The organism is Nonomuraea sp. NPDC001831, assembly GCF_042892035.1.
Lineage (GTDB): Bacteria > Actinomycetota > Actinomycetes > Streptosporangiales > Streptosporangiaceae > Nonomuraea.
This window is the reverse complement of the sequence record NZ_JBIATU010000006.1, coordinates 1-111,247: the sequence shown is the minus strand read 5'-3', so window position 1 is coordinate 111,247 and position 111,247 is coordinate 1. Positions and strand designations below refer to the sequence as shown.

Genomic DNA, 111,247 nt, shown 5'->3' with positions numbered 1-111,247 from the left:
TGCCGCTGTTGGACGAGGCGGCCGAGCTGCTGGGCCACGACGACTCGGCCGAGCGGGTGGCGGCGCGGCGCGCGGGGGAGGAGTGGGCCGAGCAGGAGTTGTACGCGCGCGAGGTGCTGGAGACCACCGGCCTGCTGGAGGGCGGCGTCTTCGACCGGGCCGACGTGCTGGCCGAGCGGCAGGCCGACGACGGCGCGGGGCTGACGACGGCCGAGCGGGCGGCGGCCGACCGCACGTGGGCCTACGGGCACGTGATCGTGGACGAGGCGCAGGAGTTGTCGCCGATGGCCTGGCGGACGGTGCTGCGGCGGGTGCCGGCGCGGTCGCTGACCGTGGTGGGCGACCTGGCCCAGACGGGGTCGGCGGCGGGGGCGCGCTCGTGGGCGCAGGTGCTGGACCCGTACCTGGAGGGGCGCTGGCGGGAGGAGCGGCTGCTGGTCAACTACCGCACGCCGGTGGAGATCATGCGGGTGGCGGCCGACGTGCTGGCGGCGGTGGCGCCGGGGCAGGAGCCGCCGGAGTCGGTGCGGGACGGCGGCGACGAACCCCGCGCGGTGCGGGCGGCGGTCGCGGAGCTGCCGGCGCTGGTGGCGGCGGAGGTGGCCGAGCTGGGCGCGCGGGGCGAGGGCGGCCGGTTGGGGGTCATCACGCCCGACGGGCTGCACGCGTGGGTGGCGGCTCTGTTCCCGGGGTCGGCGGACCTGGACGCGCCGGTGGTGGTGCTGACGGTGACGCAGGCCAAGGGCCTGGAGTTCGACGGGGTGGTGGTGGTCGATCCGGCGGGGATCCTGGAGCAGTCGCCGATGGGCGGCCACGACCTGTACGTGGCGGTGACCCGGGCGACGCGGCGGCTGACGGTGGTCTGTGAGGGCGAGCTGCCGGCGATGTTGTCCCGTCTGAAATCTACAATGTAAAGCCGCTGGGCCGGTGACGTTCATCTGCAATTCACCAGAAAAGCCGCAACGATCGGGAGCGCCCCGGGTGGGTCATTCGTTGTAGAGCTTGTCCGCGACTTCGTGGATGCGGCGGGTGGCGTGGTCGAGGGCGCGCAGGGTCTCGGTGTCGAGGTGGGACATGATGCGCTTGTAGTGTCTGAGGCCCGCGTCGTTGATCTCGGCGATCAGGGTGGCGCCGGCGGGGGTGAGCTCGACCCGGCGCACCCGGCGGTCGTTGGGGTCTTCGTGCCGGCTGACCAGGCCCTGGGCGACCAGGCGGTCGACGATGCCGGTGACGGTGGCGAGGCTGACGCCGAGGGTGTGGGCGAGCTCCTGGCCGGAGGCGGAGCCCTGTGTCGACAGCTGCATGACGACGTGGAGCTGCCGGATGGTGAGGTTGGAGCTGAACAGGGGGGACTGTTGCCGGGTGAACAGTCTTCCCAGGTCGCGCTGTGTCTCGGTGATCCGGCGGATCAGGTCTTCGCGGTCGTCGCTCACGCTCACCTCTCGCTTCCTGAGAAGGTTATCAGGAAAGCTGAGTGAGGCTAAATATTCGTATAAGGCAAAGTGTTAGTCTGGGGCGAACTTTGGAGGGGAGCCTATGACCGCTTTCGCCCGGTTGAGTCTGGTCAACCGCAGTCTTGTGATCTTGGTGGCGGTCGTGATCACCGCGTTCGGCGCGTTCACGATTCCGCAGTTGAAGCAGCAGCTCCTGCCGTCGTTGGCGTTCCCGGGCGCGTTCGTCATCGCGCCCTTCCCCGGCGCCTCGCCGGAGATCGTCGAAGACCAGGTGACGAAGCCGATCGAGGACTCCTTCCAGGGGATCCCCGGCATGGAGCAGATGACCTCCACGTCGAAGGAGGGCATGGCCCAGATCCAGGTGGCCTTCGAGTACGGCACCGACATCGAGGCCTCGCTGAACAAGATGCAGCAGGCCGTCGCCAGGATCACGCTCCCGCAGGGCGTCGACCCGCAGGTGGTGGCGGGCAACACCGACGACATCCCGGTGCTGGTGCTGGCGGTGGGCGACGGCGGCGACGAGCGCGCGATGGCCGACAAGCTGCGCCGGATCATGGTGCCGGAGCTGCAGAGCGTGGAGGGGGTGCGCGAGGCGGCGGTCACCGGCACCCGTGACGAGGTCGTCACGATCGAGCCGGACGTCAAGAAGATGGCGCTGGCCGGGGTGTCGGCGGCGCAGATCCCCGAGGTGCTCAAGGCGAACGGCACGCCGATCCCGGCCGGGTCGCTGACCTCCGACGGCAGGTCGCTGACCGTGCAGGTGGGTTCGCGGGTCGACTCCCTGGAGAAGCTCAAGAACCTCTACCTGACCCCCGCGCAGCCCGCCCAGCAGCAGGCCCAGACGCCGGCCCAGACCCAGGGGCAGGCGCAGGGCCGCCCGCAGGCCGGGCAGCCGGCCCAGACGGGCCGGGCCGCCCTGCCGCAGCAGGTGGCGCGGCCCAAGCCGCTCAAGCCGGTCAAGCTGGGTGACGTCGCCGAGATCACGCGCGGCCTGGCCGACGCCTCGACGATCACCCGTACCGACGGCAAGACCAGCCTCGGCGTGTCGGTGACGATGACGCCCGACGGCAACGCGGTGACGATCTCCCACGAGATCCGCGAGAAGCTGCCGGAGCTGACGCGGTCGCTGGGCGACTCCTCCGACACGCAGGTGTCGGTGGTGTTCGACCAGGCGCCGTACGTGGAGGAGTCGATCGAGAACCTGACCACCGAGGGCCTGCTGGGGCTGGCGTTCGCGGTGCTGGTCATCCTGGTGTTCCTGCTGTCGGTGCGCTCGACGCTGGTGACGGCGGTGTCGATCCCGCTGTCGGTGGTGATCGCGTTGCTGGCGCTGTGGGCGGGTGACTACTCCCTCAACATGCTGACGCTGGGCGCGCTGACGATCGCGGTGGGCCGGGTGGTCGACGACTCGATCGTGGTGCTGGAGAACATCAAGCGCCATCTGGGTTACGGCGAGGCCAAGCTGCAGGCGATCCTGACCGCGGTGCGGGAGGTGTCGGGGGCGGTGACGGCCTCGACGCTGACGACGGTGGCGGTGTTCGCGCCGATCGCGATCGTGGGCGGCATGGTTGGGGAGTTGTTCCGGCCGTTCGCGGTGACGGTGGCGGTGGCGTTGCTGGCCTCGCTGGTGGTGTCGCTGACGGTGGTGCCGGTGCTGGCGTACTGGTTCCTCAAGGCGCCGTCGTTGTCGCCGGAGCAGGCGCGGGCCCAGCGTGAGGAGGCCGAGGCCAAGGAGCTGCGCAGCCCGTTGCAGCGGGCGTACCTGCCGGTGTTGCGGTTCGCCACGCGGTTCAAGCTGGTGACGGTGCTGATCGGCGTGGCGGTGTTCGTCGGGACGATGGGCCTGGCGGGCGGTCTGCGGACGAACTTCCTGGACTCCTCCGGGCAGAACACGATCTCCCTGACGCAGAAGATGCCGGTCGGCACCGATCTGGCCACGACGGACAAGGCGGCCAAGAAGGTCGAGGGCGTGTTGTCGGGGCTGGCCGGTGTGGAGACGTACCAGGTCAACGTGGGTGGCGGCAACGCCATGCAGGGCGGCGTGGGCGGTGGCGCGGACCGGGCGTCGTTCTCGGTGACGGTCAAGGACGGCGCGGAGCCGGCGACGGTGGAGCGGCAGCTCCGCGAGAAGATCACGGGCCTGTCCGGGGTCGGCGAGGTGACGGTCGGCGGCGCCGGCGGTGGCGGGTTCTCCTCCGACACGGTGAGCGTGATCGTGCAGGCGCCCGACGCCGAGTCGCTGCGCACGGCGACCGAGGCGGTCAAGGGCGCGATGGGTCAGGTGAAGGGTCTGCGTGACCTGTCGTCGAACCTGGAGGCCAGCGCGCCGCGCATCGAGGTCGCGGTGGACCGGGAGAAGGCGGCGGCCAAGGGGCTGTCGGAGGGGCAGGTCGGTCAGGCGGTGGCGCAGGCGTTCCGCGGCGCGCCGCTGGGCCAGATCACCCTGGACGGCCGCAGCAGCGACCTGGTGCTGCGCGGCGGCGACGCGCCCGACGACGTCAAGGCGATCGAGGACCTGAAGCTGCCGACGGCGGCGGGGCTGGTGAAGTTGTCGTCGGTGGCCAAGGTGGAGCAGGTGGCCGGTCCGACGCAGGTGACCAGGATCGACGGTGAGCGTTCTGCGACGGTGTCGGGCAAGGTGGAGGCGTCGGACCTGGGCACCGTTACGCAGGAGCTGACGACGAAGATGAAGTCGGTGGCGCTGGGCGCCGGCGCCCGGTACAAGATCGGCGGCGCCTCGGCCGACCAGGCGGACGCGTTCTCCGACCTGGGCATGGCGATGCTGGCGGCGATCGCGATCGTGTTCATGATCATGGTGGCGACGTTCCGGAGCTTCGTCCAGCCGCTGATCCTGCTGGTGTCGATCCCGTTCGCGGCGACCGGCGCGGTGGGTCTGCTGGTGGCGACCGACACGGCGATGGGTGTGCCGGCGCTGATCGGCATGCTGATGCTGATCGGCATCGTGGTGACGAACGCGATCGTGCTGATCGACCTGATCAACCAGTACCGGGATCAGGGGCTGGGCGTGGTCGAGGCGGTGATCGAGGGCGGCCGGCGCAGGTTGCGGCCGATCCTGATGACGGCGGTGGCCACGATCTGCGCGCTGACGCCGATGGCGCTGGGGGTGACCGGGTCGGGCGGGTTCATCTCGCAGCCGCTGGCGATCGTGGTGATCGGCGGTCTGGTGTCCTCGACCCTCCTGACGCTGGTGCTGGTTCCGACGTTGTACACGGTGGTGGAGCGGGTGAAGGAGCGGATGGGGCGCAAGCCGTCCGCGCCCAAGCACGAGGCCAAGGTCCTCACGCCCACGTCGTGAGCGGAGCACCCCGGCGCCGACCTCATGCGGCGCCGGGGCCGGGCGGGCTCACCCCATCCCGCATTTCATAATGCTGACATGAGGCGGTTGTGGGCGCTCGTTGCAGTGGTGGGCCTCCTTGCCATTTTCATCTGGGGAGACCTGGGGGAAATGGTGTCAAAGTGGACTTCCGGCCCTTTGGGATCAAACACGCAATGGGGGCCGTTCACTCTTTTCTGGTGGGGTCGTCTCGGGAAGTGTCTGCAGTTCCTTGGCGGCCTTGTCGCCCTGCTCGATCTGGTGGATCCGGAAAAGGTCAAAGAGGCCGCCCGAAAGGCGTCCGCCCGGGCCCGAAAGCTGCGCAGAACTCTTCACCTGAGCGCGTACCTGTCGGAGCTGATCGCGCTTGAGAACCTGCTGCTCAGCCGTACCGTCTGGCACAATCCCACCGACTGGCGAGGGCTGGAGGCCGACTACATCGATCCGACGCCTCCCCGGCAAGGGTTCGCCGGCGGCCTCGTCCCGCTCGAGGACTACCTGCGCATGAAGGACGACTTCGTCAAGAATCGGCATGAGTATTGCGGCCGTCAATGCCGCTACGGAGAACCGCATGAGTGGATCTGCAGCGACCAGAAGGTGCGGTTGAAGCGGGCCATCCGCGATCTGGTGACGTCCGGCCTGCCTGCCGAGGAACGTCCTGTGCGCGAACTGGCAGAAGAAGAAGTGGCTGCGTTGAATCTTGCCGAGCCCCTTCTGTCGCTGGCCGTGCTGGGAGCGGGTATCGGCGTCTTCACCTGGGGCGTCGCGGAGTTCAGCCACAGCGCGATGTGGGCGGCGATGGGCCTGTTCGGCTCGGCGTCGCTGGCGTTCACCGTGATGACGTCCGGGGAGCTCATGCTGGAGAAAACAGGCGTCTGGCTGAGGTACAAGCCGGCCATCTTTCTCCGCTTACGGTTCGCCCGAGCGCTGGAGGTCATGCGTCCCAGTCGCAAGCTACGCTGGGCCGGATTCGCGATCTTCTTCGTCGGGTTTCACCTCGACCTGCTGGCTTCGTAAGCCACCTGCCCATTCATCAGCTTCGGCGACGCGTCGGCCGCGGAGCAGCCGTCTGTCTGCTTCACCTACCGTCCGGCCGGTCCCCCCAGCAAGGTGCTGAACCTGGCCGCGCAGGCCGGTGACGGCGCCGTGATCGTCAGTTGAGGGTTGCCCGTCGACGACGGCAGTTCCGCCATGCTGGACGCCCACCCCCATGACACGCAAGCTCCGCCGTGAGCGCGTTCCTGCAATGGCTCGACCCCTACATGCTCGCCAGTACGGTCGCCACGTGGTCGTCGTTGCTGGTGCCGGGGCTGCTGGACGCGCTGCTGCTGTGGTGGCTCCTGCACCGCCGAGGAGGCCTTGGGGCATGCCGCTGGCGCAGGTGTGCCTTCTCCTGCCGCTCCTCGTACGCCGCCTCAAGAGGTGACGGTCCGGCAGAAGTAAAAGAGTTATGTGGAAGTTGCTTCCACGGCGTAATGAAAATGCCTGCCGGAGTTTCAGGGAAAGAAATGCGTTTCGGCGGCGGAAATAAATTCCGGGCGGCTGTCTTGACGATTCCCGGTAATGGCGGGTCACGATGGAGGGGCCAGAGGAAGAAGTCCTGTGGGAGGAAACGTGTTCAAGGAAGCATGCGCTGTGAGCGCCCTTGTCGCTGCCGCCCTCGCCCCTTCGATGGCCTCGCAGGCGCTGGGGGAGAAAGTCCACGCCGCCACCGTCACGCCCGCCGCGTCGGCCGCGCCTGCCGACTGTGCCGCGGGTGGCGCCGCCAGTGGCGCGCCCAAGTGCAAATATCTGGAGGAAGGCAACAAGCGCTGCTATTACTGCCGCGACAAGAAGGGCGGCGGGTACAAGAAGCAGTACTGCGAGCAGAAGACCAAGCCGCCCGAGCAGGCGACGGAGCGCGAGTGCAAGACCACCAAGGAGCCGATCACGGGGAGCCCGGACCGTACGTGCAAGACCTGCACGGACGCCAAGACGGGCAAGGTCCTGTCCCGGGAGTGCAACAGCTAGCCGGCGCCGGGCACACGCTTCCGGCGACGGTCCGGCCCTTCGGCCGGCCGGGGCCCGGTAGCAGGGGCCGGTGACCGGGAAGCGGGGGAGGCGGCGCGGTGCGAGGTCGGGACGACCCGCCGCACCGCCCCCCAAGGCCCGCGGCGGTCACTTCTTGAAGGCGTCCTTGACCTTCTTGCCGGCGTCCTTGACCTTCTCGCCCGCCTGCCTCAGGCCGCCTTCGGTCTGGTCGGCGCGGCCTTCGGCCTGAAGGCTCTCGTTGTCGGTGGCGTCGCCGATGTTCTCCTTGGCGCGTCCCTTGAGCTCCTGGGCCTTGTTGCGGATCTTGTCGTCGGTGCTCATGTTCATGCCTTTCTGGTCGGGTCCTCGCGACTTCCTGTACTTACCGGCCAGGACAGGGGGAAACATGGCCTCCGTCCGGCCCGGCGCGCGACGGCGCTGGTCAGCGCCCGTCCGCGGGGGCGGACGTGCCCGCAACGTGGCTGCAGTGGGGCCGCGGGGAAGGGCGTGCGGGCTGGATGCGGTGGCGGTGACGGGGTGTGAATAGACTTGTCCAACGTGACTTCCAAGCCGCGCATCCCGAACGTCCTGGCCGCCCGCTACGCCTCACCCGGGCTGGCCCGCCTGTGGTCTCCCGAGTACAAGATCATCGCTGAGCGGCGGTTGTGGCTGGCGGTGCTGCGGGCGCAGGCCGAGCTCGGGGTGGCGGTGCCCGAGGGCGCGGTCGCCGACTACGAGAAGGTGGTCGAGCAGGTCGACCTGGAGTCGATCGCGGCGCGCGAGCGCGTCACCCGCCACGACGTCAAGGCGCGCATCGAGGAGTTCAACGCGCTGGCCGGGCACGAGCAGGTGCACAAGGGCATGACCTCGCGCGACCTGACCGAGAACGTCGAGCAGCTGCAGATCCGCGACAGCCTGCTGCTGGTCCGCGACCGCGTCGTGGCGCTGCTGGCCCGCCTGGCCTCCCTGGCCGAGGAGCACACGTCCACCGTCATGGCCGGGCGGTCCCACAACGTGGCGGCACAGGCCACGACGCTGGGCAAGCGGTTCGCCTCGGCCGCCGACGAGCTGCTGGCCGGCTACCACCGGCTGGAGGAGCTGATCGGCCGCTACCCGCTGCGCGGCGTCAAGGGCCCCGTCGGCACCTCCCAGGACATGCTCGACCTGCTGGGCGGCCGCCAGGACAGGCTGGCCGAGCTGGAGGAGAAGGTCACCGCGCACCTGGGGTTCTCCCGCCGGCTGACCAGCGTCGGCCAGGTCTACCCGCGATCCCTGGACCTCGAGGTGGTCTCGGCGCTGGTGCAGCTGGCGGCCGCGCCGTCCTCGCTGGCCAGGACGATCCGGCTGATGGCCGGGCACGAGCTGGTCACCGAGGGGTTCAAGGAGGGGCAGGTCGGCTCCTCGGCGATGCCCCACAAGATGAACACCCGCTCCTGCGAGCGCGTCAACGGCCTGACCGTGGTGCTGCGCGGCTACGCCTCCATGGTGGGCGAGCTGGCCGGCGACCAGTGGAACGAGGGTGACGTGTCCTGCTCGGTGGTGCGCCGGGTGGCGCTGCCGGACGCGTTCTTCGCCTTCGACGGGCTGGTGGAGACGATGCTGACCGTGCTGGAGGAGTTCGGCGCGTTCCCGGCGGTGATCTCGGCCGAGCTGGGCCGCTACCTGCCGTTCCTGGGCACGACGAAGATGCTGATGGCCGCCGTGCGCGCCGGCATGGGCCGCGAGCAGGCCCACGAGCTGATCAAGGAGCACGCGGTGGCGGCGGCGCTGGCGATGCGGTCGCGGGGCGCCTCCAACGAGCTGCTGGACCTGCTGGGCGCCGACGAGCGTTTCCCGCTGGACCGCGCCGAGCTGGAGGCGCTGCTGGCCGACCGGGTCTCCTTCACCGGCGCGGCCGCCGCGCAGGTGGCCGAGGTGGTGCGGCAGGTGGGGCAGGTCGTGGCCGAGCACCCGCAGGCCGCCGCGTACCGGCCGGGCGAGATCTTGTGATCCACCGGCTCGGCGACCCGGGCGCGCTGCGCGCCGCGTGCGGCGACGACGACCTGGTCGTGTGGACGGGCCAGGACCTGCGCGGCAGGGCCCGCGCCTGGGCGTTACGGGAGGCGGTGGTGGCCGCCGCCCCGGGCATCGCCCGGCACGATCGGCTGGCGGTGTGGGGTGACCCGGACGACGCGGCCGAGCTGGTCCGGCACGCGCTGGCCGAGCTGGGGCCCACCTTCCGGCCGCTGGGCGAGCGGGAGCTGATGCGGCGGGTGGCGGCGAGGCTGGAGGGTGTGACGGAGAGCGGCGCGTTCTCCTGGATGAGCCTGCCGGGGCCGCCCCGCCCCCGGCCCGGCCAGGCCGGCGCGCCGCCACGGGATGCCGGCCCACTCGACGCCGGCCCCCTGGATGCCGGCCCGGCGGGCGGCGAGGCTACGGGCCGGTCGTCGGCGGTCGGCTGGCCGGGCGGCGAGGCTGCGGGCCCGACGTCGGCGGTCGGCTGGCTGGACGGCGCGGCCGAGCGGGAGATCGCCGCGCTGCTGGCCGGGGACGCGCCCTCGTCGTACGCGGTGCCGGGCGCGGCCGGGGTGCGGCGCTGGGCGGGTGTGCGGGTGGGGCGCGAGCTGGCGGCGGTGGCGGCCGACGCGTGGTCGGCGCCGTCGGTGGGCCTGCTGGCCGGCGTCGCCACGGCGGCCCGCTTCCGCGGGCGGGGGCTGGCCGAGCGGGTGTGCGGCTGGATGTCGTCGCAGCTCGTGGCCACGCACGGCCGCGCGGCGCTGATGGTGGACGACGTCAACGCCGCGGCGATCAAGGTGTACGAGCGGATCGGCTACCGCCGGCGCCTGGTGCTGGCCTGCCACGTCGCCGGCTGAACCCCGCAGGTGGAGGCGCGGTGGGTCAGGTGATGGCGCGGTAGGTCAGGTGGGTGGCCAGGGGCGAGAAGTGCGTCTCGACCGGTTCCCACTGGCGCGGGCGCGCGTGTGCGAACAGGCGGGTGCCCGCGCCGAGCAGCAGCGGCACCAGGTGCAGGCGCAGCTCGTCGAGCAGCCCTTCGTCGGTGGCCTGGCCGATCAGGTCGGCGCCGCCCATGACGACGATGTCGCCGTCCCCGGCCACGGTGCGGGCGTGCTCGACGGCCGCGGCGGGGCCGTCGGTGATGAAGGTGAACAGTTCGGGCCGGCGTACCGCTGGGGGCGGGACGTGGGTGACGACGAACACGGGCGGCGTCTGCGCCTGCTCGCGGGCCGAGCCGTAGCCGAGCGGGTCGCCCCACCCGTAGGGGCCGTCGACCACGTCGAAGGTGCGCCGTCCCATGAGGACGGCGCCGGTGGCGCGGACCGCGCCGCCCAGGACGCGCGCATCGACGTCGGTGGGCTGGCGGGCCCAGGCGTGCAGCAGTTCGCCGCCGGTGCCCAGGCCGTGTTCGAGCCCGGGGTCGGGGCCGGTGACGTAGCCGTCCAGCGATACGGAGATGTCGGCGACGACCTTGCTCAACGGGTCCCTCCCCCTGGCGTTTCCGGTCGGTCACCACGCTGTCATCGGCGCTGGGAAAACCGGGTGAGGTTCGGGCGGTGCTCGTGCAGAGTTGACGGCGTGATGTCCAATTTTGTGCCTGGTATTGAGCTTTCTCGTGCCTTCTACGGCGAAGTCGTCGCGCCGCTCCTTCCCGGGGTGCGGCACAGCGCCGCGCTGATCGGCCCGGGGTCCGAGGTGCTCGCGTTCGACACGGCCCGCTCGGCCGACCACGACTGGGGGCCGCGGGTCCTGCTGTTCGTGCCCGCCGGTCAGGTGGAGGCTGTACGGGAGCGGGTGGCGGCGGGCTTGCCTGACCGGTTCGGCGGTTTTGACACCGTGTTCGAGTACCACGGGGTGCGGCAGCCGGGGGTCGTGGTGGCCGAGCTGGGGGAGTGGCTGGCCGGGCGGCTCGGGTTCGATCCGCGTGCGGGTGTGTCCCTGCTGGACTGGTTGTCCGTGCCGTGGCAGACGCTGGCCGAGGTGACGGGCGGTGAGGTCTTCTGCGACGGGTTGCCGGGTGTGGGGCTGGAGGCGGCCCGGCAGGCGTTGCGCTGGTATCCGCAGGACGTGTGGCGGTACGTGCTGGCCTGTCAGTGGCAGCGTATCGGCCAGGAGGAGCCGTTCCCGGGGCGGTGCGCGGAGGTGGGGGACGAGCTGGGGTCGGCCGTGGTGGCGGCGCGGCTGGCGCGGGAGGTGATGCGGCTGGCGTTGTTGCTGCGGCGCCGCTACCCGCCGTACGCCAAGTGGCTGGGCAGCGCGCTGGCCCGGCTGCCGGGCTCGGCCGAGCTGGGTGAGGCGCTGGGGGCGGCGATGGCGGCGCGGTCGTGGAGCGAGCGGGAGGAGGGCCTGACGGCGGCGTACGGACGGCTGGCGGCGCTGCAGAACCGCATGGCGCTGACCGAACGGCTGGAGGAGGGGGTGCGGGGGTTCTTCGACCGGCCGTTCCGGGTGATCGGCGGGGAGCGGTTCGCGCGGTCGCTGCTGGCGTCGGTGACGGATCCGGCGGTCAGGGGGCTGCCGGTGGCGGGGTGCGTGGACCAGTTGTCGGACACGGTGGAGCTGGTGACCTCGCCCCGCCGGGCGCGCGTGCTGACGGCCGCGGCGCTGGACCTCCCCGCTTAGAAATCTACATTGTAAAGCTGCTGGGTTCGGACAAGATCCATTTTCTCACTCCAAAAACCCTTCAACCACGTCAGAGGCGGCGGGCGTTGGCGTGGATGGCCTGGCGGTAGTACGCGGCCAGGCCGGGGGCGCGGTCGTCGTAGGCAGCGGTGAAGCGGGGGTCGGTGGCGTACAGGTCGCCGAGACCGCGGTGGAGTTCGGGCGTGCAGTCGTAGAACCAGCGGGTGATGTGGGCGCGGTGGCGTTCGGCGATGTCCATGACGTCGGGGTGGTCGGGGGCGAGCCCGCGGGTGCGGGCGGCGTGCATGTCGTCGTCGATGGCGGTGGCTTCGGCGGTGAGCTGGAGCCAGTCGGTCTTGGTGTAGGCGGCGGTGCGGCGGCGGCTTTCGGCGTGGGCGTCGGTGTGGCCCCAGCGGCGTTGGACTTCGGCTTGGTGGTCTTCGGGGGTGAAGTCGCCGAAGACGTCGAAGCGTTCTTCCGGGGTGAGGGGGAGGTGGTGGGTGTGGGCTTGGATGGCGCGTTCGACGTTGGTGATGACCTGGTGGAGGCGCTGGGCTTTGCGGGTGAGGAGTTCGTGTTGGCGGTGGAGGTGGGTGAGGTGGTCGGTGTGGGGGTGGTCGAGGATGTCGGTGATCTGTTCGAGGGGGAAGCCGAGTTCGCGGTAGAGGAGGATTTGCTGGAGGCGGAGGAGGTCGTCGTGGGTGTAGCGGCGGTAGCCGGCGGTGGTGCGTTGGCTGGGGGTGAGGAGGGCGATTTCGTCGTAGTGGTGGAGGGTTCGTACGGTGATGCCGGCCAGTTTGGCGACTCGGCCGATGGAGAGGGTCATGGGTCTGACGTTACGTGAGGGTTGGTGTGTTGGTGGATGAGGAGTTGCTGCCGATTGGGCAGTTTGCGCGGCTTGGTCGGTTGAGTGTGAAGCAGTTGCGGCATTACGACGAGCTCGGGTTGTTGCGTCCGGCGTATGTGGATGCGGTGACGGGTTACCGGTATTACCGGGCTGGTCAGGCGCGGGAGGCGTTGTCGATCGCGTTGTTGCGGTCGTTGGATGTGCCGTTGGCGGTGGTGGGGCAGGTGTTGTCGGGGGAGGTGGGGGCTTTGGAGTCGGTTCGGGTGTCGTTGGAGGTGGAGTTGGCGCGGCGGCGGCGGACGTTGGCGTCGTTGGAGCGGGTGCTGGCTTCGGGGTTGCCGGCGGCTGAGGTGTCTGTGGTGCGGGAGTGCGGGGTGCGGGCGGCGTTCGTGGGTGAGCGGGCGGCGGGGATGGAGGATGTGGGGCGGGCTACGTCTGCGGCGGTGGCGCGGTTGGTGGCGGGGTTGCCGGAGGGGTTCGGGCCCGTGCGGTTGGTGGGGTTGTTTCCGGTGGATGTGGGTGAGGTGGTGGACGTCCGGGTGGCGTTGTTGCTGGAGGACGGGGTGGAGGACGGGGTGGAGGTCGGTGGGGGGTTCGAGGTGGGGGTGTTGCCGGGTGGGGTGTTCGCGCGGGCGACGCATGTGGGGCCTTATGACCAGATCGCGTTGACGGTGCATGCGGTGCTGGCGTGGTGTGCTGAGCGGCGTCTGGTGGTGAGGGGTGCGGTGCGGGAGGTGTATGTGTCGGATCCGGGGTGTACGCCGCCTGGGGAGTTGGTGACGGATGTGCTGGTTCCGGTGGTGGACGGGGTTTCGTGAGGGGGGTGGTCAGGGGCAGCCGTTGGGGGGCTGGACGGCGACGACGATGTCGACGGTGGAGCCTGCGGTGGCGGTGTCGCCGGGTGGGGGGTTCTGGCTGACGATCTGGCCGAGGTGGTTGCACTGGCGGCTGTCGGGGGTGGTGGTCGTGGCGCCTGGGAGGAGGCCGACGGCCAGGAGTGGCCGGCTTGCCAGGATGCCGAGTGTTGCGGTGAGGTCGGGTACGACGACGGGTCCGGGTGCGGCGACGGCCAGGGGTGCGAGGCCGGCGCTGGCGGTGACGACGCCGTTGAGGCCGTTGACGGGGGTGGGGGTGAGGACGGCGGTGCCGGGGCCGGCGGTGCCGTTGCCGGCTTGGCCGTAGGTGTTGTCGCCCCAGTAGCGCAGGGTGCCGGTGGTGTCGATGGCCAGGCTTTCGCCGGTTCCGGCGCTGACGTGGGTGATGCCGGTGAGGGGGAGGTGGACGGGGGTGGGGTGGTCGGTGGTGGTGCCGTCGCCGAGTTGGCCGGTCCAGTTTCTGCCCCAGGTCCAGATGGTGCCGTCGGCGGCGCGGGCGAGGGTGTGGGCGATGCCTGCGGAGATGGTGGTGATGGCGGAGACGTGGCGGTCGACGCGGATGGGGGTGGGGTGGTCGGTGGTGGTGCCGTCGCCGAGTTCGCCGGAGGCGTTGGTTCCCCAGGCCCAGACGGAGCCGTCGTTGCGCAGGGCGGTGCCGAATTCGCCGGTGGCGGAGATCTGGGTGATGCCGTAGGGGGTTTTGACGCGGACGGGGGTGGTGCGCTGGGTGGTGGTGCCGTCGCCGAGCTGGCCGAAGCGGTTGAGTCCCCAGGCGTAGGCTTCGCCGTTGGCTTTGAGAGCGAGGGTGAAGCCGGTGCCGGCGGCGGCTTGGACGATGCCGGTGATGGGGGCTTTTTTGGGGGTGGTGGTGCGGGTGGTGGTGCCGTCGCCGAGCTCGCCGTAGTCGTTGCTGCCCCAGGCCCAGAGTGAGCCGTCGCGGCCGACGGCGAGGTTGTGGCCGGTGCCGCTGCTGATCTGCTTGATCGGGGGGAGGCCGGGTACGGGGCGGGGGATTTGCTGGGTTCCGTTGCCCCAGGTCCATACGGTGCCGTCGGTGTGCAGGGCGTAGCTTTCGAGGTAGACGCCGCTGGTCTGGGTGACGTCGTGGCCGCCGGTGGAGGCCATGGGGATGGGGTGGGTGACGGGGGTGTCGTTGGTGCCGTTGCCGACTTGGCCGAAGAAGTTGTATCCCCATGCGTGGACGATGGGTGCGGTGCCGGTCTGGGTGGTGGGTGTGGGCGGGGCGGTGGCCAGGAGGAGTGCGGCGGCGAGGGCGGCTGTGGTGGGTGGTGTCACGCTGGTCTCTTTTCGGTGGGTGGTCTTTGTGGGGTGGGCGTTCCATCCCGTTCCAGCAGTCCGGATGTTGGGTGTTTTGTCGGTTTCGTGATGAGGTCACGGGCGGTCGGTGACGAGGTCTCTGGTTCGGCGATCAACGACCCGGCAGAGTCGTGGACGTCCCCACCGGAACCCGAAAGGACCCCTGATGAGAACCCTTGCCCTGTTGTCCGCCTCCGCCCTGACGGCGACCCTCCTGGCGGCCCCGGCGCACGCCGCCGTCACCCGGTGGAGCTCCTGTCAGCCCGGCGAGGGCGTCGATCCCCGGCAGGAGTGCGCGACGATCGAGGTGCCGATGGACTACTCCGCCCCCGGCGGTCCGTCGGTCACGCTGGCGGTGTCCAGGATCGAGACGGCTCGTCCCGGCCTCCGCCGCGGCGTGTTGCTGATCATTCCGGGCGGTCCCGGCAGCCCGGGGGTGAACCGGCCGAGCACGTTGGTGAAGAAGCTGCCGAAGGAGGTGCTCGACCGGTTCGACATCGTCGGGTTCGACCCGCGTGGCGTGGGGAGGAGCTCGCCGGTCTCCTGCGGGCTCGCGCCCGCCGACCTGTCGCTGACGCGGCTGAAGCCCTATCCCGACGCCGACGGCGGGATCGCCGGGAACGCGGCCTGGTCGCGCCGGATCGCCGAGGCGTGCGCCCGCAACGGCGGGCCGCTGATCCGGCACATCAGCACCCGCAACCACGCCAGGGACATCGACCGGATCCGGGTGGCGCTCGGCGAGGACAAGATCTCCTACTGGGGCGTCTCCTACGGCACCTACGCGGGCGCCGTGCACGCCACGATGTTCCCCGGCACCACCGATCGGGTGATCCTCGACAGCAACGACGACCCCGATCCGCGCAAGGTGGCGCGTCAGTGGCTGGCCAACTACGCCGTCGGGGTGCAGGACGCCTTCCCCGACTTCGGCGCGTGGGCGGCCGCGCGCGACGGCGAGTACGGCCTGGGCGCCGACGTGGCGGCGGTGCGCCGGACGTTCCTGGAGCTGGCCGCCCGGCTGGACCGCGAGCCGCTCGCCTGGCCGGGGGCGGAGCCGGAGCAGCGGCTGAGCGGCAACCTGCTGCGGGAGACCCTGCTCAACGCGCTGTACTCGCGGGCCAATTACCCGATGCTGGCGGGGCTGTTGAAGGCCGCGCTGAGCGGCGCCGAGCTGCCCGCGCCCAACCAGCCGCCGCAGGCCGTCCTGCAGAACACCGCCGCGCACGCCGGCGCCACGATGTGCAACGACGTGGTGTGGCCGGGCTCGGTCGCCCGGCACGAGCAGCAGGTGCGGCGCAGCCGGGCCGCCTACCCGTTGACGGCGGGCATGCCGGTGAATCTCGGGCCGTGTGCGTCCTGGCCGTGGCGGCCCGCCGAGCCGGCCACGCGGATCGGTTCGCGCGGTCCGGCCAACGTCCTGCTGATCCAGAATCTGCGGGATCCGGCCACGCCCTACAGCGGGGCGCTGAAGATGCGTGAGGCGCTCGGGCAGCGGGCCCGGATGGTCGCCGTGGACTCCAGTGGTCACGGGGTGTATCTGGCCAACGGCAACGCCTGCGGCGATCGTGCCGTCACCGACTTCCTGGTGACGGGCCGCCTGCCCGCGCGTGACCTGAGCTGCTGACCTGAGCTGCCGGCCTGAGCTGCCGGCCTGAGCTGGCGGCTCGGCGGGGCGGTGCGGGTTGTGCCGCCCCCACACCCGCATTTGTCCAGATTCTGACGTATTGTCCACCAGTGCGGCCTTCGCCTGTTAGATTCCGAGTCGTGATCAAGGAGAGGCACGGCAGCGGCCCCGCCACGGGCCGCTGAGGCAGGACGAGGGATGCTCCACCGCCAGGCCAGGGGGCCCGATCATGCGCCGTGCGAGCAGCCCCGCCCGCCGATCGACGTGCCGATCGACGATAGGAGCAATGTGCTGAGAAGAACATCCCTGCTCGCCACCGCCCTCATGACGGTGGCGACGCTGTTAGCCGTCCCCATGGCGGGGACGGCCGGCGCGGCGGTGACCCGGCAGGACGTCACGGATGCCGTCGGCAAACGCGGCATCACCTGGGGGCCGTGCGAGGAGGAACCCACCGTCGAGTGCGGCACGCTGGCCGTGCCCGTCGACTGGTCCGAGCCCGACGGGCCGACCGTCGCCCTGGCGCTGGCCCGCCGCAAGGCCACCGCCCCGTCCGCGCGGATCGGCTCCCTGCTGAGCAACCCCGGCGGCCCCGGCAACTCCGGCGTGAACGACATCCTGCGCCCCTCCGGCTTCAGCCAGGACATCCAGCGGCGCTTCGACATCGTCGGCTACGACCCCCGCGGCGTGGCCCGCAGCCGCTCGGTGACCTGCTCGGCCTCGCTCTACAACCAGATGCCCTACCCGGTCATGACCAGCCAGGCCGACTACCTGACGTGGGTCGCCTTCGACAGGAGGCTGCGCGCCGACTGCCGCAAGCTCACCGGCCCGCTGTACGACCACCTCGACTCGGTCAACGTGGCCCGCGACATGGACGCCATCCGCGCCGCGCTGGGTGAGGACAAACTGACCTCCTACGGCGTCTCCTACGGCACGCTGGCCCAGCAGATGTACGCCGAGCTGTTCCCCAACCGGATCCGCGCCATGGTGCTGGACAGCAACATGGACCACAGCCTGGACGTCAAGGCGTTCCAGGTGAGCGAGGCGGCCACCGTCCAGGACAGCTTCGAGGAGTTCGTGGCCTGGTGCGGGCGCGACAGCGACTGCGTGCTGCGCGGGCGCGACATCCGGGCGTTGTGGAAGGGGCTGCTGGCCAAGGCGGGCAGCGGCCAGCTGCGGTGGCCGGGTGACGGCCGCCCGGTGAGCGCGCACAACCTGCAGTGGCTGGGCGTGGTGCTCAACGAGGCGCCCGCCTGGCGGCTGGAGGCCAAGGTGCTGCTCGCGCTGGCGGGCGGCCCGGTGCCGGAGGACATGCCGGGCCCTCCCGGCAACTGGCCGGTGAACGGCACGTACGCCGAACTGCCCACCGCGATCTTGTGCCAGGACTGGAACCTGTCGCTGCGGGGCTACGCCGAGTACGCCGAGGTGATGCGCGCCTCCAACGCGGTGGCGCCGGACATGCGCTACAACCCGATGCCGATGGGCGACATGCCGATCTGCCAGGGCCATCCGGTCAACAACCCCCAGCACCCGCTGCGGTACAAGGGCAGCACGCCGCTGCTGGTGGCCACCTCCAAGCACGACCCCGACACGCCGTACGCGTGGTCGGCCAACGTGGCCCGCCAGCTCGGCGCCAAGGCCACCCTGCTCACCTACGAGGGCTGGGGGCACGGCGTCTACGGCATGACCACGTGCACCACGGCCGCGATGGACAGCTACCTGATCTCGGGGGCCGTACCCGCCAAGGGCATCAGCTGCCCGGCGGAGGAACCCCAGGGCTGACACAGGGCTTCCACGGGGCTTAACAGGGCTGACCGTGCCGGCCCCCGGCACGGTCAGCCCTACCCCTCGCGCGGCCGGTCAGGCGAGCGCGGCGGCCAGATGCTCGGCGGTGCGGGAACCGGAGGCCGTCAGCAGGTCGGCGGGGTTGCCCTGGAACATCAGGCGGCCGCCGTGTCTGCCGCCGCCCGGCCCGAGATCGATGACCCAGTCGGCCCGTTTCACCACCTCGATGTGGTGTTCGACCACGATGACCGTGTTGCCGGCGTCGACGATGCGGTCGAGCAGGTCGATGAGGGTGGCGACGTCGGACAGGTGCAGGCCGGTGGTGGGCTCGTCCAGGACGTAGACGGCGCCCGTCTTGGTGAGCTCGCCGGCCAGCTTCATGCGCTGGCGTTCACCGCCCGACAACGTGGAGGTGGGCTGGCCCAGGGTGAGGTAGCCCAGGCCGACGTCTACCAGGCTGGTGACGCGGTCGCGGATGGCCGGCTCGGTGAAGAACGCGGCGGCCTGCTCGGCGGTCAGGGCCAGGACGTCGACGATGGTGTGGCCGCGCAGCCGGTGCCGCAGGACCTCGGGGTTGAAGCGGGTGCCGCCGCACATCTCGCACACGGCGGTGACCGGGTCCATGAAGGCCAGGTCGGTGTGGATGACGCCGCGGCCCTCGCAGGCCGGGCAGGCGCCGGTGGAGTTGGAGCTGAACAGGCCCGCCTCGGTGCCGGTGGCGCGGGCGAACAGCCGGCGGATCGGATCCAGGACGCCGATGAAGGAGGCCGGGCTGGAGCGGGCCGAGACGTTGACGGCGCCCTGGTCGACGATGACGGCGCCGGGGTGCTGGGCGGTGAACACCTCCCCGACGAGCGTCGACTTGCCCGACCCGGCCACACCGGTGACGCAGGTCAGGACGCCGGTGGGGATGTCGAGGGTGAGGTGGTCGAGGTTGTGCAGGGCGGCGTCGGTGATGGCCAGGTGGCCGGTGGGGCGCCGCACGGCGGTCTTGAGCGGGGTGCGGGCGCGCAGGTGGCGGCCGGTCAGGGTGCCCGAGCGGGCCAGCCCCTCGACGGACCCCTGGTAGACGACGGTGCCGCCGTGCGGGCCGGCGCCGGGCCCGAGGTCGATGACGTGGTCGGCGACGGCGATGACGTCGGGGTCGTGCTCGACCACCAGCACGGTGTTGCCCTTGTCACGCAGCGCCTGGAGCAGCGTGTTGAGCCGGCCGACGTCGGCGGGATGGAGGCCGGCGCTGGGCTCGTCGAAGACGTAGGTCATGCCGGTGAGGCTGGAGCCGAGATGGCGGACGGTCTTCAGACGCTGCGCCTCACCGCCGGACAGGGTGGTGGTCTCGCGGTCGAGGGTGAGGTAGCCCAGGCCGATCTGCTCGATGCGGCGCAGCGCGGCGGCCGCGGTGTCGGCGACGGGGTTGCCGAGCGCGGCCAGGACGGCGATGAGATCGGTGACCTCCATGGCGGCGTGGTCGGCGATGCTGTGCGGGCCGACCCTGGTGGCCAGCGCGGCCTGGTTGAGGCGGGCGCCCCGGCACTGGGGGCAGGTGCCCTCGGTGACGAAGGCCAGGACGGCCTGGCGGGTCTTGTCGCTCAGGCCCGACAGGTCACGTTTGAGGTAGAGGCGGGTGAAGCGGTCGGCGACGCCTTCGTAGTCGACCTTGTTCAGGGTGCCGTTCTTGCCGCGGACCTCGACGGTGAAGCCGCCGCCGTGCAGCAGCAGGTGGCGCTCCTGTTCGGTGTAGTCGGCGACGGGTTTGGCGGGGTCGAAGGTGCCGGAGCGGGCGTAGATCTGCCACTGCCAGGTGCCGACCCCGAACAGCGGGAAGCGGATGGCGCCGTCGTCGAGGGACCTGCCGGGGTCGAGCAGCGCGTCGAGGTCGAGGCGCACCGCCCGGCCGAGGCCGTCGCAGCCGGGGCACATGCCGTGGGGGTCGTTGAAGGAGTAGGCGTAGGAGTAGCCGGCGCTGGGGGTGCCGTAGCGGGAGAACAGCACGCGCAGGATCGGCAGGATGTCGGTCATGGTGCCGACGGTGGAGCGCGAGCTGCCGCCGACCGGCTTCTGGTCGACGACGATGGCGGCGCCGAGGTTGTCGATGGCCTCGGCCTCGGGTTTCTCGTGTTTGGGCAGCCGGTTGCGGACGAACCAGGAGTAGGTTTCGTTGAGCTGGCGCTGGGACTCCACGGCGACGGTGTCGAAGACGACCGACGACTTGCCCGAGCCCGACACGCCGGTGAAGACGACGAGCCGGTTCTTGGGGATGCGCAGGGACAGGTTCTTGAGGTTGTTCACGCGCGCGCCGGTGATGACGATGCTGTCGTCCATGCTGTCCTCCATGCGGTCACGCTAGCGACAGGCGCCGACAGTTTCGGGGAAGGGGCGAGGTGGCCGAGCAGACGGCGTCCGGGGTCGGGCCGGACCGGGTGGACCTGGTGTACGAGCGGCTGGGCGACCGGGCCGCGCCCCCCGTGTTGCTGATCATGGGAGCGGGCGGTCAGCTGATCAACTGGCCCGACGGGTTGTGCGCCGAACTGACCGGGCACGGCCTGCAACTGATCCGGTTCGACGGCCGAGACTGCGGGCGCTCCACCCACTTCGACGCCGCCGGCCTGCCGGACTTCGCCGCGGCGCTGGCCGGAGACCTGTCCTCGCTGGCGTACACGCTCACCGATCTGGTCGCCGACACCGTGGGGCTGCTGGACGTCCTGGGGCTGGACAGCGTCCACCTGGTGGGCGCGTCGCTGGGCGGCATGATCGCCCAGGCGGTCGCCGTCGCCCACCCCGGCCGGGTCAGGTCACTCACCTCGATCATGTCCACGCACGGCGACCGCATGACACCGCCGCCGCCGCTCCCCGGCGCCGCGCCCGCCGTCCCGGGGCCGCCGCCGACCACCCGCGAGCTGTACGTGGCGCGGATGGTGGCCGGGGCGAGCGCCGGCGGCGTGGCCGCCGACCTGGAGGCGGTGCGGGCCGTGGCCGGGCGGGCCTGGGACCGCGGCTGGTCGCTGGCCGGCATGTTGCGGCAGGCGGCCTCGGTGATCGGATCGGGCGACCGGCGGGAGGGGCTGGCCGGGCTGGCGGTGCCGGCGCTGGTGATCCACGGCGCGGCCGACGCCGTCGCCGACCCCGCCTGCGGGCGGGCCACGGCGCAGGCGATCCCGGGCGCGGAGTTCCTGCTGGTCGAAGGGATGGGACACGGGTTCCCGCCAGGGGTGTGGCGGCAGGTGAGCGCCCGGATCGCCGCGCTCGTCCACCGGGCCGAGCGACACGAACCGTCATGAGGACGGGCGGATCAGACCGCTCTCGTAGGCGAACACCACGACCTGGGCGCGGTGACGCAGCCCGAGCTTGAGCAGCACGCGGCTCAGGTGCGTCTTGACGGTGGCCTCGGCCAGATGCAGGGCGGCGGCGACCTCGGCGTTGGACAGGCCGCGTGCCACCTGGACGAGCACGTCGTGCTCGCGGGCGGTCAGCAGGTCCAGCAGCCGGTGCTGTTCACGGGGGCCGGGGGTGAGCTGGGGGGCGAACCTGTCCAGCAGGCGGCGGGTGACGCGCGGCGACAGCACGGCCTCCCCGGCGGCGACGTTGCGGATCGCGCCGAGCAGGTCGGCGGGCGGGGTGTTCTTGGGCAGGAACCCGGCCGCGCCGGCCTTCAGCCCGGCGAAGGCGTACTCGTCGAGGTCGAAGGTGGTCAGGATGAGCACCTTCGAAGCGGGACAGTCCCGGACGATCCGGCGGGTGGCCTCGATGCCGTCCAGACCGGGCATGCGGACGTCCATGAGCACGACGTCAGGGCGCAGCCGGCGGGCCAGCAGGGCGGCCTGCTCGCCGTCGGCTGCCTCGCCGACGACGTGCAGGTCGGGTTCGGCGTCCAGCACCATGCGGAAGGCCATGCGCAGCAGCGCCTCGTCGTCGGCGATCAGCAGCCGGACGGTCATGGCACCTCCGGGCCGGTCAGATGGGAGCCGGTCAGGTCGAGGCTCATGGCGCGTCCGGGCCGGTCGCGCGGGGGCCACTCCTGTGAGGGCCGGTCGTGTGAGAGCCGGCCAGGTGAGGGCTGGTCGTGTGAGGGCCGGTCAGGTCGAGGACGGCCGCGACGCGCCAGCCGCCGCCGGGTGCCGGGCCGGCGTGCAGGATGCCGTCGTAGGCGGAGACGCGTTCGCGCATCCCGGCCAGCCCCCGCCCGGCCAGCCCCCGCCCGGCCAGCCCCCGCCCGGCGGGCCGCGGGGGCGCCGGGCAGCCGCCGTCGTCGGTGATCTCGATGTCGGCCCGCCGCCGGGTCAGGCGTACCTGGACGTGCGCGCGGGCGCCGGGGGCGTGCCGCAGCGTGTTCGTCAGCGCCTCCTGAGCCAGCCGGTAGAGGGTGAGCTGCGCGGCGGCCGGGACGTCGGCGGGATCGCCGTCGACCCGCAGCCGGGTCGGCAGGCCGGCGGCACGCATCCGGTCAGCCAGCGGGCCGAGATCGGCGATACCGGGCGCCGGCTGCAACGGGGCGATGCCCAACTCCTGCCCCTGCCCGATGCCCTGCCCGGCGACCTGCCCGGCGCCCGGACCCATGGCTTGGTCGGCGCCTCCCTCAACGCCTCCCTCGGCGCGTCTGCCAGCGCCTCCCTCAGCGCCCTGGTCGGTGCTGAGGGAGCGGCGCATGTCGCGCAGCGCCTGGCGGCCGGTGTCGGCGATCTGCGCCATCGCGGCCACAGCCTGACCGGGCGCGCGGTCGTGGACATAGGCGGCGCTGTCGGCCAGCGCCACCATGACCGACAGGTTGTGGGTGACGATGTCGTGCATGTCGCGCGTCATACGGGCGCGTTCCTCGGCGACCGCCAGACGTGCCCGCTGGTCGCGGTCGCGTTCCAGCGAGGCGACGTAGGCCCGCCGGGTTCGCGCCCACAGGCCGGCGGCCAGCGCGGCGGCCGACATCGCGCTCAGCGCCGCCACCGTCAACGGCATCCGGCCCGGCGGCGCCCACCGCGCCGCGGCCGCCACCACCCCGGCCTCCAGCACGAACGCGGCGACCAGCGTCGCCCACCACGGGCGACGGGCCGCCACCGTGTAGAACGCGACCAGCAGCGCCGCGTCGGCCGGAAGCTGCACCCCCATGGCCCACTGCACGGCGGCCGCGCCGCTGATCGCGCACAGCACCAGCAGCGGGGCACGTCGCCGCCACACCAGCGGCGCCACCAGAGCGACCTGCAGCGCCAGCATCGCAGGACCACCCTCGGCCACCCGGCCCGGCCCCAGCGTGACCACGAAGATCACAGCGGCCAGCAGCGCGTCGGCAACCACAGGCGGCACCGAACCGATCACCGAACCGACCGTCGAGCCGACCGTCGGACGGATCTCTGAGCCGACCGTCGAGCCGATCCCCGGGCGGCCCCTCAAGCCCCGCACAAAGCCCCTCACCGAGCGAACCACTGGGCGGCCCGTCGAGCCGATCGTCCAGCCCATCCTCGAGCCGATCGTGGAGCCGATCCTCGAGCGGGGCGTCGCAGTCGGACGGGCGGCCGGAGTCATGCGCCCACCCTAAAGGCCGCGCCCCGGCGCCCCCCATCCTCCGCAAGGAGGAACATCCGGGCCCCTCATCCGAAAGTCGTACCCGCAGGTCAGCCCGTGGCCGCTGGTCCGCCCGCGAGCCCGCCTGCCAGCCTCGGACCACACCCCCCGCCTTCCCTTCCCGTTCGAGGAGAACACCGGCATGCCCGTGAAGACGTACGCGGCCCCTCTGGCCGTCGCCGCCCTGGCCCTCACGCCCGCCACCGTCCCCCTGCACGCGCAACAGCAGCAGGCACGGCAGGCGGTCATGGTCACCCTGCCCGCGCCCGGCGGCCCCCACCCGGTGGGAACCGTCGCCCTGCGCCTGGTCGACCGCTCCCGCCGCGACCCCCTGGTGCGGTCGAAGCCGTATCGCGAGCTGATGGTCAGCCTGTGGTACCCGGCCCAGAGCGGCACGCAGCCGCTCGCCCCCCACATGGCGCCCCTGGCCGCCGCCGACTGGGACCGCCGCTCCGCGCCGCCCATGGGCATCGCCAAGGGCGCCGTCGACTGGGCCGCCACCCGCACCGCCGCCCGCACCGGCGCGCCGGTCGAGCGCGGCGCGGGCCGGCTGCCCGTCGTGCTGTTCGGCTCCGGGGACGGCGGCCCGCGCACGCTGGGCACCACGCTCGTGCAGGACCTGGCCTCGCGCGGCTACCTGGTCGTCACCGTGGACCACACCTACGAGGCCGACCAGGTGGAGTTCCCCGGCGGGCGGGTCGTGCGCGCGCTGCCGCTGCCGGCCAAGCTCACCCCGCGCGTCATCGCGGCGCTGCTGGAGCGGCACGCGCGGGCGCGGCTGGCCGACATGCGGTTCGTGCTGGACCAGGTCACGGCCCTGGGGCAGGGACGGGCCATCCAGGGGCGGGCCGCCGGCGGGGAGATGCCCGCCGGGTTGCGCGGCGCGCCCGACCTGACGCGGGTGGGGGCGCTGGGGCAGTCGCTGGGCGGGTCGGTGGCGGCCCAGCTCGTGCACGACGACCCGCGGGTGGACGCCGGGGTCAACCTCGACGGCGGCTACGTCGGCCCGGTCGCCGCCACCGGCGTGGCCAGGCCGTTCCTGCAGCTGGCGGCCCAGACGCACACCCGGGACAACGAGCCGAGCTGGAAGTCGTTCTGGCGGGCCTCGACCGGGTGGAAGCGGGAGCTGCGGTTCAAGGGCGCCGCGCACGGCTCGTTCACCGACCTGCAGGCGCTGCTGCCGCAGATCGCCGCGGCGCTGCCCAAGGCACAGTCCGAGGCACAGGACGGCAAGCAGGACGGCAAGCAGGACGGCAAGCAGAGTGCCGTGCCGGTCGCCGACTTCGTCGGCACGATCGATCCACAACGGTCGGTGGCGGCCCAGCGCGCCTACGTCGGGGCGTTCTTCGACCTGCACCTGCGGGGCAAGCCCACCCGCCTGTTCCAGGAGCCCGACAGCCGTTTCCCCGAGGTGTCCCGCATCCCCTGACTCCCAGCCCGCTGGGAGGCCCACCCCGGGGCGATAACAATACCGGTATAAGTATCGTGCGGGTGTAGGGTGGGGGCATGGTGCGATCCCCGCTGACCCCCGAGGAGCGGCTGCGCGGCGAGCAGCTCGGCCACGTGCTGCGCCAGGCCCGAGGCGAGCGCAGCATCGTCGAGGTCGCCGCCGCGGCCGGCATGTCCGCCGAGACCCTCCGCAAGATCGAGACGGGGCGCATCGCCACGCCGGCGTTCTTCACCATCGCCTCACTGGCCGACGTCCTGGGCATCTCCCTCGACCGCCTGGCCGTCCGCGTCACCCCCGCCCGCACCTGACCCATCCGGGCCGCGATCAGCCCGGGCCGGGATCAGCCCGTACGGGAGCGGCGCACCTCCTCCAGCACGTCCTGGATGCGGCGCCAGGCGTCCTCGGCCGAGGCAGGGTGGAAGGTGTCACGCTCGTCGGCGGCGAACCCGTGGCTCGCGCCCGGATACACCACCGTCTCCAGCCGCTGCGCGATCGCCCGCTGCTGTGCGCCGTCGATGATCGGGTCGTCGGCGCCGAGCAGCACCACCAGCCGCCCCGGCGCCCGCGCGGCCCGCTCCAGCGTCGGCTCCGGCCGGCTCAGCGGCAGGTCGGTGCCCGTCAGCCAGCCCGGGTACAGCGCCACCGCCGCCGCCAGCCCCAGCTCCCCGGCCACCGAGCACACCACGTGCCCGCCCAGGCTGAACCCGACCGCCGCGGCGGGCCCGGCGCCCACGCGCCGCAGGTGCCCCACCGCGGCACGCGCGTCATCCAGCACCTGCTCCCGGCGCAGCAGCCAGGCCAGCTCCAGCCCCCGTTCCCGGCCGGCCGCATCGGCCGGCAACTCCACCACCCGCCCCGGCGGGCCACCCGTCACCGCGTCCGCGGCGACCGGCACCCCCGCCTCGACCCGAGGAGCCGCCGAAGGCGCGGGGGAGGGCCGCAGCTCGTGCCGGTGGTTGAAGTCCGGCACGACGGCCGCATGCCCCAGCCCGGCCAGCCGGTCGGCCATCCGCCGCGCGTACCCGCTCACCCCGAAGATCTCACCGGCGACCAGCACGCCCACGGGCCGCCGCACCCCCACGGGCAGGGCCGTGTAGGCCGCCATGCCCGCGATGTCCACCCATCCGGTGGTGATCTGTCCGTTCACGCCGCAGACTCAACCAGCTCCCGCCCGCCGCCGGCCAATCACGACCCCGATGGCCGCCATCACGACCCCGATCACCCCAGGTGGCCGGGGCTCTGTCGGGACGGCTTGTCCCGCAGCAGCGGGTGCGACCGCATCGCCACCTCCAGCTCCCCGGGCAGCTCGTCACGGTAACGCCCCAGCGTCGACAGGTCGCTGTGCCCCAGCACCCGCCGCACCGCGTCCATGTCGACCGCGTCGGCCAGCAGGTGCGTGGCCGTGGTGTGCCGCAACCCGTGCGGCGTCACCGAACGCCGCTGATCGGGATCGACGTGCCGCTGCACCCGGTCGATCACCGCCTGCACGTCGCCCCGCGCCAGGCGCCGCCCCCGCCACGACAGCAGCAGGGCCTTGCCGTCCTCGGCGCCGGCCACCTGGCCCCGCCCCCGCGCCAGGTAGGCCTGCAACACCTCGGCCACGTCGTCGGGCAGCGGCACGTCACGCGTACGGCCGCCCTTGCCGAAGATCCGCCAGTAGCGCACCCCGTCGTTGGTGTAGAAGTCCTCCACGTTGGCGCGCACCAGCTCCGACACCCGCGGCCCCACCGTCGACAACAGCAGCACGATCACCGCGTCGCGCAGCTGCATGCGCTGGTCGCGGCGCTTGCCCTCCTGCTCGGGCGCCTCCCGCAACTGCCGCGCCGCGCCGATCAGCCCCTGGGCCTGCTCCCGGGTCAGCGCCCGCCGCTCCGGACGCAGCCCGCCCCGCTGCTTGGCCGTCACCGTCGCCGCCGTCATCGGGTTGATCTGCACCCACCCGGCCAGCGTCGCGTGCTTGAACAACGCCGAGATCGACCGCCGGAACCGGGCCTGCGAGGACGGCGACTGCCCCGCCCCCGACCCGCCCGCCTGCCGCGCGTCGGGCTTGCGCGCGAACGCCAGCAAGATCGCATCGACGTCCTCGCCGGTCAGGTCGTCGAGCACCACGTCGGCGCCGGCCAGCGCCACCAGCGTGGCCACGTCACGCGCGTAGACCTCGGCCGTGGCCGGGGACAGCGCGCCCGTCGACGTCTTGGCCACCACCAGCTCCACGTAGCGGTCAGCCGCCTGTCCCACCGTCAACCTGTCCAGCTCCGCGGGCCGCACCGGCTCCCCTCCTCACATCTCGGCGACGCACCGAACACACCCGCCCGCAGACGATGCCGCCTGCGGGCGCGTGCCGCCTGCAGAGGAGACGGTAGCGGCCGCCACCGACGAAAATCAGATGTCGCGGAAGGTCTCGATCCGCGCGCCCAGCGCGTTCAGCCGCTCGGCCAGGTCCTCGTAGCCGCGGTTGATCACGTACACGTTGCGCAGCACCGACGTGCCCTCGGCGGCCATCATGGCCAGCAGCACCACCACCGCCGGGCGCAGCGCCGGCGGGCACATCATCTCGGCGCTGCGCCACCGCGTGGGCCCCTCCACCAGCACCCGGTGCGGGTCCAGCAGCTTGACCGAGGCGCCCAGCCGGGTCAGCTCGGTCAGGTAGATCGCCCGGTTGTCGTAGACCCAGTCGTGGATCAGCGTCGAGCCCTGCGCCGCGGCCGCGATCGCGGCGAAGAACGGCACGTTGTCGATGTTCAGCCCCGGGAACGGCATCGGGTGGATCTTGTCGATGGGGGAGACCAGCTTGGAGGGCCGCACCGTCAGGTCGACCAGCCGGGTACGGCCGTTGGCCGCCCAGTACTCGCCCGTACGGTCGCAGTCGAGCCCCATCTCCTCCAGAACCGCCAGCTCGATCTCCAGGAACTCCACCGGCACCCGGCAGATCGTCAGCTCCGAACTGGTCACCACCGCGGCCGCCAGCAGGCTCATCGCCTCGACCGGGTCCTCGGAGGGGGAGTAGTCGACGTCCCGCTCGATGGAGGCCAGCCCGTGCACCGTCAGCGTCGTGGTGCCGATGCCCTCCACCCGCACGCCGAGCTGCTCCAGGAAGAAGCACAGGTCCTGCACCATGTAGTTGGAGGAGGCGTTGCGGATGACCGTCACCCCCGGATGCCGGGCCGCGGCCAGCAGCGCGTTCTCCGTCACGGTGTCGCCGCGCTCGGTCAGCACGATCGGCCGCGCCGGGGCGGCGCCGCCGTCCACCTTGGCGTGGTAGAAACCGCCCGTCGCGGTGATGTCCAGCCCGAAGTGCTTCAGCGCCGACATGTGCGGCTGGACGGTACGCGTGCCCAGGTCGCAGCCGCCCGCGTACGGGATCTGGAATTCCCCCGTACGGTGCATCAACGGCCCCAGGAACATGATCACGCTGCGGGTACGGCGCGCCGCCTCGGTGTCCATCGCCTCCAGCTCCAGCCGAGCCGGCGGCACGATCTCCAGGTCGCTGCCCTCGTTGATCCACCGCGCCCGCACCCCGATCGAGGCCAGCACCTCCAGGATCCGGTAGACCTCCTCGATCCGCGCCACCTTGCGCAAGATCGTGCGGCCGTTGTTCAGCAGCGACGCGCACAACAGCGCCACACACGCGTTCTTGGACGTCTTGACGTCGATGCTGCCCGACAGCCGGCGCCCGCCCACCACCCGCAGATGCATCGGACCGGCATACCCCAGGGACACGATCTCGCTGTCGAGCGCCTCCCCGATCCGGGCGATCATCTCAAGACTGATGTTCTGGTTGCCGCGCTCGATCCGGTTGACCGCGCTCTGACTCGTCGCCAGCGCATCGGCCAGCTGAAGCTGCGTCCAACCGCGATGCTGACGCGCATCCCGGATGAGCCGGCCGATCCGCACAAGGTAATCATCTGCCACAACACACGACCATATCTCACATATGAGATGCCGCCGCGACCGCGGGGCCCGACGCGCCGGACAGCTCCCGATGACCCGCCAGATGCGGGGGAGTGGCCTGCGCCCGCGCCTTGCCCACGAACGCCCGGCGCGCCGCCCGGAACCCGTTGCGGTCGTCGAACATGTCCCGGCTCATCTCCGCCAGCTCCTCGGCCCGATAGGCGTCCAGCGGCTTGCGCCGCTCGTCGGCCTCACGCGCCTGCCGCCGCGCCGCCAGCAACGCCTCATACGAGGGGTCCTGGGCCAGCCGGTGCGCGTAGTCCACCACCCGCCGCTCGAACTCCTGCCGCGACCCGCCCACCATCCGATCGGCCAGCCCCAGCTCCACCGCCTCGGCGGCCCCCACCGGCAACGCCCGCCCGGTCAGCTCCGCCGCCGCCTGCGCCCCCACCCGCCGCGGCAGCACGTACGTCCAGAACTCGCTGCCGAACAACCCCATCGTCCGGTAATGCGGATTGAGCACCACCGGCTCCCGCACGATCACCCGGTCGGCGCCCAGCCCCATCATCACCCCGCCCGCCCCCGCGTTCCCCGCGATCGACGTCACCACCAGCTGCGAGGTGCACCGCACGATCTCCCGGCACACCGCGTTGATCGCGTTGATGTTCATCCACGCCTCCAGCTCCGGATGACGTGCCGCCTCGATCACGTTCAGGTGGATGCCGTTGGAGAACACCTCACCGCCCCGCACCACCAGCACCCGCGTGTCCTGCGCCGCCGCGTACCGCAACGCCGCCGCCAGCCGCCGGCACTGGTCGGTGGACATCGCGCCGTTGTAGAAGTCGAAGCTCACCACCCCGACCTCCTCGCCGCGCTCGTAGGTGATCTCGCTGTAGCCGGCCCGCTCACCCACACCCGCCAGCCGCTCACCCAGCACCATCGTCGCCGGCAGCTTCACCCCGCCGGCTTCCGGGCCCGCCGCCGGCCCTGCCCCTGGTGCTGCCTCCAGGCGCAGGTGGCCCACCCACACCGTCCCCTGACCGGTGTGCACCAGCACCGCACCCTCACGCCGGGCCGCCACCGCCCCCGGCGTGCCGGCCAGATCGGGACCCCGGTGCACGTCGAACACCCGTACCGGCAACTCGCACAACCGGGCCCGGCCGCCCGGCGCGCCGTCGGCCGCCCGCACCACCCGCACGATCTCCTCGGCCGGCTGCTCCCAGGAGAACTCCCGGTCGGCGTGCCGCATCGGCCGGCGCAGCCGTCCCGTCACAGCGGGGGAGCGGTAGTCCAGCGGCGTCGGGGTGAACAACGGATCGGCGGCCTTGCCCGCGACCTCCGCCACCAGCTCCACCGCCGCGTCGGCCACCGGCCCGTTGTACAGCGCCGACTTGCGCGGCGGCTCCGAGGGCATCGGGAACGTCCGCCACCCCCAGATGGGGCCGGCGTCCATCTCCTCCACCGCCTGCAGCGCCGTCACACCCCACTCGCGCTCGCCTTCGGCGATCGCCCAGTCCAGCGAGGACGGCCCCCGGTCCCCGGGCGGCCCCGGATGGATGATCACCGTACGGTGCCCGCGCCACAACGCCTCCGGCACCCGCTCCTTCAGGAACGGGCAGATGACCAGGTCCGGCTTGACCAGCTCGGCCGCCTCCACCATGACCCGCTCGGAGATCGCCAGCTCGACGCTCACATCATGGCCGGCCCGCCGCAGCTCCAGCCAGGCACGCTGGGTCAGGCCGTTGAACGAGGAACACAGGAGCAGGATGCGCAACGCGGAACTTCCTTCACCGAGACGTCAAGGGCAGCGGGCAGGGGAGAGGCGTCAACCGATCGCGAGCCGGCGAACACCACCGGCACCGGCGTCAACGGCAGTCCCACAAGGCCCAGGCATCTCTAGATGTTGACACGAATCTTCCACCGATGCTGACAAATCACCGCAGACAGCCCAGCTGAGCAGCCAAATTGCCCCGATATGCCCGAAAAAATGCTGGCGGGGGAGACACCTCAACCCCGATCAGCAAGAGACAACCCACCACAATGGATCACATGGACACCCGCGCCGCCGCCCAGCACTTCGCCGACACCTGGCAACACGGCTGGACCCACCACGACACCACCGCCATCATCGCCCTCTACAGCGACGACGCCACCCACACCAGCATGCCCTTCCGCCCGCCCCACCACGGAAAAGACGCCATCGCCGACTACATCCGCCAATCCTTCACCGGCGAAAGCGACCCCCACGTCACCTTCACCACCCCCATCGTCGACGGCGACCAGGCCGCCATCGAATACCGGGTCCACGCCCTCGACAACGGCCACCCCATCACCCTGGCGGGCTGCGTCTTCGCCCGCTTCAACCCCGACGGCCTGGCCGTACAGACCCGCGACTACTGGCACACCACCCCAGGCCACCGATGAACAGAGAAATCAGCGCCGCCCCATCGGCACCGGCGCCACCACACCCGGCGACACACCAGGCGCCGGCAACGGACGCGCCACCTGCCGCGTCTCCTCCACCTCCGCCACCTCAGCACGCCGCTCGGCGTGCCCACCCCCGCAATACCCGTTCGTCAGGATCAACCGCCCCCGCAGCGGGGTGTACGCCTCCCTGTCCGAAGCAGGCAGAACCCCCTGACACACCGGACATAAAACCGACTGGTTCCCCACGTGCTGCTCCTCTCGCTGAGCGAATGGCAGGAGCTCTACCCTAAATCCACCGAACATGACAAAGACAGTGAATCAACACGCCGTCAAAGCCCCCGTCAGCCACCGCAGAAGCCCCACCACACCGCCACATCACCCCACGAAACCCCAGATCGCACCCGCATTTCCAAAGCGCCCGACAAGATCACAATGAAGGCGGAAACACCCGAAAAAAACTTCTCACCAACCCCACAAGCCACGCCCACGGCACCCACCACAACCCGCCACCGCTCAACCACCCAGCCCCGTTCGCGGGCTACGCTCCGCCCATGGGCAAGTACCTCGCCATCCTCAACGGCACGGCCGACGACACCGACAAGGCGACCCTCACCGAGCAGCAGCAACGTGACTTCATGCACGCATGGGCGGCATGGGCCCGAAAGAACGAGCACGCCCTGATCGACCCCGGAGCGCCACTCTTCCGCAAGAAACTGGTGACGACCCACGGCATCGAGGACTTCACGGACACGAAAACCGGATACGCGATCGTAGAGGCCGAAACACACGAAGACGCGGCACAGCTCTTCAGCGACCACCCTCACATCACACTGATGCCAGGCAACTCCATCGAAGTCCTGGAGTGCCCACCCACCCCGTCCTGAAAAGCGTGCACGCCCGGCACCGCGGGCGGGCGACCAGCCCCCTCACGGGATGAACAACGACCCACTCACCCCCACCGGCTCCCACAGGCCGAGCGCCCGCAACAGATTCCTCGCCAACGCCCGATGCCCGTACTCATTGGGATGGCACCCCGACCCCATCCAATGCTCGCCACCATCCCAGGCCGCATGATGATCCACCAACACATCCGCCTCCAGCGAGCGCACCACCTCGGCATAAGCCGGCAGATCAGCCCAACCCGACTCCGGCGCCCGATTGGGCGTCTGCAGCACCACCTTCGCACCCGCCTCCCGCACCCGGGAGACCACCGCGGCATAGTCACGGGCAAAAGCCGAAAGACCCGCCGCCCCAGCCACACAGTCATTGAGCCCGAACATCAGCACCACCACATCAGGCCGATGACGCAACACCGCGTTCTCCACGTCGAGCTGCGAGACCTTCTGACCACTCACACCCGTGTTGATCACCACATCGGACGGCCGATTCAACTCGAACCGCACCCGCTCGGCGAACAACTGCGTATAGTCACGCCACCCGAACGTGTGCAACGCCCCCTGAGTCACGCTGTCACCCGTGAACAGCCACACCGTGCCCATCCGCCGACCACCCCGCTCACCAACGCCCGAAGACAACATCGCCCGAAGCGTAGACGATCATCCACTGGTCACCATGCGGGGGAGTAGCGCAAGGAACCACCCAGGATGCGCATCATCGGACACCGCCGACAAGTAGCGCGCCGCCGCACCTCGACCTCGTCCAGAAGCGGAGGCGAACCCCGGACATGGGCGGGAGAAGCGGGTAGCTCGTCCCGCCCACACGCAAGGGCCCACCGGCGGGGAGCACGACAACGATCCCGGCTCCGACTCAACAGTCCAACGCATCAGAGCACTGCCGGCTCAACCGCGACGACCCACCACCCTCGACCGGATGCGCGGAGGAGGCCCTCGATCCGGTCTACTTGACATAATGTTCATTATCGAGCAACCAGCCGACGCCACGACCCGGCAAAAACACGCCGCATGAACAGTCACCCGCCGGGCAGATTTCCACCATGCCCAGCCTGACGTCCAGCCAGCTCCTCGCCGCCCCGCCGGCCCTGGCCGCCTCGACGGCCGGCCTCGTCGCGCTCACCGCCGTCATCGTCGCCGCCGTCATCTGGCTGATCATTCTGGCCGTGCGATTCACCAAAAGCCCCCGCAACCGCCCCAACCCCAGCGTCGACCTGGTGGATCAGGCTCGGGAGCTGAAGGCGCTCGGCCAGATCCAGGAAGCCGTCTTCCTGGTACGCGGCGAGACCGGCATGAGCCAGCGTGCCGCCTCCCGCTTCGTGAACCGCCTCTAGCCGGACAAACTGCTCATACCGTACAGAACGTGGATTCTGTGTGGTTTGGGTAATCCGTCCGCAAAAGGGCTGGTCGTGCGGCTCTGGAGATCCCGGTGATTACGCACGGCGGTCGGACGGCTGCTCTATGCTGTCGGGGTGCGGGTGTGTGAATAGGGGGCGTGAAACCCCTCCGGCCTCGGCGGGGCCGCCTTGGTGCAGGGGTCGGCGGCCTCGGCGTGTGTCACCGGCCGCACGGTCCACGGTCCACTCCCCTCTTCCGATGCCGGGCATGTGAGAGCTCGGGAATGGCGGCTTTGTCGTGAATACCCCGGACCCCCTCGGGTGTGTGTCCCTCCCCCATCTGCTCTATGTCGATCACCAGTTGCGCATCACGTGCTGCCCGATGCCGGGTCCGTCGATCATCCGGTTGGTGGGCGAGGTGGACGCGACGAATCAGGTGGCGCTGGCCGAGGCGTTGGGCCGGGCGCGGCGGATCGACGAGTCGCTGGTGGTGGATGTGAGCGGGCTGGATTTTCTGGGGGTGGAGGGGGCGCGGTTGCTGGTGATGTCGTGCCGGGCGGGGCGTACGCAGTTGGTGGGGACGCCGCCGCATGTGTTGCGGCTGTTGCGGGCGATGGGGTGGACGGGTGGTCAGGGGGCGTAGGGGTGGGTGGCGGTGACGGCGGTGACGGGGAGGGGGCCGTAGAGGTGGGGGTAGCCGTTCTCGGTGCGGATGTCGAGGCCGGTGGGGTCGATGTCGAGGACGAGGAGGGGTTGGGTGACGGCGGTGTAGTAGGTGTCGTGCACGGTGCGGAGTTGGGTGTGGTCGTGGCTGAGGTGGATGAAGCCGATGTCGTCGAGGGTGTGGCCGAGGGTGGAGATGCGGTACTCCCCTGCTTGCTGGGCGTGTTCCCAGTCGGTTTGCAGGGCGAGGTGGTGGACGACGGTCATGGTTTCTCTGGTCCCTTCGCCTTTGGCGATCTCATTGTCGAGGAGGGTGGCTTGGTGGCGCATGGGGTTCAGTGGTTGCCGGCGAGGTTGAGGACGATGACGCCGCCGATGATGAGGAGGATGCCGCTGATCTTGGGGAGGGTGAGGGTTTCGCCCATGAGGGTGGCGCCGATGAGGGCGATGGCGGCGGTGCCGGCGCCGGACCAGATGGCGTAGGCGGTGCCCATGTCGAGTTGGAGTTTGAGGGCGCGGGCGAGCAGGACGAAGGAGGTGATGTAGCCGGTGGCGACGGCGATGGTCCAGCCGATGTGAGTGAGGCCGTTGCTGAGTTTGAGTGCGGTGGTGGCGAGGACTTCGGCGGTGATGGCGAGGGCGAGCAGGATCCAGGCCATGGGGTTCCTTCGGGGTGTGGGGTTGGTGGGTTCCGCTTGAAAAGGTAGTCGAATGCGTGTTCCACTGGTTGGGTGGGTTGGGATGCGCTGGCGCTTGTGGAGGCGGTCGATGAGCGGCCGTTGATCGAGCGGCGGGCGGTGGTGCGTGACGGTTTTTATGAGACGCAGGCCCGTACGGTGATCGAGCGGGTGCCGGGGAGTGCGGGCATCGTCGAGCGGTGGGCGGTTTCGCCTTATCGGGGTTGTGTGCATGCGTGTCTGGGGTGTGGGGCGCGGGCGGGTCATCGCAAGCTGGGGTTGGATGCGGGGGCTGATTTCGATTCGCGGATCGTGGTCCGGGCCAATGTGGTGGAGCGGTTGCGGTCGGAGTTGGGGCGGTGGGAGGGTGAGCCGCTGGCGGTGGGGGTGGCGGGTGATGGTTATCAGCCTGCTGAGGAGCGGTATCGGTTGATGCCGGGGGTGGTGGCGGCGCTGGGGGCGGCGGGGGTGCCGTTCACGGTGTATACGCGTAGTGCGCTGGTGTTGCGGGATGCGCGGGTGCTGGCGCGGGCGGGTGCGCGGGTGGCGGTGTCGATCGCGTTCGTGGACGAGCGGATCAGGCGTGCGGTGGAGCCGGGTGCGGTGGGGGCGCAGGCGCGGTTGGAGCTGGTGTCGGCGCTGGTGGAGGCCGGGGTGGAGTGCCGGGTGTTGATGGCTCCGGTGTTGCCGTTGCTCAGTGATGCGGCTGATCAGTTGACGGCGACGGTGCGGCGGATCGCGGGTGCGGGTGCGGTGGCGGTGGAGCCGGTGGTGTTGCGGTTGCCGCCGGGGACGCGGCAGTGGTACATGCGGTGGTTGGCTGGGGCGCATCCGCATCTGGTGGAGCGTTATGAGGAGCTCTACGATCGGGCGGGGTTCCCCTCCCCCGGCTATGAGCAGCGCATTACGGGGCAGATTGCGCAGTTGTGCCGGGTTTATGGGATGCGGTGCGGTGCGCCGGAGCCGGTGGGTCGGGGGCCGCGGGCGGCTCAGTTGTCGCTGGTGTGAGGCCCTGGGGTGGGGGTCAGGGGCGTTGGGTGAGGATCATGCCGGGCCACTCCCCTACGGTGAAGGGCTGGTCGCGGGTGAATCCGCAGCTTTCGTAGTAGGCGACGAGGCGTTGGTCGTCGCCGGCGTAGCAGTCGACGCGGACGAGTCCGAGGTGGCGGTCGCGGGCTTCTTGCAGGGCCCATTGCAGGAGGTGTCGTCCGACGGATCGGCCGGCGTGGCGTTGGTCGATGACGAGGACCTGGATGTAGAGCTCGGGTTCGGTGGCGGGGGTGACGTAGGGCATGGCGTCGCCGACGACGATGCAGCCGGCTGGTTGGTCGTCGATCTCGGCGATGCGCATGCCGCCGCCGGCGAGCCAGTCGGCGGCTTGCTGGGTGCGTCGGGGGTCGCCGGTGAAGGGGCGGGTGCCCCATTGGCCGGTGCGGTTCTGGCTGGCGAGCCATTCCACGGCGCTGTCGAACATGGTGAGGAGGAGGGCGTCGTCGCCGGGGCGGCCTGGTCTGATCTTCACCGGTGACACTGTAAGGGGTGGTGGGCGGTTTGGGTGCTGACGGGGGTGGCGGTGTGGTCCCTCTCCCCCGTCTTTGGGATTGTCTCTGCTCGACGTGCCCGGCTGCGGCTTCGGGAGGGCCGGTATCACGAGTGTCGTGATCAGGTGGAGCGCGGTTGAGGTGATCAGGACGATCGGGGTTCGACGGCAACTCTTGGCTCACCACTGACCGGGCCGGACGCCGGTGCGCACGTCGTCGCCTCCGTGCCCGGTGCGTGCATCCCCGGAGCCCACGTGCTACGCCGGGGATCATCTTGCGCGAACATGCACGCCTCCGCCTATTTGCTGCTAAATATCTGAAACGATTGCCTTTTATTTGTCTTTCGACACTCCTTGCCTTTCGCAGGAAAACTTGTGCGCTATATCGCTTCGCCGAAGGGGTACTTTCGCATTCGCAACCATTAGGGGCAGCTATTGGCCCCGTTCGTTCGAATCTGGCACCTACAGGGGACACACGTGGCTCAACACCAGAGCGGGCGCGCTTCGCACCCCCTCGGCATCACGCGCACAATGGCGTTTGCTCTAGCCGCTACGGCAACCAGCGCACTGACGGCTCTTTCCTTTCCGGCGCCGGCCCTTGCCGGCGTCCACGCGACATCGGTCGCCGGCGTTCACGGCCCCGCGGCTGCCAAGGCCGTGAAAGCGCACAACCGCTCCTTCCCTGTCGGGATGGAAGACGACAACGCTGTCGCGATCGACTCGGCCTTCCAAGGGGACCCCGAGGACGCGGAGAGGCCCCCGACCAAGTTCGTAGGGGTCATCCGGGAGGACAAGGTACTGATCAGGGATCCGCGGACGACGCCACGATGGCACGACCTGTCCTCGCGGCTGCCCAGAAACTTCGGCCGCCTGGTCGACATCACTCTGGCCGCGCCCGACGAGGGCACGACCGTGCACGTCACCGTGCTCAACGCACACTCGCGCATAGCGCAGAGCACGTGCACCGTCTTCCCGCCTCCGGGCACCATGGGGACACGGCCCTGGCCTGCCAACTGCAGCCCCTTCTTCGACATCACGCCGCCCGCCTGAGTCGACCGGGTCTGATCCGCTGACGCCACTTGCCGTGCCCTGAGACCTCCAGGGCACGGCATTCGCGTTGATCGCGACCGCTTTCGGCCCGTGTCGTGCCATTGGCCAGGGGGATTGTGCTGTGTCACCGTCCAGGCACTGAACTTGTGATCATGGTGGATGTCACGTGGGTGCCCGGCATGTTGCCGAGGAAGTCAGGGGACCCAGCCGCCGCTTGACCAGCTACACAGACCTTGGACGGTCGTTCAGGGCACTGGATGGTATGGAACAGTGGGATGAGCCTCTGGCTTGCCTGCCGTCTGAGCGTGTCGCTCAATGAAAGCGGCCAGGTCATCAAAGGGCGAGGCTGATGTTCGGCATGCTCGCTCGGGTCGGCGCGGTGATGACACTCACCACTGTCGCTCTGGCACCGTCACCCGCCAACGCACTCAACCCTTCCTGCTGGCCTGTCTCGGACAACACACAGACCTTTTATCCGCCAGGGCGTGGCGCGGTGAAGGTCGAGGTACACGTGTGCGTGAGCGCGATCTATGTGCAAGGCAGTTACCCACAGCACTTTGGCCTGGCGGACGTCGTCTGGTCCCGTCCGAACGGTGGCCCGCTCAACGCGTTCGACAAGTTCAAGGTCCGCACACGCCTAGAGCAGGACGACAACGTCGAAAGCTGGAAGGACGCCGACCTACGCTCGGTGATCAATTCCAACTCGCGTGGTTCGGTGCCCGTCAACACTCCTGGGTATTACGGGTCTCAGGGGGGTTGGACTTCCGACGTGACCATCGAGTACGACCTCGACAACGACGGCAAGGGCGGGTACACGTGGGACCTCCACGGCTCGCACGAGATTCCCCTCAACGGCGTCGAGTGATCAGCGCCTAGGGCGAGGTGCCAGTCTTTGCGACCGCCATGCTTCTTGCCTGCGTGTCTGACGCTGGGCGCGTTGCTCAGCGAGCAGTGCCGCGTGCTCAGCAGCTCGTCGTTGCACCGGCCACGGAGCGGCGAGCTGCTTTGCCGACAAGGGATGCCGGATCCAACCAGGAAGCCACTGCCTCCTGTGTGTGTGAGCCCACGGGCTGCCGCCTGATCGATGGTCGACGCGTGCTGGATGTCGCTGACGGTTGCGCCGAGGTCGAACGCGATCCGCAGCAGCCAGCGGAGATGTCGCACTGACAGCTTCTGGAGCGGGGCAGCCCCGCCCGCAGTCGCTCGTCCACGGCAAGTCGGTCTCTCTGGGTGACCGGCGTGACGTCGCCCGCCACCCACCAGGCCGGTGTCGTGCGTGTGGCCGGTAGCGCCTCGCGCGCATGGTGGGGAGAGCCGTCACCTACAGGGAGTGACTCGCCCCCCCCGACAGCATCCGACCACTCGACGGGCCGAGCGGTCCGTCGACGACGCACACTAGCGCTCTAAACCACACATATCGCCCGCAACTCACACAGCCCACAATCGTCCACAGCAGCCCGTGAGCACGTCATCGGTCACGGGTCCACCTCGCCCTCCTGCATACGTCTGCGACACACAGGCCCGTACACGCAGGACGACGGGTGTCCACAGCAACGCGATCATCCCCAGCATGCGAACCACGACATGAGCACCGCCACGATCAGCAATGCCGTCTCACCATCTCGTCAAGCGACAGGTGCCTGCCGACCACCGCTTCGAGGCCAACTGCCAGGCGTTGGCTACTCCAGCGGTCGTGGCCGAGCGGCAGGGTTAGCCAGCTCAACAGCTCAATCTGTGCACAGCCGCGTAACGCCCGTCGATGGCCGCAGTTGGCGAGGCATTCTGATGACATGCCATTACCGCGCCTTCGCCGCACTCCCAAGGCTCTCCGGTCGACCCGCTGGCGGGAGCCGCGAATTGGGCGCCCCGTGCAACTGCTGCCCATCAGCGCGGCCATTGCCCTGACGGTCGTACTGGCGGGCGCAGCAGCGGTTGGCCTTGTCGCCCTGGCATTTGCCCAACTCGCCACGGTCGATCTGGCGAACATACGGCCAACCGCGACGGAGATTCTGGAGATCGTCAAGATCTCCCTAGCCGTGGTCGCCGGCATCGGCGGAGTGGTCGCCCTCGTCGTGGCCTACCGAAAGCAACGCATCACCGAAGCTGGAGAGAGTCGCGAGCAGGCCAAGCTGTACAACGAGCGCTTCGCCACTGCCAGCGGCCGCCTCGGTGACGACTCGCCAGCGGTCCGCCTGGCCTGCATATCCGCCTTGGCCGCTCTGGCTGACGATTGGGAAGGGGGCCGGCAGATGTGCATCGACGTGCTGTGCGCCTATCTACGCATGCCCTCAGCCCCTGAACCAGAGGCCAGTCTCGATCCCGCAGCACATCTCGCCTGGCGCGCCATGCGTGAGGTCCGCTTGACTATCTGGCGTCTGATTGCTGCTCGCCTCAAGGTCGACGCTCCCACTCCCTGGCACGGCGCCGACCTCGACTTCACCGGCGTCACCATCGACCACAACATCAACTTCACCAGCACCGCCTTCCCTTCTGGCGTCGTCCGGTTCAGTGGGGCGAAATTCTTGGGGGGCAAGGTCCGCTTCGACAGAGCGAGATCTTCTGGTGGCTCGGTTCTGTTTGGCGGAGCGGAGTTCTCTGGCAGCGAGGTCTTGATCTATCAAGCGAATTTCTCCGGCCACGTCTCCTTCACCCGAACCAAATTCTCCGGCAGCACCGTCCAGTTCGGCCGGGCGGTGTTCTCCGGCGGTTGGGTCGATTTCGATGAGGCGGAATTCTCAGACGGCCACGTCGGCTTCAGCGGGGCAGAGTTCTCCGGCAGCACCGTCCAGTTCCGGAGGGCGAAGTTCTCCGGCGGGACGGTTGAGTTCGATGGGGCGAAATTCGACGGGGGCGCCGTCTACCTCGATCAGGTAGCAGATTGGTCGCATCCTCCGGCCGGCCTGCCGACAAAGAGCGTTCCCGGCCTGGTGCTTGGTCCATCTGCATCGTCAGCGGTGGTACAGGATCCTGATCAAGCCGACAACAGCGGCCCTGCTACTCAGATTCGTTCACCCTGATGTGAGCGGCGGGTGCGGTACCGAACATGGCAGCCGCCAGAGCAATCGAGCGGGTTACTGTGTCGGCGGGCACTGTCGCAGCGGTCGGCGGACTGCTCGCAGCCGTTGGCACCTTCATGGCCTCACGTGGTTCTCTGATCGCAGGGCATGCGGCCATGGGTGCACAACGAAGGTGTCACTGGCCAAAGATCGAGCACATGGTCCCGCTGGCTGAGGCGTGGGATTCGGGAGCCTCCACATGGAGCGATGAGAGCCGCAAGCGCTACGCCAACGGCCTCGACGAGCCAGTCGCGCCGGTGGCCGTCACCGACTCCGTCGATCAGAGCAAGGCCGATCAAGATCCCGCCGAATGGCTCCCGCCTTACCAGGCGCCTACTGCTGATACCTGGCCGAGTGGGTGACAGTGAAACGGCGACGGGGCCTGAGCGTCGAACCGACCGAGAAGGCGGCCATCGCCCAGCTTGCCGACGCCTGCCCGGACACGGAGAGAGCCCCCGCCCCCTCGGTCGCAGCTCAAGGATCGCCGTGGGCTCTCGGTGGTGCTGGTGTCCGCCGGACTACCGGTAGATGCGGACTACCGCGCGCAGTTCTCTTTGAGCCACTCGATCTGGACGACAGTCACGGGCAGCACGGCAACGGGAAGCTCATGTCCTGCCGCGAGGTCGCCGTCTTCGGCGCGGTGAACGCACTTCCAGTTCGCGGCGCCGTCCGCACCAACGTACAGGACTCTGACGTGGTCATAGGTGTCGATCTTGCCGTTGTTGAAGAAGGATCGGACGTTCTTGTACGGGCTGTTGGCCACCGTGGATGACCAATTTTCGCCCCGGCCAATGCCGATCTTCGTGCCTGCGGAGATGACCTTTGTCGAATACACGCAGAAGTCTCCGCTCGCGCAACCGTAGGCCGTGTAACTGGAAAGGCTGTCTGCGCTCGCCGGCGATGTGAACGCCAGCCCTGCCAGAGAGAGGGCGGCGACGGCAGCCGGGACGAGTCTTTTCAGCATGAGGTCTCCTCGTGGGTCGCCTGAGCAAGCACAGGTCGTCAAAGGTCAGCCCGCCGAGCAGGTACCGGCAGGCAGGGCCCCAGTCTTGGTGGCAGAGGGATTGTCCGGAACCCGGATTCGCCACCCGGACAAATTTTGATCGTGATGCAAGTGCGGCGGAGCCAGTTCATCCCATCGGGTCCAGAGCCGTCATCCAGCGCCTGCCCGAGCAGGAGCATGCAGGTCAACGGCCGTCGTTGTACAACGTCGATCGCGCTGTGATCCCAGTGACCCTCATGGGCATGGTCCGAGAACCTTTTGGGTCTCCTCGCCGGAGAGGTTCTGGCCCGCGTGCGCATCGCTGGCCAGGCGGACAAGACGTGGGAGACGGCGCTGAGCCTGCACCTGATGCAGCGGCGCCATACGGCACGAGGCCGCGGCTGGACAACTGCACCCGAGCCTCACTTGCGGCGAGGGCGCCCGGAAGATGCGATGATGGAGATCGCCACTGGTTGTCTCCGCCGAGCACGGCTGGGTCGTGTGGTTGCTCTGTTTCGGGAGCGATTGAGACGGCCTCCGGGCGCGGGGTAGGCGCAGCAAGCCGGAGGCCGTCACCTCCCCTGCGGTCGAGAGGCCCTTACGCGGGTTCTGGGTCCTGAAAATCAAGGCTGAGCCAATCTGAGTTGCCGCCACTTTTCGTGCGCTTCAGTCAGGATGGCTTGATATTCCCGGACGTAGGCATCTAGGCGGTCTTGTCCCAGAGTCTGACCGTTGACGGCTTTTTCGTATCGAATCTTGAATTCCAGATCCCTCAATTTGGTCAGAGTGTCATTTGCTGCAACCCAGGAGTCCTTGTACCCGTACCACCCTGTCCAGGCGCTTCCCACGGTTGCCAGTCCTGCTGAAGCCAGAGCCGGGATGGCGATCCAAGGCGAATCGAATATTTGGTTGATCGCCACAAGGAAGGTGGTCAGCGCGCCTAGCGCCGTGGTAGTCATTGCCTGTTTCCGTGAACCACCGCGGAAGAAGTTACGTGAGCTTCGGAATTGGCCGATTCTCTCGGCGAGCTGAGTCTCGACAAAATCAAGGGCCTCGGATGTATTCACGACCTACCCCCAACTGCTTCGTAAGTACGACATGCTCTGAAACAGATGTGGCGCTTCAGAGCCCAGAGTAGGCGGGGCGCCGACGATCGTCACTGGATACCTGGGGCGCAGGTCGTCGGGGCATCCATGATCCGGTACGTGCCGTCCGTCTCGGCCGTGACCGTCACGCAGTCGGCGACGACCTCGTCCTCCGAGACGGCGTACAGCAGTCCTGCGATCGAGGCGATCGACGTGATCCTGCCGAGCGCCACTTTCGCCGTCGCCCTGCGGCGTTCTGTCTGCTGCGCTCATGCTTCGGCGCCACCGTTGTCACCCAGAACCTTGTCCAGCTCTGCCGGGAACTGGCGCGTCAGCGACGCGACGCGGCCGGCCACCTCCTGGCGGCGGAACTGCTCGAACAGATCGGCGTGGACGGCCATCACCCGTTCGGCTGCCGCCCGGCGTGCTCTCAAGCCCATCGACACCGTCCCAGGCGACCAGGGCAGAGGCAGTGGACAGAAGGTGGGGCGCGAAGTCGTGGGATAGCTGTGCGTGATCGTCATGATCGTGAGCAGCGTCGCCACGGGCGGTTCACACGGTCCGGTCGGAGGCTCGCCGCGAGATCACCCCGGTGATGGAAGCCTGCTTCTGGCGCCCGCTCGGGCGGCGCGCTCGCGCGCCCTCGCTTCGGCCGGGACGTGGCCGGCGGCGGCGAGTGCTTCGGGGCGGGTTCTTGTGATCACTACTGTTCTACGCGAGCCGTACGATCGACACCGACTTCCACAAGGCCGTGTGGTCGCGGGGCTGCCGGGGATGCGCCCTGCTCCCCCGGTCCTTGTCTGTCTGCTGCTCTACCCTTGCCTTCAAAACAGGCAACAGAGGGGTTTGCGTGAAGCCTGACGCCAACGGTTCGCCCGGTGTCTCCCTGGATGCCGTCCTTGAGCGCATCACCTTCGCCAGTGAGGAGACGGGGTACACGATCGCGCGCGTGGCCACCGAGCGGTCGGGGGCGGAGTTGCTGACGGTGGTGGGGCCGTTGCTGGGGGCGCAGGTCGGGGAGTCGTTGCGGTTGCGGGGGCGGTGGACGTCGCATCCGCGGTACGGCAGGCAGTTCGAGGTGTGGTCCTACACCACGGTGTTGCCGGCCACGGTTCAGGGCATCCGGCGTTATCTGGGGTCGGGGCTGATCAAGGGGATCGGGCCGAAGATGGCCGAGCGGATCGTCGATCATTTCGGTACGGGGACGCTGGAGGTGATCGAGCAGGAGCCGCAGCGCCTGGTGGAGGTTCCCGGGCTGGGTCCCAAGCGGACGAAGATGATCGCGGCGGCGTGGGAGGAGCAGAAGATCATCAAGGAGGTGATGATCTTTCTGCAGGGGGTCGGGGTGTCCACGTCGATCGCGGTGCGGATCTTCAAGCAGTACGGGGAGTCGTCGATCTCGGTGGTGCGGGAGCAGCCGTACCGGCTGGCCGACGAGGTGTGGGGCATCGGGTTCAAGACGGCCGACACCATCGCCCAGGCGGTGGGGATTCCGCATGACAGTCCCGAGCGGGTCAAGGCGGGGCTGCGGTACACGTTGTCGCAGGCGGCCGACGACGGCCACTGCTACCTGCCGGCGCCGAACCTGGTGGCCGACGCGGTCAAGATCCTCGACGTGCCGGCCGAGCTGGCCACGCGGTGCATGGAGGAGCTGGCGGCCGAGGAGGGGGTGGTGCGCGAGCAGGTGCCGGCCGGGGACAACAGCGTGCCGGCGGTGTATCTGCCGCCCTTCCACCGGGCCGAGCTGTCGCTGGCCGGCGGGTTGTTGTCGTTGCTGAACAGCGGCCATGACCGGCTGCGGTCCTTCGCCGACGTCGACTGGGAGCGGGCGGAGTCGTGGCTGGCGGCCCAGACGGGCGCCGAGCTGGCGCCTGAGCAGCGTCAGGCGGTACGGCTGGCGCTGACGTGCAAGGTGGCGGTGCTGACGGGCGGGCCGGGGTGCGGCAAGAGTTTCACCGTGCGCTCGATCGTGACGCTGGCCAGGGCCAAGCGGGCCAAGGTGATCCTGGCCGCGCCGACCGGGCGGGCGGCCAAGAGGTTGTCGGAGCTGACCGGGCACGAGGCCACCACGGTCCACCGGTTGTTGCAGCTGAGGCCGGGCGGGGAGGCCACGTTCGACCGCGACAATCCGCTGGACGCCGACCTGGTGGTGGTGGACGAGGCCTCGATGCTGGACCTGCTGCTGGCCAACAAGCTGGTGAAGGCGGTGGCGCCGGGCACGCATCTGCTGCTGGTGGGCGACGTGGACCAGCTTCCCTCGGTGGGGGCCGGGGAGGTGCTGAAGGATCTGCTGGCCGCCGTGGACGTGCCGCGGGTGCGGTTGACGCAGATCTTCCGCCAGGCGCAGGAGTCGGGGGTGGTGACCAACGCCCATCGGGTCAACACCGGGCACCATCCGGTGCTGGCCGGCATGTCGGACTTCTTCCTGTTCCCGTGTGAGGAGCCGGAGGAGATCGCGGCGATGACGGTGGACGTGGTCGCGCGGCGCATCCCGGCCAGGTTCGGGCTGGACGCCCGGCGCGAGGTGCAGGTGCTGGCGCCGATGCACCGTGGCGCGGCCGGGGCTGGGGCGCTCAACATCGCGCTGCAGGAGGCGCTGACCCCGGCCCGCGAGGGCATGCCCGAGCGCCGTTACGGCGGGCGGGTGTTCCGGGTGGGCGACAAGGTCACCCAGTTGCGCAACAACTACGACAAGGGCGCGGCGGGGGTGTTCAACGGCACGGTGGGGATCGTCACCGGCATCCGTCCCGACGACCACAGCCTGACCGTGCGCACCGACGAGGACGAGGAGGTCGACTACGCCTTCGACGAGCTGGACGAGCTGGCCCACGCCTATGCGGTCTCCATCCACCGCAGTCAGGGCAGCGAGTATCCGGCGGTGGTGATCCCGCTGGCCACCAGCGCGTGGATGATGTTGCAGCGCAATCTGCTCTACACCGCGATCACGCGGGCCAAGAGGCTGGTGGTGATCGTGGGGTCGCGGCGGGCGTTGGCCCAGGCCGTACGGACCAAGGGGGCCGGACGGCGGCACACGAGCCTGACCCATCGCCTGGAGCGGCGCTGAACCCCCCGCGGGCACGAGCGTTGATCGTCGCGTTGACGCAGGTTGACCTGGGGTTGACAGCAATTAGTGATGCAAATGTGACCGAACTCTCCTAAATGCTTCTGCGTCATACATGCAGGAGCATTAGAGTCTTTGGGGTGGGTTTGCCGCCCTGGTGGAGAGGACAGTCTTGAACGTTGCGCCCGCTTGGACGAAGTCTGCCGCCGGCCTCGCGCTGCTGGCGGTGGCGGCCCTGACGGCATCCTGCTCGAGCGGGAACGCCGCCTCGCGCGGGCCGGAAGCGCCCGACGCCACCACCGTGGCCACCCCGCAGGCGCCCACCGTGACCATCAGCCCCGCCGAAGGCAGCGCCAAGGTCAGCCCCGACAAGAAGGTCGTGGTCACCGCCGCCGGCGGCGCGCTGGAGCAGGTGACCGTCGAGGGCGGCGGCCAGGCGGTCGAGGGCAGGTTCAACGCCGACAAGACCAAGTGGGTCTCCCGGACGCCGCTGAAGCCCTCCACCAACTACAACGTCGCGGCCAAGGCCGGCGCCACCGCCGCCACGGCCACCTTCACCACGCTCAAGCCCGAGCGGGAGCTGCAGGTCGCCGACGTCACCCCCAACGCCAAGGGCGAGACGGTCGGGGTCGGCGCCCCGATCATCGTCACCTTCAACCAGCCGGTCACCGGCAAGGCGGCCGTCGAGCGCGCGCTGGAGGTGGAGGCCGAGAAGCCCGTCACCGGCGCCTGGCGGTGGATCAACGACACCACCGTCATCTACCGCACCGCCAAGTACTGGCCCGCCCACCAGAAGGTCACCTTCAACGCCCGCATCACCGGCGTCAAGGCCGGCAAGGGCCTGTACGGCGTGAAGGACTACTCCGCCAGCCTCAAGATCGGCGCCAAGGTCATCAGCAAGGTCAACACCAAGACCCACATGATGTACGTCTACAAGGACAACAAGCGCGTGCAGACCATGCGCATCAGCGCCGGCATGGCCACCACCCGCGAGTACACCACGACCTCCGGCGTGCACCTGACGATGGAACGCGGCAACCCGGTGCGCATGATCTCCCCCGGCCGCAAGAAGGGCGACCCCGGCTACTACGACGTGATGATCAACCACGCCGTGCGCATCTCCAACTCCGGCGAGTACGTCCACGCCAAGGACAACGTCTGGGCCCAGGGCGTGCGCAACGTCAGCCACGGCTGCATCAACTCCCGCCCCGACCAGGCCAAGTGGTTCTACGACAACTTCCAGCGCGGCGACGTCGTGGAGATCACCGGGACCAATCGCGAGCTGGAGTGGAACAACGGGTGGGGCTACTGGCAGCTGCCCTTCTCGCAGTGGAAGAAGGGCAGCGCCCTGCACGCCAAGTCCTGACCGCTCCCCCGCTCGCCCTGGCTCCTCCTGCTCCTGAGGGGCCGGCTTCCAGCCGCTCACCGCCGCCGCAAGGCGTGGCGGTGAGCGGCTTTTTTGACGGCCGGACCGCTGTCGTGAACCGTCCTCGCCGGGCCCTGGCCCTCGCCATCAGCGAAAACGTCTCGACGTGTACGAAGGGTTGCCATACGATTACCCACCGTGGGCATTCGTCAGGAACCCTCGAAGGAGAACACGTTGAAGAAGATCCTTCTCGTCCCCGCGATCACCGCCGGGTTCGTCCTCGCCTCGGCCGGCGCCGCGTACGCCTCCCAGTACGTCGCCTACGAAGGCCCCGGCTTCACCGGCCGCTCGGTCGTCCTGGACGCCTGCGGCGTGTCCAACATCCCCTACCACGGCTCCTACAAGTGGTACGGCGACGGCCAGAGCGGCCGCATGTACAACCAGCCCAACGCCTCCGGCGTGATGCACTTCGAACTGGCCTCCAACCGCAACGCCGAGCAGCGCACCCCCGTCGGCTGGAAGAGCATCTTCATCGTGTGCTGACCCGCCGCCCCTGACCGGCCGTCCCCCGGGCACAGGGGGCGGCCGGTTTCGGCATGCGCGCGTACGGGCGGCCGTGGGAGGCACACTTGCCAGTACGACCATCGGCACGCGTGCGGGGGGCGAGATGGGCAGGAGCGCGAGCATCAGCGCGGCCACCAGCGCGGCCCCCGACCCCAGCAGCACGACCAGCACCACCAGTACCAGCACCACCAGCACCAGCACCAGCACCAGCACCACCTCAAGCGCCGCGGCGACCTGCACCTCGGGCGCCGGTGCGAGCAGCGTTGCGGGCGCCAGGGCGAGCACGACGGTCATGGCGCTGATGTCGCTCCTGGTGGCGGCGTTGTCCGGCTGTGGGGTGCCCTCCCTGCCAGGCGCAGGCGAACGGTCGCCTTCCGCCGGCGGTCAGGCATTCTCCGCAGCGGCACCCTCACCAGGATCGTCCCAGGGAGCGGGGCAGGGGCGGGGGCGGGGGCGGGGGGCGGCGAGCAGGGGGTGTGCCGCCACGGCCGGCCGGCTCACCTCCGGCCCCCACCAGCTCACCACCGCCGGCCTGACCCGCCGCTACCTGCTGGCCGTCCCCGACGGCCCCGGCCCCCACCCCGTGCTGCTCAACCTGCACGGCCTCGGCTCCGACGCCGCCGAACAGGCCGTCTACAGCCGCCTGTCCCAGATCGGCCCAAGCCGCGGCTACATCGTCATCACCCCCCAGTCGGCGCCCGGACGGCTGGCCTGGACCCTGCCGCACACCGCCGGCCCCGACGACACCGCCTACCTGGCCGCCCTGCTCGACGAGGTCGAACGCCACCAGTGCGCCCACCCCGGACGCGAGTTCGCCGCCGGCCTGTCCTACGGCGCCGGCCTGGCCGTCTCGCTCGTCTGCGCCCTGGACGGCCGCCTGAGCGGCGTGGCCGCCGTGGCCGGCATCCCCATCGCCCAGCCCTGCGCCCATCCCGTCCCCACCACGATCGTCGCCTTCCACGGCACCGCCGACCGCCTGGTCCCCTACGACGGCGGCCACCCCGAGCCCGGCGGCGAACTGCGGCACCTGGCCGCGCTCATCGTGCTGCCCCCGGTCGAGCAGACCATGGACGCCTGGGCCGCCGCCCAGCGCTGCTCCTCCCCCGTCACCGGCCGCCCCCTGCGCCGCGTCCGGCTGCGCCTGTGGGCGTCCTGCCCGCGGGGGGCCACGCTGCGCCTGTACACGGTGGACGGCGGCGGCCACACCTGGCCCGGCCCCATCGAGGTGCCCCGGCTCGGCGACACCGCCCGCGACCTGGACGCCAGCCGTCTCATCCTGGACGCCTTCGACCGCGCCCCCACCCGCTGACCGGACCCGCTGACCGCACCGGCAGGCTCACCGCCGCACGAGCGGCGGCGGTGAGCCTGCCGGTGCAAGGTCACGGGTTGTGGAAGCCGACCTCAGGGTTGTCCGGGGTCGGGCCGTCGAGCAGGGGCCGCTTGAGGTGGCGAAGGTGCTGGTCGAAGAAGGCGGCGACGTAGGCGCGGGTGAGCGCCAGGCCGCGTCCGGCGGCGATGGTGCCGGGAGCCGGCGGGCCGATCAGGCTCTGCGGGAGGGCCAGGTCGGTGAAACTGCTGTGCTGGGCCTGGGCGACGGTGAGCCAGCGCTTCCAGCCCCGCAGGGCCTGCCAGGCGCTGTCCCAGGTGTCGTCCTTACCGGGGCTGTGGTCGCGCTGGCTGCCCATCAGCAGGAAGGGGCGATCGCCCAGGCCGGTGGCGGGGAGGGTCGCGCTGATGGTGCCGTCGAGGTTGATCCCGGCCCTGACCCGCTTGTCGGCTGCCATGGTGGCGGAGGCGGCCTCGCCGCCGAGTGAGTGGCCGGCCATGCCGACGCGCTTGGGGTCGATCAGGCGGGCGCGTTTCCAGGCCGGGTGGCGGCCGGTCAGCCGGTCCAGGACGAAGGAGACGTCCTTGGCGCGGTTCCTGGCGATGGCGGCCTTGCCGCCCTCGGGGGGCTTGGGCTGGTCGCACAGGGGTGCGCAGGTGAGCAGGCCGAGGCCGGGGAAGACGGTCCCCGACGATTCGTAGGCGTGGTCGAGCGAGGCGACGACGTAGCCGCGGCTGGCCAGGTCCTCGGCCAGGGAGGTCAGGCTGGCCCGCGGCAGGCCGAGGCCGGGTGAGAGCACCACCAGCGGGTGGCGGCCGTTCCTGGGCGGCGTGCCGGTGCGAGCGTGGGTGCGGATGTCGCTGACGGTCTCAGCGGGCAGGCCGGCGCCGGGGGCCTTGCGCCGCAGCAACGACGCGGCCTCCTCCACCGTCATGAAGGGGGCCGGGGCGCCGGTGGCCGAGCGGGCGGGGTAGTACATCGAGACCATCAGCCGGCGCGGCCCCGATCGGGGAACCCACGGGTCCTCACGGCTGGTGTCGACCAGGTAAAGGACGTCGCGGCCGACCGGATCGGGGCCGGTGGGAGGCGGCAGTTCCAGCCGGGCGGGCGCCGGGGAGGCGGTGGCGGCGGGGCTGGAGGGCGTGGCCGTGACGGCGGCCGTGGCGGTCGCAGTGGCGGTCGCAGTGGCGGTCGCCGCGGCGGTGGGCGTGGCGCAGGCCGTGACGGCCAGGGCCAGGCAGGCCATCAGCGGGAGGACCGGCAGGCGCCGGGACACCAGGGAGTTCATCGGATTCCTTTCGCGCAGCGGTCAGACGTCGCGGCGGTGCACGACGAGCACGGCCAGGACGGCGGCGGCCAGCGGCCAGGCCGCGAACACGGCCCAGGAGCCGGCCACCGTGGGCAGAGCGGGATCGTCACGGAGCTGGGGCAGCCCCAGGCAGGTACGCCAGACGTAGAAGGGGACCAGGGCGTACAGGTCGTTGAGCCACTGGTGGACGGTCGGCCGGAAGAACGTCGGCACGATGACCAGCACCGCGCAGACGGACGCGACGGCGGCCGCGGTGTGCCGCAGCAGCGCGCCGACCCCCATGCCGACCAGCCCCGACACCGGCGCCAGGAGCGCGTTGGCGGCCAGCACGCGCAGCACGCCGGGATCGCCGGGCCCGACGGCGAGGCCGAGGCCGGACAGGACGGCCTGGCTGACGCCGAAGCTCGCGGCCGAGACGAGCACGCCGGTGGCGAGCATCACGCCGCCCACGACGGCCAGCTTGGCGGCCACGACGCGGTGCCGGGCCGGGACGGCGGTCAGGGTGGTGCGGATGAGGCCGGTGGCGTACTCGCCGACGATCGTCAGCGCGCCCAGGACGCCCGCCCCGATCATCAGCATGGTGGCCGACAGCCCGCTGAACGCCTCGCTCAGCGGGCTGAACGCGGCCTTCTGCATCGGCGGGAAGGTCGGCCAGTCGCGCAAGGCGTTCAGGCTGCTCTGGGCGGCGAGGGCGACGATGGCCGGTATGCCCAGGCCGAGCAGCCAGCGGGTGGAGCGCAACGACCACAGTTTGATCCACTCGGCGGCCACCAGGTCCCGCCAGCGGGCGGCCGTCATCGCCGCTCACCCGCCACAGCAGCACGGTGGTCGGCGTGGTGGTGGGCGCGGTGGTCGGCGCGGTCGGCGGTCAGCTCCATGAACGCCTGCTCCAGCGAGGCGCGTCGCGTCGCCAGTTCCCGCAGCACGATGCGCCGCTGGAAGGCCAGCTCGCCGATGCGGGCGGCGCTCAGCCCGGTGACGGTCAGGGCGCCGTCGTCCTCCTGCTGCACGCGGCCGCCCGCCTGGGTCAGCACGGCGGCCAGTTCGGCCGGGTCGCCGCAGCGTACGGTCACCGACGCGCCCGCTGTGCCGCGGGCGGCGAACTCGGCCACGCTCTCGTCGGCGATCAGCTCGCCCCGGCCGATGACGACGAGCCGGTCGGCGGTGTGCTCCATCTCGCTCATCAGGTGGCTGGAGACCAGCACGGTGCGCCCTTGCCCGGCCAGGCGGCGGAACAGGCCGCGCACCCAGCGCACGCCCTCGGGGTCCAGGCCGTTGACCGGCTCGTCGAACAGCAGCACCGGCGGGTCACCCAGCAGGGCGGCGGCGATGCCGAGCCGCTGGCGCATGCCCAGGGAGAATCCGCCCACCCGGCGGCGGGCCACGCTCTCCAGGCCCACCTCACGCAGCACCTCGCCCACCCGGCGGCGCGGCAGGCCGTTGCCGCGGGCCAGCGCCGACAGGTGCGCCGCCGCGGTGTGCCCGCCGTGCACGTCGCCGGCGTCCAGCAGCGCGCCGGCGTGCCGCAGGCCGGCGCGATGACGGGCGAACGGACGGCCGCCGATGGTGGCGGTGCCGCTGGTGGGCCTGTTCAGCCCGAGGATCATCCGCATCGTGGTGCTCTTGCCCGCGCCGTTCGGGCCGAGGAACCCGGTGACGCAGCCCGGCCGGACGGTGAAGGTCAGCGCGTTGACGGCCCGCACCGCGCCGTAGCGTTTGGTCAGTTGGTTGACTTCTATCACCCGGCCAACGGTGTCGCAGGCCGGGCAGGCGGGGCATCTGGCCGCGGGCCGATTCGCCTACCGGCGGGGTGGCCCGCGGGCATAGGCCGGCAGGCCGATGCCCGCAGCGGCGGCCGGTGACTACGATCGGCCGGGTGCGCGAACCAACGCCCAGGCCCCCTTTGACGCAGCGGCTGCCGCACGGCGCGCGGACGGCGCTGTCGTGGTGCGCCGTGGTGGCCTGCCTGCCGCTGCTGTACGTCGTGACGCTGGCCGAGGGCCAGAGCCCGCTGCCGGTGGATGCGACGCACCTCGGGTTCGCCGCCGCGATGGCGGTCCCTGCGGTGTGGGCCCGGCGGCGGCCGTGCGCGGTGCTGGCGGTGCTGGCGGCCGAACTGGTCGCGGCGGCGGCCTGGGGGCAGCCCGCCGAGCGGATCTGGCCGCTGCTGCCGGCGGCCGACCTGCTGGTCTGTCTCATCACGGCCACCCGTAGGCGGCGGACCGGGCTGGTCGCGGCGGCCGCCACGCTGATCGTCCAGCAGGCGGTCTGGCACGGGACCCTGCTGGCCCACGGGCTGCGCGTGGCCGCGCCGGGCTTCCTGGCGCTGTCGCTCCTGCTCGGCCTGGGCGTCGTGGTCGCCTGGACGGCCGGCACGACGCTGCGGCAACGACGCGAGTACGGGCAGGCGCTGCGTGCGCAGGCCGAGCTTCAGGCGGTCACGGCCGACCGGCTGCGCATCGCGCGCGAGCTGCACGACATGGTGGCCCACAGCATCGGCGTCATCGCCATCCAGGCCGGCGCGGGCGCCCGGGTGATCGACAGCCGGCCGGAGCAGGCACGCCAGGCGCTCGGCGCGATCGAGGCCGCCGGCCGGCAGACCCTGCAAGGGCTGCGGCACATGCTCGGCGTGCTGCGCGAGCCGCCGGCCGACGGGGAGCCGCAGACGAGCCCATGGGCGGGGCTGGACGACCTCGACCGGCTCGCCGCCACGACCGCGGCCGCCGGCCTCGAGGTGGACGTGCGCCGCCGGGGCAGGCCACGCCGGTTGCCCGAGGCCGTCGACCGGTGCGCTTTTCGCATCGTCCAGGAGTCGCTGACCAACGTCGTCCGCCACGCCGGCGCCCGCCGCTGCCAGGTCGTCCTGGACTACGCGGCCGGCGAACTGCGCATCGATATCACCGACGACGGACCCGGCACCACAGCGGCCGCGACTCCGTCCGGCGGTGGGTCCGGCAGTGGGTCCGGCGGTGGGTACGGCGGTGGGTACGGGATCGCCGGGATGCGCGAGAGAGCCGACCTGCTCGGCGGCCGCCTCAGCGCCGGGCCGGGCCCGCGGGGCGGCTTCCGCGTCACCGCCGTCCTCCCGCTGCCGCACCCCGCCCCGGCACGCGAGGGCGGCCGCAGCGCTCACGTGGAGGCACGGTGACCGTCCGCGTGCTGCTCGCCGACGACCAGCCGCTGATCCGCGCCGGTCTGCGCATGGTGATCGACGGCACCGCCGGCGTCGTCGTCGCCGGGGAGGCCGGGACGGGAGCCCAGGCCGTCCAGCTCACCCGCCGGCTGCGCCCCGACGTCGTCGTGATGGACATCCGCATGCCCGGCATGGACGGCATCGAGGCCACCCGGGCCATCACCGCCGAATCCCCCGACACGCGCGTGATCATGCTCACCACGTTCGACGACGACGCCAACGTCCACGCCGCGCTGCGGGCCGGAGCCAGCGGGTTCCTGGTCAAGGACATGGCGCTGGAGGACATCCTGTCCGCCGTGCACGTGGTCGCGGCCGGCGACGCGCTGATCGCGCCCAGCGTCACCCGCCGCCTCATCGCCGAGTTCGCCGCCCGCCCCGAACCCCGCCCGCTGCCGCGCGAGCCGCTGGGCGTCACCGCGCGCGAACGCGAGGTGCTGACCCTGGCCGGACGCGGCCTGTCCAACGCCGAGATCGCCGCCCGGCTGCACATCAGCCCCGGCACCGCCAAGGCCCACATCGCCAGCCTGCTCACCAAGCTCGGCGCCCGCGACCGGGTCCAGCTCGTCATCGCCGCCTACGACGCCGGCCTGGTCTCCCCGCAGCACCACGATCGATGAGGGCCAGGCCGGCCGGCGCCGCTAGTCTTGTCGCCCATGAGTCAGGTGGGACAGGTGACGGCCCGCGCGCTGCTGCGCAGGCTGGCCGTCGAACAGGCCGAGTGCAGGGTGCCGTCGCTGACGGCGGCGATCGTCCGCGACGGGCGGACGGTGTGGTTCGGCGGCCGCGGCCGCGTCGGCGACGGCCCGCCGACCCCGGCCACCCAGTACCGGCTGGGATCGATCACCAAGTCGATCGTGGCCGTGGCCGTCATGCGGCTGCGCGACGAAGGCAGGCTCGCGCTGACCGACCCGCTGGAGCGTCACGTGCCCGGCACCGCCGCCGGGCAGGCCACCGTCGCCCAGCTGCTGTCCCACACCTCGGGCCTGACCGCCGAACCGCCGACCGACTGGTGGGAGCGCACCCCCGGCCTGGAGCTGCCCGACCTGCTCAAGCGGGTGGGCCCCGACCAGGTCAGACACCGGCCCGGCCGCCTCTTCCACTACTCCAACGTCGGGTTCGCGCTGCTGGGCGAGCTGGTGGCCCGGCTGCGCGGCACCGACTGGCAGCAGGCCGTGCGGCAGGAGGTGCTGGCGCCGCTGGAGATGAACGCCACCACCGCCCGCCCCCGCGCCCCGCACGCCACCGGCTACGCCGTCCACCCGTGGGCCGACACGGTGCTCACCGAGCCCGAGCACGACGCCGTGGCCATGGGGCCGGCCGGGCAGCTGTGGTCCACCCCGCACGACCTGGCCCGCTGGGCCGCCTTCGTCGGCGGCGACACCGGCGGCGTGCTGTCGCCCGACACCCTGGCCGAGATGCGCGAACCGGCCGGCGTGGCCGACGGCGACTCCTGGACCGTCGGCTACGGGCTGGGCCTGCAACTGGCCCGCGTCGGCGGGCGCCGCCTGGCCGGGCACACCGGGTCCATGCCCGGGTTCCTGGCCACCGTGTGGGCCGACCCGGCCGAACGCGTCGGCGTGCTGTTCATGGCCAACACCACCAGCGGCATGACCGGCACCCTGACCACCGACCTGCTCGACATCCTCGACGAGCACGAGCCGCGCCTGCCCGAGGAATGGCAGCCCGCCCCCGCCGACCCCGACCTGCTGGCGCTGACCGGGCTGTGGCACTGGGGGCCCAAGCCGTACGCGCTGCGGCTGCTGCCCGACCGCGGGCTGTCGCTGGCGCCCGTCGACGGCAGCGGCCGCGCCTCCCGCTTCGTGGCCCAGGACGACGGCACCTGGCTCGGGCTGGACGGCTACTACGCCGGCGAGACGCTGCGCGTGGCCGCCGACCACCTCGACCTCAACACGTTCGTCTTCACCCGCGAGCCCTACGACCCGGCCGCGCCGGTACCGGGCGGGGTGACCGGCTGGCACGCCTGACCCCTCCACCCGCCGCACACGGACCGGCCTGCCTGGGCAGCCTCAGCCCGGCGGGCCGGACAGGGCCCTGGCCAAGGTGGCGGCCGGGCCGGGCGGCAGCGCGCCGTGCACCAGCTCCACACGGTGCACCAGGCGCGGCGCCGCCAGCGGCACCCCCGGCCCGGCCGAGGCCGGCAGCAGCGTCAGCCCGTGCCCGGCGGCCACCAGGTTGAGCACGGTGTGCACGTCGTCGCCCTGGTAGACCAGCGCGGCGGTGAACCCGTCACCGGCCAGGTCACGCAGGCGCGGCAACGGGCACAGCGGCGTCTGCAGCCAGCGGGCGTCGACGAGGTCGGCCAGCCGCAACGCCCGGCGTCCCGCCAGCGGATGCCCCGGCGGCAACGCCACCACCAGGTCCTCCTCGCTGACGCCTGCCGTCGTCATCGGCCCCGACTCCGGCAGGCGCAGCGGGTCGCTGGGCGCGGCGATGCCGTCGGCCAGCCCGAGATCGGCCTCGCCCTCGGCCAGCAGCTCGGCCAGCCGGTCCCGGTCACAGGTGCGCACCTCCACCCGCAGGCGCGGCTGGGCGGCGCGCGCCTGGGCCAGCCGTGCGGCCAGCACGGCGTTGACCGCCAGCGGGGTGGCGGCCAGCCGCAGCCGGTGGGCCGGCTGGGCCGCCGCGCGCAGCACGTCGGCGCGCGCCGCCCGCAGGCGCAGCAGCAGCGGCCCCGCGTGCTCCAGCAGCCGCTCACCGGCCGGGGTCGGCGCCACCGGACGGCGGCCGAGCAGCGGCAGCCCCAGATCGGCCTCCAGCGCCGCGACCTGCTGGGAGATCGCCGACTGGGTGTAGCCGAGCTCGTGGGCGGCGGCCGAGAAGGAGCGCAGGCGGGCCACCGTCACGAACGTGCGCAACAGATTCGGGTCCATCAGCAATGCTTATACCAGGTGCAGACATCATCGTTGGCGCTTAAGGACGGGTGGAGGTCACGATGGGAGGCATGAGAATCGCCCTGGTCGCAGACCGCTCACCCAGCGTCCGGTCCCACGCCCGCGTCCCCCGCCTGATCGAGGCGCTGCGCGAACGCGACGGCATCGCTTTGGACCCCTACTGGATCCCCACCACCGAGGCCGACGACCTCGACGGCTTCGACGGCATCTGGATCATGCCCGGCAGCCCGTACGCCAGCGAGGCCGGCGCGGTCCAGGCCGCCCGCACCGCGCGCGAGCGGCGCATCCCCTTCCTGGGCACCTGCGGCGGCTTCCAGCACATGCTGCTGGAGTACGGCCGCAACGTGTGCGGGCTGGACGTCGCCCACGCCGAGAACAGCCCCGGCGGCGAGGCGTTCCTGCTGGAGCCGCTGTCGTGCTCGCTGGCCGGGCACGAGGGACTGGTGCGGCTGACCCCCGGCTCGCGGATCGAGCAGATCATGGGCACCACGTCCATCGTCGAGGCCTACAGCTGCTCCTACGGCCTCAACGACGCCTACCGCGGGACGCTGGCCGAGCACGGGCTCGTCTTCTCCGGCCACGCCGAGGACGGCATGGTGCGGGTGGCCGAGCTGCCCGGCCACCCGTTCTTCGTCGGCACGCTGTTCCAGCCGGAACTGGCCGGCGACGGACGGCGTCCGCACCCGCTGATCGCCGCGTTCGCCGCCGCCGTGCAGCGCCACGCCCAGCCCGCTGTCGCGGCCCGCTGAGGCCCCGGCCCGTACGGCGGGCCTGGGGGTTGGGAGCCGGCGCGTACCGGGCCGGCGCCGGAAGTTGGCGTGTACCGGGCCGGCTCTGGACGTCGGCGCGTACCGGCTCAGCGCTGGAGGCGGCCCGTACCGCCTCAGCGCTGGAGGCGGCCCGTACCGGCCGGCGTTGAAGGCCAGTCCGTACGGCGGGCCAGCAGCGCCAAGAGAGTGGCCGTCACCAGGCCGAGCACCGCGAGCGAGACCCGGTCGGCGGCCGTCTCACCGTTGGCCAGCACTCCGAAGGCGGTGTGCCCGACCAGCGCGCCGCCCGCCAGCGCCAGGCTGTGCCGCTCGCCCCAGCGGTCGGCGGCCGCCCACCGCCGTACCAGCAGCGCGGCCCCCACTGCCAGCAGCGCCGCGGCCCCCATCGGCGCCGCCACCCAGCCGCCCTGGGTGAAGGCAGGATGCCGGGCCCCGCCGAAGGGGAACAGCAGCGCCAAATACCCGAACGCCACGACCCCGGCCCCCACCGCCACCAGCGCCGGAACGGGCACCCCCGCCGATCCCCCGGCCGCCGGCGGGGACCCGGCTGACGGCGGCGGGACGACCCGCAACGCCAGGACGGCCAGCGCCGCCACCGCCAGCAGCAACCCCGCCTGCACCGGCCACGGCGCCAGGTAGCCGGGGTCCATGAAGGCCGCCGTCCAGCGCAGCAGCAGCACACCCAGCACGAACACCACGCCCGCCACCACCAGCCCGGCCCGTCCCAGGTAGGGGCGGTGGCGCAGCGCCGGGAACAGCAGGTCGGCCAGCAGGATCGGCAGCGCCACGCTGAACACCGCGTGGTAGGGGATGTTCAGCTCGGTGTAGGCGCTGTTGAGACCCAGGACGCGCGGCGCCCACCCGGCCGCGCCGTACAGGGTGGGGCTGGTCAGCGCCTGCAGCGCCAGCCCCTCCTCCACGATCCCGTACGCCGCCCCCAGCAGCAGCACCGACCCCCACCCGCGACCGGCACGGCGTACCAGCTCGCGGATCAGGACGGTGCCCGCGCCGTAGATCGGCGTCCACACCAGCAGCAGCCACGCCTGGCGCAGCGGCGGATTGCCCAGCGTGAGCTCGGCGACGACCGGGGTGAGCCCGGCCAGTACGAGCGCGGCCCACCGGCCGCGTGCCTGAAGGGAGACCATGCCCCCACGTTCCCGTCCCGGGCGGGGGTGGCGCTGCTGGCTTGCGGCCGGTCTGTGGCCACCGCGGTCGTGCACCGGTTGCGACTTTGGTTGCCACGGCCGGTGACCGCGGTTGCCGCCCGGCACGGCGCACGCGGGCTACGATCGGCCATGGTGTTCGGGGCGCGCGGCCCGCAGACGGGCGAGCGGAAACAGGCCGGCCAGGCTGGGCGAACATGGCGGACCTGGGGGGCCTGGTGGGCCGGCAGCTCCGGCGACGGCCAAGACGGTGAGCGAGCCGGTGAGAGAGAAGGCGGGCGAGCCGGTGAGAGAGAAGGTGAGAGAGAAGGCGGGCGGTCGCGGCGGGGGCGGGCCGCGGTTGCCGGAGGGGTCGTGCTCGCCCTGGCCGGCGCCGTCTCGGTGGTGTGGGGAGACCTCGCGCCCGGCACCCCCCGCTGGTACCTGTGGGCCGACGCGATCGGCGGAGCGGCGGCGTGCGCGGCGCTGTGGTGGTGCCGCCGCCGTCCGGTGGCCGCCGGGCTGGTCGCCGTCGCGCTGGCGATCCCGGCCGCCGCCGCGTCCGTCGCCGCCGGGATCGCCACGCTGCTCGTCGCGCTCCACCGGCGTCCGCCCGCGGCCGTGGCCGTCGGGGTGGCGTGGGTTGTGGCGTCGCTGACCAGGTTCGCCCTGCGGCCGCCGGGGCTGGCGCCCTACCCGGTGTGGGCGCTGGTCGCGGTGCTGTTCGGCGGGGCGATCACCGGCTGGGGCATCCTGGCCAGGACCCGCCGGCAACTGCTGGCCTCGCTGGCCGAACGCGCCCGCCGCGCCGAAGCCGACCAGCGGCAACGCGCCGAGGAAGCCCGCCGCGCCGAACGCCTGGACATCGCCCGCGAGATGCACGACGTCCTGGCCCACCGGCTGTCGCTGCTGGCCGTGCACGCCGGCGCGCTGCGCTTCAACGCCGCCGCCACGCCCACCGAGGTCGCCGAGGCGGCCGAGGTCATCCGCGCCAGCGCCCACCAGGCCCTGCAGGAGCTGCGCGGCGTCATCGGCGTGCTGCGCCGGCACCCCGGCGACCAGCCCGCCCACGCCCAGTCGCCGGCCGCCGAGCAGCCGCCGGCCGGGCTGGAGCCGCTGGTGACGGAGTCACGGCAGGCCGGGATGCACATCGACCTGCGCGAACACGGCATACGCTTCGCCGACCTGCCCGAGCCGACCCGGCGCACCGCCTACCGCGTCGTGCAGGAGGGCCTGACCAACGCCCGCAAGCACGCCCCCGACCGGCCCGTCACCGTCGAAGTACGCGGCACGGCCGGCCGGGAGCTGACCGTCGAGGTGCGCAACCCGCCGCCCGCCGGGCCACGGGCCGAGCTGGCCGCCACCGGCGCCGGAGCGGGGCTGGCCGGACTGGAGGAACGCGTCACCCTGGCAGGCGGCCGGCTGGAACGCGGACCGGCCGGCGACGGCGGGTTCCGGCTGGCCGCACGGCTACCATGGCCCCGTGGAGGAGTCGCGGAGTGAGCCCGGCCCGATCCGGGTGCTGATCGTCGACGACGACGCGCTCGTCCGCACCGGGCTGACCCTCATGCTCAAGGGCTCCCCCGACCTGCGCGTGGTCGGGTCCGTGGCCGACGGCGGGCAGGTCCAGGCCGCGGTCGGCGAGCACTCCCCCGACGTGGTGCTGATGGACATCCGCATGGCCGGCCTCGACGGCATCGAGGCCACCCGGCGGCTGCGCGCCCGCCCCGGCGCCCCGCAGGTCATCATCCTGACCACCTTCGACGCCGACGAGCACGTCTTCCGGGCCCTGCGCGCCGGAGCCGGCGGCTTCCTGCTCAAGGACACCCCGCCCGAGGGCATCGTCGAAGCCGTCAAACGGGTGGCGGCCGGCGAGCCCAGCCTGTCGCCCAGCGTCACCCGCCGCCTGATCGCCCACCTGATGCCCGAGGAGGATGACCGGCGGCGCGCCGAGGCCCGCCGCGTGCTGTCGGCCCTCAGCGAGCGGGAGCGCGAGGTGGCGCTCGCCGTCGGGCAGGGCAAGCCCAACGCGGTCATCGCCGGCGAGCTGCACATGAGCGTGGGCACCGTCAAGGGCTACATCTCACGCATCCTGACCAAGGCCGGCCTGGACAACCGGGTGCAACTGGCCCTGGTCGTCCACGACGCCACCTAACGGGCCGGCGCCTCCAGCAGGCGTGCCAGCCTGCGCAGCGAATGCCGGGCCAAAGCCGTCACGATCGGACGCCCCGCCGGCCACAACGCCCGGCCCGCCGCGCCCAGCGGCAGCAGCAGCTCCTCGGCCCAGATCACCCGGCTGCCGCCCCGCCACGGCCGCACCCGGATCGCCCCCCGGCCGCGCACCAGCCGCCCGGTGTGCTCCATCAGCACGTACGACGGCGGCTCGAAGGCCACGATCGTCATCGTGTCCAGGAACCCCACCGGCCGCACCCCGGTGTAGGCCTCCACCCGGCGCTCGCCCACCTGCCGCGCCGACGTCATGAACATCCATTCGCGGTGCCGCGGCCAGTCGGTGATCAGCGCGAACACCTCCTCCGGCCGCGCGGCCACCTCCACCGCCGCGCCCGCGTACACCGGTCCCATCCCTGGCCTCCTCGTGTGCCGGCTCATCCCTCAGGACATGAGATACCTGCTCATGATCCGGCAGGACGAACCCGGCACCGGCCGGTGGCCGACGTGAGAAGGTCCCGCCGCCGGGCTGAGGACTGGGGAAGTCAGACCCGGCGGCGGGACCGGCATCGGGTTCACGACCCCGGCGAGGAGCTCCCGCCGCGGCCGGCCGGGCCGTACGCGGTGAGGTACGGCCTTGCACGACCGGCCGGGCGGTACACGGCTGCGCTGCGGACAACGGCCGGCCCCGCGTCATGGGGGTGACCGTCGGGGTGACCGTGGTGACCGCAGCGGCTCGCGGCCCTGACCGGGGACGTGCCCGTGCCCGTCGCGGCCCGAGCCGCGACGCCGCCGCCGGCGAGCCTGACCGTCGGCACCTCGACGACGGCCTCCGGCCCGCTGACGGCTGTGCCTGTCATGCGCTCCTCCTCCCTGCCCGAGCGGGCGACTCTTGCACCGTGACTACCCCATGTCACTCTCCGTGAAGCTCGATCGCCGGGTAAAATCCCCGGTCAGCAGCCCAAACGCAGGGCAGCGATCACTTTGGGTGAGGGAAACGGCGGCGCGGGAGGCGCGTCCCGGCGGAACTGTCGGCGCCTGGTGGCACACTCGGCAGGCATGAGCGATGACGTGCGGCTGCGGCCCGTCCTGGAGACCGACCTGGAGGTGTTCCTGGAGCAGGAGCACGACGAGGAAGCCGTCCGGCGGTCCAGGTTCGTCCCTCGTGAGCGGGCGGCCTTCATGACTCACTGGGCCACTCGGGTCCTGGGCGATCCCACCGTCCTGGTGCGCGCGGTCACGGTCGGGGGTGAGGTGGCCGGGAACGTGGTGTCCTGGTGGGAGGGCGAGCGGCGTTTCGTCGGCTACTGGCTGGGCCGCCCCTTCTGGGGGCGCGGCGTCGGCACCGCGGCGCTGGGGCTGTTCCTGGCGGAGGAGAAGACCAGGCCCCTGTACGCCGACCCCTTCGCGGGCAACACCGGCTCGGTGCGGCTGCTGGAACGCCACGGGTTCCGGCGCGCCGGCACGGTCCGGCACGGCCAGGACGAGCATCTGCTGCTGGTGCTGGGCGACGACCTGTCCGCCTGACCGGTCAGGCGGGGCGGGGGCGGAGTGTAGGGCCGCCGTCAGGCGTGAGGGCGGCGGCGTTCGGGTGGGGCTGGGGTGACCGCTGGGGTCAGCCGCGGCCGCCCGTGAAGGGGGGCTCGCCGTCCTTCAGTGCGCGGAAGCGCAGCGCCGACCACGTCTCGTCCACCGCGACCTGGCCGTTGGGACGCAGCCCGTACTCGCCGACGATGGGCCACAGCGTGTCGCGGTTGATGTCGGACTTGTTGCCCTTGGGGTAGGCCACCCAGACCACGGGCGGTGCGGTGATGTCGTCGCGGTGCTCGTCCAGGATGCGGTGGGCCGTGGCGGCGTCGGAGGCGAAGATCAGCGCGACGTCCGCCTCCTGGACGGACCCGGCCTCGCGGGCGCCCTCGGGCAGCGGCCCCAGGAGCGGCCGATGGGCCGGGTCGGAGAGCCACACGGTGGTCGTCGGCTTGATGAGCAGCTTGTCGGCGACGGTCTTGGCGGCCATGTCATGCCCTCGTGTAGATCAGGTTCAGCACGCCGGTGCTGAAGGTGGTGGAGGTGGTCAGGGTGAGCGGGATCTGCTCGCGCACGTCGTCGAACAGCCGCTTGCCCGAGCCGACCACGATCGGGTGGAGCAGCAGGTTGAGCTCGTCGAGCAGGCCCTCGCGCAGCAGCGAGACCACCAGGGTGGCACTGCCGACGACCGAGATGTTCCCGCCCGGGCGCTCCCGCAACGCCGCCAGGTCGGCCAGGCTCACGACCTCCGTGTTCTGCCACGACGGCGAGGTCAGCGTGGTGGAGACGACGTACTTGGTCGAGGAGTTCATCGCCTCGGCCATCGGCTCCTTCTCGGGGTCCTGGTGGGGCCAGTACCCGGCGAACTCCTCGTAGGTGTGCCGGCCCAGCAGCATGGCGTCGGCGGCCTGCATCTGCGCGCCGACCGACTCGCCCATCTCGTCGTTGAAGTACGGGAAGTGCCAGGTGTCGGGGGCCTCGACGACGCCGTCGAGGGAGATGAACAGGCCCGCGGTGATCTTACGCATGGTTGTCGCTCCTTGAGTTCCTGAGGTGCCTCAACCTTCCCACCGACAAATCAAGTTGTCAAGACGACTTCCGTTGTCCGAAGCGTGCGACGATCTGAGGTCATCGAGGCGGGAGGCGAGGGCGATTCGTGACGACGGGCCGCTGTTTGGGGCAGCGCGGTAGAACCAGCAGGGCTCGGCGCGGGCCGACTCTGTCGGAGGAAAGGGATCTCCGCCCCGGGGTGGGTGGCTATCGAACCCGAGGCTGCTGTGGACGATCTTCCGGCCGGGAACCACCCCTGCGATGGGCGGGGATCCGATCACAGGTCACGGAAGCTGCTCCCGGCCTGGAGTCCGGGCACGGCCCAGAGGCGGGCCCGAGGGCGGCCCCATGCTGCAGGCCACAACGGCTTTGCGAGAACGGGCGGCAGCGGCTTTCTCGGCACGACGAACGGTCTTCTCGCCGCGCCGGAAACCCGCAGCGGAGGGCAGTTCGGCCGCAGGCTACTGAAAGGTTTCCTGGCCATGAGCTGCCGAGAGCGTCCCGACAAACGGCCCCTGAGGGCGGCCTCGCCGGTCGCAAGCCGCTTCCGCCACGGACGGGGTTCCCGTGGGGCCTGCGGGAACGGCTCTACGGGCGGTGAACAGGTCGCCGGTGGCGGGGTGCCGCGGAACGGCTGTGACTTGTCGCGTGGAGCGCCTCTGGAGGCTCGGGTGGGAGCTTCTGGGGGAACTGCTGGTGGCGCTGGGGGGCTAGAGATGGGCGGTGCGGTGTGAGTTGGAGATGGGGCTGAGCGGTGCGGTGGGGGCTAGGGATGGGGATGGGCGGTGGAGGTGGACAGGAGGGTGAGGGCGGCTTGGCGGGCGTGGTCGGCGGCGGCTGCGTCCTCGTGGTGGGCCGCGACGACGGTCGCGCCCTCGACCAGCATCAGCAGTTGCCGTCCCATCACTCCCGGATCGGCGGCCCCGGCGCGTTCGGCGATGCCGGTCAGCAGCTCGAGGTAGCGGTCCAGGTGACGGGCGGTGATGGCCCGTACGGGCTCGGCGTGGTGCTGGGCGGCGGCGTTCAGCAGGGCGCAGCCGCGGAAGGCCGGGTCGGCGTACCACTGCCGCAGGGCGTCGAACACCGCGGCCAGCTGGGCGCGCGGATCCTCGCCCGCGGCCTGGACGCGGCCGGCCAACCAGCGGGCGACCCGGTCGCTGCGTTCCCGGAGCACGGCCTCTACCAGGCCCTCCTTGGTGCCGAAGTGGCGGTAGAGGGTCTCCTTGGAGATGCCGATCGCGGCGCACAGCCCGGCGACGCCGATGCCGTCGAGGCCGCGCTCGTACAGCAGGTCGGTGGCGGCGCTCAGGATGGCGGCGCGGGTGCGGGCGGGATCGATCGTGGAGCCTTTGGCCACGGGCATGGCTTGGATAGTACCGGTCGGTTCGATCGGCTGCTAACGTCTCGGGTCGTACCGATCGGTTCGATCTAGGGGAGTTCACCCGTGTTTGATCCGCTTGCCGCCGACCCGCCGCGCGACCCCGAATTCCCGGCCACCACACCGCAGGTGACGTTCGACAGCGGCGGCGAGCGCCTGCTGGGCGTGCTGCACCTGCCCGCCGGACGCGGCCCGCACCCCGTCGTCGTGCTGCTGCACGGATTCCCCGGCAACGAGCGCAACTTCGACCTCGCCCAGACGCTGCGCCGCGCCGGCTACGCCGCCCTGGTGTTCCACTACCGCGGATCATGGGGTGTGGGCGGCACCTGGTCCTGGGGGCACGTGCTGCAGGACGCCGCCGCCGTCGTCGCCGCGCTGCCCGGCCTGGCCGCCGCCCACCGGCTCGACCCGCGGCGGCTGGCACTGGTCGGCCACAGCATGGGCGGGTTCGCGGCCCTGATGACGGCCGCGGCGGACCCGTCCGTGACCGCCGTCGCCTCCGTCGCCGCGTTCGACCTCGGTGTGGCCGCCGCGCTGTGCCGCGCCGACGCCGAGGTACGGGCCGGGTACGTCAAGGCGTTCGACGGCGAGCTGGCCCCCCTGCGCGGCACCAGCGGGCAGGCGTTGGTCGGCGAGATGGAGGCGAACGGCGACGCCTGGCGGCTGGCCCGGCTCGCGCCCCGGCTGGCCACCCGCCCCGTGCTGCTCGCCGGCACCGGCCACGACGTCGTCACGCCGCACGAAGTGCACCACGATCCGCTGGTCGCCGCCTACCGGGCACACCCCGTCGAACGCCTCGAAGACCACCTGTTGCCCACCGACCACGCCCTGTCGGACCACCGGGTCGCCCTGGCCCGCATGATCCTCGGCTTCCTCGAACGCTCCCTGTGACGGCCGCGCCACGCCCAGGCGGCGGCCCGTCAGGAGGGGCGGGCCACGTACGCGTGCTTGGCGTCGCCGGAGAAGCCGCAGGCGCGGGAGAAGGCGTGGGTCGCAGGCCGGCGCGAGCTCGTCATCGGCATCGCCTTGTAACAGCCGGCCTCCCACGCGGCCTGGAGGGTGGCGGCCATGATCTGCTTGCCCAGCCCGGCGCCCCGCCGTGACGCCTCGACGACGACATTCTCGATCACGGCGTACGGCGAGGCCGACCGGGTGAGGTTGGGGATCGCGTTGAGATAGGTCGTCGCGACGACGGCCCCGTCCAGTTCGAGCACGAAGAGACGCAGTGCCGGGGATGCGAGGATCTGCCGGAAGACCGCCGCGTCGGAGCCGTCCACGACCTCGGGGTCGTCCGGCTGCAACCCCCGGTAGAGGCGGACGATGTGCTCGAAGTCGTCAGGCCGGGCCTCGCGGAACATGCCGGGAGCATGACAACCTGCCGATCACGCCACGGGCCCTCGCCTCAGCGGGGCAGCGCGGCCCGGATCAGCGCCGCGTCCTGGTCGAGCCGGGCGCGCGAGCGGCTGCGCCACTCGGCGCCGACCACCACGCCGTCGCCCGCGAAGCGCGGCACCACGTGCAGGTGGAGATGGAAGACCTCCTGGCCGGCGGCCTCGCCGTCGGCCAGCGACAGCCGCACCCCCTCGCACCGCAACCCCGAGGCCCGCAGCGCGGCCGCCACCCGCCGCGCCGCCCGCCAGATCGGCCCGCCGATCGCGTCACCGGCCTCGGCCAGGCCCGTGACGTGCGCGCGCGGGATCACCAGGACGTGACCGGGCGTGGCCGGACGGCGGTCGAGGATCGCCAGGACGTCGTCGTCGCCGAAGACCACGCTCGCCGCCGCCCGCCCGGCGACGAGCTCGCAGAACACACACGCTTCCATACCGGTCATGATCGGCGGCGGCGGGCGGCTGCCGCATCCGGATTTTCGCGCGGCCCGTCAGCGGCTCACGACGGTCTCGTGTCCGATGCGGGACAACTTGCCGGGGTTGCGCACGGCGTACAGGCCGCTGATGAGGCCGCCGTCCAGGCGGATCGCCACGACGCTGTCGATCTCGCCGTCGAGGTCGACGAGCAGCGCCGGATGGCCGTTGACGTGGGCCGGGCGCAACCGGGCCGGGCCGGAGAGCCTGGCCAGCACCCCGGCCACCGTGACCGCGCCCTCGATCGGCGCGAGCGCCGCCCGCACCACGCCGCCGCCGTCGGTCAGCAGGACGACGTCAGGAGCCAGCAGGTCGAGCAGACGCTGCAGGTCGCCGGTCTCGATCGCGCTCTGGAAGGCCGCCAGCGTCTGACGCGCCTGCTCGGCCGAGACGCTCGTCCGGGGACGGCGTGCGGCCACGTGCCCCCGGGCGCGGTGGGCGATCTGCCGCACCGTCGCCGGGGTCTTGCCGACGGCCTCGCCGATCTCGTCGTACTCCAGGCCGAACACCTCGCGCAGCACGAACACCGCGCGCTCGGTGGGGTGGAGCGTCTCCAGCACCAGCAGCATGGCCATCGAGACGCTCTCGGCCAGCTCGACGTCCTCGGCCACGTCCGGCGAGGTCAGCAGCGGCTCGGGCAGCCACGGCCCGACGTAGGACTCCTTGCGGCGGCGCATCGTGCGCAGCCGCGTCAGCGCCTTCCTCGTCACCATGCGGACCAGGAACGCGCGCCGGTCACGCACGGACTCCAGCTCGACCGACGCCCACCGCAGCCAGGTCTCCTGCAGGATGTCCTCGGCGTCGGCGGCCGAGCCCAGCATCTCGTAGGCGACGGTGAACAGCAGGTTGCGATGCTCGACGAAGGCCCGGGTCGCGCTGTCGGCCTGGTCCGCCCGCTCCGCCGGTTCGGCGCTGGTGTCCATCATCTGCTCCCGCCTGTCGGTTCTCGACCTTGCCACACGCACCAGACGCCGGTCGCCGCCGCCGCGTGACATCCGGGAGCAGTGGCGCCCGTCACATCGCGCGGGCGGTCAGCGGGACTCCGCGGCGGCCTTCAGGTCGCGCAGCCATGCCCGCAGCCCCGCGCCGAGGAGCTCGGTGGCGGTGGCCGCGTCGGCCTCGACCTGACCGCCGGTCCAGGTCTCCTCGGTGTGTACGCGCACACCGCCCTTGACCTGGGTGAACGTCCACAGGTGCACGCCCCGGTCGATGCGCACGCCCGTGCCCGCCGCCGGGCCGCTCCACAGCAGGCAGGCCTCGCGCTTGACGCGCCGGAGGGTGGAGGTGATGTGCATGGTGGTGGCCGGGGTGGTGGCGGTGGCCGGAGCGGGCGTGCTCCACCGCCACGACGAGCCGGGACGTAGCGGGCCGCGGTCGAGGCGCTTGCTGGACAGGACCGGCTGCTGCCAGTCGGGCCACTGCTCCACCCGCGTCTGCAGGCCGAAGACCCTGCTCAGCGGGGCCTTGATCACGATGTCGGCCCGGTAGCGGATGCGGGCGGAGGCGTCGACCCCCTCCCCCTGGCACCGGGCCGCGCCGGCGGTGGCGGTGACGGTGGCGGTGGCGGCCGGGACGTTGCCCGCCAGGACGCCGGCCACGGCGAGCGGGATCAGCATCGAGGCGACGCGGACGTTACTGGACATGGTGTTCCTCTCGTTGAGGGATCGAAGAAGGGGGCCGGCCGGGGAGGCCGTCAGCGCCGTCCGGCCCGCACGACGGCCGCGACGAGCGCGGCGCAGGCGGCGACGATCAGCACGGCGAAGGCGGGATGCATGTCCTTCGACAGGCTCGGCGCGCCGCCGGGCCTGGCCACCCACACGGCCAGCGGCGCCGCGTAGGCCAGGGCGACGAGCACGGCCGCCCACCGGACCAGCCGGTCCTGGGCGTGACGCAGCGCGCCGACCAGCACGACCGTGACCGGAACGATCGCCAGCAGCGCGAACTGGCCGACGATCAGGACGGGGACCGCCCAGGCGGCGACGCTCACCGCCACCGGCGTACGACGACGGGCGGACGGCTGGTACGTGGTCATGACGTTCCCCTTCACCTGGACGGACACGAACGGCTAGATGCTCATGCGTTCGTTAGAAGTTATAACCGCACGGCGAGAGGAGTGTCAACAACGTTCGTGATAGCCTCTAACTAAATCTCCTGGGTATAGCGGCGGAAGGCGGCAACGCATGGCGGACACCGGCACGGCGACCCCGCGCGAGCGCTACCGCGCCCAGGTCCGCGCCGAGATCAAGGAGCGCGCCTGGCAACAGATCGCCACGACGGGAGCCTCCGCGCTGTCCCTCAACGCGATCGCCAAGCAGATGGGCATGAGCGGCCCCGCGCTCTACCGCTACTACGCCAACCGTGACGAGCTGATCACCGAGCTCATCCGCGACGCCTACCGCAGCCTCGCCGACACCCTCCGCTCAGCCGCCGAAAAGGCCGCCGAAGAGGGCAGCGAAGAGGGGGGCGGGGGGCTGGTCGTGCTGGCTCACGCCGTACGTGCCTGGGCCCTGCGCGACCCCCAGCGCTACCTGCTCATCTACGGCACCCCCGTCCCCGGCTACCACGCCCCCGACGACATCACCGCCATCTCCTCCCAGATCATGACCCTCCTGCTCGACGCCGCTTCGACGACCACCCCGCCCCGGCGCCCCGAAACCCCGCTCGACCACCACCTGGCCACCCACCGCGACTGGGCCGGCGACCACCCCGCCCCGCCCGCCGTCCTGCACCGGGCGCTCAGCTTCTGGACCCGGATCCACGGCGTGCTGTCCCTGGAACTGGCCGGCCACTTCGCCGGCATGGGCTTCGACCCCGCCCTGCTCTTCGCCGCCGAGCTGGACGACCTGCCGGCCCGCTGACCCCGCGCACACTGAAGGCCCGGCCCGCCGAAGGCGATGCCGGGCCTGGGACAGCCGCGTTACCGGACGTCCTGGGGCAGGTGGGTCTTGGCGTCGTCGTAGGAGCCCTCACCGGCCGCCCCGGCCTGCCGGTAGACCAGGTACAGCACGCCCGTGGTGAACGTCTGCGAGCTGACCAGCTCCAGCGGGATCGAGCTGTCGCCCTCCTCGAACAGCCGCTCGCCCCTGCGCACCGCGATCGGGTGCACAAGCAGGTGCAGCTCGTCCAGCAGCCCGGCGGACAGCAGCTGCCGCACCACCGAGACCGAGCCGCTCATCGCGATCGGGCCGCCCGGCTCGGCCTTCAGCGCCGTCACGCCCTTGACCAGGTCGCCCTGCAGCAGCTCGGAGTTGCGCCAGGTGAACTCCAGCGGCTGGCGGGAGACCACGATCTTGCGCGCGTCGCCGATCGTGCGGGCGAAGTCGGCGTCCTCGCCGCCGGCCGTCTCACGCTCGGGCCACGCCCCGGCGAAGCTGTCGTACGTCTTGCGCCCCAGCAGCAGCGTGTCGGCCATCTGCGCCGTCACCGCCGCGCCCATCTCGTCGTTGAAGTACGGGAAGTGCCACTCCGCCGGGTCCTGGACGACGCCGTCGAGCGAGATGAACAGGTTCGCGCTGATCTTCCTCATGATGGTTCTCCATGCGTCTCGGGATGTGCCTGAAGTCTGGCCGGGCCGGCTTACGGATCTCTTAAGGTCTTCCTTCCCGGCCGATCCCGGCGACCAGGAGCCCGACCAGGCGGCGGGCGTCGTACCGGGGATCGGCCTCGGCCCCGATGCACAGGTTCCCCACGCCGCGCATGAGCTCGAAGGCGTCCAGGTCGTCGCGGATCTCGCCGGCGGCCGCCGCGGCCTGCAGCAGCTGGGCGCACACCGGCACCAGGCGGTCGAGGAAGTAGGCGTGCAGCGCCTGGAAGCCGGTGTTGTCCGGCTGCAGCACCGCGGCCAGCCCGTGCTTGGTGACCAGGAAGTCGACGAACAGGCCGATCCACTGCCGCAGCGCCGCGTACGGGCTCGCAGCGGCGGCCAGCAGGGCCGGGCCCGCCTGCGCGCAGGACTCCACCTGGTGCCGGTAGACGGCGATGACGAGGTCGGCCCGGGTGGGGAAATGGCGGTAGATCGTGGCGGTGCCGACGCCGGCCTTCGCCGCGATGTCGCGGATCGGCGCCTCCACGCCCGAGGCGACGAACACGGCGGCGGCCGCGCGCAGCAGGTTCTCCTCGTTGCGCCGTGCGTCGGCACGTTTCGGACGCGACTCGGCCACGCCGTTCCCCCCAGGGTCGGATTGCTAAACGGGACACGGTCCCGTATCGTCGAAAACGGGACACGGTCCCACTTGCACCCATCATGCCAGAGCTGCGGCCCGACGGCCAAGCCCTGCCCTCTCCCGCGCCCACCTGCGGCAACTCACCCGGAAGGCACCACCATGCCCGCATCACCCACCCCCGTCGTGTCGGTCAGGCCGGTCGTCCTGCCCGCCCCCGGACGGGGCCAGGACCTCCAGGTCCGCATCTCGGCCCCCGCCACCGGCGACCGGCTGCCCGTCGTCGTCCTGTCCCACGGTTATGGCTGGTCCATGGACGGCTACGCCCCCCTGGCCGACTTCTGGGCCGCCCACGGCTTCGCCGTCGTGCAACCCACCCACCTCGACTCCCGCACCCTCGCCCTCCCCGCCGACGACCCCCGCACCCCCCACATCTGGCGCACCAGGGTCGAAGACCTCAGACGCGTCATCGACGGCCTCGACGTCCTGGAGGCAGCCCTGCCGGGCCTGGCCGGACGCCTGGACCGCGGCCGCGTCGCCGTCGCCGGGCACTCCTGGGGAGCCCACAGCGCCAGCATGCTGCTCGGCGCCCGCGTCCTGGACGCCGACGGCCGCCCCGGGGAGGACCTGTCCGACCCGCGCGTCACGGCCGGCGTGCTGCTCGCCCTGCCCGGCGCCGGCGGCCAGGACCTGTCACCCTTCGCCGCCGAGCACTTCCCCTTCATGAACCCCGCCTTCGCGTTCATGACCACCCCGGCCCTGCTGGTCGCCGGCGACAAGGACGACTCACCCCTGACGACACGCGGACCCGACTGGTTCACCGACGGCTACCACCACAGCCCCGGCGACAAGAGCCTGCTGACGCTGTTCGGCGCCGAGCACACCCTGGGCGGCGTCGCCGGAGACCACGTCGCCGAGACCACCGACGAGCACCCCGAACGCCTGGCCCTGCTGCAGCGGCTCACCACCGCCTACCTCCGCAGCGCCCTGAACCCCGGCGACCCCGCCTGGCCCGCCGCCCGCGCCGCCCTGGAGACGGCCCCCCACCCCCTGGGCCGGATCGACGGCAAGCAGGCCGATCAGCCGGCCGGACGGCGATAGCCGAAGGTCTCGTGCCGGCGGCGGAAGCCCAGCGAACGGTACAGCTCGCGGGCGGCCACATTGCCGGCGTCGTGGTTCACCGTCACCGCCGTCATGCCCAGCGCCCGCATGCGGCGCATCGCGTGCAGCATCGCCGCCCGCGCCAGGCTCCGCCGCCGGAACGCCGGATGGGTGCCGACCGGCTCGAAGTGACCGGTCGCGTTGCGCCCGTCGAGCCAGCCGAGCGCGAAGGCCGCGATCCGGCCGTCCGGCGCCTGGACCACGATCTCGTCGGCCGGGTCGTAGCCGGGCCGCTCCATCACCGCCGAACGGTAGAGCGGCCCGGTCCAGTCGTCGCCGAACGCCGCGTTACGCGCCTCGGCCAGGCCCGGCGCGTCCTCCGGCACGGCGTGCCGCACCTCGAACCCGGCCGGCGCGCCCGGCTCGGGCAGCGGGCCGCACAGGTCGCGCTCGTTGACGTGGTCCCACACCCGGAACCGCGCGAAACCGGCCCGGCCCAGCAGGCCGATCCGGGCGGCGTCGCAGTCCAGGACGTCGGTCAGCACGTACCGCTCGCCCGGGTCCATCAGGCGCGCGGTGGCGCCGGCCGCCTGCTCCAGCATGTCCAGCTCCGCCGGCCCGCCGCGCAGCCGGGGCGCGGCGAAGACGTCGAAGGCGCAGCCGAACCGCAGCAGGATCGCGATCCCGGCCAGACCGCCGGCGTCCTCCCACAACCGGACCAGCTCGGCGGCCGGCCGGCGGTCACGCAGGTTGTCATAGACGCGGTGCGGCAGCTCACCGGCGTGGTCGTAACCGCACCGCCCGGCCTCGGCGATCCACCCCGACACGACCGACCGCAGCCCCGGTAGATCCTCGTGACGAAAGACGCGCGGACGCACGAAGGCCCCCCTTCAGGACTTCAGGAAGTGCAGGACGGCCAGCACCCGGCGGCTGTACCCGCTGGCGTGAGACAGGCCCAGCTTGTCGAACAGCGAGTTGACGTGCTTCTCCACCGCGCTCTGCGACACGTGCAACTGCCCGGCGATCGAGGCATTGGTCATGCCCTGGGCCATGCGCTCCAGCACCTCCCGCTCGCGCGCGGTCAGCCGGGCCAGCGGATCGACCTGCGTGGTACGGGCCAGCAACTGCCGCACCACCTCCGGGTCGAAGGCCGCCCCGCCCGCCGCCACCCGCTCCAGCGCGTCCAGGAAGTCGCCGACCTGCGCCACGCGGTCCTTCAGCAGATAGCCCACGCCCTCGACGTCGGCGCTCATCAGCTCGGCGGCGTACCGCTTCTCCACGTACTGCGACAACACCAGCACCTTGACCTGCGGCCAGCGCCGCCGGATCTCCAGCGCCGCCCGCAGCCCCTCGTCGGTGTGGGTCGGCGGCATGCGCACGTCGACCACCACGACGTCGGGGGCGTGCTCGGCCACCGCCGCCACCAGGGCCTCGCCGTCGCTCACGGCGGCCGGCACCTCGTGGCCCTCCTCGCCCAGCAGGCGGACCAGACCCTCGCGCAGCAGCGTGGAGTCCTCGGCCAGGATCACCCGCACGGCAGCCCCGCCGCCACCGTCGTCGGGCCGCCGGGCGGGCTGACCACCTCGAAGACGCCGTCCAGCGCCGCCACCCGCCGGGCCAGCCCCGACAGGCCGCCTCCCGAGGGGCGCGCGCCGCCCGTGCCGTCGTCGCTCACCCGTACGAGCACCCTGTCGTCCTCCTGCCTGACCTCGACCGTCACCATCGTGGCGGCCGCGTGCTTGGCGGCGTTGGTCACCGCCTCGCTCACCACGAAGTACGCCGCCGTCTCCACCGCCATCGGCGGCCGGCCCGGCAGGTCGCACACCACCTTGACCGGCACACCCGCGCGTTCGGCCACCCCGGCCAGCGCCTCGCCCAGCCCGAGGGAGTCCAGCCCGCTCGGGTAGACCCGCCAGGCCACCTCGCGCAGCTCGGCCAGCGCCTGCTGGGCCTGCTCGTGCGCCTGCTCCAGCAGCTCGGGACGCCCCCGCCGGGACCGCCCGATGAGCATCGACAGCGCCACCAGACGCTGCTGCAGCCCGTCGTGCAGGTCACGCTCGATCCGGCGGCGCTCGGAGTCGACCGCGGCCACGATCCCGGCCCGGCTCTCGGCCAGCTCGGCGATCCGGCGCTCCAGCGCCTCGGTACGGTCGGGCCCCAGCAGCCGCCCGGCCAGCCGCCGCTCCAGCGCGTGCACCCCCACCAGCCCCGACACGGCGATGAACAGCAACACGCAGCCGCCCACCAGGAAGTACAGCACCAGCGGCGGCGTCGGCGTCATCCCGTCGTACGGCTCGCCGCGGGCCCAGGCCCCCAGCAGCAGGATCGCCGTGCGCGCGCCCAGGACCAGCAGCGTCACCACCAGCCCGCCCAGCACCCCGGCCGGGATCCTGGCGGCCAGGTAGCGCGCCGGCCGGGTGTCCCAGCCCGACAGCGCGTCCAGCGCCGCGGTGTCCAGGCGCAGGCGGCGCGCCTCGAAGGCGGCCAGCGCCGCCGCCGTCGCCCGCACCCGCGGCCGGCCCAGGAAGGGCAGGGTGAGCAGCAGGAACAGCGCGCCGGCCACGGCGGTCAGCCCGCCCAGGACCACCGCGCCCAGCACCCTCAGCCCCTCAGCGGCGGTTCGCATGCCTTCCCTTACGCCGTTCCGTCAGCCGTACCGCGACGAAGACCGCGATCGCCAGCGCCACCAGGCCGATCACCACGTAGGTGCCGATCCCCACGTACGCCTCGACCAGCGACCAGTTCTCGCCGAGAAAGTATCCCGCAAGCACGAAGATGGTGTTCCAGATGGCGCTGCCGGCCGTCGTGAGCAGGGTGAACGTCACCAGCGGCATGCGTTCCACCCCCGCCGGCACGGAGATCAGGCTCCGGAAGATGGGGATCATCCGGCCGAAGAACACGGTCTTGCGGCCGTGCCGCAGGAACCACGCCTCGGTCTTCTCGATGTCGGTTACCTTGACCAGCGGCAGCTTGGCGGCGATGGCCAGCGTGCGCCGGCGGCCGAGCAGCGCGCCCACCCCGTACAGGGCCAGCGCCCCGACGACCGAGCCGAGCGTCGTGCACACCAGCACGTCGAGCAGGTCCAGCTCGCCCCTGCTGGCGGTGAAGCCGGACAGGGGCAGGATCACCTCGCTGGGCAGCGGCGGGAACAGGTTCTCCAGCATGATCGCCAGCCCGGCCCCGAAGGCGCCGAGGTTCTCCATCAACGCAATCAACCAATCCGTCATGTCCCCCAGGCTACGAATGATCCGTTATGGCGGTAATGAGGCGGACGGCCGATGTGCTCTGTGGTAAACCACACCCCGATGTACCGTACACTGTACGGCCTATGAGTGCTCTTCCGGATCTGGCGCGACACCCAGCGATCTTCCGTCCCGGCGATCCCCCCAGGTCCGGCCACCTGGTCTTCCTCGACGACCAGGGCGACGGCACGGCCACGGTGATCGAACAGGACGACGACGGACAACCTCGCGCGCGCGAGCGCGCCGTCACCGAGATCCCCGTCGCCGACGCCGTCGCCGTGCTGGCCAGGGCCCGCGCCGACGCCGCCGCCCACCCGGCCACCCGGTTCTGGGGCGCCGTCGCGCTGGTCGCCCTCCAGCTCGTCACCCGCGGCCGCATCCTGCCCGCCGTCTCACCCGACGGCCACGACTCCTGGCGCGCCGGCCCCCTCGACGCCGCTGACGCCCGCCGGGTGCGCGAGCTGGCCGCGGCTATGCCCGCCGCCGCCCGCGCCATCCCCGTGGGCGACCTGCTGCTGCCCGACGCCGAGCCCCTGGTGCGCGCCTTCCTCGACGCCGTGGCCGACGCCATGCCGCGCTCGCCCGGAGCCGTACGCGCCACCGGCACCACCGCCTTCGCCGCCGTCAAGCCCGTCAAGGTGCCCCACCTGCGGCCCTGGGCCGAGGAGGTCTCGGCCGGGCTCGACTCCGGCGTGCGGCTCTCGCTCCGGCTGGAGGCCGACGACCTGGCCCAGGCCGAGTTCCGGGCCGTCGTCCAGGTGCACGGCCTGGCCGATCCCTCGCTCGTCGTGGACGCCGCCGACCTGTGGCAGGGCCGCGACCCCGGCTTCGGCGCCCGCGCCAGGATCGAGGTCACCCTCGCCCTGCGCCGCGCCGCCCGCTCCTGGCCCCGCCTGGAACGGCTGCTGGAGCACGCCGTGCCCGACGAGCTCGCCCTCACCGACGGCGACGTGGCGGACCTGCTGACCGGCGCGGCCGACCGGCTGGCCGCCGCCGGCGTCGAGGTCCACTGGCCGCGCTCCCTGGTCCGCGGCCTGAGCGCCCAGGCCGTCGTCGGCGAACGCGACAGCGCGCCCTCCGACCTGCCCTCCTTCCTCGGCGGCCACCACCTGACCAGCTTCAACTGGCGGCTCGCGCTCGGCGGCGCCCCGCTGACCGCCGCCGAGATGGACCTGCTGGCCGAGTCCCACCGGCCCGTCGTACGGCTGCGCGACCAATGGGTGCTCATCGACCCCGCCCTGGCCCGCAAGGCCCGCCAGCGCGACCTGAAGCCCCTGACCGGCCTGCAGGCGCTCGGCGCGGCCCTGACCGGCACCGTCGAGATCGACGGCGGGGACGAACCCGAACAGATCGCCGTCGAACCCACCGCCTGGCTCGCCGACCTGCGCGACCGGCTCACCGACCCCGAACCCGTGCCGGCGCCGCCCGGCCTGGCCGCCACCCTGCGCGACTACCAGCTCCAAGGGCTGCGCTGGCTGGCCAGGATGACCTCGCTCGGCCTCGGCGGCTGCCTGGCCGACGACATGGGCCTGGGCAAGACCATCACCCTGATCGCGCTGCACCTGCACCGCGCCGGCACCGGCCCCACCCTCGTGGTCTGCCCCGCCTCGCTGCTGGGCAACTGGGAACGCGAGATCACCAGGTTCGCGCCCGGCGTCCCGGTCCGCCGCTACCACGGCAACGCCCGCACCCTGGCCGACGACGGGTTCGTGCTCACCACGTACGGCACCATGCGCCTGGACGCGGCCACCCTGGGCGCCCACCCCTGGGGGCTGCTGGTCGCCGACGAGGCCCAGCACGTCAAGAACCCCGCCTCCAGCACCGCCAAGGCGCTGCGCGAGATCCCCGCCGGCGCCCGCGTCGCCCTCACCGGCACGCCCGTGGAGAACAACCTGTCCGAACTGTGGGCCATCCTCGACTGGACCACCCCCGGCCTGCTCGGCCCCCTGACCCGCTTCAGGGCCCGCTGGGCCAAACCGGTCGAGTCCGGCGACGCCGACACCGCCGCCCGGCTGGCCCGGCTCGTCGGGCCGTTCCTGCTGCGCCGCCGCAAGAGCGACCCCGGCATCGCCCCCGAACTGCCGCCCAAGACCGAGACCGACCGGCCCGTCCCCCTCACCACCGAACAGGCCGCCCTGTACGAGGCCGTCGTCCGCGAGAGCATGACCCAGATCGAGAACGCCAAGGGCATGGCCCGGCGCGGCCTGATCGTCAAACTGCTGACCGGCCTCAAACAGGTCTGCAACCACCCCGCCCACTACCTGCACGAATCGTCCCCCCGCCTGACCGGCCGCTCGGGCAAGCTGGAACTGCTGGACGAGCTCGTCGACACGATCGTCGCCGAGGACGGCGCCGTGCTGGTGTTCACCCAGTACGTCGCCATGGCCAGGCTCCTGGAACGCCACCTGTCCGGCCGCGGCGTCGCCACCCAGCTCCTGCACGGCGGCACCCCGGTCGCCCGCCGCGAGGAGCTGGTCGCCCGCTTCCAGGACGGCCACGTCCCCGTCTTCCTGCTCTCCCTCAAGGCCGCCGGCACCGGCCTGAACCTCACCCGCGCCGACCACGTCATCCACTACGACCGCTGGTGGAACCCCGCCGTGGAGGACCAGGCCACCGACCGCGCCTACCGCATCGGCCAGACCAGGCCCGTCCAGGTGCACCGCCTCATCGCCGAAGGCACGATCGAGGACCGCATCGCCGCCATGCTCGGCGCCAAGCGCTCGCTCGCCGACGCCGTCCTGGCCTCCGGCGAGGCCGCCTTCACCGAGCTGACCGACGCCGAACTCGCCGCACTCGTGGAGCTCAGATGACCGCCGTACGAGGATTCGCCGCCTTCCCCCCGCAACGCGCCGGCGCCCGCTTCGCCACCACCTGGTGGGGCCAGGCGTGGATCAAGGCCCTGGAGGACACCTCGCTCGACCAGACCCTGCTGCGCAAGGGCCGCGCCTACGCCAAGACCGGCCAGGTCGGCCCGATCACCGTCAGCCCCGGCCGGCTGGCCGCCGTCACCGAGCACGAGTACGACACCGTCGTCCGCGTCGAACAGCTCACCGACGCCGCCTGGGAACGTTTCCTCGACCAGGTCGCCGCCAAGGCCGGGCACATCGCCGCCCTGCTCGACCGCGACGTCCCGCACGACCTGGTCGAGGCCGCCGAGGACGCCGCCGTGCCGCTGCTGCCCACCGTCGGCGACCTGGAGCCCGAATGCTCCTGCCCCGACTGGGGACACCCCTGCAAGCACGCCGCCGCCCTGTGCTACCAGGCGTCCTGGCTGCTGGACGGCGACCCGTTCGTCCTGCTGCTGCTGCGCGGACGCGGCGAGCAGGAACTGATCGAGGCCCTGCAGAACCGCGACCTGCCCGTCCCGGCCCCCGCCCGCGCGCCCGGCGACGGCGCCACCGGGCAGGACGCCGGCGGCGGGGTGCCCGCCGCGCAGGCCTTCGCGCTCGGCGAGCCGCCGCTGCCCGAACCGCCACCGCGGGAGGCCGCCTTCACCCCCCTCGCCCTCGACCCCGCACCCGGCGTGGACGTGGCCGCCCTGGCCGTGCTGGCCGCCTCCGCCGCCGGCCGCGCCCGCCAGATCCTGCTGCACGGCCGCCTGGAGCCGCTGACCGAATACCAGGACCGCGTCCGCCTGGCCGCCGAGCACGACCTCGACCGCGGCCTGGACCTGGGCCTGGACGCCGCCGTCCAGGCCTGGCGGTACGGCGGCGCCCCCGGCCTCGACGTGCTGGAAACCCCCTGGACCCCGGCCCGCCAGGACCTGGCCAGAGCCCAGGCGCTGCTGGAGTCCGGCTGGGACGGCGACCCGCCGCCCCAGCTGGAGACCTGGCGCAACCGCTGGACCCTCGGCCCCCGCCAGGTCCGCTACGGCCGCGACGGCCGCTGGTACCCCTTCACCGAGCACGACGGCCACTGGTGGCCCGCCGGGCCGCCGGAGCGCGACCCGTCCACCCTGCTCACCTAACCCCGGCAGGAGAGGTCACAGGGCCGACTCCTCCGCCTCGCCCGCCGCGGCGACCACGGCCAGCAGACGGTCCAGGTCGCCCGGCGTGGCGTGCGGGTTGAGCAGGGTGAGCTTGAGCCGGACCCGCCCCGGACCGGTCCCCGGCAGCTCGGTCCGGCCCACCACCGCCCTGCCCTCCCGCAGCAGCCTGCGCCGCAGCCCCGCGTTCACCTCGTCCGAGCGCGCCGGATCGGCCGGCACGTACCGGAACAGGAACGCCGTCAGCACCGGATCGGCGTGCAGCTCCATCCGCCGATGGGCGCGCACCGCCGCCGCGCCGTGCCGGGCCAGGTCGTGGCAGGCCTCCACCAGGCGGCCCAGCCCCGACCGGCCCAGCGTGCGCAGCGTCACCAGGATCTTGAACGCGTCGGCCCGGCGCGTGGTGCGCAGCGACAACCCCAGCAGGCTCGGGTACCCGGCCTCCTCGTCGTCGGCCGGGTTGAGGTAGGCCGCCCGCCGGGCCAGCGAGGCGTACGTCTCGGCCCGGCGCACCAGGAACACCCCTGCCGCGGCCGGCTGCCAGCCGAGCTTGTGCCAGTCCAGCGACACCGAGTCGGCCAGCGCGAGACCGTCCAGGAGCGGGGCCAGCCGGTCCGACAGCAGCGCGCCACCGCCGTAGGCGGCATCGACGTGCAGCCAGGCGCCGTGCTCGGCGGCCAGCGACGCGCACGCCCGCAACGGGTCGATCGCCCCGGTGTCCGTGGTGCCCGCCGTGGCCACCACCGCCACCGGCAGCTCACCGCGCCCGGCGCTCGCCCGCAGCGCCCCGGCCAGCGCTGCGGCGTCCATCCGCAGCTCCCGGTCGACCGGGACGGCGACGACCGCGTCCTCACCCAGCCCGAGCAGCGCCGCCGCCCGCCGGGTGGAGAAGTGCGCGGCCTCGGAGGCGAAGATCCGCAGCCGCGGGCCCCCGCCCGGCAGTCCCGACAGCTCGGCCCGGACGCCCGCCGACCGGCCCACCGCCAGGTCCCTGGCCAGCATCAGGCCCATCAGGTTGGACTCGGTGCCGCCCGAGGTCAGCACGCCGGCCGCGGCCGCCCCGAACCCTGCCAGCCGGGCCAGCTCCGCCAGCAGCGACGTCTCCAGCGCGGTCGCGGCCGGCGCCTGGTCCCAGGAGTCCAGCGACGGGTTGAGCGCCGAGACCGCCAGATCGGCCGCCACCGCCACCGCCAGCGGCGGGCAGTGCAGGTGCGCCGCGCAGAACGGATCGGCCGGATCAGCGCTCCCGTAGGCCAGCAGCTCGCTCAGCGCCCCCAGCCGCTCGCCCTCCGCCGCGAACGCCCGCGCCACCTCGGCGGCCAGCTCCTGGGGCGTGCGGGCGGGCAGTGGACCGCCACGCCGCCGCGCGCCCTCGGCCAGGGCGGCCAGCACCTCACGCAGCAGCGGCTCCAGCGCGGCCGCCCCGCCCACGCCGCCGGACAGGGCCTGGCCCTTCGTCGCATCGCTCATCCGGCCACTGTGCGGCACCGGCGGCGCCGCGGCCAGCAGGCACCGCGACGCAACGCCTCTGAACGCCCCTGAAGGCAGGCCCCCGCGCTCAGGCCGGCGGCCAGTTCCTGAGCACCGCGTCCAGGGCGTCCAGGGCCCTGGACCAGGAGGCGTCCACCTCGCGGGGATGGCGGCGGAACCCGCCGGCCATCTCCAGGGTCACGTAACCGTGCAGGGTGCTGCTCAGCATGCGCAGGGCGTCGGTCTGGTCGGGCTCGGACAGGTCGTAGCCGCGCAGGACGGCCCGCGTCAACTCCGCGTGCCGGCGGCCCGCGCTGACGTCCAGCGCGTCGGAGTCCAGCTCCAGCTGGGTGGCGGCGTACCGGCCCGGATGTTCCTTGGCGTAGCCGCGGTAGGCCGCGGCGAAGGGCACCAGCGCCTCCTTGCCCGACCGGCCGGCCAGCGCGGCGGCGGCCCGGTCCGCCATCTCGCCCAGGGCCAGCTCGGCCACCCTGACCCGCAGCTCCTGGAGGTCCTTGACGTGCGCGTACAGGGCCGCGGGCTTGACGCCGAAGCCGCGGGCGAGCGCGGAGACGGTCACGTTCTGGAAGCCGACCTCGTCGGCCAGGTCGGCGGCCGCCCTGGTCAGGCGGTCGACGGTCACTCCCGCTCGGGCCACGGCAGCACCCTTTCTTATAGCCTTTAAGTATTTGCATACTACCGTTAAGAAAAGCTAGCCTCCACACTCATGAGACCCCTGACCGAACACGACATCCGCACGTCGTTCATCAACTGCTCCAAAGGCGAGGCCAAACGCGCCGGCCTGCCCAAGGACCTGGCCGACCTGCCCTGGGACGACCTCGACTTCCTCGGCTGGCGCGATCCCGGCGCCCCCGAGCGCGCCTACCTGGTGGCCGAGGCCGACGGCTGCCTGGTCGGCGTCGCCCTGCGGGTCACCTCCGGCGGCTCGCGCTCCTTCACCTCGCGCAGCATGTGCTCCTTCTGCCTGACCACGCACACCAGCGGCGGCGTCGCCCTGATGACCGCCCGCCGCACCGGCGAGGCCGGCCGCCAGGGCAACACCGTCGGGCAGTACCTGTGCGCCGACCTGGCCTGCCCCCTCTACCTGCGGGGAAAGAAGGAGGCGGCGGGCGCCGGCGTGGTGGAGGAGTCGCTGACGCCGGCGGAGAAGGCCGCCCGCACGCACGCCAACGTGCGGGCCTTCCTGGACAAGGTGACCGCCTGATCCCGCTGCTACTCGTCGTCCCAGGCCATCGAGCTCATCCGCCACCCGGCGGGCGTCCGGACGAACTGGGTGGTCTTGCGGCCCGCCCCCGTGAACGCCACGCCGTCCCGGACGCCGGACTTGCGGTAGTCGCTGAACCGCTGGGCGACCGAGCCGAAGATCTCGGTGCGCTCGGCGACCTCCCACTCGCGGAACTCCGTCAGCGTCCCGTCGGTCAGCATCCGCTGCCGGGGCTCGACGAAACCGTCCAGGTCGTGCACCACGGGCTCCGGCCCGGTGTTGTTGACGATCACCGCCTGCGGCACGAACAGCTCCCGGACGGCGCCGACGTCCGGGCGACGCCCGCCGGTGTTGGTGAAGGCGTCCAGGAAGGCCGCCATCAGCCGGTCGAGCTCGGCCTTGACGCCGCCGGCGGGCGCCTCGTCGGCCAGCAGCGACCAGACCTCGCTGTCATGCCGTTCGCCCCGGTGGGGGAAACGCTCGCGCAGCACGCCGTCGCGGGTCATGCCGAGCCGGCGCGCGACCTCGATGCTGCGCGTGTTGCCCGGCGAGACCCACCACTCCACGCGCGCCATGCCGCGCTCGGCGAACGCCCAGTCGATCAGCAGCCGGCAGGCGCGGGTCACCAGCCCCCGGCCCTGACCGGCCGGCTCCAGCCAGCAGCCAATCTCGCACACCCCCGAGACCGCCTCGAACCGGGTGAACATCACGCCGCCGACCAGCGTGCCGGCCAGCCAGATCCCGTAGATGCGGGCGCCGTCGGCCGCCTGGTCGTCGGCGTAGCGCTGCAGGACGGCCGTGGCCGAGGCCAGGTCGATGCTGCGCGCGGCCCACGGGATCCACGGGTCGACCAAGGGGCGGGCGCGGTCGATGTGATCCAGGAACTCCTGGGCCCGCCAGGGCTCCAGCGGGCGCAGCTCGGCCTCGTCGCCGAGCGGAAGAGCGAACACGGACACCGTCCCAAGGTACGTAACGAGCGTTCGGTATGTAAGGTAGCAGCATGCCGCCCGCAGCAGGAGACCGTGAAGCCCGCCGCGACGACGTCTCGCAGGCGGTCTGGCAGGTGCTGGCCGACAAGGGGTTCGGCGGGCTGACGCTGCGCGCCGTCGCCGCCGCCATGGGCGTGTCGACCGGCCTGCTCATGCACTACTTCCCCACCAAGCGGGCCCTGGTCGGGCACGCGCTCGACCTGCTGGAGAAGCGCACGGCCGCCCGTCCCCGCCGCGAGCCCCCGGCCGCCGGCCTGGCCGCGCTCAGGGCCGCGCTGCTCGACATCCTGCCGCTGGGCCCCGCCGACGTCGCCCGCAACCGCATCTGGGTCAGCTCCTGGGACCTGGCCCTGGCCGACGACGACCTCGGCGCCGGCCAGGCCGCCCGCTACACCCGCCTGCGCTCGGCGCTGCGCGCGCACCTGGAGACCGCCCGCGACCTCGGCGAACTGCCCCCGGCGGCCGACCCGGAACGGCTCGCGGCCGGCGCGGTGGCCTTCACGCACGGGCTCGTCGTCCAGGCGTTGTTCGACCCCGCCCGCTTCCCCGAGGACGTCCAGATCGCCCTGCTCGACGACTTCCTCTCCTCGATCGTCTAGGTGGCCACCGAGACGACGTGCCCCGCCGACGCCGGGTCGCCGGCCAGCTTCAGCATGCACTCGGCCAGGTCGGCGCGGGTGGTGGAACGGCCGCCGCGCAGGTTGAGGTCCAGGGCCGTGCGGTAGCGGCCGGTGGGGCCGCCGTCGAGCAGCCGGGAGGGGCGCACGATCGTCCAGTCCAGGCCCGAGGCGCGCAGCAGGCGCTCGGACTCGGCCAGGTCTGTGTAGGAGTTCTTCAGCAGCGGCCGCAGGAGGAGGGGCTTGAGCACGTACCGGGTGAACAGGCCGTCGCCGGCGTCGGCGACCATGCCCGCGGCGCTCACCAGCAGCACCCGCCGCGCCGGGCCCCGCGCCATCGCCTGGAGGATCGAGCGCATGGCGGTCGTGTGCACGGTGGTCGGGCCGCGCCCGCGCGGGCCGAGCGCGATCAGGACGGCGTCCCCGCCCTTGATCGCCGAAGCGACGGCCCCGGGGTCGGCCAGGTCGGCGGTCACGGTCTCGACGCGGTCGCGCAGCCCGTCTGGCAGCCGGGCGGCGTCGCGGACCACGGCGGTGACCTCGTGCCCCAGGTCGAGCGCCTGCCGGACGAGCTCCAGCCCCGTGCGGCCGGTCGCGCCGAAGATGACGAGCCTCATGTCGTGCCCTTCGCGAGAGGGTGGGTGAACACTTACTCACCCTACTCGCCGCAGCCCTCGGACGGCGTCGGCCGGCACGTGCGCCGCCGCCATCGCGATCCTCGGCGCCACGGAGGCCAGAGCCTGGTCCGACCTCCGCCGCCCGGAGCGGCCCTCAGGCCAGGTTGAGCTGCCAGGAGACGCCGAACCGGTCGTTGACCCAGCCGAACCTGGTGCTGAAGCCGTACGAGCCGATCGGCATCAGCGGCCGGCCGCCCTCCGCCAGCGCCGCGTAGAGCCGGTCGATCTCCTCCTCGCTCTCGCACGCGACCCAGATCGACATCGAGGGGGTGAAGCCGAACGCGTGCCGCTCACTGCTGTCGATGCACATGTACTCCTGGCCGGCCAGGGTGAACGTGGCGTGCATGACGGTGCCCTCGGGCCCCGGCCCCTCCGGGCCGTAGTGGGAGACGGCCACCACCTTGGAGTCCTCGAACAGCGAGACGTAGAAGTTCATCGCCTCCTCGGCGTCGCGGTTCTGGAACATCAGGAACGTGGTGGTTTTCTGGCTCATGACTGGTCCTCCGTCGGTAGGTAGAAGGCCGTGGTGGCCGCGACCGCGGCGGCGGCGGCCTCGTGTGGCGCCCCGGCCGCCGCGAAGGCCGCGCCCCACGCCCGGCTGCTGGCCGTGATGTAACGGCGGCCGTCGTCGGTCAGCTCGAAGCCGGCCTTGTCGGGCAGCGGCAGCCCGGAAAGATGCAGCCGCAGGCCCAGGAGCCCGAGGTCCCAGCCCACGCCGACCGCCCCGGGCCCGAACCGGCCCCACATCTCCGGCGGCACCTCGGCGGTGTGGCGCAGCTCGAACCGGGTGCCCCCGCCCTCGGCCGACAGGCGCACCTCGACCTCGGAGAAACCGGGGTCGGGCCCGAACAGCCAGCTCACCCTGAGGTAGGAGGGCGGCTCGCAGGCCAGGATCTCCCCGCCCGCGTTGCCCTCCAGCTGGTACGTGCCCCCCAGCCGCAGGTCGCCGGAGACCGGCATGAACCAGCGGGCTATGCGGTCAGCGTCGGTGCAGGCGTCCCAGACGTCCGCCACCTCCGCGTCGTAGTGGCGGGTCAGGGTCACGGTCTTGCGCTCGCCGTCGGTCAGCTCGCGCCTGATCCGGGATATCTCGTCAAGGCTGTCCATCGTGCTTCTTTCTTCTGCCCCGCGCCAGCTCGGTGGCCAGCGCGTCGAGGCGCTGGTCCCAGAAGCCGCGGAAACGGTCGAGCCAGAGGTCGACCTCCCGCAGCGGCGCGGGCTCCACGGCGTAGAGCCGTCGCGTGCCCTCGGCCCGCACGCTGGCGAACCCGTTGTCGCGCAGCACCTTCAGGTGCTGGGAGACCGCCGGCTGGGAGACGCCGAACTCTCGCTGGATGACTGCGGTGACCTCGCCGGAGCTCTGCTCGCCGCCGGCCAGCAGCTCCAGGATCCGGCGGCGGACCGGATCCCCGAGGACGTCGAACGCGTGCACGACCTCAGTGTTTCAGGATCAGCTTATATAAGTCAAACCTGAGATAGGTGGTGGCGGATGAAGTCCAGCTCCAGCAGCAGCAGGTTCTCGGCCACGTCCTCCTGGGGGGCCATGTGCGTCACGCCGCTCAGCGGCAGCACCGTGTGCGGACGGCCCGCGGCCAGCAGCGCCGCCGACAGGCGCAGCGTGTGGGCGGCGAAGACGTTGTCGTCGGCCAGGCCGTGCACCAGCATCAGCGGACGGCTCAGACCGGGCGCGTCGGCCAGCAGCGAGCAGCGGTCGTAGGCCTCGGGATGCTCGTCGGGATGACCCAGGTAGCGCTCCTGCCAATGGGTGTCGTACAGGCGCGGATCGGTCACCGGGGCGCCCGCCACGGCCACGTGGAAGACGCCGGGATGACGCAGCACCGCCGCCGCCGACAGGTAACCGCCGTAGGACCAGCCGCGGATCGCCACCCGGCCCAGGTCCAGGTCGGGATGGCGGGCGGCGGCGGCCTGCAGCGCGTCGGCCTGGTCCTCCAGCGCGGCGCTCAGCTTGTCGAACCGGACCGCCCGCTCCCAGGCCGGCCCCCGGCCCGGCGTGCCCCGGCCGTCGGTCACCAGCACGGCGAAGCCCTGCTCGGCGAACCACTGCTCGATCGCGAAGCCGTCCAGGCCGCGCAGCACCCGCGCCCCCATCGGCCCCCCATAAGGCGACAACAACACCGGCAACCGCCCCGACCCCGGCACGTGCCCCGAGGGGAACAGGATCGCCGTGCGCAGGTCGCGCTTGCCCAGCGACACCAGCTCCACCCGCGGCCGCAGCACCGGGACCGCGCCGTGGGAGGCGATCGTCCGGCCGCCCACGCTCACCCGCACCCCGTGCTCCTCCAGGGAGCGGCGCACCACGACCGTCGCCCCGCCCGCCCGCGTGCCGGTGTGCACGCCGGGCTCGGCGGTCACCCTGACCAGGCCCTCGGCCCTGGACCAGGTCCACAGGTGCCGTTCGGTGGGCTCCTCGCAGCAGTGGAGGAGCACGGTGTCGCCGTCGACGGCCAGCACCGCCAGCACCTGCAGGCCGGGCGGGGTCACCACGTCCCGGCCCACCATCAGGCGGCGGGTGTCGTCGCGGTCGACCGTCCAGACCAGCTCGCCCGCGGCCGTGCGCGACGGCACGCCGGGCACCAGCTCCAGCCAGGCGTCGTCGGTGTCCTCGCGCACCGGCGTGGTCGCCCCGGTGGCCGGATCGACCTCCAGCACGCGGGTCGTGCGCTGGTCGCGGCTCTGCACCAGCACCAGCAGGCCCTGGACGGTCCACGACACCGCCGCCACGTACTCGAAGGCCGCCCGGTCCCACACCACCCGGGTGCGCCGGCCCTCCAGCGTGACCAGCCACAACGACACGTCGGCGTTGGCCGTGCCGGCCGGCGGGTAGGCCATGGTCCGCGGCGGCCGGCCCGGCTCGGCCGGCTCGGCCAGGCACCACTTCTGCACCGCGGCGTTGTCCACCCGGGCGGCCAGCAGCCGGGTGCCGTCGGGCGCCCACCAGTAGCCGCGGTGACGGCCCATCGACTCGCCCGCCACGTGCTCGGGCAGCCCCCACGTCACGTCGGTGCCGTCGGGGACCAGCAGCGGCCGCTCCCCGACGTGCAGCGCCCCGCCGGAGACGAACGCGACGTGCTCGCCGGTGGGGTCCAGCCGCGGGTCGGAGCCGGTCAGGCCGAGCGCGGCCACCTCGCCGGTCAGCAGGTCGACGGTGTGCAGCGCGCCGTCCGCCGCGTAGACGGCCTTGGTCACGGCCGCGTCGGTGGCGTAGTCCACGATGCCGCGGGCGTGCTCACGGGTGCGCTCCCGGCGGGCGCGCTCGGCCTCCGACAGCCGCGCGCCGGGCACGGGCGCGCCCGGCTCGGCCAGCAGGCGCTCCTCCCCCGTCGCCACGGTGAACGACCACAGCCGGTGCACCGGGTCCTCGCCCGACGACGACCGCAGGAAGATCACCCGCGCGCCGTCCGGGGAGATCGTGAAGTTCCGCGGGACGCCGTAGGTGAAGCGAGCCGTGCGGGCGTGCTGGCGGGGAAGCGTCAGGGGAGGCATGGCGCGATCATAGGCACGGCCCGTCGAGGCGGCGCAAGGCAGGCCACGGTGGCGGCGCGGGCACGCTCCCGCGCCGCCGCGCGAGGTCAGCGGTCCTCGAACCGCACGTCGTCGAACAGCGCCTCGTCGCCGGTCGGAGCGGTGCCCGCGCTGCTGAAGGCGTAGCCGTCCATCGAGGTCACGGCGGCCGTGCGGGGCAGCGTGGCGAGCTGCCGGTCACCGGCGTACAGGGTGGCGGAGGAGGTGGTGGCCTCCAGCCGGATCCTGGTCCAGCCCTCGCCGACCGTCCCGGCGGGGGCCAGGGTCGTCCACTTCTTGGCGGCGGCGTCGTAGCGGCTGACCGCGCCGGCCCTGCTGATGCTCAGGTGGTAGGCCGACGTCGTCCCGCTGGTCACGGTGAACAGGAAGGAGTTGGTCACGCTGACCGGCTTGTAGCGGAACTCCAGGGTCTTGCGCGCGCTCGCGGTCGTGGTGCGGGCCGCCTTGGCCATCAGGGTGGTGGACTTGTCGGACAACGTCAGCGCCCGGTCGGCGCCCACCTCGTACGGCGACACCCACGCCGCCGACAGGCTCTGGTAGCCGCGCGGGCGCAGCCAGATCGGGTCGTTGTCGAAGGTGTCGGTCGTGGAGTAGAGCTCGACCTCGTTGAGCATCGCGCAGCTCGGGCCGATCTCGGCGTCGCAGCCCGGCGTGGCCTCGACGACGATCTTGACGTGCCGGCCGGTGGCGTTCACCGGCTGGTGGCGCAGCGCGTAGTCGGTGCGGCCGGTGACCGTGGCCACCGGGCGGCCCCAGTCCGCGCCGTCCTTGGAGACGTAGACGTCGGCCGAGGCCGGGTGCCCCGGGCGCAGGCTGAGGCCGATCCGGTTGAAGGTCTGCTCGCGGTCCAGGTGCAGGACGTACTCGCCGGGGCCCTGGGAGACGGCGCTGGACCAGTACGCGGTGCTGCCGTCGAAGGCGCCGTCGGGGCGCACCCGGGGCCGCCGGGCGTCGGCCCAGGTCATGTTGGTCTCGACGGTCAGCTCGCCGGCGCGCTGCTTGGCGGCCAGGTCGATCCGGCCCGCGCCGGGGGCCAGGACGTCCAGGTGGCGGCGCTTGACGGCGTACCAGCCGCCGTTCTCGAACCTGCCGCTCGCCGGGCAGGCGGTCTCGTTCAGCGTGCCGTCGGCCTTGACGCCGGGCAGCTTGCAGTTGTCGAACAGCTGGACCAGCCGGTTGGCGCCGACGGCGGCCAGCGCCGTGTACCCGGACGAGCCGTGCGTGTCGTAGACGCCGTCGCGGTTGTGGTAGGTCACGCGCTGCTGCGTCCAGGAGTCGCCGCGGCCGTCGGGGGAGATCGCCAGCCAGTCGTCCGGACGGCCCGCGCTGAGCACCAGCACGCCGTTGGGCATGAGCAGCAGGCGCGGGGCCACGCCGCGCACCGTGCAGCTCTGGCCGGACAGCTGCAGGTCGCGCACCGCCGACCAGGTGCGGCCCTCGTCGGTGGAACGGCTCCAGGCCAGCGTGGAGTAGGTGCCGCCGTCCTTGCGCAGGACCGCCAGCAGGCTGCCGTCGGCGGTCTGCTCGACGGCCGTCTCGTTGTACGTCGCCTCGCCGGCCGGGCGGGCGATGACGCCGCGGCGGGCGAAGGTCCGGCCGCCGTCGGCGCTGGCGTACAGCTCGGCCTGGTTCTTGCCGCCGGTGGCGGTGTAGCGGGCGTAGACGGTCACCAGGACGGTCCCGTCGGCCAGCTGGATCGGCACGCCGTGCGCCACGCCGCCGCCGACCAGCTCGTCGGGGCTGGTGAAGGTGGCCTTGGCGGTGTCCCAGGTCTGGCCGAGGTCGGTGGAGGTGTGCACGTCCAGCTCGTTGGTGTGGGCGTCGACCTTTGACAGGTAGTAGGCGGTGCCGAACAGGCGGCCGTCGTGCAACTGCACCGGCGCCTCGCGCAGCGGCGTGCTGCGCGCCGGGCCGAAGGTCAGGCCGCCGTCGTCGGAGACGGCCATGCCGCTGGTCTGGGCCATGACCGCGTCCACGTTGGTGGACCAGGTGGCGATCAGCTTCTGGCCGGGCGTGCCGTCGGGCCTGACCACGTCGATCGCGGTGAGGTTGGGGAAGCCGGCGTAGTCGCGGCGCTGGGCCGCCGTCGGCTCCTTGGCCGCCGGGCGCGGGCTGGGGTAGACCCAGTCCACGAAGGCGTCGCTGCCCAATCCGGCCAGGTAGCCCTCGCGCGGCCCCGACTCCTGGGCGGTGAGGGCGGGCGTGTCGGGAATCGAGCAGTACGCGGCCGCGTGCGCCGTCCCCTGCAGGACGACGGGAAGGGGGGCCAGCAGGCAGGCGGCGAGCAGCGCTCTGGTGGGCAGCACGGGGGAAGGACTCCTTGCGCAACGAACGATCGACGTCCGTTTTGTCGTTTATTTACGCAAGAAGGCTATATTTGACCAAAAGTGGAGGTGTAAGTTGTAACTTCCTTATGTCCGCTTTGTGATGAAGTGGGGGTCAGTCGTCGAGCCCGCGGGCCGACAACGCCTCGCCCAGCGCGTCCGCGTGCCGCAGGGCGCCCACCACCAGCGGCACCGCGAAGGCCCGCACGCTGCGCTCGACCCCCCGCGCCCGCTGCGCCTCCCTGATCCGCACCGCCAGCGACGCCACCACCGGCACGCTGCGCACGGTGAGCGAGAGCAGCAACGACAGCCGGAACGGGTCCAGCCCCACCAACCTGACCGGCGACAGCACGCGCTCCAGCGCCGCCAGCATGTCGGCCGTCCGCGTGGTGAGCGTCACCAGCCCCGCCAGCGCCACGGCCAGCACCACCCGCAACGTCGAGGACACCGCCGCGTCCAGATCCGCGAACACCAGTTGCAGCACGAACAGCATGACCGCGAACCAGCGCACCGGCCGCACCTGCGCCCACGCCGCCCGTCCCCCCACCCGCGCCGACGCGTACGACGCCGCCACCACGAGCGCCGCCCCCGCCAGCGCCAACGGCGGCCGCAACAACACCAGCGCCGTGCACGACACCGCCAGCCCCGCCAGCTTGACCCCCGGCGGCAGCCGGTGCAGCCACGAGCCGCCCGGCACGTACGCGCCGGTGAGCCCGTTCACGCCATCAGCCTGGTGTAGTGGCCGATCGCCTCGGCCGGCGGGCCGTCGGCGACCACCCGGCCCTCGTCCAGCACCAGCACCCGGTCGAACCCGGCCAGCAGCGGCAGGTCGTGCGTCACCGCCACCACCTGCTGCGGCATCTCCCGCAACAACGCGGCCACCTGCCGCGAATGGCGCAGGTCGAGCAGCGTCGTGGGCTCGTCCATGACCAGGATGTCGGGTTCGAGCACCATGACCGCGCACAGGGCCAGCAACTGCTTCTGGCCGCCGGACAGGTGGTGGGCGGGATGGTCGGCGTGCCCGTCCAGGCCGTGCCGGGCCAGCACCTCGTGCACCCGGCGCTCGACCTCCTCGCGCGGCAGGCCCTTGCGACGCAAGGAGAAGGCGACGTCCTCGGCCACGGTCGGCATGACGATCTGCGCGTCGGGGTCGGTGAACAGGAACCCCACCCGCCGCCTGATCCGCGCCGCCTGACGGCGGGTGTCCAGGCCGAGCACGGTGACCTCGCCCGAGGTGGGCACCGCCAAGCCGTTGATCAGCCGGGCCAGCGTGCTCTTGCCCGAGCCGTTCGCGCCGACCACGCCCACCCGGCGCTCGGTCAGGCTCACGGTGACGCCGCGCAGCACGTCGCGGGCGCCCAGCCGGACGTGCACGTCGGCGAACTCGATCACGCGACCACCTCGAACAGCGCGGCCACGCCCAGCCCGCCGCCCACCGCCGCGGCCGCCAGCCCCAGTGTGCCCGCGGGCGCCCCGGCCCGCACCAGCCTGGAGAAGAGCCTGGTCACCACCACCGCGCCGGTCGCGCCCCACGGATGGCCGAGCGCCAGCGCGCCGCCGCCGGCGCACACCCGCTCGCGGTCGGCCTCCAGCGGGTCGAGGCCGAGCGCGTCGGTGACGGCCAGCACCTGCGCCGCGAACGCCTCCACGATCTCCACCGCAGCCACCCGTCCCATGTCCACCCCCGCACGTGCCAGCACCCGGCGGACCGCGGGCACCGGCCCCCACCCGGGCAGCGCCGGATCACAGCCGACGACGGACCCGGCCAACAGCCGCAACCCCGGCAGGCCGGCCCGCTCGGGCGCCAGCGCCACGGCGGCCGCGCCGTCGCTGACCGGGGAGGAATTACCGGCGGTCACTGTACCGCCCGGCACGAACGCCGCGGGCAACCGGGCCAGCGACGCCGCCCGCAACGCCCTGGGACGCTGGTCCTCCGCCCGGCCGCCGACCGGCACGATCTCCTGGTCGAAGGCGCCCGCCGCGCGGGCGGCCAGCGCCTTGGCGTGGCTGAGGCGGGCGTAGTCGTCCTGGCGGTCGCGGCTGATGCCGTACGCGCCGGCCAGGGCTTCGGCGGCCGGGCCCATGTCGGGGTCGGGATGGCCCTCGGGGGCGAAGGGCGCCCGGTCGTAGGGACGGTCCGCGCCCCGCGGCGTGCGCAGCGGCGCGGTCGAGGCGCTCTCGGCTCCCCCGGCGATCACCAGGTCCATCTCCCCCGCGGCCACCGCCTGCCCGGCCACCAGGATCGCGGCCAGCCCGCTGCCGCACTGCCGGTCGACGGTCAGGCCGGGCACGCCGTGCCCGAGCCCGGCGGCCAGCGCCGAGACCCGGGCCACGTTCCCGCCGGGGCCCATGCAGTTGCCGAGCACCACGTCCTCCACCGACCGGCCGGCCTCGGCGGCCACCGCCTCGATCACGGGAGCGGCCAGCCGGTCGACGGTCACGTCCTTGAAGGCGTGCCCGGCCGTGCCGATCGGCGTACGGCGGGCCGCCACGACGACGGGTCGTCCGCCCACGTCAGACCAGCCGCCGCAGCTCGGGGTCGCCGCCAGCCAGCCGGTCGGCCACCAGCCCGCGCGCCGGCTTGCCCGACCCGGTACGCGGCAGGACGGGGACGGCGTACCAGCGCCGGGGCCGCTGCGCCACGTCCAGCCCGCTGCGCGCGACGGCCTCCAGCAGCGCGCGCGGCGGCGGCGAGACGCCCTCGACCACCGCGGTCACCACCGAGCCGAGCGACGGGTGCGGCGACCCGATCACCACGATGTCCCCCACCCCCGGCACGTTCCGCAACACCGCCTCGACGTCCTCGGGCACCACGGTCGCGCCGCCGGTCTGGATCGCGCCGTCGCCGCGCCCGCGCACCCGCAGCACCTGCCCGGCCCGGTACGGCTCGGCCAGGTCGCCGACCGTCATCCAGCCCGCGCCGTCGCGGCGCAGCGGACCCCGCGCGCCGCCCAGATAGCCTTCGGCCAGCCACGGCGAGCGCGCCCACACCTCGCCCAGCGCGCGCCCCGGCTCGGCCCTGACCTCGATCTCGACCTCGGGAAAGGCCCGCAACCCGCCCCCGTCGGCGTCGAAGGCCACGAACGACAGCTCGGTCGCGCCGTAGTAGGACATCACCCGCACCCCCGCCCGCCCGGCCAGCTCCCGGGCCTGCCCGATCAGCGCCGCGCCGCCGACGACGGCCGTCCGCAGGCGGGGAGCCTGCTCCAGCACCTCGGGCAGCCGGTGGGGCACCAGGTGGATCGCCGTCGCCGCGCGCAGCGACGCCGCCGTGGGCCGCCCGCCCGGCACCACGGCCGTCGCGCCCACGGCCAGCGTGTGCACGGCGGCGAAGGCGTACAGGGAGGAGACCAGCGGGCCGGGCACCAGGACGACGTCGGCCGGCCCGATGCCGGTCAGCTCGGTCAGGTGCGGGAAGGACCGCGTCCAGGACGCGCGGGTGCGCGCGACCGCGCGCGGCCGGCCCGTGCTGCCGGAGGTGAAGCACGCCCACGCCCGGTCGCCGGGACGCGCCTCGGGCACGAGCGGCGCGCCCGGCGCGGACGGCAGCGGCTCCTCGACCCGCAGGTCCGCGCCGGCCGACCCGGCCACGCGCGCCCACCGCTGCGCGCTCCAGGCCGGATCGCCGACCAGCGGCGTCACCCCCGCCAGATCGGCCGCCAGCACCGCGATCAGCAGCTCGACCGGGTCATGCAGGGCGATGGCGGCCAGCGCGCCGCGCCCGCGAAGATGCCGCGCCCCGCCCTGGACGCGCCCGGCCAGCTCACCGTAGGTCAGCGAGCCGCCCGGACCGCGCAGCGCGACCCGGGAAGGGCCGTCGGCGGCGTGCCGCAGGACGTGCTCGGCGACCGGCATCAGCGCACCCGTTCGCGGTGGACGGCCGGAACGGCGTCGGGATAGGCGCGCTGCGTGCCCCTGGCCACCAGGGCGGCCACCACCGCCTTGAGCGCGTCGCCCGGCAGGAATACCGCGCTGAGCGCCAGCGCCTTGGTCAGCGGCAGCCCGGTGACCAGCGCCTGCACCGGAACGCCGACCAGGTAGACCACCCCGATCCCGCCCACCGCGCACGCCACCAGCAGCCGCAGCACGCTCGGCGTCCGGCCCGCCCGCTCCACCAGCAGCCCGGTGACCGCGGCCCCCGGAACCCAGCCGAGCAGGAACCCGGCGGAGGCCGCGGTGAACACGCCGAGCCCGCCGCGCCCGCCCGCCAGCAGCGGCAGCCCGGCCGCGACCAGCACCAGCAGCACGACCACCGCCAGCGCCCCCCGCCGGCTGCCGAGGATGGCCCCGGCCAGCATGACGCCGAGCGTCTGGAGAGTGATCGGCACCGCGTTGCCGAGGACATTGACCGCGCCCGGCGCGCCCAGCACCGCGATCAGCGCGGCGAACACCGCGATCCTGGCCAGGTCACCGGTGGGGAACCGCCGCCGTCTTCCTGCGTTCGTCATGAGGACGATCCCACACCAGAACGGGTCGATCCCGCATGCAGGGTTCCCACAACACCGGTGGCTACGCCTTGTCAGAGGCGCTCATGCAGTGCGCCGTCCGGAACGCGTTGGTGATCTTCGTGTGCCAGGAGTCCAGCTCGCGGGCCGACAGGGTGGCGTTCGGGAAGGTCACCGTGACCCGCCGGGACACCCCGGAGATCGTCGCCGCCATGGAGACGTGGATGCGGTCGGGGATCACCGTCGTGCCGTCGGGATAGTGCACCTCGACGCGGTAGTCGGCCACCGCGCCGCCCTTGGCCTCCAGGCAGGCGCGGGCGCCGTTCTCGACGCGCAGCATCAGGCCCTGGTTGATCTGCCGGCCGCGCATGGGGACCAGGTTGTAGCGCAGGCTGGCCCCGGAGAAGGAGGAGGCGATGAGATGGCCGCCCTGCCAGTCGCCGCTGCCGCCCCAGTTGCCGACGGTGGCCTCGCACCCGCTGCGCGCGGCCGCCTTCCTGGCCAGGTGCGGGGCCAGGGCCCGCGCGGGCCGTCCGGCGCCGTCGGTGGTGTAGGTGCGGGAGCCGTCCTTGTAGGTGTGGTTCCTGGCCAGGTGCCGGATGCAGGCGGCGGCGTCCGTGGTGGGGCCGGCCGCGTGCGCGGGGGCGGTGAGGGTGGCGGCCGCCAGCGCGGCGGCGCACAGGACAGGGGGGAGCCGGGTCATGGGCATGAGAAGGCATTCCTCTCGCGGGGGACGCACGACGGGCCCGCTTCGGCAGGCTGCCTCGCCCTGTCGGCGAGCGCGTCGGCTTTGTCGCGATAGTGATGCCCCGAGGAAGTTGTAGCGGAACGTTGCCACAACGCTACTGTTCGTAGTGATTACAGGTAGGTCGCCCTGTTCAGGGCTCGACGACGGCCCAGCCGTGCGGGGGCAGGGTCAGCGACGAGCCGTCCAGGACGCCGTCGCCGGCGGCCAGGCTCCCGGAGAAGGGCAGGCTGACCTGCGACGGCTCGTCGGAGGTGCTCAGCGCGACGGCCAGCGCGTGGCCGCCGGAGCGGCTCTCGTAGGCGTAGAGCTGGTTGGACAGGACCAGGTCGGTGGTGTGCGCGCGGGCCAGCCACCGGTGCCGGCGGCGCAGCGCCACGAGCCGCCGGTGCAGGTCGAGCACCGGCAGACCGGCCGGCGGCATCTCCAGCGGGGAGGCGGGGAAGGCCGGGCGCACGGCGTCGTCGCCGCCCTCGCGCTCCTCCTTGACGCCGCGCAGGGCGTACTCGTCGCCGGCGTACAGCGAGGGCGTGCCGGCGACCGTCATCAGCACGGCCAGGGCGTGCGGCAGGTGGCGCTCGTCGGCCAGGCGGCTGGCCAGGCGGGTGACGTCGTGGTTGCCGACGAACGTCATCGGCACGAAGGACTCGACGAAGGCGGTGTGGCGCTTGAGCGCCCAGGCCAGCTCGAAGGCGTTGCGGTCGTTGAGCGAGCTCCAGATCGCCTTCCACAGCTCGTACTGGGTGACCGCGTCCACGCCGGTCTCGGCCACGAACGCGGCGTAGTCGCCGTGGATCACCTCCCCCACCACGTACGCCTCCGGCCGCCCGCGGCGCACCTCGGGCAGCACCCGCGCCCAGAACTGCGACGGCACGGCGTAGGCGGCGTCCAGCCGCCAGCCGTCGGCGCCGCGGTCGAGCCAGTGGGCCATCACCGCCGCGACGTGCTCGGCGACGGCCGGCTCGGCGTGGTCGAGCGCGACCAGCGACTGGTGCCCCTCGAAGTCGTCGTGCGCCGGAGCGCCGCCGCCGGCGGGCCAGCGCAGCCGGAACCAGCGCGCGGCCGCCGAGCCCGGCCCCTCGCGCAGGGCCTGCTGGAAGCGCGGGAAGCCCTGGCCCACGTGGTTGAAGACGCCGTCGAGGAGCACCCGCAGCCCGCGCTCGTGCGCGGCCGACACCAGCGCGTCGAAGTCGCCGTCGTCGCCCAGCCGCGGATCGATGCGGAAGTGGTCGAGGGTGTCGTAGCCGTGGGTCTCGGCAGCGAAGATCGGGCCGAGCTGCAGCCCGTCGGCGCCCAGCGCGGCGGCGTGGTCGAGCCACGGCGTCAGGCCCGCGAGCCGGTGGGTGACCCGCGGCACGGCGGCCCGCTCGGCGCCCAGGAAGCCCAGCGGGTAGACGTGCCAGAAGATCGCCTGCTCTGCCCAGGACGGCACGTCAACCCCCCGATGAAGATCCGAAGCTCATTCTAGGCGGGCCCCCGCCGGGAGCCGCCCGCCGGGGCCCCGACCGGCTCACGCGCCGGCCGTGAGGCGCTTGTAGAAGAAGCTGCAGTCGAGCAGGGTGCCGTCGGGGGCGCCGGCGTAGCCGGGCACGACGCCGTAGCGGGTCCAGCCGCCGGTGCGGTAGACGTGCTCGGCGGCGCTGCCGGTCTCGGTGTCGAGCACCAGCAGGCCGGCCCCGGCCGCGACGGCGCCCTCCTCGGCGGCGGCCAGCAGCAGGCGGGACAGGCCGCGCCCGCGCGCCTGGCGGTGCACCAGCAGCTTGACCAGCTCGGCCCGGTGCCGCGAGTTGGGCTTGCGGGCCAGCACCAGGCTGACCGTGCCGGCCAGGAAGCCGCCGGCGTCGCGGCAGGCCCACACCGCCATGCCGCCCTCGGCCACCGCCGCCGCCTGTCCCCGCCACCAGGCCGCGGCCTCCTCCGGGCCGAACGGCTTGAGGAAGCCGACCGAGGCGCCGCCGTCGACGGCGTCGGCCAGCAGCACGCCCAGCTCCTCGACGCTGCCGGCGAACTCCTGCGGGGACATGCGGGTGACGGTGTGCACGAAAGGGCTCCTCACGGCAGGACGACGAGCAGGGCGTAACGGACCGGCGAGGGCCCCGGGCAGCGGAACCGCGACCGCCCCCACAGGCGGAAGCGCAGGCAGTCGCCCGCCTCCAGCCGGTGGACGCGGCCGTCGGCGGTGATCTCCACGACGCCCTCCAGCACCCAGACGTGCTGCTCGAGCCCCGGAACCGGCGGCTCGTCGTAGGCGATGTCGGCGCCCGGCCGCAGCCGCCCCTCGACGACCTCGCTGCGCAGCCCCGGATGCGGCGGCGAGACCGAACGTCGCTCGAAGCCCGAGCTCTCGTCCCGCCACACCGCCTGGGCCGCCGCCCGCACCACCTGTGCAGGCTCCGGCTCCACCTCGGCCAGCAGGCGCGACATCGTGCGCCCGTAGACCGCGCAGAGCTTGTTGAGCAGGGCGGCGGTGGGGCTGATCTCGCCGCGCTCCAGCCGGGACAACGTCGAACGGCTGATGCCGGCGCGCCGCGCCAGCTCGTCGAGCGACCAGTCGCGCTCGACCCGCAGCTCGGCCAGCCGCCCGGCCAGCCGCTCGTCCAAATCCTGTCCCATATTCGGGACGATATCCCAGATGTGGGATCAGTGGCGACCCTTGCGACGGATCCTGATGTCCCGCATGTCCGTCACCGCGATCTGCAGCACCCGGTACGGCACCCCGTACGCCTCCAGCGCCGCGACCGCCCGCCCGGTGGCCTCGGGCTCACCGTCGTCCGGCCCGGCGGGCACCTGGCAGCGGAAGGTGAACGCCGACACGGTGCCGTCGTGGGTGAACGTGCCCGCCTCGGTGAACGCGATGTCGTGCGCCGCCAGCACCGCGGCCCGCCCCTCGTCGTCGATCCCGTCGAACTTCCCGCGGATGGTCACCCGGAACAACGATCAGCCCTCCCGTACGGCATAGGTCAGCAAGGGCTCGCCGAGCAGGCCCTCGGTCACGTCCAGCAGCTCCAGCACGGCCGCGGCGATGGCGTCGGGCCCCTGCCCGGCGGCCACCCGCCTGCCGACCTCGGCGTACACCAGCGAGTGCAGGCCGCCGATCTGCCAGGCGACGGCCCGCGGCAGCGGATCGCCCGGCTCGGCCCCCGTCTCCTCGGCCAGCACGTCGGCGAGCGCGTCGGTCATCTGCCCGGCCAGCTCCTCCAGGCGCGCGCGCAGCGTGGGAGCGGCCAGCATCATCTCCAGCACCTGGCCGAACCCGGCCGTCAGCCCCAGGCTGCGCTCCCGGCCGCGCACCTCCTCGCGCAGGCGGGCCAGCACCGCCCGCGCCGCCGACACGCCCGGCGCGCGCTCGCGCACGATGTCGGCGAGCCGCTGCGGCGAGGCCTCCTCGGGCGGCAGCACGAGATCTTCCTTGGCGGTGAAGTAGTTGTAGAGCGTGTTCACCGACACCTCCGCCGCCGCGGCGATCTCGGCGATCGTGACCTGGTCGAAGCCGCGCTCGACGAACAGCCCGATCGCCACGTCGGAGAGGTGCCGGCGGGTCTTGCGCTTCTTGCGCTCGCGAAGCCCTTCGGTCATGGCAGGACTTTACTGCAAAAATGAAGTGGATTGCAGTTTTGGGGCCGTCACCGCAATTCGACGTGCACGGCGAACCGGTCCCACGCCGCCTGGCGGGTGATGCCGAGAGCCTCGCCGATCCTGGCCCACGTCACGTTGCGGTCGCGCAGGATGCCCACCCAGGCGCGCAGGTCGCGTTCGGCCTGCTCCAGGGTGAGCGCCTGGCGGGGCAGGGAGGCCAGCACGTCCTCGTCGGACATGCCGGACACGTACTTGTCGTCAGGGGCGGGGCCCCAGTGGACGCGCGACCCGCCGTCGCCGGCCGGCGCGGGCTCGCCCTCCCTGCGGAGCTCGGCCTGGACGATCTGCTGGCTCAGGTCGATGCAGACGTCGCAGATGTAGACGCCGGGCCCGGCGACGACCTTCCTGGCCTCCTCGTGCGGCTTGCCGCAGAACGAACACCTCGTCGCCAGCTGCTCGACGGGCGCCGTCTCCCGGATGCTCTGTCTGTGTGTCATCATGCTGTCAGCCTTCCCTTGACGAGGTGCCGTGTCAAGGACATCCTGACGATCGCCGGGGGCGCCGTCGGGGCCGCCGGAGAACGCGCGGCGGGCGTGCGGCAGCAGCGCCCGCACCGCCGGGCCGCCGCCCTCCCGCCAGACCAGGGCGAGCAGGGCGGGCGTGCGCACGTCGTCGATGAGCAGCACGGTGAGCCGGTCGCGGTGGAGCGCGGCCATCGACTCGCTGAGAATCGCCACCCCGAGGCCGCGCACGGCCAGGCCGGCGATGGCGTCGGCGGCGCCGGCCTGCAGCGCGATCGGCGGCCGCAGCCCCTGGGCCGCGCACGCCTCGTCGAACACCGCCCGCAGCCCCGTGCCGCGCGGCATGCACACGATCGCATGCTCGCCCAGGTCGCGCAGGGCGATCCGCCTGCGCCCGGCCAGCGGGTGCTCCGGCGGGACGGCCGCCACCAGCCGCTCGCTGACGATCGTCAACGACTCCAGGCCCTCGGGGACGCCGTTCGCGGCGCCGATGAGCGCCAGGTCGAGCGCCCCGCCACGGACGCCCTCGACCAGCTTGTCGGAGTTGTCCTCCAGCAGGGACAGCTCCACGCCCGGATGGGCCCGGCGGAAGGCGGCCAGCGCGTCGAACAGGGGCGTGATCGTGCAGCCGAGCACCATGCCGACCGTCAGCGTGCCGCGGATGAGGTCGGTCACCTCGCCCACCGCCTGGCCCACCGCGCCGGCGGCGGCCAGCGCGGCGCGGGCGTGCTCGAGCGCCGCCTTGCCCGCGACGGTGAGTGTGGCCACCCGGGCCGACCGGTCGAACAGCTCGGCGCCGAGCTCGCGTTCGAGCTGCCGGATCTGGGCGCTGACCCCCGACTGGCTGATGTGCACCCGCTCGGCCGCACGGGTGAAACTGCGCTCCTCGGCCACCGCGACGAAGTACTCCAGCTGCCTCAGTTCCATAACCTCAGATTGTAGAGGACATAAGAACCATCTGTTGGACTTCTGGCGCGGCAGTCGGCAGGCTGGCACCATGACCACATACGAGAAGGCCATGCGGCCCGAGGACATCACCCGCCTGTTCGTCGAGCGCTCCAACGCCGGCGACGCGGCCGGCGTCGCCGCGCTCTACGAGGAGGACGCCGTGCTGGCCTACCCGCCCGGCAGCCGCACCGTCGGACGGGCCGCCATCCAGGAGCTGTGGGAGAAGGTGCTGGCCGGCCGCCCGCACTTCGAGCCGGAGCAGCCACTGCCGACGCTGGTCAGCGGCGACCTCGCCCTCACCTCGACCCCGCCCAAGGACGGCTCGGGCGCCCGCGCCCAGGTCGTGCGGCGTCAGCCCGACGGGAGCTGGCTGCGCGTCCTCGACCAGCCCGAGTTCGTCCAGCCCGGCGAGCGCGCCTAGACCGGGACGGTGCCGCTGACGGTCGTGCCCTCGCCGGGCACGCCGCGCACCGACAGGCGCCCGCCCAGCTCGGCGAACGCCTCGCGCATCCGGCCGACGCCGCCGCCCGCAGCCGTGGCGGCGAAGCCGCGGCCGTTGTCGCTGATCGTCAGCCGCAGCCCCTGGGGCCCGGCCGTGACGGCGAGCGAGGCGGTGCTCGCGCCGCTGTGGGCCTCGACGTTGGCCAGCGCCTCTTCCGCGACCGCCAGCACGGCCCGCCGCCACGCCGCCGCCACAGGACCGGCGGGCAGCGCCCAGATCTCCACGGCGATCCCCGTGCGCTCGGACCACCGGCCGCACAGGCTCTCCAGCTCACCGGTCAGAGCCGGCCTGGCCTTGTCCATGATGCCCGTCATCGCATCTCCTCCGGACGCCCTTCCCCTTGAACGGGTGGGACTGCCCTGAGCATGACGATCGGGGCGTTGAGCCTGGGTTGAGCCGTCGTTGAGCCCTCACCCGGGCACGATCGTCGAAGCGTAGCACCACGGCCCGCCGGTCACCCGGAAGGCGTGCGGCCGGGCGCGAAGGGATCGAGCCCGGTCAGCTCGGCGCTCGCGGCCCACAGCCGGGCGGCGAGCTCGGGGTCGGCCAGGTGCCCGCGCACCGGTTCGCGCGCCGGCAGGCCGCGCATCCCCAGCACCCTGGGCCCCCACAGCTCCCCGCCGCGTACGGACGGATCCAGCACGGCCCGCACCGCCGGCCACGCCGCGGCCTCCTTGCCCTGCAGCAGCAGCCCGGCGGGCAGGCCGCGCAGCCGCTCGCCGGCGGTGCGTGGCCGGACCGGCCGCGAGGGCGTCAGGGAGTCGAGCGCGCCGCCGGGGTGGGTGACCACGCTCGCCGTGGTGGCGCCCGCGGCGCGCAGGCGGCGGTCCAGCTCGAAGCCGAAGAGCATCTGCGCCAGCTTCGAGCGCGCGTACACCCGTTTGGGCCGGACGTCGCCGAGGCTCTGCAGGTCGTCCAGGTCCAGGGTCTCGGACCTGGCGGTCAGGCTGCCGGTGGTCACGACGCGGGCGGCGGGGGCGGCGGCCAGCAGCGGCGCCAGGTGCGCGACCAGCGCGAAGTGGCCGAGATGGTTGGTGGCGAACATCAGCTCGTGGCCGTCCTTCGTCTCGCGCCGCGGCGGGTGGTCGAGCAGCACGCCGGCGTTGCACACGACGGCGTCCAGGCTCGGCAGCCGCAACGCCGCGACGACGGCCTCGACCGAGGCGAGGTCGGCCAGGTCGAGCGGCACCTGCCGGACCCGCGCGCCCGGGACCCGGCCGCGGATGGAGAGCGCGGCGGTCTCCGCCCTGGCGGGGTCGCGGCTGCCCAGGATCACGGTGGCGCCGGTGCCGGCGAGCTGCTCGGCCACGAAGTAGCCGATGCCGGCGTTGCCGCCGGTGACCAGGAAGTGCCTGCCCTGTGCGGACGGCAGGCGCCGGACGTCCCAAGGCGCGGAGGAGGTGGACACGGGGCGCTCATTTCTGTAGTCGCTATGAATTCAGAATCATTCTAGTTTTTGCTACGATGAGAGCATGACGACAGGACGCCGCGAACGCAAGAAGGCGCAGACCCGCAAGGCCCTGGCCGAGGCCGCGGTGCGGCTGTTCGCCGAGCACGGCTACGACGGCGTCACCGTCGCCCGGGTCGCCGACGAGGCCGACGTCTCCATCGCCACCCTGTTCGCGCACGTGCCCGACGGCAAGGACGCGCTGATCTTCGACGACGGCGACGACCGGCACGTCTGGCTGGCCGCCGCCGTCCGCGAGCGGCCCGCCGGGCAGAGCGTGCTGGCGGCCCTGCGGCGCTGCCTGGCCGAGCGGGGGCCGTTCGCCGGCGACCTGCCGCCCGAGCAGCGGCGCAAACGCGACCTGATCGTGGGCACGCCCGCCCTGCGGGAGTACTCGCGCCGGCTCTGGATCGCCGCTGAGGGCCCGCTGGCCGAGGCGATCGCGGCCGAGACCGGGCGCGATCCCGCCGACATGACCGTGCGCGCGCTGGCCCGCTACGTGCTGGAGATCCCCGAGCTGGCCGGCGCCGAGCCCGACCCGCGCGCCGCCCTCGACGCCGTCTTCGACCTCCTGGAGTCCGGCTGGGCCGAGCGCGCCTGACGGCGTCGCGGCGTTGACGCGGGGGCCTGCTGACAGGGGTCTGTCAAACAGCGGCCAGCCACCTTGTCGGGCAGGTCGCGCGGGCGCACAGTCAAGGCACATCACCGCCCAGGAGGATGGATGAACGGAAGACCTGCCCCCCATCGTCACGCCACGACCGCGGTAAGACGTCTCTTAGCCGCCGGTCTGGCCGTGTTCGCCGCCGCCTTCCTCGTCGCGACCCCCGCCGGGGCCCTGGCGCTGCCGACGGCCAAGGAGTTCGTGTCGAACCTCGACCTCGACTGCTTCAAGACCACGACGTACCAGCCGCCGGCCGTCGCGCTGACGCTGAAGCACATCAACCCGGTGCTCGCCAACCAGGCGCCCGTGCAGGTCACGCTCGGCCCGCGTGAGCAGCTCTGCGTGCCGGTGGCCAAGAACAACGTCATCCCGCCGTCTCCCGCGCTCGACTTCGTCAGGTTCGTCGACCTGTCCTGCTACCGGGTGAGCGGCCCGCAGATCAACCTGCCCCTGTCACTGCGCCACCTCAACCCCGTCCTGCAGGGCCTGCCCGGCCTCAGCGTCACGCTGAGCTCGCCCCAGCAGCTGTGCGTGCCGGTCAGCAAGAACGGCGTCGTCCCGCCGCCGGACGTGCTGAACGTCATCTCGCACATCGACCTGCTGTGCTACGCGCACACGCCGAACCCGTCGATGAACAAGGCGCTGAACCTCACCCAGCTCAACCCCGTCCTGGTCAACCAGATCCCGCCCAGGACCGTGCAGGTGGCCGCCGCCCGCCAGCTCTGCGTCCCGGTGCAGAAGAGCGGCGACCAGATCCCGGCGGACGTGTTCGCCCTGGTCCGCTGGGTCGACCTGGAGAAGTTCGACGTCGTCAGCCCGGCGACCCCCATCGTGGGGCTGACGCTGAAGCACCTGAACCCGGTGCTGGCGAACCTGCCCGCCGAGGAGCTGAGGCTCACCGGCGCCGCGCAGCTCGCCGTGCCCGTCTCCAAGAACGGCGCGGTGCCGCCCTCCTGACGCACCCGGCCGGGCCGGCCCCACCGGCCCGGCCGCCTTCCGCCCCCCGCGGGAACAAAGGATTCCCCAGCTTCGGGTCGTCCGAGAGTGGCGTCCCACTGCAAGCGGTATGACCTGTTTCCGATGAGTCGTGGAGCATCCGGGGGAACGGTGGGAATGTCCTGGCGGGCGGTGGTGACGCTGCTCATCGCCGTGGCGCTGACCGGCGGTTGCGGCGGCGGTGACGGCGGTCAGGACGGCTCCGGGGCGGGCGAGGCCGGGCCCGGCGCGCCCCAGCAGGCCCGGCCCGTCATCACGCCGGACGCCCCGATCGTCCCCGACGACGCCGGCGACCTGCCCGACCCCACCGCGCAGGTGGGAGTGGACTGCCAGCAGGTCCTCAACAACCGGGACTTCGCCGGACCGGCGGCGCAGAAGATCGACCAGGTGGCCGCCGACCCCGGCAGCTCCGACAGCGAGAAGGCGGTGGCCAACGCCTGCGGCGCGGTGATCAAGGCGAACAGCGGGAAATGGGACGAGTCGATCAAGCAGGCCCACACCGCGAACAGTCTCCGCGAGTCCGTCCCCCAGCAGATGCGCACGCAGCTGTTCGCCATGGTCGACCAGGCGGAACTGGAGAGCGCCGCCGCGCTGGGCGACAGTGACAGGGTCCGGCAGATCATCGCCCGCATCGAGCGGGAGGGCGGCCAGGTCCCGGACAAGTACCTCAGGAACGCGTGCGCGGTGGTGTCCGGCACGCAGACCCTTCCGGAGTGCGCGACGATCACCGCCTCGCCAGGATCCTCGCAGCCTTCCTCCCAGCCCTCGTCCGGCACCTCGTCCGAGTCCTCGTCCGGGCCGTCGGAGCCCGCCGGGCCTTCGCCGGGCGAGCCGCCCTCCGAAGCCCCCGGCACCGAGCCGCCCGGCGAGCCTCCGGACACCGGCGGCGAGACCGGGCCGCCCGGCGGCAATCCCGAGCCGCCGCCGGAGGACACCGGCCCGGCGCCGGCCCCGTCGTGACCGCCCCGCCACCCGCCGCCGAACCCCCGGACGACGACGGCGGCACCGGCCAGGACGTGTCCCGCCTGTGGCGGATCCTCGCCCACGTCGTGACGCCGACCACCTTCATCGCCGCCATCATGGTGTACTTCGGGGCGGTCCGCACCAACACCATGTACGCCCGCCTCGGCGTGGACCCGAGCATGCTGGGCCTGTCCCTACAGGACTACGCGCTGCGCAGCGTCACGCTGGCGGCAGAGCCGCTGATCCTCGTGCTGGTGGCGGCCCTGGTCGCGCCCCCGGCGCACGCGTGGCTGACCCGGTCCGCCGAGCGGCATCCCGCCTTCGCCAAGTGGGCGGTCAGGGTCATGGCCGTCCTCGGGGCGGCCGGCGCCGCGCTGGGCATCGGGAGCCTGGCCGGATGGAGACTGATGCCGCCCTACGCCAGCCTCGGCGAATGGAGGTCGTTGCCGCCCTACGCGGGGGTGGCCGGATGGCGGCCGCTGCCGGCCTACGCCATGCCCCTCTGCCTGGGCCTCGGCGTCTTCCTGCTGGTCTACGGCTCCTCCCTGCGGCAACGGCTCGACCCGCGCCGCACGCCCTCCACCACCGATCAGCTCGTCCGGCGCACGCTCTGCATGGCGCTCCTGCTGTTCCTGCTGCTGTGGGCGATCACCCTCTTCGCGCAGTCCCGCGGAGAGCGGGAGGCCAACCGGACGCTGGCCGGCATGCGCAGGCTGCCGAGCACGGTGGTCTACGCCGCCCGGCGCCTGAACCTGGAGGGACCGGGCATCACCGAGACCGCCCTGCCCGACCCCGGCGCGATGTACCGCTTCCGCTACACCGGCCTGCGCCTGCTGATCAACTCCAACCAGCGGTACTTCCTCCTGCCCGCCTGCTACATGTCCGACCCGTCGGCGCGGGCGATCGCCCTGCCCGCCGACGACACGCTGCGCCTGGAGTTCGGCTTGTTCAGGATGCCCTCCGACTGCCCACGCTGACCGGCCGCGGCTCGCGGGTCACACGCCGAGGTGCACGTACGGCGCCCAGAACATCGGGCTGCCGAAGCGGGCGGTGCCGCGCAGCCGGGTGACGGCCCGATGCAGCGCCACCGCGGGCTCGGCGTCGCCGGCGGCGAGGACGGCGTACACGTCCGCGGCCACCTCGGCGGCCGAGGCGTCGTACATCGACCACAGGGTGCCGATCACGTTGCGGTAGCCCGCGAGCTGGAACGCCGCGGCCAGGTGGATGGCCTCGTCGGTGAGCGCGGCGTCGCCCTGCGCGGTCTCGCAGGCCGACAGGAAGGCCAGGTCGCCGCCGTCCACGCCGACCGTGGTCAGGTCGAGCACGGTCAGGTCGGCGTCGTGCAGCGCCAGACGGCTGGCCGAGGGGGCGGCGTCGTCCTGGTCGCCGTGACAGGCGAAGTGGACCCGCCGGTAGGCGGGGATGGCCTCGAGCACCGCGCGCCGGGTGGCGGCCGAGTCCTCCATGACGACCGCCCGCGCGCCCAGCGCGTCGCGGATGGCCCGTACCTCGGCCGGGACCTGGGGCAGGTTCGCGTACTGCCGGTCCGGGCGCGAGGTGGCGGCCAGCGCGGCCACCAGGACCGGCGCGGAGGGCGGCGCCGGCGGCGTGGCCCTGGCGCGCAGCAGGGCCTGCAAGGTGGGGGTGTAGGAGGACACGACGTGGTCGCCCGCCCACGGGCCGCCGTCCCGGTGCCGTCCGGCGGCGTGCAACGGCAGGCCCGCCAGCGGCCCGGTGGGGCACCACCACAGCCGGGGCGGATCGCCGTCCGCCGCCGCGGGCAGGCCGAGCTCGTGCAGCACCGGGCCGGTGACGGCGTCCCACAACCATTCCAGCGTGGTCAGCACGGTCTGGGCGGCGGAGATGCGCGCCGCCATGCCGCCGTGCGCCGCTGCGAGCGTGCGGCGGAACTCCCGGGCCCGCCCGGCGGCCTCCTCGCGGCCCAGGCGCGGCAGCGGCAGCACCCGCAACGCGCCCGGCGTGAGCAGCAACGCGTCGCAGCGCCGCCGGTCCACGTTGACCAGGACGACGGGCCCGCGGTCGGCGGCCGCGCGCAGGGCCGCGAAGTCAGGGGGCCGCAGGAACGACGCGAAGCCCGGCAGCTCCCTGATCCGGTCGCACAGCTCGGTGAAGCGGGCCGTCGCCCGGCGCCGCAGGTCGGCTTCGAACCGCCGGTCAGGACGTCCGATCGAGCCGAGCTCATCCGGTTGCAGCGACCCGCCGGCCGACGGCCTGTCCAGGACGGCGCTCACCTCGTCGAACTCGGCGGCGAGCCCGGGATGACGGGCGCGCAGCTCGCTCCGGTCGCTCCTGGTCTGGAGCAGCTGGGCCCACAACACGCTGCGCCCCTGCTCGAGCAGCTGGACGGCGGCCCTCGGCGACGCCGCGACCAGCGCCGCGGCGGCCGCCTCGGTGGCCAGCCCCGCCGCCTGCCTGAGCTGGTACTCCTGCGAGCCCCGGTCGAGCCCGCGCCAGGCCGCGAGCGGCAGCAGCTCCTGCACGCACACCCGGTACTGCTCCAGGGCCTCGACCGGGTGGCCGTGGTGCAGGTTGTACCCGGCGTAGAGGCGGGTGTTCTCCAGCCGGGCCAGGGAGTCCTCCGAGGTGACGCCGGCCGAGAGGCGGAAGGCGGCCATGGCGCGGTCGCGGTCGCGGCGGCGGTGGCGGCGCTCGTACCTCTCGTTCAGGGCCAGGCCGAGCTGGGAGGCGCGGGCGGCCAGCAGGGGATCGTCGGGCGGGGTCGCCTCCACCGACGCCTCCAGGTGCCCGATCGCGGCGCGCAGGTCGCGCAGCCGGCCCGTACGCCAGAAGGTCAGCAGCCGGCCGTGGCCCACCACGTGCTGCTGACCGGCCCACGACGGGTCGTCCCTGGGCGTGGCGGCCAGCCCTTCCCGGCCCAGGCGGACGATCTCCGCCAGGTCGCCGGGGTCGTCGTCGTAGCGGCTGACGTACAGCAGCGACAGGCCCTTGGCCAGGACGGGCCGGTAGGCGTGGCCGGGCGGGAGCATCGCCAGGGCCTCGCGGCCGGCCGCGATCGCCTCGTCGAGGTCGCCGGGCCGGCCGCGCACGTCGGCGCGGCGGCGCAGCACGCCCGCCTTGTGGTACAACATCGGCGCCCGTTGCGTCAGGTCGGCGGTGGGAGCGGCCAGGGCCCCTTCAATCGTCTCGGCCGCCTCGTCGAGGTCGGCCATGTCGCCGCGGTGGTCGGCCCGCTTCCACAGGCCGCCGCTGAGCGCCTGGAGCGCGGGGCCCATGAGCGGCGAGCGCGGCGGCAGCGCGGCCACCGCGGAACGGGCGAGATCGACGGACCTGTCCAGATCGGCCACCTCGCCGAGCATCGTGTACCGCTGCGACAGCACGATGGCCAGCTGGGTCTGGCAGGGCGGCCGTTGCGGGTGGCCCTCGGGCAGCTCGCCGAGCGCCTGCGTGAGGATCAGCGCGGCCGACTCGACGTCGGCGCGGTCGCCGGTGCGCTGGCCGCGGATGCGCCGCGCCTCGGCCAGGCTGAGCATGGCGTTCGCCCGGACGGATCCGCCCACCGGCAGCCGCAGCGCCTCCTCGCCCGCCGCGATCGCCGCGTCCAGGGCGGCCGCGGACCCGGTCGACTCGGCGCGCGCCGTGAGGGCCTGCGACAGCGCGGTCAGGGCGTAGGCGCGGTTGGGGTGCCCGTCCGGCAGCTCGGGCAGGGCCTGGCGCAGGGCGGAGATCGCCTCGTCGAGCGTGCCGGGGTCGGCGGCCAGCCGGGAGTTCTGGGCCAGGGCCCGGCCCAGCGCCAGTCGGGCGTTGAAGCGCCGCTCGCCGGGCGGCGCCGACCGTGCGGCCCGCCGGGCCAGGTCGAGGGCGGCGCCGGCCCCTGCGCCGGCGGAGTGGGCGGCGCCGTCCTGCAGCACGATGCTGAGCTCCGACTCGAACACGCTGCGGTACGGGTGGTTCGCGGGTGTCGCGTCGAGCGCCGCGCGGTAGGCGTCCACGGCCGCCTTCAGGTGGGCCGGATCGCCGTCCTGGCGGTGCAGGCGCGACATCGTCATGCCCCTGACGTGCTCGACGAGCCTGCGGTCGTCGTGGCCGGGCGGGATGAGCGCGTCCGCCTCCGCGACGAGGGCGAGCGCGTCGTCGAGGACGGCCCGCTCGCCGGTCAGGTCGTGGACGGCGCACCGGACGAGAGCGAGCTGCACCTTCACGTGGGCGGTGACCGGAAGGCCGGTCCGGGCCAGGTCGGCGAGCATGTCCGCGGAGCGGTCGAGGTCCCGGCGGTCGCCGCGCGCCGCGTAGCGGGCGTACAGGGCTCCGGTGAGGGTGAAGCGCAGCAGGTGGAGCCGGTCCTCGTCGTGGCCGGGCGCGGTCAGGGCCCGGTCGGCCTGGGCGATGGCCGCCTCCAGCTCCTCCGGATCGGCGGTGATCGCCCTCATCACCCTGGCCGTGGCCCGGCTCACCTCGTCCTGCAGGTCCTCGCCCGTGCCCAGGTCGGCCTGGTCGCCGGTGACGGAGAAGCGGGCGGTGCCCGTGGCCTGCAACTCCTCACGCAGTTCCTGGTCGCCGGGCCGGTCGTGCAGGAGGGCGCGGACGCGGGCGGCGAGGTCGTCGACATCCTCCAGGCGGGCGCCCTGGCCGATGCGGTTCCACAGCAGGTTGCGCAGCACCTGGTCGGCGAACCGGTCGAGCGCGGACAGCCCCGGGCGCGGGTCGCCGAGGGCCCGGCGCAGGACGGTGATCGCGTCGTCCCGGTCGGCGGGCAGCCGGGTCACGCCGAACCGGGCGTACAGCATCAGGCCGTGCTGGAGCACGGCGAAGCGGCGGGCGGGCAGGTCGGCGGGCAGGCTGTCCGCCAGGGCGGCCCAGCCGGTGAGCAGCTCGTCGAGGTCCTCCGGGCGTTCCAGCAGGGCGAAGCGGTTGCCGAGGATCGTCAACCGGCCGATCTCGTACCGCCGGCGGTGCAGCCCTGTCGCAGGCAGGAGCGCGATCGCGGCGTCCATGGTCTCGATCGCCGTCCGGGCCAGCTCGGGGTCACCGGCCTCCGTCGCCCGCACGCTCAGCACCACCGACAGCCTGTTCAGGTCCGCCGCGCGGTCCAGGTCGGAGTCGTCGTCGGGACGGCCCAGGGCGATCGCCCGGCGGCACAGCTCCAGCGCGTCGGCGAGGTCGCCGGGCCCTCCCCCGCCCATCATGCGGCGTCTGGCGATGGCCAGTCCCAGCTTCGACAGCGCCGCCGCCGAGCCGGGGACGAGCTCGACCGCCTGCCGGTACCGGACGATCGCGGCGTCCACGTCGGCCGGGGCGGCGGTGAGGTCCCACTTCGCGACCAGCGCGTCGGCCGCGGCGATCAGGGCCGCGAGTCGTTCCCGCAGGTCCGCGGGGGGATCCTCCAGGGCGGTCAGGCAGGCGGCGACGGCCCGGTCCAGGTCGTCCCGCGCGCCGGTGCGGCCGTGGCGCATCAGCAGCGCCCTGCCGTACGGCGTGCCGCCCTCCCGGGCGTACAGGTCGACCGCCTGGTCGAGGGCTTCGAGGTCGTCCTCGCGTTCGAAGCGGGCCAGCAGCTCGGCCGGGTCGGGTCCCATGTCCCCTCAGAGCGGCCGGCGGAATCGAGGGATACCGGAGAGTGCCGTCCGTCGTGGACGATGTGGGCATGACCGAGGACGAGGCGCGGGCGTACCTCTGCGCCGAACTTCCCGCCCTGCGGCGCGACGCCGCCGCCGGCGGCTGGACGGCGGCCCTGGCCGACGCGCTGACCGTGCTCGACGAGGGCGGCACGGCCCGCGACGTGCTGGCGCTGCTCGACCCCGCCCCGGCCGACGCCGACGAGGCGCGCGGAGACGCGCAGCCGTACCTGCTGTTCGGCGCGGCCGGGCCAGAGCTGCGCGGCGTGTACGTCTGCCCCGACGGCTGGTGCCCCCGCCGATCGGGCCGCGACGCCGCGAACCGGCCCCCCGTCTGCGACCTGCGGCGGCGGCCCATGCGCTTCACGGAGTCGTGACCGCGGTGCTCGACGGATTGCTCGCCGAGGTGGGCAAGAAGGCCACCGAACGCTGGTTGTCCCCGGCCTGGCCGCTCGGCCTGTGCTTCGCGGCGGCGGCCTGGTGCGCGCTCACGCTCGGCCATTCCGACGCCCTCGACCTGGGCCTGCTCGTCCGGCGCACCCGCGCCGACCTGACCCGGGCCGGCCTCGACCCGGTGGCGCTGGTGACCGTGGGGGTCGTCGCGGTGCTGGCCGCCGCCGGGGCGGCGGGGCTGGCCCGGCTGGCGGTGGGCGCGGTGGAGCGGTTGTGGCTGCTGGAGCGGCGCGGGCGCAGGCTGACCTGGCCGGGGCGGCGGCTCGCGCTGCTGGAGGAGCGGGTGCGGGCCGAGTACCACGGGCTGCGGGTCTCCCTGGTGTGGCCCCGGTTGTGGTCGCTGCTGGAGGAACACCAGCGGGTGCCCGTACGGGAGGCCCGTGCGGCGCTCGACACCGCAGCGCTCACCGTGAGCTGGGGCCTGCTGTACGCGCTCCTCGGCTGCGCCTGGTGGCCGGGCGCCGTGGTCGCGGCGGGCCTGGTGACCGCCGGCTGGGCGGCCGCCCGGCGCCACGCGCACGCGTACGCGGCCCTGGTGGAGAGCCTGGTGGACATCCGCCAGCGTGAGCTGGCCACGGCGCTGGGCGTGGACCTGCCGCACGGCGTGATCACGGCGGAGGAGGCCGGCCAGATCAACGCCCGGCTGCACAAGGGCGGCCCCGACCTCCCGTCCCGCCGCCGATCACCGAGGTAACGAGTTACAAGTTTTGACATCTGTTACCAACCCGCCTAGATCGCTGATGTGAATTTGGGTCAATGGTCGTAGGCGGTCAGTGATCGTTTCACGGGGGCGCCGGTGTTCCAGTTGTGCCAGATCGCGGCGTTGAGGGCGAGGACGCGTTGGCTGACCCGCGCCCAAAGGCCGTCGGTGGTGCGGGCATTGTGGCGTTCGAGGCCGAGCTGGTTCTTCAACGTCCAGATGATTGCTTCGATGCGTTGGCGTAGCCAGCCGGGGAA

Annotated in this window: 111 protein-coding genes and 1 pseudogene (1 of these 112 cut by a window edge); 46 read left to right on the top strand and 66 right to left on the bottom strand. The window is 72.6% G+C overall.

Features of this window, described 5'->3' with window-relative positions; all coding sequences use genetic code 11:
* Positions 1-914 carry the 3' portion of a HelD family protein gene (locus ACFYYW_RS21095; protein ID WP_387650756.1) on the top strand. The gene continues 1,384 nt to the left of window position 1, outside the view, so only the last 914 of its 2,298 coding nucleotides appear in the window; the start codon falls outside the window, past its left edge; the stop codon is at positions 912-914.
* A gap of 72 nt (positions 915-986) precedes the next feature.
* Here ACFYYW_RS21095 and ACFYYW_RS21090 read toward each other — a convergent pair whose 3' ends face one another.
* The gene (locus tag ACFYYW_RS21090) at positions 987-1,439 is read right to left on the bottom strand and encodes a MarR family transcriptional regulator (RefSeq protein ID WP_364390363.1); all 453 of its coding nucleotides are present in this window, start codon (positions 1,437-1,439) and stop codon (positions 987-989) included.
* Positions 1,440-1,536: 97 nt separating this feature from the next.
* Here ACFYYW_RS21090 and ACFYYW_RS21085 point away from each other — a divergent pair, with 97 nt between their 5' ends.
* The 3 genes from ACFYYW_RS21085 (at position 1,537) to ACFYYW_RS21075 (ending at position 6,798) form a co-directional block, all read left to right on the top strand.
* On the top strand, positions 1,537-4,770 hold the full coding sequence (locus ACFYYW_RS21085; protein ID WP_387650754.1) for an efflux RND transporter permease subunit: 3,234 nt from the start codon (positions 1,537-1,539) through the stop codon (positions 4,768-4,770).
* A gap of 78 nt (positions 4,771-4,848) precedes the next feature.
* Positions 4,849-5,805, top strand: a complete 957-nt coding sequence (locus ACFYYW_RS21080; protein ID WP_387650752.1) for a hypothetical protein — start codon at positions 4,849-4,851, stop codon at positions 5,803-5,805.
* 597 nt (positions 5,806-6,402) lie between these two features.
* Positions 6,403-6,798 (top strand): hypothetical protein, encoded by a 396-nt coding sequence (locus tag ACFYYW_RS21075; RefSeq protein ID WP_387650751.1) that lies wholly within the window; start codon positions 6,403-6,405, stop codon positions 6,796-6,798.
* Positions 6,799-6,945: 147 nt separating this feature from the next.
* On the opposite strand, the gene ACFYYW_RS21070 is transcribed toward ACFYYW_RS21075, so the two are convergent.
* A complete protein-coding gene (locus ACFYYW_RS21070) occupies positions 6,946-7,140 on the bottom strand; it encodes a CsbD family protein (RefSeq protein WP_352327820.1) in 195 nt (64 codons plus the stop codon).
* A 216-nt stretch (positions 7,141-7,356) separates the two neighbouring features.
* Between ACFYYW_RS21070 and purB the strand changes: the two genes are divergently transcribed.
* Positions 7,357-8,787 (top strand): adenylosuccinate lyase, encoded by a 1,431-nt coding sequence (gene purB / locus ACFYYW_RS21065; RefSeq protein WP_387650749.1) that lies wholly within the window; start codon positions 7,357-7,359, stop codon positions 8,785-8,787.
* The gene (locus tag ACFYYW_RS21060; RefSeq protein WP_387650748.1) at positions 8,784-9,650 is read left to right on the top strand and encodes a GNAT family N-acetyltransferase; all 867 of its coding nucleotides are present in this window, start codon (positions 8,784-8,786) and stop codon (positions 9,648-9,650) included. The genes purB and ACFYYW_RS21060 overlap by 4 nt, the downstream gene beginning before the upstream one ends.
* A 25-nt stretch (positions 9,651-9,675) precedes the next feature.
* Here the strand turns inward: ACFYYW_RS21060 and ACFYYW_RS21055 are convergent, their stop codons facing one another.
* Entirely contained in the window at positions 9,676-10,272 is a 597-nt protein-coding gene (locus tag ACFYYW_RS21055) for a dihydrofolate reductase family protein (protein WP_387650746.1), read from the bottom strand.
* A 114-nt stretch (positions 10,273-10,386) separates the two neighbouring features.
* Between ACFYYW_RS21055 and ACFYYW_RS21050 the strand changes: the two genes are divergently transcribed.
* A complete protein-coding gene (locus ACFYYW_RS21050) occupies positions 10,387-11,415 on the top strand; it encodes a DUF4037 domain-containing protein (protein WP_387650744.1) in 1,029 nt (342 codons plus the stop codon).
* Positions 11,416-11,485: 70 nt separating this feature from the next.
* Here ACFYYW_RS21050 and ACFYYW_RS21045 read toward each other — a convergent pair whose 3' ends face one another.
* Entirely contained in the window at positions 11,486-12,241 is a 756-nt protein-coding gene (locus ACFYYW_RS21045) for a MerR family transcriptional regulator (RefSeq protein WP_387650742.1), read from the bottom strand.
* A 32-nt stretch (positions 12,242-12,273) separates the two neighbouring features.
* Between ACFYYW_RS21045 and ACFYYW_RS21040 the strand changes: the two genes are divergently transcribed.
* Positions 12,274-13,080 carry a MerR family transcriptional regulator gene (locus tag ACFYYW_RS21040; RefSeq protein WP_387650741.1) on the top strand — a complete coding sequence of 269 codons (807 nt, stop codon included), beginning with the start codon at positions 12,274-12,276 and terminating at the stop codon, positions 13,078-13,080.
* A gap of 9 nt (positions 13,081-13,089) precedes the next feature.
* Here ACFYYW_RS21040 and ACFYYW_RS21035 read toward each other — a convergent pair whose 3' ends face one another.
* A complete protein-coding gene (locus ACFYYW_RS21035; RefSeq protein ID WP_387650740.1) occupies positions 13,090-14,433 on the bottom strand; it encodes a hypothetical protein in 1,344 nt (447 codons plus the stop codon).
* A gap of 187 nt (positions 14,434-14,620) precedes the next feature.
* Between ACFYYW_RS21035 and ACFYYW_RS21030 the strand changes: the two genes are divergently transcribed.
* Positions 14,621-16,075 (top strand): alpha/beta hydrolase, encoded by a 1,455-nt coding sequence (locus ACFYYW_RS21030; RefSeq protein WP_387650738.1) that lies wholly within the window; start codon positions 14,621-14,623, stop codon positions 16,073-16,075.
* A 288-nt stretch (positions 16,076-16,363) separates the two neighbouring features.
* The gene (locus tag ACFYYW_RS21025) at positions 16,364-17,854 is read left to right on the top strand and encodes an alpha/beta fold hydrolase (RefSeq protein WP_387650737.1); all 1,491 of its coding nucleotides are present in this window, start codon (positions 16,364-16,366) and stop codon (positions 17,852-17,854) included.
* Between the two features lie 78 nt (positions 17,855-17,932).
* Here the strand turns inward: ACFYYW_RS21025 and ACFYYW_RS21020 are convergent, their stop codons facing one another.
* A complete protein-coding gene (locus tag ACFYYW_RS21020) occupies positions 17,933-20,191 on the bottom strand; it encodes an ATP-binding cassette domain-containing protein (protein WP_387650735.1) in 2,259 nt (752 codons plus the stop codon).
* 47 nt (positions 20,192-20,238) lie between these two features.
* Between ACFYYW_RS21020 and ACFYYW_RS21015 the strand changes: the two genes are divergently transcribed.
* Entirely contained in the window at positions 20,239-21,135 is an 897-nt protein-coding gene (locus ACFYYW_RS21015; RefSeq protein WP_387650734.1) for an alpha/beta fold hydrolase, read from the top strand.
* On the opposite strand, the gene ACFYYW_RS21010 is transcribed toward ACFYYW_RS21015, so the two are convergent.
* Together ACFYYW_RS21010 and ACFYYW_RS21005 are read right to left on the bottom strand one after the other, a co-directional pair.
* The gene (locus ACFYYW_RS21010) at positions 21,130-21,792 is read right to left on the bottom strand and encodes a response regulator transcription factor (protein WP_352328864.1); all 663 of its coding nucleotides are present in this window, start codon (positions 21,790-21,792) and stop codon (positions 21,130-21,132) included. The genes ACFYYW_RS21015 and ACFYYW_RS21010 overlap by 6 nt on opposite strands.
* A 43-nt stretch (positions 21,793-21,835) precedes the next feature.
* The gene (locus ACFYYW_RS21005; RefSeq protein ID WP_387650732.1) at positions 21,836-23,149 is read right to left on the bottom strand and encodes a sensor histidine kinase; all 1,314 of its coding nucleotides are present in this window, start codon (positions 23,147-23,149) and stop codon (positions 21,836-21,838) included.
* 400 nt (positions 23,150-23,549) lie between these two features.
* Between ACFYYW_RS21005 and ACFYYW_RS21000 the strand changes: the two genes are divergently transcribed.
* Positions 23,550-24,836: an alpha/beta hydrolase family protein gene (locus ACFYYW_RS21000; protein ID WP_387650730.1), complete on the top strand. Its 1,287-nt coding sequence runs from the start codon at positions 23,550-23,552 to the stop codon at positions 24,834-24,836.
* Between the two features lie 77 nt (positions 24,837-24,913).
* A complete protein-coding gene (locus ACFYYW_RS20995) occupies positions 24,914-25,165 on the top strand; it encodes a helix-turn-helix transcriptional regulator (protein ID WP_352326035.1) in 252 nt (83 codons plus the stop codon).
* A gap of 32 nt (positions 25,166-25,197) precedes the next feature.
* Here the strand turns inward: ACFYYW_RS20995 and ACFYYW_RS20990 are convergent, their stop codons facing one another.
* The 4 genes from ACFYYW_RS20990 to ACFYYW_RS20975 all read right to left on the bottom strand — a co-directional run bounded on the left by ACFYYW_RS20990 (position 25,198) and on the right by ACFYYW_RS20975 (position 30,522).
* The gene (locus ACFYYW_RS20990) at positions 25,198-26,004 is read right to left on the bottom strand and encodes a dienelactone hydrolase family protein (RefSeq protein ID WP_387650728.1); all 807 of its coding nucleotides are present in this window, start codon (positions 26,002-26,004) and stop codon (positions 25,198-25,200) included.
* A gap of 71 nt (positions 26,005-26,075) precedes the next feature.
* Entirely contained in the window at positions 26,076-27,125 is a 1,050-nt protein-coding gene (locus tag ACFYYW_RS20985; protein ID WP_352326033.1) for a tyrosine-type recombinase/integrase, read from the bottom strand.
* 114 nt (positions 27,126-27,239) lie between these two features.
* Positions 27,240-28,751 carry a helix-turn-helix domain-containing protein gene (locus ACFYYW_RS20980; RefSeq protein ID WP_387651260.1) on the bottom strand — a complete coding sequence of 504 codons (1,512 nt, stop codon included), beginning with the start codon at positions 28,749-28,751 and terminating at the stop codon, positions 27,240-27,242.
* A 34-nt stretch (positions 28,752-28,785) separates the two neighbouring features.
* Positions 28,786-30,522, bottom strand: coding sequence for an enoyl-CoA hydratase-related protein (locus ACFYYW_RS20975; protein WP_387650726.1), 1,737 nt, complete (start codon positions 30,520-30,522; stop codon positions 28,786-28,788).
* Positions 30,523-30,797: 275 nt separating this feature from the next.
* Here ACFYYW_RS20975 and ACFYYW_RS20970 point away from each other — a divergent pair, with 275 nt between their 5' ends.
* Together ACFYYW_RS20970 and ACFYYW_RS20965 are read left to right on the top strand one after the other, a co-directional pair.
* Positions 30,798-31,172, top strand: a complete 375-nt coding sequence (locus ACFYYW_RS20970) for a nuclear transport factor 2 family protein (RefSeq protein ID WP_352326029.1) — start codon at positions 30,798-30,800, stop codon at positions 31,170-31,172.
* A 554-nt stretch (positions 31,173-31,726) separates the two neighbouring features.
* The gene (locus ACFYYW_RS20965) at positions 31,727-32,059 is read left to right on the top strand and encodes a hypothetical protein (protein WP_387650724.1); all 333 of its coding nucleotides are present in this window, start codon (positions 31,727-31,729) and stop codon (positions 32,057-32,059) included.
* A gap of 42 nt (positions 32,060-32,101) precedes the next feature.
* Here ACFYYW_RS20965 and ACFYYW_RS20960 read toward each other — a convergent pair whose 3' ends face one another.
* Positions 32,102-32,674, bottom strand: coding sequence for an SGNH/GDSL hydrolase family protein (locus tag ACFYYW_RS20960; RefSeq protein ID WP_387650723.1), 573 nt, complete (start codon positions 32,672-32,674; stop codon positions 32,102-32,104).
* A 455-nt stretch (positions 32,675-33,129) separates the two neighbouring features.
* Between ACFYYW_RS20960 and ACFYYW_RS20955 the strand changes: the two genes are divergently transcribed.
* Positions 33,130-33,420 (top strand): hypothetical protein, encoded by a 291-nt coding sequence (locus tag ACFYYW_RS20955; protein ID WP_352326027.1) that lies wholly within the window; start codon positions 33,130-33,132, stop codon positions 33,418-33,420.
* Positions 33,421-33,748: 328 nt separating this feature from the next.
* Entirely contained in the window at positions 33,749-34,066 is a 318-nt protein-coding gene (locus ACFYYW_RS20950; RefSeq protein WP_387650722.1) for an STAS domain-containing protein, read from the top strand.
* On the opposite strand, the gene ACFYYW_RS20945 is transcribed toward ACFYYW_RS20950, so the two are convergent.
* Positions 34,054-34,353, bottom strand: a complete 300-nt coding sequence (locus tag ACFYYW_RS20945; protein ID WP_364415283.1) for a DUF952 domain-containing protein — start codon at positions 34,351-34,353, stop codon at positions 34,054-34,056. The two genes, ACFYYW_RS20950 and ACFYYW_RS20945, sit on opposite strands and share 13 nt — an antisense overlap.
* A gap of 68 nt (positions 34,354-34,421) precedes the next feature.
* A complete protein-coding gene (locus ACFYYW_RS20940) occupies positions 34,422-34,745 on the bottom strand; it encodes a DMT family transporter (RefSeq protein ID WP_387650720.1) in 324 nt (107 codons plus the stop codon).
* A 96-nt stretch (positions 34,746-34,841) separates the two neighbouring features.
* Between ACFYYW_RS20940 and ACFYYW_RS20935 the strand changes: the two genes are divergently transcribed.
* Complete coding sequence (locus ACFYYW_RS20935) at positions 34,842-35,771, top strand: radical SAM protein (protein WP_352326022.1); 930 nt, start codon at positions 34,842-34,844, stop codon at positions 35,769-35,771.
* 16 nt (positions 35,772-35,787) lie between these two features.
* On the opposite strand, the gene ACFYYW_RS20930 is transcribed toward ACFYYW_RS20935, so the two are convergent.
* Positions 35,788-36,285, bottom strand: coding sequence for a GNAT family N-acetyltransferase (locus tag ACFYYW_RS20930; RefSeq protein WP_387650718.1), 498 nt, complete (start codon positions 36,283-36,285; stop codon positions 35,788-35,790).
* Between the two features lie 708 nt (positions 36,286-36,993).
* Between ACFYYW_RS20930 and ACFYYW_RS20925 the strand changes: the two genes are divergently transcribed.
* From ACFYYW_RS20925 to ACFYYW_RS20915, 3 genes are all read left to right on the top strand, one after another.
* Positions 36,994-37,353: a hypothetical protein gene (locus tag ACFYYW_RS20925; protein WP_387650717.1), complete on the top strand. Its 360-nt coding sequence runs from the start codon at positions 36,994-36,996 to the stop codon at positions 37,351-37,353.
* A gap of 349 nt (positions 37,354-37,702) precedes the next feature.
* Entirely contained in the window at positions 37,703-38,218 is a 516-nt protein-coding gene (locus ACFYYW_RS20920) for a hypothetical protein (RefSeq protein ID WP_387650716.1), read from the top strand.
* A 1,003-nt stretch (positions 38,219-39,221) separates the two neighbouring features.
* Positions 39,222-40,370, top strand: a complete 1,149-nt coding sequence (locus ACFYYW_RS20915) for a pentapeptide repeat-containing protein (protein WP_387650714.1) — start codon at positions 39,222-39,224, stop codon at positions 40,368-40,370.
* Positions 40,371-40,944: 574 nt separating this feature from the next.
* Here the strand turns inward: ACFYYW_RS20915 and ACFYYW_RS20910 are convergent.
* The 4 genes from ACFYYW_RS20910 to ACFYYW_RS20895 form a co-directional block, all read right to left on the bottom strand.
* Entirely contained in the window at positions 40,945-41,373 is a 429-nt protein-coding gene (locus ACFYYW_RS20910) for a hypothetical protein (protein WP_387650713.1), read from the bottom strand.
* 641 nt (positions 41,374-42,014) lie between these two features.
* Entirely contained in the window at positions 42,015-42,458 is a 444-nt protein-coding gene (locus ACFYYW_RS20905; RefSeq protein ID WP_387650712.1) for an SLATT domain-containing protein, read from the bottom strand.
* Positions 42,459-42,547: 89 nt separating this feature from the next.
* Positions 42,548-42,709, bottom strand: coding sequence for a hypothetical protein (locus ACFYYW_RS20900; protein WP_387650710.1), 162 nt, complete (start codon positions 42,707-42,709; stop codon positions 42,548-42,550).
* Between the two features lie 36 nt (positions 42,710-42,745).
* On the bottom strand, positions 42,746-43,021 hold the full coding sequence (locus ACFYYW_RS20895) for a hypothetical protein (RefSeq protein ID WP_387650709.1): 276 nt from the start codon (positions 43,019-43,021) through the stop codon (positions 42,746-42,748).
* Positions 43,022-43,326: 305 nt separating this feature from the next.
* On the opposite strand from ACFYYW_RS20895, the gene ACFYYW_RS20890 reads away from it, so the two are divergent.
* From ACFYYW_RS20890 to ACFYYW_RS20875, 4 genes are all read left to right on the top strand, one after another.
* Positions 43,327-45,540: an ATP-dependent RecD-like DNA helicase gene (locus ACFYYW_RS20890; RefSeq protein ID WP_387650707.1), complete on the top strand. Its 2,214-nt coding sequence runs from the start codon at positions 43,327-43,329 to the stop codon at positions 45,538-45,540.
* A 169-nt stretch (positions 45,541-45,709) separates the two neighbouring features.
* The gene (locus tag ACFYYW_RS20885) at positions 45,710-46,903 is read left to right on the top strand and encodes an Ig-like domain-containing protein (RefSeq protein WP_387650705.1); all 1,194 of its coding nucleotides are present in this window, start codon (positions 45,710-45,712) and stop codon (positions 46,901-46,903) included.
* A 234-nt stretch (positions 46,904-47,137) separates the two neighbouring features.
* Positions 47,138-47,446 (top strand): MiAMP1 family antimicrobial peptide, encoded by a 309-nt coding sequence (locus ACFYYW_RS20880; protein WP_352329610.1) that lies wholly within the window; start codon positions 47,138-47,140, stop codon positions 47,444-47,446.
* A gap of 124 nt (positions 47,447-47,570) precedes the next feature.
* Positions 47,571-48,776, top strand: a complete 1,206-nt coding sequence (locus ACFYYW_RS20875; protein WP_387650703.1) for an alpha/beta hydrolase family esterase — start codon at positions 47,571-47,573, stop codon at positions 48,774-48,776.
* Positions 48,777-48,846: 70 nt separating this feature from the next.
* Here ACFYYW_RS20875 and ACFYYW_RS20870 read toward each other — a convergent pair whose 3' ends face one another.
* Genes ACFYYW_RS20870 through ACFYYW_RS20860 form a run of 3 tightly spaced genes read right to left on the bottom strand, consistent with a single transcriptional unit; the run spans position 48,847 to position 51,845 of the window.
* A complete protein-coding gene (locus ACFYYW_RS20870) occupies positions 48,847-50,082 on the bottom strand; it encodes an alpha/beta hydrolase family protein (RefSeq protein ID WP_387650702.1) in 1,236 nt (411 codons plus the stop codon).
* A gap of 21 nt (positions 50,083-50,103) precedes the next feature.
* Entirely contained in the window at positions 50,104-50,901 is a 798-nt protein-coding gene (locus ACFYYW_RS20865) for a hypothetical protein (RefSeq protein ID WP_387650700.1), read from the bottom strand.
* Positions 50,898-51,845, bottom strand: a complete 948-nt coding sequence (locus ACFYYW_RS20860) for an ABC transporter ATP-binding protein (RefSeq protein WP_387650698.1) — start codon at positions 51,843-51,845, stop codon at positions 50,898-50,900. The genes ACFYYW_RS20865 and ACFYYW_RS20860 overlap by 4 nt, the downstream gene beginning before the upstream one ends.
* Before the next feature lie 134 nt (positions 51,846-51,979).
* Here ACFYYW_RS20860 and ACFYYW_RS20855 point away from each other — a divergent pair, with 134 nt between their 5' ends.
* The 3 genes from ACFYYW_RS20855 to ACFYYW_RS20845 are packed head-to-tail and all read left to right on the top strand — an operon-like array spanning position 51,980 to position 55,281.
* The gene (locus ACFYYW_RS20855) at positions 51,980-53,251 is read left to right on the top strand and encodes a sensor histidine kinase (RefSeq protein ID WP_387650697.1); all 1,272 of its coding nucleotides are present in this window, start codon (positions 51,980-51,982) and stop codon (positions 53,249-53,251) included.
* On the top strand, positions 53,248-53,913 hold the full coding sequence (locus tag ACFYYW_RS20850) for a response regulator (protein WP_387650695.1): 666 nt from the start codon (positions 53,248-53,250) through the stop codon (positions 53,911-53,913). The genes ACFYYW_RS20855 and ACFYYW_RS20850 overlap by 4 nt, the downstream gene beginning before the upstream one ends.
* A gap of 36 nt (positions 53,914-53,949) precedes the next feature.
* Positions 53,950-55,281: a serine hydrolase domain-containing protein gene (locus tag ACFYYW_RS20845; RefSeq protein WP_387650694.1), complete on the top strand. Its 1,332-nt coding sequence runs from the start codon at positions 53,950-53,952 to the stop codon at positions 55,279-55,281.
* A 42-nt stretch (positions 55,282-55,323) separates the two neighbouring features.
* On the opposite strand, the gene ACFYYW_RS20840 is transcribed toward ACFYYW_RS20845, so the two are convergent.
* A complete protein-coding gene (locus ACFYYW_RS20840) occupies positions 55,324-56,187 on the bottom strand; it encodes a LysR family transcriptional regulator (RefSeq protein ID WP_387650692.1) in 864 nt (287 codons plus the stop codon).
* A gap of 71 nt (positions 56,188-56,258) precedes the next feature.
* Here ACFYYW_RS20840 and ACFYYW_RS20835 point away from each other — a divergent pair, with 71 nt between their 5' ends.
* A complete protein-coding gene (locus ACFYYW_RS20835; protein ID WP_387650691.1) occupies positions 56,259-56,957 on the top strand; it encodes a gamma-glutamyl-gamma-aminobutyrate hydrolase family protein in 699 nt (232 codons plus the stop codon).
* Positions 56,958-57,091: 134 nt separating this feature from the next.
* On the opposite strand, the gene ACFYYW_RS20830 is transcribed toward ACFYYW_RS20835, so the two are convergent.
* Positions 57,092-58,123, bottom strand: coding sequence for a hypothetical protein (locus tag ACFYYW_RS20830; protein WP_387650690.1), 1,032 nt, complete (start codon positions 58,121-58,123; stop codon positions 57,092-57,094).
* 372 nt (positions 58,124-58,495) lie between these two features.
* Between ACFYYW_RS20830 and ACFYYW_RS20825 the strand changes: the two genes are divergently transcribed.
* The gene (locus tag ACFYYW_RS20825; RefSeq protein ID WP_387650688.1) at positions 58,496-59,623 is read left to right on the top strand and encodes a sensor histidine kinase; all 1,128 of its coding nucleotides are present in this window, start codon (positions 58,496-58,498) and stop codon (positions 59,621-59,623) included.
* Positions 59,604-60,275, top strand: coding sequence for a response regulator transcription factor (locus tag ACFYYW_RS20820; protein WP_352329642.1), 672 nt, complete (start codon positions 59,604-59,606; stop codon positions 60,273-60,275). The genes ACFYYW_RS20825 and ACFYYW_RS20820 overlap by 20 nt, the downstream gene beginning before the upstream one ends.
* Here the strand turns inward: ACFYYW_RS20820 and ACFYYW_RS20815 are convergent.
* Both ACFYYW_RS20815 and ACFYYW_RS20810 read right to left on the bottom strand, forming a co-directional pair.
* The gene (locus ACFYYW_RS20815) at positions 60,272-60,703 is read right to left on the bottom strand and encodes an SRPBCC family protein (protein ID WP_352329641.1); all 432 of its coding nucleotides are present in this window, start codon (positions 60,701-60,703) and stop codon (positions 60,272-60,274) included. The two genes, ACFYYW_RS20820 and ACFYYW_RS20815, sit on opposite strands and share 4 nt — an antisense overlap.
* Positions 60,704-60,864: 161 nt before the next feature.
* The gene (locus tag ACFYYW_RS20810; protein WP_387650687.1) at positions 60,865-61,149 is read right to left on the bottom strand and encodes a hypothetical protein; all 285 of its coding nucleotides are present in this window, start codon (positions 61,147-61,149) and stop codon (positions 60,865-60,867) included.
* 199 nt (positions 61,150-61,348) lie between these two features.
* On the opposite strand from ACFYYW_RS20810, the gene ACFYYW_RS20805 reads away from it, so the two are divergent.
* Positions 61,349-61,816: a GNAT family N-acetyltransferase gene (locus ACFYYW_RS20805; RefSeq protein WP_387650686.1), complete on the top strand. Its 468-nt coding sequence runs from the start codon at positions 61,349-61,351 to the stop codon at positions 61,814-61,816.
* Positions 61,817-61,904: 88 nt separating this feature from the next.
* Here ACFYYW_RS20805 and ACFYYW_RS20800 read toward each other — a convergent pair whose 3' ends face one another.
* The 3 genes from ACFYYW_RS20800 to ACFYYW_RS20790 all read right to left on the bottom strand — a co-directional run bounded on the left by ACFYYW_RS20800 (position 61,905) and on the right by ACFYYW_RS20790 (position 64,229).
* The gene (locus ACFYYW_RS20800) at positions 61,905-62,306 is read right to left on the bottom strand and encodes a hypothetical protein (RefSeq protein ID WP_364415308.1); all 402 of its coding nucleotides are present in this window, start codon (positions 62,304-62,306) and stop codon (positions 61,905-61,907) included.
* 1 nt (position 62,307) lies between these two features.
* On the bottom strand, positions 62,308-62,844 hold the full coding sequence (locus ACFYYW_RS20795) for a dihydrofolate reductase family protein (RefSeq protein ID WP_387650684.1): 537 nt from the start codon (positions 62,842-62,844) through the stop codon (positions 62,308-62,310).
* 788 nt (positions 62,845-63,632) lie between these two features.
* Positions 63,633-64,229 (bottom strand): TetR/AcrR family transcriptional regulator, encoded by a 597-nt coding sequence (locus ACFYYW_RS20790; protein WP_387650683.1) that lies wholly within the window; start codon positions 64,227-64,229, stop codon positions 63,633-63,635.
* 81 nt (positions 64,230-64,310) lie between these two features.
* Between ACFYYW_RS20790 and ACFYYW_RS20785 the strand changes: the two genes are divergently transcribed.
* Positions 64,311-65,135 carry an alpha/beta hydrolase family protein gene (locus tag ACFYYW_RS20785; RefSeq protein WP_387650681.1) on the top strand — a complete coding sequence of 275 codons (825 nt, stop codon included), beginning with the start codon at positions 64,311-64,313 and terminating at the stop codon, positions 65,133-65,135.
* Positions 65,136-65,164: 29 nt separating this feature from the next.
* Here the strand turns inward: ACFYYW_RS20785 and ACFYYW_RS20780 are convergent, their stop codons facing one another.
* The 5 genes from ACFYYW_RS20780 to ACFYYW_RS20760 form a co-directional block, all read right to left on the bottom strand.
* Entirely contained in the window at positions 65,165-65,602 is a 438-nt protein-coding gene (locus ACFYYW_RS20780; RefSeq protein WP_387650680.1) for a GNAT family N-acetyltransferase, read from the bottom strand.
* Between the two features lie 44 nt (positions 65,603-65,646).
* A complete protein-coding gene (locus ACFYYW_RS20775) occupies positions 65,647-66,066 on the bottom strand; it encodes an HIT family protein (protein WP_387650678.1) in 420 nt (139 codons plus the stop codon).
* Positions 66,067-66,123: 57 nt separating this feature from the next.
* Complete coding sequence (locus tag ACFYYW_RS20770; protein WP_387650677.1) at positions 66,124-67,032, bottom strand: RNA polymerase sigma-70 factor; 909 nt, start codon at positions 67,030-67,032, stop codon at positions 66,124-66,126.
* Positions 67,033-67,137: 105 nt separating this feature from the next.
* Positions 67,138-67,749 carry an SRPBCC family protein gene (locus tag ACFYYW_RS20765; protein ID WP_387650675.1) on the bottom strand — a complete coding sequence of 204 codons (612 nt, stop codon included), beginning with the start codon at positions 67,747-67,749 and terminating at the stop codon, positions 67,138-67,140.
* 50 nt (positions 67,750-67,799) lie between these two features.
* On the bottom strand, positions 67,800-68,138 hold the full coding sequence (locus ACFYYW_RS20760) for a hypothetical protein (RefSeq protein ID WP_387650674.1): 339 nt from the start codon (positions 68,136-68,138) through the stop codon (positions 67,800-67,802).
* Positions 68,139-68,286: 148 nt separating this feature from the next.
* On the opposite strand from ACFYYW_RS20760, the gene ACFYYW_RS20755 reads away from it, so the two are divergent.
* Positions 68,287-68,964 carry a TetR/AcrR family transcriptional regulator gene (locus ACFYYW_RS20755; RefSeq protein WP_387650672.1) on the top strand — a complete coding sequence of 226 codons (678 nt, stop codon included), beginning with the start codon at positions 68,287-68,289 and terminating at the stop codon, positions 68,962-68,964.
* Between the two features lie 59 nt (positions 68,965-69,023).
* Here the strand turns inward: ACFYYW_RS20755 and ACFYYW_RS20750 are convergent, their stop codons facing one another.
* Together ACFYYW_RS20750 and ACFYYW_RS20745 are read right to left on the bottom strand one after the other, a co-directional pair.
* Positions 69,024-69,632, bottom strand: a complete 609-nt coding sequence (locus ACFYYW_RS20750; protein WP_387650670.1) for a dihydrofolate reductase family protein — start codon at positions 69,630-69,632, stop codon at positions 69,024-69,026.
* 61 nt (positions 69,633-69,693) lie between these two features.
* Entirely contained in the window at positions 69,694-70,266 is a 573-nt protein-coding gene (locus ACFYYW_RS20745; protein ID WP_387650669.1) for a TetR/AcrR family transcriptional regulator, read from the bottom strand.
* Between the two features lie 162 nt (positions 70,267-70,428).
* On the opposite strand from ACFYYW_RS20745, the gene ACFYYW_RS20740 reads away from it, so the two are divergent.
* Positions 70,429-71,367 (top strand): alpha/beta hydrolase family protein, encoded by a 939-nt coding sequence (locus ACFYYW_RS20740; RefSeq protein WP_387650667.1) that lies wholly within the window; start codon positions 70,429-70,431, stop codon positions 71,365-71,367.
* On the opposite strand, the gene ACFYYW_RS20735 is transcribed toward ACFYYW_RS20740, so the two are convergent.
* Genes ACFYYW_RS20735 through ACFYYW_RS20720 form a run of 4 tightly spaced genes read right to left on the bottom strand, consistent with a single transcriptional unit; the run spans position 71,346 to position 74,594 of the window.
* Positions 71,346-72,245 carry a GNAT family N-acetyltransferase gene (locus tag ACFYYW_RS20735; RefSeq protein ID WP_387650665.1) on the bottom strand — a complete coding sequence of 300 codons (900 nt, stop codon included), beginning with the start codon at positions 72,243-72,245 and terminating at the stop codon, positions 71,346-71,348. The genes ACFYYW_RS20740 and ACFYYW_RS20735 overlap by 22 nt on opposite strands.
* A gap of 12 nt (positions 72,246-72,257) precedes the next feature.
* The gene (locus ACFYYW_RS20730) at positions 72,258-72,902 is read right to left on the bottom strand and encodes a response regulator transcription factor (RefSeq protein ID WP_352325567.1); all 645 of its coding nucleotides are present in this window, start codon (positions 72,900-72,902) and stop codon (positions 72,258-72,260) included.
* Positions 72,893-73,993: a sensor histidine kinase gene (locus ACFYYW_RS20725; protein ID WP_387650663.1), complete on the bottom strand. Its 1,101-nt coding sequence runs from the start codon at positions 73,991-73,993 to the stop codon at positions 72,893-72,895. Before ACFYYW_RS20725 ends, ACFYYW_RS20730 begins: the two co-directional genes overlap by 10 nt.
* The gene (locus ACFYYW_RS20720) at positions 73,977-74,594 is read right to left on the bottom strand and encodes a DedA family protein (protein ID WP_387650661.1); all 618 of its coding nucleotides are present in this window, start codon (positions 74,592-74,594) and stop codon (positions 73,977-73,979) included. Before ACFYYW_RS20720 ends, ACFYYW_RS20725 begins: the two co-directional genes overlap by 17 nt.
* Before the next feature lie 101 nt (positions 74,595-74,695).
* Between ACFYYW_RS20720 and ACFYYW_RS20715 the strand changes: the two genes are divergently transcribed.
* Together ACFYYW_RS20715 and ACFYYW_RS20710 are read left to right on the top strand one after the other, a co-directional pair.
* Positions 74,696-77,419, top strand: coding sequence for a DEAD/DEAH box helicase (locus ACFYYW_RS20715; RefSeq protein ID WP_387650659.1), 2,724 nt, complete (start codon positions 74,696-74,698; stop codon positions 77,417-77,419).
* Positions 77,416-78,576 carry an SWIM zinc finger family protein gene (locus ACFYYW_RS20710; protein WP_387650657.1) on the top strand — a complete coding sequence of 387 codons (1,161 nt, stop codon included), beginning with the start codon at positions 77,416-77,418 and terminating at the stop codon, positions 78,574-78,576. The genes ACFYYW_RS20715 and ACFYYW_RS20710 overlap by 4 nt, the downstream gene beginning before the upstream one ends.
* A 15-nt stretch (positions 78,577-78,591) precedes the next feature.
* Here ACFYYW_RS20710 and ACFYYW_RS20705 read toward each other — a convergent pair whose 3' ends face one another.
* Complete coding sequence (locus ACFYYW_RS20705; protein WP_387650655.1) at positions 78,592-80,064, bottom strand: pyridoxal phosphate-dependent decarboxylase family protein; 1,473 nt, start codon at positions 80,062-80,064, stop codon at positions 78,592-78,594.
* An 88-nt stretch (positions 80,065-80,152) separates the two neighbouring features.
* On the bottom strand, positions 80,153-80,722 hold the full coding sequence (locus ACFYYW_RS20700) for a TetR/AcrR family transcriptional regulator (RefSeq protein ID WP_387650653.1): 570 nt from the start codon (positions 80,720-80,722) through the stop codon (positions 80,153-80,155).
* A 69-nt stretch (positions 80,723-80,791) separates the two neighbouring features.
* Between ACFYYW_RS20700 and ACFYYW_RS20695 the strand changes: the two genes are divergently transcribed.
* Positions 80,792-81,289, top strand: coding sequence for an FBP domain-containing protein (locus tag ACFYYW_RS20695; protein ID WP_352325578.1), 498 nt, complete (start codon positions 80,792-80,794; stop codon positions 81,287-81,289).
* Between the two features lie 8 nt (positions 81,290-81,297).
* On the opposite strand, the gene ACFYYW_RS20690 is transcribed toward ACFYYW_RS20695, so the two are convergent.
* Positions 81,298-82,245: a GNAT family N-acetyltransferase gene (locus ACFYYW_RS20690; RefSeq protein ID WP_387650651.1), complete on the bottom strand. Its 948-nt coding sequence runs from the start codon at positions 82,243-82,245 to the stop codon at positions 81,298-81,300.
* Positions 82,246-82,289: 44 nt separating this feature from the next.
* Here ACFYYW_RS20690 and ACFYYW_RS20685 point away from each other — a divergent pair, with 44 nt between their 5' ends.
* Entirely contained in the window at positions 82,290-82,877 is a 588-nt protein-coding gene (locus ACFYYW_RS20685; protein WP_387650649.1) for a TetR/AcrR family transcriptional regulator, read from the top strand.
* Here ACFYYW_RS20685 and ACFYYW_RS20680 read toward each other — a convergent pair.
* The 18 genes from ACFYYW_RS20680 to ACFYYW_RS20595 form a co-directional block, all read right to left on the bottom strand.
* Positions 82,874-83,512: an NAD(P)-dependent oxidoreductase gene (locus ACFYYW_RS20680; RefSeq protein WP_387650647.1), complete on the bottom strand. Its 639-nt coding sequence runs from the start codon at positions 83,510-83,512 to the stop codon at positions 82,874-82,876. The two genes, ACFYYW_RS20685 and ACFYYW_RS20680, sit on opposite strands and share 4 nt — an antisense overlap.
* 154 nt (positions 83,513-83,666) lie before the next feature.
* Positions 83,667-84,065 (bottom strand): VOC family protein, encoded by a 399-nt coding sequence (locus tag ACFYYW_RS20675; protein ID WP_387650645.1) that lies wholly within the window; start codon positions 84,063-84,065, stop codon positions 83,667-83,669.
* Positions 84,062-84,679, bottom strand: a complete 618-nt coding sequence (locus tag ACFYYW_RS20670) for an SRPBCC family protein (RefSeq protein ID WP_387650643.1) — start codon at positions 84,677-84,679, stop codon at positions 84,062-84,064. Before ACFYYW_RS20670 ends, ACFYYW_RS20675 begins: the two co-directional genes overlap by 4 nt.
* Positions 84,666-85,004, bottom strand: coding sequence for a metalloregulator ArsR/SmtB family transcription factor (locus ACFYYW_RS20665; protein WP_352330870.1), 339 nt, complete (start codon positions 85,002-85,004; stop codon positions 84,666-84,668). Before ACFYYW_RS20665 ends, ACFYYW_RS20670 begins: the two co-directional genes overlap by 14 nt.
* Positions 85,005-85,036: 32 nt before the next feature.
* On the bottom strand, positions 85,037-87,076 hold the full coding sequence (locus tag ACFYYW_RS20660) for a prolyl oligopeptidase family serine peptidase (RefSeq protein ID WP_387650641.1): 2,040 nt from the start codon (positions 87,074-87,076) through the stop codon (positions 85,037-85,039).
* Positions 87,077-87,162: 86 nt separating this feature from the next.
* Entirely contained in the window at positions 87,163-89,421 is a 2,259-nt protein-coding gene (locus tag ACFYYW_RS20655) for an exo-alpha-sialidase (protein ID WP_387650639.1), read from the bottom strand.
* A gap of 133 nt (positions 89,422-89,554) precedes the next feature.
* A complete protein-coding gene (locus ACFYYW_RS20650; protein ID WP_387650637.1) occupies positions 89,555-90,160 on the bottom strand; it encodes an energy-coupling factor transporter transmembrane component T family protein in 606 nt (201 codons plus the stop codon).
* A complete protein-coding gene (locus ACFYYW_RS20645; protein WP_387650635.1) occupies positions 90,157-90,831 on the bottom strand; it encodes an energy-coupling factor ABC transporter ATP-binding protein in 675 nt (224 codons plus the stop codon). Before ACFYYW_RS20645 ends, ACFYYW_RS20650 begins: the two co-directional genes overlap by 4 nt.
* Entirely contained in the window at positions 90,828-91,952 is a 1,125-nt protein-coding gene (locus ACFYYW_RS20640; RefSeq protein ID WP_387650633.1) for a thiolase family protein, read from the bottom strand. The genes ACFYYW_RS20645 and ACFYYW_RS20640 overlap by 4 nt, the downstream gene beginning before the upstream one ends.
* A gap of 1 nt (position 91,953) precedes the next feature.
* A complete protein-coding gene (locus ACFYYW_RS20635) occupies positions 91,954-93,294 on the bottom strand; it encodes a class I adenylate-forming enzyme family protein (protein WP_387650632.1) in 1,341 nt (446 codons plus the stop codon).
* Positions 93,294-93,887 carry a biotin transporter BioY gene (locus ACFYYW_RS20630; RefSeq protein WP_352330044.1) on the bottom strand — a complete coding sequence of 198 codons (594 nt, stop codon included), beginning with the start codon at positions 93,885-93,887 and terminating at the stop codon, positions 93,294-93,296. Before ACFYYW_RS20630 ends, ACFYYW_RS20635 begins: the two co-directional genes overlap by 1 nt.
* A 61-nt stretch (positions 93,888-93,948) precedes the next feature.
* Positions 93,949-94,587 carry a DNA/RNA non-specific endonuclease gene (locus ACFYYW_RS20625; protein WP_387650630.1) on the bottom strand — a complete coding sequence of 213 codons (639 nt, stop codon included), beginning with the start codon at positions 94,585-94,587 and terminating at the stop codon, positions 93,949-93,951.
* A gap of 175 nt (positions 94,588-94,762) precedes the next feature.
* Positions 94,763-96,061 (bottom strand): alpha-amylase family protein, encoded by a 1,299-nt coding sequence (locus ACFYYW_RS20620; RefSeq protein WP_387650629.1) that lies wholly within the window; start codon positions 96,059-96,061, stop codon positions 94,763-94,765.
* Between the two features lie 78 nt (positions 96,062-96,139).
* Positions 96,140-96,670, bottom strand: a complete 531-nt coding sequence (locus ACFYYW_RS20615; RefSeq protein WP_364390309.1) for a GNAT family N-acetyltransferase — start codon at positions 96,668-96,670, stop codon at positions 96,140-96,142.
* 11 nt (positions 96,671-96,681) lie between these two features.
* Positions 96,682-97,242, bottom strand: a complete 561-nt coding sequence (locus ACFYYW_RS20610; protein WP_387650626.1) for a helix-turn-helix domain-containing protein — start codon at positions 97,240-97,242, stop codon at positions 96,682-96,684.
* Between the two features lie 27 nt (positions 97,243-97,269).
* Positions 97,270-97,554: a DUF6204 family protein gene (locus tag ACFYYW_RS20605; protein WP_387650625.1), complete on the bottom strand. Its 285-nt coding sequence runs from the start codon at positions 97,552-97,554 to the stop codon at positions 97,270-97,272.
* Positions 97,555-97,566: 12 nt separating this feature from the next.
* On the bottom strand, positions 97,567-98,205 hold the full coding sequence (locus ACFYYW_RS20600; RefSeq protein ID WP_352330596.1) for a TetR family transcriptional regulator: 639 nt from the start codon (positions 98,203-98,205) through the stop codon (positions 97,567-97,569).
* A gap of 47 nt (positions 98,206-98,252) precedes the next feature.
* Positions 98,253-99,653, bottom strand: a complete 1,401-nt coding sequence (locus ACFYYW_RS20595) for a LysR substrate-binding domain-containing protein (RefSeq protein ID WP_387650623.1) — start codon at positions 99,651-99,653, stop codon at positions 98,253-98,255.
* A gap of 70 nt (positions 99,654-99,723) precedes the next feature.
* On the opposite strand from ACFYYW_RS20595, the gene ACFYYW_RS20590 reads away from it, so the two are divergent.
* The gene (locus tag ACFYYW_RS20590) at positions 99,724-100,095 is read left to right on the top strand and encodes a YybH family protein (RefSeq protein ID WP_387650621.1); all 372 of its coding nucleotides are present in this window, start codon (positions 99,724-99,726) and stop codon (positions 100,093-100,095) included.
* Here ACFYYW_RS20590 and ACFYYW_RS20585 read toward each other — a convergent pair.
* Positions 100,092-100,490: a sensor histidine kinase gene (locus ACFYYW_RS20585; protein ID WP_387650620.1), complete on the bottom strand. Its 399-nt coding sequence runs from the start codon at positions 100,488-100,490 to the stop codon at positions 100,092-100,094. The two genes, ACFYYW_RS20590 and ACFYYW_RS20585, sit on opposite strands and share 4 nt — an antisense overlap.
* A gap of 140 nt (positions 100,491-100,630) precedes the next feature.
* A complete protein-coding gene (locus ACFYYW_RS20580; RefSeq protein WP_387650619.1) occupies positions 100,631-101,584 on the bottom strand; it encodes an SDR family NAD(P)-dependent oxidoreductase in 954 nt (317 codons plus the stop codon).
* Between the two features lie 64 nt (positions 101,585-101,648).
* On the opposite strand from ACFYYW_RS20580, the gene ACFYYW_RS20575 reads away from it, so the two are divergent.
* The 4 genes from ACFYYW_RS20575 to ACFYYW_RS20560 all read left to right on the top strand — a co-directional run bounded on the left by ACFYYW_RS20575 (position 101,649) and on the right by ACFYYW_RS20560 (position 105,220).
* Complete coding sequence (locus ACFYYW_RS20575) at positions 101,649-102,224, top strand: TetR/AcrR family transcriptional regulator (protein WP_387650618.1); 576 nt, start codon at positions 101,649-101,651, stop codon at positions 102,222-102,224.
* A gap of 120 nt (positions 102,225-102,344) precedes the next feature.
* On the top strand, positions 102,345-103,241 hold the full coding sequence (locus ACFYYW_RS20570) for a hypothetical protein (protein ID WP_387650617.1): 897 nt from the start codon (positions 102,345-102,347) through the stop codon (positions 103,239-103,241).
* 156 nt (positions 103,242-103,397) lie between these two features.
* Positions 103,398-104,240 (top strand): hypothetical protein, encoded by an 843-nt coding sequence (locus tag ACFYYW_RS20565; RefSeq protein ID WP_387650615.1) that lies wholly within the window; start codon positions 103,398-103,400, stop codon positions 104,238-104,240.
* Positions 104,237-105,220, top strand: a complete 984-nt coding sequence (locus ACFYYW_RS20560; RefSeq protein ID WP_387650614.1) for a hypothetical protein — start codon at positions 104,237-104,239, stop codon at positions 105,218-105,220. Before ACFYYW_RS20565 ends, ACFYYW_RS20560 begins: the two co-directional genes overlap by 4 nt.
* Positions 105,221-105,238: 18 nt before the next feature.
* Here ACFYYW_RS20560 and ACFYYW_RS20555 read toward each other — a convergent pair whose 3' ends face one another.
* Positions 105,239-109,798 (bottom strand): CHAT domain-containing protein, encoded by a 4,560-nt coding sequence (locus ACFYYW_RS20555; protein WP_387650612.1) that lies wholly within the window; start codon positions 109,796-109,798, stop codon positions 105,239-105,241.
* Positions 109,799-109,866: 68 nt separating this feature from the next.
* Here ACFYYW_RS20555 and ACFYYW_RS20550 point away from each other — a divergent pair, with 68 nt between their 5' ends.
* On the top strand, positions 109,867-110,214 hold the full coding sequence (locus ACFYYW_RS20550; RefSeq protein ID WP_352327667.1) for a hypothetical protein: 348 nt from the start codon (positions 109,867-109,869) through the stop codon (positions 110,212-110,214).
* Positions 110,211-110,984 (top strand): hypothetical protein, encoded by a 774-nt coding sequence (locus tag ACFYYW_RS20545; RefSeq protein ID WP_387650610.1) that lies wholly within the window; start codon positions 110,211-110,213, stop codon positions 110,982-110,984. The genes ACFYYW_RS20550 and ACFYYW_RS20545 overlap by 4 nt, the downstream gene beginning before the upstream one ends.
* A 59-nt stretch (positions 110,985-111,043) precedes the next feature.
* On the opposite strand, the pseudogene ACFYYW_RS20540 reads toward ACFYYW_RS20545, so the two are convergent.
* Positions 111,044-111,247: pseudogene (locus tag ACFYYW_RS20540) on the bottom strand (hypothetical protein); the annotation flags it as partial.

Bases quoted from the DNA above. Each gene is read 5' to 3' on its own strand.
- ACFYYW_RS20920 (WP_387650716.1), top strand. From the start codon at position 37,703: ATGTTCGGCATGCTCGCTCGGGTCGGCGCGGTGATGACACTCACCACT.
- ACFYYW_RS20710 (WP_387650657.1), top strand. From the start codon at position 77,416: ATGACCGCCGTACGAGGATTCGCCGCCTTCCCCCCGCAACGCGCCGGC.
- ACFYYW_RS20995 (WP_352326035.1), top strand. From the start codon at position 24,914: ATGGTGCGATCCCCGCTGACCCCCGAGGAGCGGCTGCGCGGCGAGCAG.
- ACFYYW_RS20960 (WP_387650723.1), bottom strand. From the start codon at position 32,674: ATGGGCACGGTGTGGCTGTTCACGGGTGACAGCGTGACTCAGGGGGCG.
- ACFYYW_RS20800 (WP_364415308.1), bottom strand. From the start codon at position 62,306: ATGGCCGCCAAGACCGTCGCCGACAAGCTGCTCATCAAGCCGACGACC.
- ACFYYW_RS20725 (WP_387650663.1), bottom strand. From the start codon at position 73,993: ATGCGAACCGCCGCTGAGGGGCTGAGGGTGCTGGGCGCGGTGGTCCTG.
- ACFYYW_RS20970 (WP_352326029.1), top strand. From the start codon at position 30,798: ATGGACACCCGCGCCGCCGCCCAGCACTTCGCCGACACCTGGCAACAC.
- ACFYYW_RS20675 (WP_387650645.1), bottom strand. From the start codon at position 84,065: ATGAGCCAGAAAACCACCACGTTCCTGATGTTCCAGAACCGCGACGCC.
- ACFYYW_RS20635 (WP_387650632.1), bottom strand. From the start codon at position 93,294: ATGCCGGTCGCCGAGCACGTCCTGCGGCACGCCGCCGACGGCCCTTCC.
- ACFYYW_RS20810 (WP_387650687.1), bottom strand. From the start codon at position 61,149: ATGACAGGCACAGCCGTCAGCGGGCCGGAGGCCGTCGTCGAGGTGCCG.
- ACFYYW_RS21070 (WP_352327820.1), bottom strand. From the start codon at position 7,140: ATGAGCACCGACGACAAGATCCGCAACAAGGCCCAGGAGCTCAAGGGA.
- ACFYYW_RS20775 (WP_387650678.1), bottom strand. From the start codon at position 66,066: ATGGAAGCGTGTGTGTTCTGCGAGCTCGTCGCCGGGCGGGCGGCGGCG.
- ACFYYW_RS20925 (WP_387650717.1), top strand. From the start codon at position 36,994: ATGGAAGACGACAACGCTGTCGCGATCGACTCGGCCTTCCAAGGGGAC.
- ACFYYW_RS20870 (WP_387650702.1), bottom strand. From the start codon at position 50,082: ATGAACTCCCTGGTGTCCCGGCGCCTGCCGGTCCTCCCGCTGATGGCC.
- ACFYYW_RS20770 (WP_387650677.1), bottom strand. From the start codon at position 67,032: ATGATGGACACCAGCGCCGAACCGGCGGAGCGGGCGGACCAGGCCGAC.
- ACFYYW_RS20875 (WP_387650703.1), top strand. From the start codon at position 47,571: ATGGGCAGGAGCGCGAGCATCAGCGCGGCCACCAGCGCGGCCCCCGAC.
- ACFYYW_RS20625 (WP_387650630.1), bottom strand. From the start codon at position 94,587: ATGACCCGGCTCCCCCCTGTCCTGTGCGCCGCCGCGCTGGCGGCCGCC.
- ACFYYW_RS21020 (WP_387650735.1), bottom strand. From the start codon at position 20,191: ATGGAGGACAGCATGGACGACAGCATCGTCATCACCGGCGCGCGCGTG.
- ACFYYW_RS20660 (WP_387650641.1), bottom strand. From the start codon at position 87,076: ATGCCTCCCCTGACGCTTCCCCGCCAGCACGCCCGCACGGCTCGCTTC.
- ACFYYW_RS21000 (WP_387650730.1), top strand. From the start codon at position 23,550: ATGCCCGTGAAGACGTACGCGGCCCCTCTGGCCGTCGCCGCCCTGGCC.
- ACFYYW_RS20630 (WP_352330044.1), bottom strand. From the start codon at position 93,887: ATGACGAACGCAGGAAGACGGCGGCGGTTCCCCACCGGTGACCTGGCC.
- ACFYYW_RS20845 (WP_387650694.1), top strand. From the start codon at position 53,950: ATGAGTCAGGTGGGACAGGTGACGGCCCGCGCGCTGCTGCGCAGGCTG.
- ACFYYW_RS20550 (WP_352327667.1), top strand. From the start codon at position 109,867: ATGACCGAGGACGAGGCGCGGGCGTACCTCTGCGCCGAACTTCCCGCC.
- ACFYYW_RS20590 (WP_387650621.1), top strand. From the start codon at position 99,724: ATGACCACATACGAGAAGGCCATGCGGCCCGAGGACATCACCCGCCTG.
- ACFYYW_RS20750 (WP_387650670.1), bottom strand. From the start codon at position 69,632: ATGAGGAAGATCAGCGCGAACCTGTTCATCTCGCTCGACGGCGTCGTC.
- ACFYYW_RS20670 (WP_387650643.1), bottom strand. From the start codon at position 84,679: ATGGACAGCCTTGACGAGATATCCCGGATCAGGCGCGAGCTGACCGAC.
- ACFYYW_RS21030 (WP_387650738.1), top strand. From the start codon at position 14,621: ATGAGAACCCTTGCCCTGTTGTCCGCCTCCGCCCTGACGGCGACCCTC.
- ACFYYW_RS20705 (WP_387650655.1), bottom strand. From the start codon at position 80,064: ATGAGCGATGCGACGAAGGGCCAGGCCCTGTCCGGCGGCGTGGGCGGG.
- ACFYYW_RS20840 (WP_387650692.1), bottom strand. From the start codon at position 56,187: ATGGACCCGAATCTGTTGCGCACGTTCGTGACGGTGGCCCGCCTGCGC.
- ACFYYW_RS20740 (WP_387650667.1), top strand. From the start codon at position 70,429: ATGCCCGCATCACCCACCCCCGTCGTGTCGGTCAGGCCGGTCGTCCTG.
- ACFYYW_RS20695 (WP_352325578.1), top strand. From the start codon at position 80,792: ATGAGACCCCTGACCGAACACGACATCCGCACGTCGTTCATCAACTGC.
- ACFYYW_RS20565 (WP_387650615.1), top strand. From the start codon at position 103,398: ATGTCCTGGCGGGCGGTGGTGACGCTGCTCATCGCCGTGGCGCTGACC.
- ACFYYW_RS20865 (WP_387650700.1), bottom strand. From the start codon at position 50,901: ATGACGGCCGCCCGCTGGCGGGACCTGGTGGCCGCCGAGTGGATCAAA.
- ACFYYW_RS20815 (WP_352329641.1), bottom strand. From the start codon at position 60,703: ATGGGACCGGTGTACGCGGGCGCGGCGGTGGAGGTGGCCGCGCGGCCG.
- ACFYYW_RS20570 (WP_387650617.1), top strand. From the start codon at position 102,345: ATGAACGGAAGACCTGCCCCCCATCGTCACGCCACGACCGCGGTAAGA.
- ACFYYW_RS20760 (WP_387650674.1), bottom strand. From the start codon at position 68,138: ATGACCACGTACCAGCCGTCCGCCCGTCGTCGTACGCCGGTGGCGGTG.
- ACFYYW_RS20755 (WP_387650672.1), top strand. From the start codon at position 68,287: ATGGCGGACACCGGCACGGCGACCCCGCGCGAGCGCTACCGCGCCCAG.
- ACFYYW_RS20765 (WP_387650675.1), bottom strand. From the start codon at position 67,749: ATGTCCAGTAACGTCCGCGTCGCCTCGATGCTGATCCCGCTCGCCGTG.
- ACFYYW_RS20955 (WP_352326027.1), top strand. From the start codon at position 33,130: ATGCCCAGCCTGACGTCCAGCCAGCTCCTCGCCGCCCCGCCGGCCCTG.
- ACFYYW_RS20685 (WP_387650649.1), top strand. From the start codon at position 82,290: ATGCCGCCCGCAGCAGGAGACCGTGAAGCCCGCCGCGACGACGTCTCG.
- ACFYYW_RS21010 (WP_352328864.1), bottom strand. From the start codon at position 21,792: ATGACCGTCCGGCTGCTGATCGCCGACGACGAGGCGCTGCTGCGCATG.
- ACFYYW_RS20780 (WP_387650680.1), bottom strand. From the start codon at position 65,602: ATGTTCCGCGAGGCCCGGCCTGACGACTTCGAGCACATCGTCCGCCTC.
- ACFYYW_RS20715 (WP_387650659.1), top strand. From the start codon at position 74,696: ATGAGTGCTCTTCCGGATCTGGCGCGACACCCAGCGATCTTCCGTCCC.
- ACFYYW_RS20595 (WP_387650623.1), bottom strand. From the start codon at position 99,653: ATGGAACTGAGGCAGCTGGAGTACTTCGTCGCGGTGGCCGAGGAGCGC.
- ACFYYW_RS20585 (WP_387650620.1), bottom strand. From the start codon at position 100,490: ATGACGGGCATCATGGACAAGGCCAGGCCGGCTCTGACCGGTGAGCTG.
- ACFYYW_RS20555 (WP_387650612.1), bottom strand. From the start codon at position 109,798: ATGGGACCCGACCCGGCCGAGCTGCTGGCCCGCTTCGAACGCGAGGAC.
- ACFYYW_RS20720 (WP_387650661.1), bottom strand. From the start codon at position 74,594: ATGACGGATTGGTTGATTGCGTTGATGGAGAACCTCGGCGCCTTCGGG.
- ACFYYW_RS21085 (WP_387650754.1), top strand. From the start codon at position 1,537: ATGACCGCTTTCGCCCGGTTGAGTCTGGTCAACCGCAGTCTTGTGATC.
- ACFYYW_RS21080 (WP_387650752.1), top strand. From the start codon at position 4,849: ATGAGGCGGTTGTGGGCGCTCGTTGCAGTGGTGGGCCTCCTTGCCATT.
- ACFYYW_RS20790 (WP_387650683.1), bottom strand. From the start codon at position 64,229: ATGCCCGTGGCCAAAGGCTCCACGATCGATCCCGCCCGCACCCGCGCC.
- ACFYYW_RS20610 (WP_387650626.1), bottom strand. From the start codon at position 97,242: ATGGGACAGGATTTGGACGAGCGGCTGGCCGGGCGGCTGGCCGAGCTG.
- ACFYYW_RS21045 (WP_387650742.1), bottom strand. From the start codon at position 12,241: ATGACCCTCTCCATCGGCCGAGTCGCCAAACTGGCCGGCATCACCGTA.
- ACFYYW_RS20910 (WP_387650713.1), bottom strand. From the start codon at position 41,373: ATGCTGAAAAGACTCGTCCCGGCTGCCGTCGCCGCCCTCTCTCTGGCA.
- ACFYYW_RS20795 (WP_387650684.1), bottom strand. From the start codon at position 62,844: ATGCGTAAGATCACCGCGGGCCTGTTCATCTCCCTCGACGGCGTCGTC.
- ACFYYW_RS20940 (WP_387650720.1), bottom strand. From the start codon at position 34,745: ATGGCCTGGATCCTGCTCGCCCTCGCCATCACCGCCGAAGTCCTCGCC.
- ACFYYW_RS20965 (WP_387650724.1), top strand. From the start codon at position 31,727: ATGGGCAAGTACCTCGCCATCCTCAACGGCACGGCCGACGACACCGAC.
- ACFYYW_RS20600 (WP_352330596.1), bottom strand. From the start codon at position 98,205: ATGACCGAAGGGCTTCGCGAGCGCAAGAAGCGCAAGACCCGCCGGCAC.
- ACFYYW_RS20945 (WP_364415283.1), bottom strand. From the start codon at position 34,353: ATGACCGTCGTCCACCACCTCGCCCTGCAAACCGACTGGGAACACGCC.
- ACFYYW_RS20575 (WP_387650618.1), top strand. From the start codon at position 101,649: ATGACGACAGGACGCCGCGAACGCAAGAAGGCGCAGACCCGCAAGGCC.
- ACFYYW_RS20830 (WP_387650690.1), bottom strand. From the start codon at position 58,123: ATGGTCTCCCTTCAGGCACGCGGCCGGTGGGCCGCGCTCGTACTGGCC.
- ACFYYW_RS20805 (WP_387650686.1), top strand. From the start codon at position 61,349: ATGAGCGATGACGTGCGGCTGCGGCCCGTCCTGGAGACCGACCTGGAG.
- ACFYYW_RS20835 (WP_387650691.1), top strand. From the start codon at position 56,259: ATGAGAATCGCCCTGGTCGCAGACCGCTCACCCAGCGTCCGGTCCCAC.
- ACFYYW_RS20680 (WP_387650647.1), bottom strand. From the start codon at position 83,512: ATGAGGCTCGTCATCTTCGGCGCGACCGGCCGCACGGGGCTGGAGCTC.